A 112110-nucleotide genomic window follows, 5' to 3' on the forward strand; every position below is an offset into this window, starting at 1 on the left:
CGACGAGTCGCCCTTGTGGCACCTGGCGAAGATCGCGCCGACCGTGCGCGAGCAGGAACTGCGCAACTTCCTCGGCAGCTTCAACTTCCCGGGCGATATGGTGACCAGCAAGATCGCGCCTTTCTCGGGCGGCGAAAAGGCGCGCCTGGCCCTGGCCCTGATCGTGTGGCAGCGGCCGAACCTGCTGCTGCTGGACGAACCGACCAACCACCTGGACCTGGAAACGCGCGAGGCGCTCACCATGGCGCTGGCCCAGTTCGAAGGCACCCTGGTGCTGGTCTCGCACGACCGCCACCTGCTGCGCGCCACCACCGACCAGTTCATCATCGTCGCCGACGGCAAGCTGCAGCCTTTCGATGGCGACCTCGACGACTACAAGGAATGGCTGTTCCAGACCAAGCTCGGCAAGGGCACCGACACGCTGCCCGCACCCGCCCCGGCCAGGGATGGCAAGCCCGATGCCCCAGCGGCGGCTGCGGTCGACCGCAAGGAGCAGAAGAAGCTGGAAGCGGAAGCGCGCCAGCGCCTGGCCGCGCTGAGGAAGCCCATCGAGAACCGCGTCAAGCGCCTGGAAGAGCAGATGGCCAAGCTGAACGCGAAGAAGGCCGAGGTCGATGCCCAGCTGCTCGACCCCGCCATCTACGAGGCCGGGAACAAGGAAAAGCTCAAGCTTCTCGTGGCCGACCAGGCATTTGCTTCGCGCGACCTGGAGCAGCTCGAATCCGAATGGCTGGAACTGCAGGAGCAGCTCGAAGGCCTGGCCGCCTGAGGCGGGCCTTGGCGCCCCCCGGCGTCAGGCCACCTGGCGTGGCGCGGCCGGCGCCACCGACATCAGGCGCTCGATGTCGATCAGGACCATGCGGCGCGCGCCGAGCATGCCCAGGCCGATCAGGTAGTCGGCTTCGGGCATCGGCTGCACCTGCTGCGGGCCGAGCCGCACCACGCCCGTCACGCGCTCCACCACCACCCCGACCAGGCCGGCGGCGACCCGCACGATGATCACCTCGGTCTCGGGAGCGGGCAGTGCCGGGCCGGGGGCGAAGGCCGCGCGCAGGTCCACCACCGGCATGATCACGCCGCGCGCATGGGCCACGCCGCCGATCAGCTCGCCGTCGCTGGAAAAACGCTCGAGCATATGGTAGGGCCGTAGCTCCTGCACGGCGGCATAGTCGAGCCCGTAGTCGAGCCCGCCCAGGGTGAAGCCAAGGAATTGCTGGAGTCTTGCGGCGAGGTGGTTCGGCATGGCGCTTCCTTTCATCGGGCCCACCTATGCTACGGGCCATGCCGCTGGGAATTGTTGACTGTAGTCAGTTATTGCATTTGCGTGGGCGCAGCATCGTTCACGTCCGCGCGCAGGGCCAGCTTCAGTGTCCGGTTCTGCAGCAGCCCGTGCACCAGGCCGGCCGCGATCGCCAGCGTGAACAAGGCCGTGGTGGCGATGGCGATCCCGGGCCCGCCCAGCGCCAGTCCGGCGCCGACGCACAAGGGACCGAACAGCAGGATGTCGCCGAGCGAAAACAGGCTGGCCGCCCAGCCGGGCCGCCTGAGCAGGACCTTGCTGGACGCCAGGTCACGGCAACCCAGCACCGAGTTCCAGTCGCCGCGCTTGCCAAAGGCCACCGCGAAGCGGGAACCCGGGCGCGGGATCACACCGCTGTGGAGATTGACGCCGTAGACGGGACGGCCGGCGCAGCGGAAGCTGAAGTCGCCGCGGGCCGGCTGGACGTCGAACACCTCGTCGAATTGCACTTGCTCGATATGCATGGAATTCCTCAACATGACTCGAAGCAAGTGTAGAACGGCTGCGCCAGCCGATGTTCCCAATAAATGGGAACCAGACTTCGGTCCGACCGAAGGATGCGCCAGCTAGACCTGCAGCCGCAGCAGGGCCGCCACCAGCGGTGCATCGTGCGGGCTGGCCAGCAAGCCGGCCAGGGCGACACGCGGGACCAGCGACACCGCCTGGCTCTCCCAGCCCATGTCCGACGGGCAGCCGCCCACGCGCCGCGCCAGGTAGTAGCGCGCGTGGCTGAGGCTGCGGGTACTGTCGGCCAGGAAGCCGGTCAGCACCACCTGCAGGCCGCTCTCCTCCCACGCCTCGCGCAGCGCGGTGGCGCGCAGCGAGACGCCCTGGTCGACCGTGCCTTTCGGGAAGGTAGCGGCATAGCCGCCGTAGGCGTTCGAGGGATGCACCACCCATACCCGCCCGTCCGGCTCGACGATCACGGCGCCGGCCGCCGCGTGCCTGCCCTCGGGCACCGAGAAGCCCGGTTCGGCGAAAGCGGCGCCGCGCGCAGCCAGCGCGCTCCAGCCGGCGCTGTCGGCGGGCGCGGCGCGCCAGGGCGCGAACGGGAGGCCGTTCAGGGCGGGCGGAAGCGCCCCGCCCGGTACCACGGTGGCGAGGCTCCCCGCATCGAGCCAGCTGGCGGGCGCGCTCGGCGCGTGCGGCGCATGCAGGCGCACCGGCTGGCCGCGCTCGTTCTTCTTCGGGTGCACGTTGGTGTCCATGCCGCCATTCTACGGCAGCGCGCCAGCATTGCTTCGCCCCGTCTTCTGTGCCAACATCGCCGAACCTGCTCCCTCGCGCGAACAACAATGAACAAGACGCCTGGCTCCGCTCCCATTACCCTTGCCCTCGACAACGTGCTGCTCGACATGCGCCCGCGCCAGCTCGGCGGCTGGCGCCGGGGCGGCGTGGAATTCCTGTATTTCGGCTTCAAGAACGCGCGCGCCTGCCTGTTCGTGGGCCTGTTCTTCGCCGCCATCATGCTGACCCCGCGCGCCGGCCTGGCCGGTATTCCGCGCTACGACCTGCTGTTGCTGGTGGCGCTGGCGATCCAGCTGTGGATGGTGAGATCCGGCCTGGAGACGGTGGACGAACTGAAGGCGATCTGCCTGTTCCACGCGATCGGCTTCGCGCTCGAGGCCTTCAAGGTGTCCGGCGCGATCCAGTCCTGGGCCTATCCCGACTTCGCGTATACCAAGGTGCTGGACGTGCCGCTGTTCTCCGGCTTCATGTACGCGGCGATCGGCAGCTACATCGTGCAGGCCTGGCGCCTGTTCGACCTGCGCATCCGCCACCATCCGCCGCACTGGATGGCGTGGACGATCGCGATCCTGATCTACCTGAACTTCTTCACCCACCACTATATCGGCGACTACCGCTGGTACCTGGCCGCCTGCGCGCTCGGGCTGTACTCGCGCACCACGGTGGTGTACCGGCCGCTCGACCGCGATCGGCGGATGCCGCTGCTGCTGGCCTTCGTGCTGATCGGCTTCTTCATCTGGCTGGCCGAGAACATCGGCACCTTCTGGGGTGTCTGGCGCTACCCGAACCAGCTCGGGGCCTGGTCGGTGGTCCACGTGAGCAAGTGGAGCTCGTGGTCGCTGCTGGTCATCATGACCTTCACCATCGTGGCCAACCTCAAGCACATCAAGGAAAAGATCCACGTCGCCCGCGCCTAGCCCGGGCCGAAAGGAGAATCGCCATGGGCTCCCCCCTGCCCGCCTGCCGCGCAGCCCTGTTCGGGATGGCCATCCTGGCCGGCGCGCCAGCGAACGCCGGACAGCCGCCGCGAAGCCCGGCCGCCCAGGACGCGCGCGCCACCGTCGCCGCGATGGAGCGCCAGCGCGCCGCGGCCTTCGAGCGGCGCGACATCGCCGTCCTGCGCGGCCTGATGGACCGCCAGTACTATCACGTGGAAAGCCGCGGCCGCGCGCGCAGCAAGACCGAGCTGCTCACCGCGCTCGAGCATGACGGCCTGCGCGTGCGCAACTACGAGATCGAGTCCAGCGAGATCCAGCTGCTCGGCGACGGCGGCACCGCCCTGGTCACCGGCATCTTCCGCACGGTACTGGAAGGACAGCCGCCGAAACCCTTCCGCGCGCGCTTCGCACGCCTGTGGGTGCGCCAGCCGGATGGCTGGAAGAACACCTTCCACCAGGCCACCGAGATCCGCCCGGCGCAGGACAGCTGCGAATGCAACTGACCCGCCGGCGCTGGCTGGCGCGCGTGTTCAGGAGGCGTGCACCACCCCCGTGCTCCAGCTGAAACTGCCGCTAGCGCCGGCGAACAGCAGCTCGGCGCCGCTGGCGTCGCGCAGCCGTGCCTTGATCTCGCGCGGCGCCAGGCTGAAGATGGCGCTGCGCTCGGCCGCCGCGGTATCCGGCTCCACGTTCAGGGCGCGTACCGTGAGCTCGCCTCCGACCTGCACGATGGCGACGCTGACCGCGCCGCTGTGCTCCAGGCGCTGCTGGTCCAGCCGCGCCAGCAGCGCCATGCCGGACCCCTGCTCGGCCTCGATGTCCTTCACTTCCTGGGTCAGCGCGGCCATCTGCTTGAGCGCCGGGGCCACCGAGGCCGCCAGCTTCTGGAAGGCCGGCTGCTGTTCCCGGGTCAGCACCAGCTCGCCCTTGCGCACCCGGGCCGCCAGCCTGACATAGCTGCTCACTTCCTCGCGCGCGGTGAGTTCGGCCATTACCGCGCGACGCTGCGCCGCCAGCCGTCCGAACTCGCCCACGCGCTCGCGGATCATGGCGATCGCCTCGTCGATGCGGCCGCAGTCGGGACGCAGCACGAATACCCGCATCTCGCTGTGCCCGCGCGGCGCGGCGCGTTCGATGGCGATCCGGCGCGCGGCGATGGCGCAGCCCTCGGCCTGGCCGATCTCGACCACGTCGGCCATGATGTCGCAGTTGACCGCTTCCACGATCCTGACGGTGGCGCCGGTGATGGTGCAGTTCTCGGCGCGCTGCAGCTGCACTTCGCCGTTCGCACTCTGGATGGTGGCGGCCGAGGCCACGCCCACCACCCGCACCGGGCCATTGGCATTGCGCGCGCTGCCGCCGACCAGGTTGCGGTTCAGGCACACCACGCCGCCGCGCGAGAGCACGTTGCCGAACACGTCGGCATGCACGGTGATGCTGTCGCCTTCGACGATGCGGTTTTCCTGCACCTCGCCGAATTCCTCGTAGTCGCCTTCCAGCTGCAGGTTGCCGGTGGTACGCGCGCTGACGCCGTCGCGGCTGACGATCTTGTCGCCCACCGACAGGCGGCTGCCTTCCACGTTCAGGAAGCCATCCTGCTGCGCCACCACGAACTCGCCGTCCGGCACCCGCTCCACGGCCGTGCCGGCGCCGCTCCAGTCGGCCAGTTCGAGGTCGGACGGTGGCGGCGGCACCAGCGCGATGCCGGACAGGTCGAAGCCAGGCGCGCCCTGCACCCGCGGCAGCTTCTGCAGCAGGCGCTTGCCGGCCTGGATCTGGGGGAAACGGTTCTGGAAACTCATCAGGTCAAGCTTGCCGTTGGCAAGCTGGCGCGGCGCGTCGCTGCGGTGCAGCTCGGCGGACACCTCGACCACCCGCGCATCCTGGCCGGGCGAAGGCGGCAACCGGCGCGCCACCACGATGCGCCCGAGGCTGCCGTCCGCGATCGCGGCGCGCACCGCAGCGACATCGATGCCGAAGCGGACTCCCTTCATCCACATGTCGGCGATGAACTCGTCGACATCGAGCCGGGCCGGCTGCTCGATGCCCGCGGCATCGGGCAGGAACAGCTGCTCGAAATAGTACTCGGCCTCGCCGTCGGCGATGCGGGCGGCGCGGTACAGCGCGCGCCGCACGGGAGAAAACGGCCGCATCGCGTCCGCCAGGCGCAGCACCGTCTCGCCACGCGCATTGCGCGGCAGCGCCGGACCGTGCCCGTACAAGGCCTTGATCAGGACCGGGTAGTCCAGGCCGGAGAAATACTGGTTCCTGAGGAAGACGCTGTCGACCGCCGCCAGCAGGGTCGGGCCGAGGGCCCCGACATCGCACCAGACGCCGTCGTCATGGCAGGCGATGCAGGCCTCGGGCCCACCGGCCACGGGAGAAGTTGCGGACGCACCCGAACGCGTTGCGGGCGCAGCGGGGGCACTCGATGGAACGGATTCGGACAAGGCTCACTCCCGGCTTGGTCAGTGCGCCCTACGATAGCATGTTGTGCAATATAAATAAACATATTGCAACAAAATCGATGTCAAAAACACACAGGCCGGGCCGGGAGAAAGCGGCGCCAGAAACAGCAACGGCGCCCGCGGGCGCCGTCGTTCGCAAGGTCCGGGCGCGGCTTCAGCGGCGCCGGGCGTTCGGGTACAGGTCCTTGCCCGCTTCGTTGATCTGGCGGCGCAGGTCGCTGCGTTCGTCCGGCGTCATGCGGCCGCGGCGGCCTTCTTCGCGCATGCCCTGCTCGCGCATCGCCTGCTCGCGCATGATCTGTTCACGCATCGCCTGTTCCTGGCGCCGCTCGTCGCGCCGCTCGTCGCGCATCTCGTAGGCGCGCTGGTCGAAGCGCGGGTCCTGCACGCGGCTGTCGTAACGGTCGCGCATCGGCGGCTGGCCGCGGTCCTGGCCGGCGGCCATGGCGCCGGCGGCAGCGCAGGCCATCATGCAGGCCAGCACACCATGGCGCACCAGGCCGGCCAGACGCTGGCCCTTGCCGCATGCGCGGACGGCGCTTCCTGCCTGGTTTTTGATAAACACGTCGTTCATGGTGTTCCTCTTCCGCGATACGATATAAACAGATAAGCTGTGCTCTCTACTTGCAGCCAGTGTAGGTGCATACCGTTCGAGGTGTAAGACCGAATGGGTAAAGTTTGTAACACAATGTAATGGCTGAGCCATATGGACGAGATGTCCAAACGATATGACGTTACCATAGCGACATGCTCCTGACAAATCCGGAATCCATATGAACACGACGAACAACACGGGCAATGCAAGCGGCGCCAGCCCAGGCAGCCAGGGCGGACACTCCGCGCGGATCATGGTGGTGGACGATGACGTGCGCCTGCGCGACCTGCTGCGCCGCTATCTGACCGAACAGGGCTTCCAGGTGGTGACCGCGGAAAGCGCGCCGGCCATGAACAAGCTGTGGCTGCGCGAGCGCTACGACCTGCTGGTACTCGACCTGATGCTGCCGGGCGAGGACGGCCTGTCGATCTGCCGCCGCCTGCGCGGCGCCGGCGACCAGACCCCGATCATCATGCTGACCGCGAAAGGCGAGGACGTCGACCGCATCGTCGGCCTCGAGATGGGCGCCGACGACTACCTGCCGAAACCTTTCAACCCGCGCGAGCTGGTGGCGCGCATCGGCGCCGTCCTGCGCCGCAAGGGTCCGGACGAGATCCCGGGCGCGCCGAGCGAAACCCCGCAGACCTTCGAGTTCGGCGACTTCGTGCTCGACCTGGGCACCCGCACCCTCAAGAAGAACGGCGAGACCGTGCCCCTGACCACCGGCGAATTCTCGGTGCTGAAGGTGTTCGCGCGCCATGCGCGCCAGCCACTGTCGCGCGAGAAGCTGATGGAACTCGCGCGCGGCCGCGAGTACGAGGTGTTCGACCGCTCGCTGGACGTGCAGATCTCGCGCCTGCGCAAGCTGATCGAGCCCGATCCATCAAGCCCGCTGTACATCCAGACCGTGTGGGGCCTGGGCTACGTGTTCATCCCTGAAGGACAGCCGCGCTAGTGTTCGCCCCACTTTCGGCGGCGCGCCGCGCCGCGCGCTTCGCCTGGTACCGCAGCGGCCTGTTCTGGCGCACCTTCCTGCTGATGGCGGCGCTCACCGCGGTCTCGATCGGTTCGTGGATCGGCATGATCAGCGTGTTCCAGCGCGGCCCGCAGGTACAGCAGACCGCCGAGCTGGTGGTGTCGGTGGTGACCCTGACCCGGGCCGCCCTCACCCACTCCGCGCCCGACCTGCGCCGCGAACTGCTGCTGGAACTGGTGTCGAACGAAGGCATCCGCATCCTGACCCTGAACGACGACGACCTGGTCGAGCCGCCGCCGGACAATCCCCTGATGCCCGAGATCGCCGCCAAGGTGCGCGAGCGCCTCGGCCAGCAGACCCGCTTCTCCAGCGGCGTGAACGGCGTGCCCGGCTTCTACATCAGCTTCAACATCGACGAGGACGAATACTGGCTGATGCTGGAACGCGAACGCCTGGCCGGGCTGACGCGCGGACAATGGCTGGGCTGGGCCGCGCTGGTGGGCCTGCTGTCGCTGATCGGCGCGGCCTTCATCTCCTCGCTGGTGAACCGCCCGCTCGCGCGCCTGACGGCAGCGGCGCGCGCCATCGCCAAGGGAGAGCGACCGGCGCCCCTGCCCGAGAAGGGCTCGCAGGAGATCATCGAGGCCAACCGCAGCTTCAACCAGATGGTCGAAGACCTGGCCCAGGTCGAGAAGGACCGCGCCGTGATCCTGGCCGGCATTTCGCACGACCTGCGCACGCCGCTGGCGCGCATGCAGCTCGAAGTCGAGATGGCCAAGCTGCCGCAGGATGCGCGCGAAGGCATGCAGTCGGACATCAACCAGATGGATGCGATCATCGGCCAGTTCCTCGACTACGCCAAGCCGACCGACGCCGCCACCTTCGTCGACGTCAACCTGAGCGAGATGCTGTCGGACGTCGGGCGCGAGGCGGGCCGTATCCGCGACCTGCGCCTGAGCCTCGACCTGATGCCGGGCGTGCACGTGATGGGCAATGCCACTGACCTGCGGCGCGTGGTCAACAACATCATCGAGAACGCCCGCAAGTACGGCAAGACGCCGGGCCAGGACCATACCGAGATCGCGATCGTGTTAAGAGTAAAAGCGACAGGCCACGGACGGCGCGCGGTGATCGAGATCTGCGACCATGGCGTCGGGGTGCCGGAAGACCAGATCAGCCAGCTGCTGAAACCCTTCACGCGCCTGGACAGCGCGCGCGGCCAGGCCAATGGCGCCGGCCTGGGCCTGGCCATCGTGGAGCGGGTGCTGAGCCGCCATCACGCCGAATTCACGGTCGGCAACCGCGAGGGCGGCGGCCTGGTGCTGCAGCTGGCGCTGCCGCTGGCCAACCAGGGCCTGGCGGAGCGCTGGAGCGCGGGACCGAAACCCGTCTAGCGCAGGCTGGCCAGCGCCCCTTCCAGGCGCGGGTAGCGGAACACGAAGCCTTCGCGCTGCAGCCGGCGCGGCGCCACGCGCTGCCCTTCCAGCAGCAGGTCGGCCTGCTCGCCCAGCAGCAGGCGCACCGGCCAGCCCGGGGTCGGCACGATGGCCGGACGGCGCCACAGGCGCGCGGCGCAGCGGCTGAATGCCAGCTGGGTGACGCACTCGGGCGCCGTGACATTCGTTATACCGGCCCGCGGCGGGCCGGACGCTTCGAGCGCCAGCCGCCAGCGGTGCGCCATGGCGCCCACCACATCCTCGACATGGATCCAGGACATCCACTGGCGGCCGCTGCCCAGCCGGCCGCCCAGGCCGAGGCGGATCGGCAGCAGCAGCATGGGCAGCGCGCCGCCCCGTCCGAGCACCAGGCCGAAGCGCATGCACTCCACCCGTACGCCGTGCGCGACGGCGGCGACGGCCGCCTCTTCCCATTCGCGGCACAGGTCCGACATGAACACCGGCTGCGGCGGCGCGGATTCATCGAGTTCGGTCGCGTCGCCGAGCCGCTGCACGCCGTAGTAGCCGATGGCGGATGCGTTCAGCAGCAGGAAAGGCTTGCGCTCGGCGCGTGCCATCCAGTCCACCAGGCGCCGCGTCAGCGCGACCCGGCTGCGGCGCAGCGCGGCCTTGCGCGCCGCGCTCCAGCGCGGCCCGAGGATGCGCGCACCGGCCAGGTTCACCACCACGTCCACCGGGGTCGAGGGCGGCAGTTCGTCGAGCGTGGCGACCCAGCGCACCGCGCCGGCGATGCGCCGCGCCGCCTGCGGGTCGCGGCTCAGGCCGATCACGGCATGGCCGTCGTCCAGCAGGGCGCGTACCAGGTGCCCGCCGACGAAGCCGGTGGCGCCGGTGACCAGCACCGTGCGCTTGCAGGTGTCGAAGGAGATCGGTGCGGCGTTCATGGCTGCTCCTTGGCGGCCGGGCCGAGGAAGCGCGCCAGCTTGCCGCCCATCTTGACCATGCGCTGCACGGTCTGCGGCGGCAGGTGCTGGTAATCCTGGAAGCTGGCGCCGAGCATGTCGAGGAATGCGAGCACGGCCTGCATGCGCGCCAGCGTGGCGGCATCGAGTTCGCCGTCTTCCTCGCCTTCGATCGCGCACTCGCGCAGCACGCTCAGGGTGGGATCGATCTCGCGCCGCTTGCGCTCTTCGAGGATGACGCGGAAGATTTCCCACACGTCCTGCAGCGCCGCGAAATGGTCGCGGCGGTCGCCCAGCACGTGGCTGACGCGCACCAGCTTCCAGCTCTGCAGCTCCTTGAGGCTGGTGCTCACGTTCGAGCGCGCCACGCCCAGGGTCTCCGCGATGTCTTCGGCCGTAAGCGGGCGTCCCGCCAGGTAGAGCAGCGCGTGGATCTGCGCCACCGTGCGGTTGACGCCCCAGCGGGTGCCCATTTCTCCCCAGTGCAGGACGAACTTCTGTGCGGTCGGGCTGAGCGACATGATATTTTTCTTATTTCTGTTAATACTGAAATTAAAGAACAAAATGGCGCATATGGCAAGCAATATCGCAAGCAGTATCGCAAGCAATCTGACAAGGTGGACGCGTGGGCAGGCCGGCACGGGGCGGCAGGACCTTGGCTATACTGGTGGCTTTCGACTTCTGCGAGCCCGACCGACATGCCAGACACCGCCCTCTCCTACCACGACGTCGAACTGGCGGCCGAGCGCCTGGCCGGCGCCGCCCACCGCACGCCGGTGCTGACCTCCAGTACGGCCGATGCGCGCACCGGCGGCACCCTGTTCTTCAAGTGCGAGAATTTCCAGCGCATGGGCGCCTTCAAGTTCCGCGGCGCCTACAACGCGATCGCGAAGTTCGACGCGGCCCAGCGCGCGGCCGGGGTGCTCACCTATTCGTCCGGCAACCACGCCCAGGCGATCGCCCTGTCGGCGCGCCTGGCCGGGATCCACTCGACCATCATCATGCCGCTCGACGCGCCGGCGCTGAAGGTCAAGGCGACCCGGGAATACGGCGGCGAGGTGGTCACCTATGACCGCTACACCGAGGACCGCGAGGAGATCGGGCGCCGCCTGTCGCAGGAACGCGGCATGACCCTGGTGCCGCCCTACGACCATCCGGACGTGATCGCGGGCCAGGGCACGGCGGCCAAGGAACTGTTCGAGGAAACGGGCCCGCTCGACATCCTGCTGGTGTGCCTGGGCGGCGGCGGCCTGCTGGCCGGCTGCGCGCTGGCGGCGCGCGCGCTGTCGCCGCATTGCAAGGTGATCGGGGTCGAGCCGGAGGCCGGCAACGACGGCCAGCAGTCGCTGCGCAAGGGCGAGATCGTGCACATCGCGGTGCCCAGGACCATCGCCGACGGCGCCATGGTGACCCATGTCGGCGCGCACAATTTCGAGGTGATCCGGCGCGCCGTCGACGAGATCGTCACCGTCAGCGACGCGCAGCTGGTGCAGACCATGGCCTACTTTGCCGAACGCATGAAAATGATCGTCGAGCCGACCGGCTGCCTGGCGGCGGCCGCGGCGCTGCACGGCGTGGTCGACGTGAAAGGCAAGCGCGTCGGCATCCTGGTCAGCGGCGGCAACGTCGACCTGGCGCGTTTCGCGGAACTGGTCGCGACGGCATCGGCGTGAACGATTCCTGCTGGAATGGCGAATACCGTTCCAGCGCGCGCACGCGTGTGACAGCGAACAGAAGCGTGTAAGACGGGCGCGGACAATGGAGGCTCAATCCAAGGAGCCGACCATGAAGCGTCATCTGTGCCTCAGCATCCTCGCCGCGGCGCTGGCCGCGTCCGCCGTCCCTCCGGCACTGGCCGGCTCGGAGATCGTCAAGTGCGTGGGCAGCGACGGCCGCATCACCCTCACCGACCAGCCCTGCGCGGGCCGCGCCAGCACCGTGCGCCTGCCCGGCGGCGGCGCCGACGCCCCGTCCGGCCAGGCCCGGCACGATGCCGGCCGCGTGGCGCCCTATCCGCTGGCCGTCGAGCAGGGCGTGCTGCCGCCCCCGCCGCAGCGTAGCGCGGGCTTCGTGCGCACCCGGGGCAAGCCGCTGACGCGCGACATCGCCACCCTGAAGGCCGCGCGCGCCCAGTTCCTGCTGATGGATACCGGCACCCGCCAGACCCTGGCCACCCTCGACTGAAGCGCCGCCCTCAGCCGGGCACCAGGCCCGCGCTGGCCCGGGCATCGAGTTCGCCCAGTAGTTCGAGCAGCTCCGGATCGGTGATGAATTCCGCCGCCGAGCGTGCCGCCAGCAGGCGCTCCGCCGGCTGCGAACGGGCCACCACCCAGCCCTGCACGTAGTCGACCCCGATGCGCGCGAGCGTACGCACCGTGGCCGCGTCTTCCGCCCACTCCGCCACCGTCTTCATGCCCAGGTTGCCGGCCAGGCTGACCATGGCTTCCACGATCGCCACGTTGGCCGGGTGGGCATTGATGTTGACGATGAAGTTGCCGTCGATTTTCAGCACGTCGGCCGGCAATTCCTTCAGGTAGGAGAACGAGGTATAGCCGGCGCCGAAGTCATCCAGCGCCACCTTCACGCCGAAGCTGCGCACCTGGTCGATGAAGCGGCGCGTGTTGTCCAGGTCGTGCAGGGCGACGCTCTCCGTGATCTCCAGGCACAGGCGGCTGGCCACGTGCAGGTACTGGCCCAGCACCGCGAAGGTATCCTGCACGAAGCGCTCGTCGTTGAGCGAGGCGCCCGACAGGTTCATGCACACGAAGCGTGTATTGCCGAGGCGCTCGGCATGCTCGGCGATCCAGGCCAGGGTCGTGTTCAGCACCCAGCGGTCGATCAGGCTAGCGCGCCCGCTCTTCTCGGCCGCGGCGATGACGGCGCCGGCCGGCACCACCCGCCCGTCAGGCTCGCGCAGGCGCAGCAGCACCTCGAAGTTGAGCGTGTCGCGCGGGCTGCGCAACGACATGATCGGCTGCATCTCGAGCAGCAGGCTGTCGGTGGCGCCCGGACCGGACAGGCGTGCCACCATGTCGAGTTCCACCTCGCGCTGGCGGAAGGCTTCGGCGCCGCGCTCGTACACCACCAGGCCTTCGCCGGTGCCCAGCTTGGCCTCGCGGCAGGCGCGGTCGGCGGTCGAGACCGCGTCCTTCATCGGGATGCCCGGCGCCAGCTCGATCAGGCCGACCGATGCGCGCACATGGAAGGCCTTGTCGCCCACCCGGAACGGCGTGCTGCCGAGCCGGTCGACGATGCCGCGGCAGATGATGGTGGCCAGCGCGATCGCCGTATCCGGCATCACGATCACGAATTCGTCGCCGCCCACGCGCCCGACCTGCTGGCCGCCGGCCAGTATCCCCGCCATCCGCTCGCAGACCTGCTTGAGCACCTCGTCGCCGGCCGCGTGGCCGAACAGGTCGTTGATCAGCTTGAAGCGGTCGAGGTCGACGTAGGCCAGCGCCATCGGCTTGCCGGCCGCCAGGGCGGCCGCCGCCTGCGCGTACTCCTGCTCGATGCCGCGCCGGTTGAAGACCTTGGTCAGCGGGTCGTTGTTGGCCATGAACTGCAGCTGCTCGGTGACCTTGTGCTTTTCGGTGGTGTCCTGCAGCACGCCCTCGATGCGCGCGCGGGCCAGGGTGGCGCTGACCTGGAAGCGCTGGCTGCCGTCGCGGCTGCTCAGCTCCATCTCGGCCTCTTCGCGCGCATGCACGCGCTGCTGCAGGGCGGTCCAGCTGCCTTCGCTGAAATACTCGCGCCAGGCGGTACGGCCCGGCACGAAGCGGCCGATGCCGAGCATCTTGCGCAAGGCCGGATTGACGCTCAGGAAATGGCCCGCCATGTCGAGCGTGAACAGGCCGACCGGCATCGCCTGGTAGGCGTGCTCCAGTTCGCGCTGGGCCGCTTCGCGCTGCTCGGTCTCGATCCGCATCTGCTCGGCCACGGCGAGCGCGGCCAGCAGGCTGGACGCGAGCGCCGCGGTCACGCTGTTGATGACGCCCAGCAGTTCGCGCATGCCGAGCGCGGCCGCCGCGACCTCGGCGATGGTGGCCAGGAAGCTCACCGCGAACGAGGCCGCGAACCACGAGGCGACCCGGTTGCGCGACTCGACGATGATCTTGAACAGCCCCACCGTCATCACCGAGAAGCAGCATACCGTGATGCCCCACAGCAGTGGCAGATACATGCCGTAGGGCAGGAACATGGCGGCAGCCAGCATCGGCATGCACAGCCATTGCATGATGCGCATCGGCAGCACATAGCGCAGGGCCGCGATGTTCTGCTTCAGCAGGGCCTGGTACAGGGTCAGGGTCGCGATGCCATACAGGGTGATGGTGACCGAGCGGCTGCGCAGCAGCCAGTCGGAAGGGACGGTCTGGCCCAGCCACTGGATGTCCCAGCCGGCCGAGAGCGCCCCCACGCGCAGGTTCAGGATCAGCCAGCCGGCAAACAGCACGTACAGCGGCTGGCGGTTGATCAGGGCCGTGATCAGGACGAACAGGGCAAGCACCACCATGCCGCCATCGAGCAGGCCGGACTTGCGGTGGTACTGTTCGACCGACAGCGTGTACTGGGCAGCCGGCCATTGCAGCACCGACAGGCGGGCCGGGCCCGCGGAACGGACGCGGCACAGCAGCTCGGCCGGCAGCGGCTGCAGGTCCAGGACGAAGCCGGCTTTCGAGGCGGAGATCACGCCGCTGCCGCTGGCGCGCGTGGCGGCGCCGAGCGGGGCCAGGCTGGCGGCATCCCAGCAGGCCACGTCGAGCGCGTGGCGCGAAGGGAATTCGATCACCTGGCTGCCGCTGCGCGGCATCGGTTCGAAGGCGAACCAGACCGGCGCCTCGGACAGGTGGGTATCGTGGCCGCTCACCAGGCTGCTGGCACGGAGGCGCGCCAGCGCCGCGCCCGGCGCCAGCGCGCCGTCCTCCTGGGACAGCACGTGCATCGACAGCGGCACGTCGCCGCTGCTGCGGTACTGGTCGTGCCAGAACAGCAGGGCAAGCAGGGAGACGAAGCCGATCCCGAGCGGAATCAAGTAGTAGGCGAACAGGTTCAGCACCCACTCGACGACCGCGTGTGCAGCGAGCAGGAGCGAAAAACGACGTTGGGGTGTCGAGTTGGGCATAAACGGGAAGCAAGCGCTCGAAAACCGCAGCCGGATGCCGGCTGCGGTGTCAAAGCGCAAGGATACAGGCTTAGGCAAATACCGTCATGCAATATCTGGCAAACGGCGCGGAGGCGTCGCCGCCTGGCCGCATGGTGCCTGCTTTCCTGCCTGCCTCCTCCGCTCAGGCAGGGCCGTCCATCATGCGCGCCGTGCCGGACACGCGGATCGAGGCACCCGGTTCCGGTCCGATGTCGGCGCGCAGGCGCGAGCGCATGCCCATATCCTCGCCTTGCACCACCTCGATGGCGCCGCCATGCGGCCAGCCAAGGTCGCGCAGGTAGCCGGCCAGGGCCGCCGTACCGGCACCGGTGGCGGGATCTTCCAGCACCCCGCCGGATGCGAAGGGGTTCCGGGTATGGAACAGCTGCGGCGCCTCGGCCCAGGCCAGCACGACCGTCACCAGGCCGTGCTCCTGCATCAGGCGGCGGCCCGCTTCGAGCGCATAGGACATGCGCGCCAGGGCTACGCGGCTGTCCAGGGCCAGCACCAGGTGGTCGGCGCCGGCATGGGCCAGGGCTGGCGGGATGCGCGGGTCGAGCTCGGCGCGGGTATAGCCGAACAGCGCCAGCGCGGCCTCGACCAGCGCCGCGGGCGCCGGCGCGCTCCTGGTCGGCGGCGACTGCAGGCTGGCGGCCACCCGGGCGCCTTCGCTGCGGCCCTCGACCGAGATCGTGGCCGCGTTCAGCTGCAGCGTGTAGCGGCCATCGCCGAAGCGGCGCGCCAGGGCGGCGCCCAGCGCGATCGTCGCGTGGCCGCAGAACGGCACTTCGGATTCGGGCGCGAAGTAGCGCACCCGCCAGGCCTGCGGCGCCTGGCCGGGACCGGCGTCGCTCCCCCCGGGGGCCGAGGGCGCGGCGAAGGCGGTTTCCGAAAAGCCGAGCGCGCGTGCCAGCGCCGCCATCTGCGCTTGCGGCGGCAGCGCCGCGCCGATCCAGACCCCGGCCGGGTTGCCACCCGAATCGCCGTCGGAAAAGGCGGCGATGCGCTCGATATCGTCCAGGCTGGCGGGTGGATGCAAGGCTGGCTGCATGGCGGTCTCGTTTCTGGTCTGGTTCGCGGGACCACCATCATAATCCGGCGCCGCTCCGGCTGCAGGAGCAGCTCCGCGAGCCTCAAGGGCAGCCTTGCTGCGTGGCGGCCCTCATCGCTTTCGGCGGCATGGCCCCGCTTGCCGCCGGGCCCGGGCAGGCGCATCAACTCGCCGGCACTCCCTGAAAAGCGTGACGCGGCACAGGGCGGCGCGAGACGATGAGCGCGGGCGATGTGGCGGCGCGGTTCGACATGACCAGGCCGACCATGTCGCACCATGTTGCGGTGCGCAAGGCGGCCGGCCTGATCACCAGCCGGCGCGAGGGACAGACCATCTGGTATGCGCTCGACACCACGGCGCTCGACGACGTGCCGGCCTGGTCGATGACATGGCGCGCGGCGCCAGCGAAGATAAACGATGAAAAAACGTTGTATCGTGCCCTGCCTGGCGGCCATGCTGCTGAGCTTGGGCATGGTGGCCTGTTCCATGCGGAGCTGCCGGCACCCATCCCGGGTGGCGGCCGGTTCAGTCCTTCAGCACCTGTTCGAGCCTCCGCGCCAGGAACTCCACCAGCGCCGCCACCCGCGGCGCGAGCGATCCCTGCCGATAGAACACCGCCCACACCGGCTGGGTCCAGGGCAGCGTGTCCTGTTCCAGCACCGGCACCAGCCGCCCGGCCGCCACGTCGGCGTGCGTCAGGAAATCCGATAGCGAGGCGATGCCGGCCCCGGCCAGCGCCAGATGGCGCACCGTCTCGCCGCTCGAGGCGCTGATGGCCGGCGCCACCGTCCATCCCTCGCCGTGCGCATGGCGCAGCGGCCAGGTATTGAGCGCGGCCGGCGCCGTGAAGCCGAGCGTGCGATGCGCCGTCAAGGCCTCGGCGCTGGCGGGCGTGCCGTGGCGCTCCAGGTAGGACGGCGCGGCCAGCACCCGCAGGCGCGAGCTGCCCAGGTGGCGCGCGTTCAGGGTCGAATCGGGCAGCGCGCCGATGCGGATCGCCAGGTCGGCCCGTTCCTCGATCAGGTCGACATAGGTCTCGCCGCTGACCAGTTCGAGCTGCACCAGCGGATACGCGTCCAGGAAGGCCGGCAGCAGCGGCGCCAGCAGGTGGTCGAGTGCCGGCGTGGCCGCATTCACCCGTACCAGGCCGGCCGGCTGCGAACGGCGCGCCGCCGCCTCGGCCTCGGTATTGGCCAGCTCGGCCAGCAGGCTGCGCGCCCGGCCCAGCAGCCAGCTGCCTTCCTCGGTCAGCTGCAGGCGCCGCGTCGTGCGGCGCATCAGGCTCATGCCCAGGTGCTCTTCCAGGCGCGAGATCGTGCGCGACACGCCGGAAGGCGTTTGCCCCAGGCGCTCGGCTGCCTTGGAAAACGAGCCCGCATCTATGACCGCGGAGAATGCAATCAAGGCCTCGATATCGATCATTTATGACTCCACGTCAAAAGTGAATTGTAGGGCAAGCCCTGTTTCCGTGCGCGCCGGACGGGCACACTGCGTGGCCTGGATCAAGCACTTCAAAGGAAAAACCATGCCACTCGCCCTCTGGGCGCTCACGCTGAGCGCCTTCGCCATCGGCACGACCGAGTTCGTGATCGTCGGCCTCATTCCCACCATCGCCGCCAGCCTGCACGTGTCGGTGCCGTCCGCCGGCCTCCTGGTGAGCCTGTATGCGCTCGGCGTCGCCGTCGGCGCGCCGGTGCTGACCGCCCTCACCGCCCGCGTGCCGCGCAAGCGACTGCTGCTCGCCCTCATGCTGCTTTTCACCATCGGCAACCTGGTGGCCTGGATGGCGCCCGGCTATGCGGCGCTGATGGCCGCGCGCGTGCTGACCGGCCTCGCGCACGGCGTGTTCTTCGCGATCGGCTCCACCATCGCCACCAGCCTGGTGCCGAAGGAAAAAGCCGCCAGCGCGATCGCGCTGATGTTCACCGGCCTGACCGTGGCCCTGGTCACCGGGGTGCCGCTCGGGACCTTCATCGGCCAGCATTTCGGCTGGCAGGCGACCTTCCTGGCCGTCTCCCTGCTGGGCGTGGTGGCCATGGCGGGCAGCTGGATCCTGGTGCCGGCCGATATCGCCGCCAGCCCTCCGGCGAGCCTCGTGACCCAGCTGGCGGTATTGAAGAAGCCGCGCCTGCTCCTGGTATACGCGATGACCACGCTCGGCTACGGCGGTTCCTTCATCGCCTTCACCTACCTGGCGCCGATCCTGCAGGAGGTCTCGGGTTTTGCCGCGTCCAGCGTGAGCCTGGTGATGCTGGTGTACGGCGTCTCGGTGGCGGCCGGGAACATCTGGGGCGGCCGGCTGGCCGACCGCAAGGGACCGCTGCCGGCCTTGCAGATCGTGTTCGCGCTGCTGGCCCTGGTGCTGCTGGTGCTGGGCTTCGCCGCCCCCAACAAATGGCTGGCATTGGCCACCGTGCTGGCCTGGGGCGCGGTCGCCTTCGGCAACGTGCCGGGCCTGCAGGTGTATGTGGTGCAGCGCGCCGGGCGCGATGCGCCGCAGGCGGTGGATGTGGCATCCAGCCTGAACATCGCCGCCTTCAACGTCGGGATCGCCCTGGGCGCCTGGGGCGGGGGCCTGATCGTCGCGCGGTTCGGACTGCTGGCCACGCCCTTGACCGGCGCCGTGGTCGTCGCCGGCGCCTTCCTGCTCACCACACTGGCGCGCCGGCTCGACAGCCGCGACGGATTGCCGGCCAAGCCTGTCCTGGACAGCGCGGTCGCCATCCACTGATAGTGTTCGCGCGTGCGCGCCATGGAAGTCCCATGGCGCACAGACTATTCATCCAGTTCAGGATAGTGACGGAAGATCCCGTTCTGGTTGTACGGGATGCGCCGCGGCGAGGCCAGGTAGGCCGCGATGTTCGGCCTTGCCGCCACCCGTGCGTGCAGCGCCGCCAGGGCCGGGTACTCGCCTTCGAGGCGCTTCATGGCGTTCGGGAAGGCGTAGCGCAGGCCGTCGACCACCTGGAACAGCGACAGGTCGGCGTAGCTCGGCCTGTCGCCCGCCAGCCAGTCGCGCGGCATGGGATTGGTGAGCAGGCGCGAGAAATAGCCGAAGAATTTGGGCAGGCGCGTCTCGACCAGGTCGGCGGCGCGCCGCTGCGCTTCCGGCTTCTGGTCTTCGTAGTAGAGCGAGGTGGAAATCGGGTGGTGGGTATCGTGGATCTCGGCCACCAGGTCGGCGATGGTCAGCTGCAGCTGGTGCACCCACAGCCGGCCAGGATCGGAGCGCGGCGCCAGGCCATGGCGCTCGCCCAGGTAGAGCAGGATGTTGGCGACCTGCCCGATGGTCGCCTCGCCGGCGCGCAGGAAGGGCGGCGCGAAGGCCGGCTGGCTGCCACTCTCGAGCGCCGCCAGCATGAGCTCCATGCCGCCTTCGCGGCGTGCCACGTCGACGTAGTCGGCCCCCGCTTCCTCCAGCGCCAGCCTCACGAATTCGCCACGGCCCTGGATGCCGGGCCAGTAGAACAGTTCATACGCCATCTCCGCCTCCGCTGTCTTTCGGTGTGCGGCAATTATCGGGGAGGATCCGGAAGCATGGCGCGCCAAACATGGTAACCTTGTCTGCATGCCAGGCGAAAACGACAAGTCGCACGAGCGACGCCACGCCAAGATTGAGAGAGACAACATGAATGCCCTCGCGACCAGCGCTTCCATGCAGCTCCCCGCTTTGCCGCACTCCCCCTCCGTCATGCGCTTTTCCCCCTGCCCGGCAGGCGGCGGCTAGCCGCGCCCTGCCCGCCTTGACGGCGGGCCCCGAAGATAAAGACAGTGGCGCCGAGGCGGCGCCGCACAACTTTACGCCGACTGGGAGCAACGCATGATACTGGCCCACCTGTCCTCCTCCTGGCGCGCACGGCGCCGCCAGCACCCGCCCGCCGCCTGGGTGCTGGGCGTCCTGCGCAGCCTGCGCGTACTGCGCTACTGGCGCGAACACCAGGCCCTGTGCCGCCTCGACCTGGTGCGCCGCCACCTGGCCGGCGCCCCGGGCGCGGACCTGTTCCGCCACCTGAGCCAGCGCAGCTACCTGGCGCGCGGCCTGAGCGTACGCGAGCGCGTACAGAGCGTGCTGGCGCACTACCGCTTCGAGGACGCCCGCTTCGGCGGCGCCTACCACCAGGCCGTGCATGGTGGCAGCGGCCTCACGCTGTGGCGGCACGAAGTGGCGCTGGACCACGGTCACCACGTGTTCAGCCTGCGCCTGCAGGCGCCGCCGCGCGGCCTGGCCGAGGGCGAAGGCGGCCTGGCGATCTCGCTGCTGGCCGACGGCAGGCTGCTGCACCGCCTGTCCTACAGCTGGGTCGATGGCGCGCTGGCCGGCGCCGGCCTGCCCACCGTGCCCTTCATCACGGGCAACGATGGGCGCTGGCACGATGCGGGCGCCGCCTTCGCCGCCTTCGAGCAGGCCTTCCCCAACAATTCGCCCAGCTTCTTCTGCTTCGCTGCCCTGCAGGGCCTGGCTCAGGCGCTGGGCATCGTCCAGGTGGCGGCAATCAAGTGCGCCGAGCGGGTCACCGGCGATGCGCGCGACCCGCAACAGGCCGAAAGCGCCTACGACGGCTTCTGGCGCATCCTGGGCGGGGTCGAGCAGCCAGGCCGCGCTTACCTGATCCACCTGCCCTTCTACCTCAAGCCGCTGGCCGACATGCCGTCCAGGCACCGCAAGCGCGCCGCCCAGCGCCGCGCATGCTGGCGCGCCATCGGCGACGCCGCCCGCGGCACGCTGCTGCGCCACCTGGCGCCGGCCGCGCGCCCGCGCACCGAGGCGCAGGCCGCGCCGGCCACCGCACAGGCCTGAGCGGCGCCTGCCGCGGGTCCCGGCCTTCGGCACCTGCCGCGGGTCCCTGCCGCGGGTCCCTGTTTTCGGCATCGGCCCTTGCCACATTCACCACGCCCGCCCGGGACCGTGGTACACTCGCGCCTCGCTAGGGGTCCTGGCGCGCGCGAACAGCGCGCCGCCGGGTGAGAGATACCCTTCGTACCTGATCTGGATAATGCCAGCGAAGGAAAGCGCAACGCAGTTCCCATCCTTGTTTGCCCTTCCCCCACGTTGGCTCCGGCTTTTTCTATCAAAAGCAGCGCGCCCTGTCCGACGTGGCGCGCGAAAACGAGCAAACCATGACTTTCAAGCTGAAGCAATCCCTCCTCGCCTGCGCCATCGTGCAGGCCTTCTCCAGCGCCGCCTTGGCGCAGCAGTCTGAGCCCGTGGCCTCGGTGGTGGTCACCGGCAGCCGCGGCCCCGGCAGCGAACGCGCCACCATCGGCGGCTTCGGCGACGCCCCGCTGCTCGATACCCCGGCCGCGATCACCGCGATCGACCGCGCCCAGATGCTCGATCTGTCGATCCGCAACGTCACCGACGCGGCGCGCTTCGACGCCTCGGTGGGCGACGCCTACAACGCGGTCGGCTATGCCGAGCAGTTCTCGGTGCGCGGCTTCGCCCTCGACAACGCCAGCAGCTACCGCAAGGACGGCATCGCGATTCCCGCCGACACCCAGATTCCGCTCGAGAACAAGGAGCGCATCGAGGTGCTGCGCGGCCTGGCGGGCCTGCAGGCCGGCGTGGCGGCGCCGGGCGGCATGGTCAACTTCGTCACCAAGCGCCCGACCAGTGCGCCGCTGCGCTCCGCGCTGTTCGAGGTGAGCGAACGCGGCACCGTGCACGGCTCGCTCGACCTGGGCGGACGCTTCACGGACCGCCGCTTCGGCTACCGGATCAATGCCGCCGCCGAAGACCTGAAATCCTACGTGCGCCGCGCCGACGGCGAGCGCCAGTTCGTCTCGGCCGCCTTCGACTGGCAGGTGACGCCGGACGCGCAGCTGGCGCTCGACCTCGACCACCAGCACCGGTCCCAGGTCACGGCGCCGGGCTACCAGCTGCTGCGCAACGAGGTCCTGCCGACCGGCGTGTCGCCGAAGACCCTGCTCAACGACCAGCCCTGGACCAGGCCGGTGGAAACGGACAGCAGCAACCTGGGCCTGCGCCTCGACTACCGTGTGGATGCGGACTGGAACGCGCAGGTCAGCGCCAACAAGCACTGGTTCAAGCGCGACGACTACACCGCCTTCCCCTACGGCTGCAGCTACGAGGGCGACGGCTTCTATCCAGGCTACTGTTCGAACGGCGACTTCGACGTCTACGACTACCAGAGCACGGGCGAGCGCAAGACCCCATGGGGCATGCAGGCCATGCTGCAGGGCCGCTTCGCCACCGGCGCGGTGCGCCACCGGCTGACCGTCGGCGCCGCGCTCTCCGAGCGCCACGACAGCTACGGCGAATATGTCTATGACGGGGTCGGCTACAGCAACATCTGGAATCCGCGCGTGGTGGACCCGGTCGCCCCCGATCGCCGCACCGGCCCGGTGATGGAGCGCCGCACCGACCGCGAGACGGCCCTGTTCGCGCAGGACGTCCTGAGCCTGAACGACGCGCTCACGCTGCACGCCGGCCTGCGCTGGGTGAAGCTCAAGCGCGACGAGCTGGACGACCTGGAACAGGGCTGGGTGCATGCCCAGGACAGCTTCGTGCTGCCGAGCGTGGCGCTGGTCTACAAGCCGGCGCCGTACTTAAGCCTGTATGGTTCGCTGAGCCACGGCCTGCAGCACGGCGGCATCGCCGAGATGGGCACCGAGAACGAAGGCAGCGTACTGCCGCCCGGCCGCGCGAAGCAGGTCGAACTGGGCGCCAAGGGCGTGCTGAACCGCGCGATGACGGTGTCCGCGGCCGTGTTCGACATCCGCCAGGGCCTGGAATATGTCAACGAGGCCAACTACCTGGTGCGCGCCGGCCGCCAGCGCCACCGCGGACTCGAGTTCGCGGCCCAGGGCCGGCTGGACGCCCGCCTGCAATACAGCCTGTCACTGATGGCGCTGCAGGCCAGGCAGACCGGCACCGGCGACGCCAGCGTCGAAGGCAAGCGCGTGACCAACGTGCCGCAGCTGCGTTCCACCGCCTGGGTCGAATACGCAGTGCCGGCCGTGGCAGGGCTGAAGCTGGACGCGACCTGGCAGTACGCGGGCAGCAAGGCCTTCGATCCGGAGAACCGCGCCATCGTCCCGGCCTACCACGTGGCCGCGCTGGGCGGGTCCTATGCCCTGCGCGTCGGGAACGTCGGCGCCGTGCTGCGCGCGCGCGTGGACAACCTGTTCGACAGGTTCTACTGGCGCGACGTGTCCCAGTCGCTGGGCGGCTACCTGCTGCCGGGCGCCCCGCGCACCTTCCGGGTGTCGGCCCAGTTCGACTTCTGAACCGGCTGGCATCGGCATCACGCCGATGCCAGCAGCGCCTGCACCCGCCGCAGGCGCTGTTCCAGGTCCCCTTCCAGCAGCACGTACGCGATCTGCCTGCGCGCGAGCGTCTCGACCAGCATCGCGTGCACCTGCTGGCGCACGGCCTCCGATTCGCGCTGCAGGCCATCGGGCTCCCACGGGCCGTCCGGTGCCGTGACCAGGGTCCAGGCGTAGTCGTGACGGCGGTCCAGCTCGGCCAGCTGCGGATCGACCCGCCCCCAGTACTGGCGGCTGTACAGCGCCGTCATCAGGGGCGTGGTATCGCAGAACAGGAAGCGCCTGGCCTGCGCCGCCGCTTCGTCCTCGCGCGCACGCTGGGCCAGCGCGATCGGATACTGGTCGCGTTCGAAGGGCACGCGCCCGTGGGTATCGACGAACTCGCGCAGGTATTCCGGCACCCACACGGTGCCATAATGCCGCGCCAGCGCCTCGCACAGGGTCGACTTGCCGGACGATTCCGCGCCCAGCACCGCCACCCGCCGTACCGGCCCCTCCACGACCGCTGCGCTCACGCATCCCTCCGCGCGATGTTCGACCAGGCGCGCCAGCCGGTCCAGGCCAGCACCACGAACACGGCGTACAGGATGGCGGTCAGGTAGAGGTCCTTGTACACATACAGGCCGACATAGAGCACGTCCACCACGATCCAGACCAGCCAGTTCTCGACCTTCTTGCGGCCCAGCAGGAGCTGGCCGAGCAGGCTGCCCGCGGTCAGGAAGCCGTCCGCGTGCGGCACGTCGGTATCGGTGAGGTGGTCGAGGAACTGGGACAGCAGCACGAAACCGATCGCCCAGCCGGCGATGGCCCAGCCCCAGCCGCCGCGCTTGCAGCGCGTCACCACCAGCGGCTGCTCGCCGGCGCCGTGCAGCCACTGGTACCAGCCCCACACCGAGGCCGCGATGAACACGAACTGCAGGCCCATGTCGCCATACAGCCTGGCCTCGAAGAACACCCCCGCATAGGTGGCCGAGGAGACGATCGAGAACAGCCAGGCCCAGTGCTTCTGGCGGATGTTGAGCAGCACGGTGGTCGCCGCCAGCAGGAAGGAGACGAGTTCCAGCGGGGTGGTGCTGAAACCGAGGACGGCAAGCGGTTCGTTCATGCGCGGCAGGAAGGGAGGATGTCAGGTCAACAGGCGATTATGGGAGGTGGCGCGCGAATCCGCAAGCTGCGCGGGCATCTCCTCCCGCGGCGCCCCGGCCAGGCCGGGCCAGCAAGCGAAACAGGGCGAGCTGCTGCTCGAACTGCCCGGCAGTTCAGTCCTCATCTATCTATCCGGTTGACTGCGCCATAAAAAACACCGCGCCGGGATCGCTCCCTGGCGCGGTGTCGTCGACGGCGTACCGGATTACTTCTTCGGATACTTGATCGTCATTTCCTTCAGCAGGTTGTCGGCCCCGTCGACTTCCTTCATCAGCCACAGCATGTAACGGATGTCGACGTGGATAGCGCGCGTGATCACCGGGTCGAAATACCAGTCCTTGGTGATCGATTCATAGGTCGAATCGAAGTTCAGGCCCACCAGTTCGCCGCGCTTGTTCATGATGGCCGAACCGGAGTTGCCGCCGGTGGTGTCGGCGCTCGACAGGAAATTGACCGGCACCGTGCCCAGCACCGGGTCCTTGAACACGCCGTAGCGCTTGGCCTTGATCGCTTCCAGCAGCGGGGCCGGAGCGATGAACGGGTCCTTGTTGGTGGCTTTCTCGACGATGCCCTCCACCGTCGTGAACGGGCCCTTCACCAGGCCGTCGCGCGGCGAATACGGCGCCACGGTGCCGAAGGTCACGCGCAGCGTCGAGTTGGCGTCCGGGTAGACCGGCTTGCCCTGCGACTTCTTCCAGGCGATGACGGCCGCCATGTACTGCGGAATCACGCGTTCCAGGTTGCCGTCGATCTCGTTGCGGCGGTTCTCCAGCGCCATGCCGGTCTCGTGCAGGCGCACCGCGAGCTGGATGAACGGGTCGCCGGATTTGCGGAAGGCATCCGGATCCTTGCCGATCCAGGCCAGGCGCCTGGCGGTGTCGGCCAGCTCGGTGGTCCTGTACATGGCGTTGATCGCGGTCGGCGCCGGCAGCAGTGCGTCCAGGCCCTGCGGGTGCAGCCTGGCGTCGATGCGGGCGTAGCGCGCCAGCGCGGCGCCCCAGCGCGCTTCGTCCACCTGCGGCACGAAGGATTGTTCGAGGCGGGTCAGGCGCGCCTTGATGAAGGACAGGTCGCGTTCCTGGTAGCCGGCTTCGCGCTGGGCGTCCGGCTTCTGGCGCTCGAGCGCCAGACGGTACAGCGAACGGGCGCTCTTGAGCAGGTCGCTGTGGGTCGCTTCAAGCCAGGCGCCTTCCTGGCGCGAGGCAGCCATGTCCTGCGCGATCACGCTGTCCAGTTCACCCAGCAGGTTCTTCGAGGCGCTGCCGCCATTCGCCTTGTGCCAGGCGCGGAACCCGGCGTCCTGCACGTCCTTGATGGCGGCGATGTCCTTGCGCGCGAAACCGTCCAGCAGGCCCTGGGTCTTCTTCAGCACGTTGTTCAGGCTCTTGGCCACGCTGGCGTAGCGCACGTCCCAGGCCGGGTTGCCCATGGTGGCGGCCGAGATCACCGACAGGTCGGCGGTGATTGCCGCCACCTTGCCGGGGAAGTCGACGTCGCGCGCGAAGCGGATCTCGCTCGGCAGCTTGTAGCGGCTGGTGCGGCCCGGATAGCCGGCCAGCAGGATCGGATCGCCGTTCTTCAGTCCCTCGGCGGACACCACCAGGAAGTCCTTCGACTTGTACGGCACGTTGTCCGGCGACGGGTCGGCCGGACGGCCGTCCTTGCCGACATACGCGCGCAGGAAGGAATAGTCGCCGGTCTGGCGCGGCCATTCGTAGTTGTCGATGTCGCCGCCGAAGTTGCCGATGCGGTCGGACGGCGCGTACACCAGGCGCACGTCGCGGATCATCAGCTGCTTGATGCGGTAGTACTCGAGGCCGCGGTGGAAGGCCGGCACCGAGCAGCGTGCCGATTTGTCGGTCTCGCACTCGGCCACCAGCGCCTTGATGCGCGACTCCACCAGTTCGTGGCGCTCGCGGCCCGACAGGTTCGGCGCCAGGCCCTTGAGCACGCGGTCGGTGACGTTCTCCACCTTCTCGGTGACGTAGACCAGGGTGTTCGGGCCGCCCGGCAGTTCCTCGGCACGGGTCTTGGCCAGGAAGCCGTTGACGATGTAATTCTTCTCCGGCGTCGAATTGCGCTGGATGGCGCTGTAGGCGCAGTGGTGGTTGGTGACGATCAGGCCATCGGGCGAGACGAAGGAGGCCGAGCAGCCGCCCAGCGACACCATCGCACTCATCGGATGCTTGGTGAGGTCGGCCAGCTTCTCGGCCGGCATGGTGATGCCGATGCGCTTCAGTTCGGATTTGAGTTGCGGCAGCTGGTGCGGCTGCCACTGGCCCTCGTCGGCCATGGCGGCGCCCGCGGCGCCCAGGAGGGCGACGGGCAGTACGATCGATTTGAACAAGGTGAACCCCGGATGAGTAAAAAAGGCAGTCCGGAGTATAGCTTTCTTGTATCTGTGGCGGGTCGTTTTTTGGCGTATTGACGGGCGCGCCGCCACGCCCGCCTCCTCTGGTTGCCGCCCTTATTGCCCCGCGCGCCAGCCACCGCCCAGTGCCTGGATCAGCGCCACCGCCGCCGCCTGGCGGTCGGCCTGCGCCTGTACCAGCGAGCGCCGCGCATTCAGTGCCGTGGCCTGGGCCTGCACCACTTCGGAGTAGCTCACCTGCCCCGCGCGGTAGCGGTTCATGATCTGCTGCTCGACCTTGTCGGCCGCCTCGGAGGCCACCTGGCGCAGCGCCTGCTGCTGTTCCAGCACGCGCACCGCGGTCAACCCGTCCTCGACCTGGCCGAAGGCGTTCAGCACCGTCTGGCGGTAGCGCGCCACCGCGGCCTGGTGGCGCGCCTCGGCACCCGCCACGCTGGCCCGGGTGGCGCCGGCATTGAAGATGGCCTGGGCGGCCGACAGGCCGAAGGACCAGGCCGCGTTCGAGGCCGAGAACAGGTCGCCCACCCGGCTGCCGCCCGTACCCAGCGAGGCCGACAGGCCGATGTTCGGGAAGTAGGCCGAGCGCGCGATGCCGATCTCCGCGTTGGCGGCCGCCACGTCGCGCTCGGCGGCGGCGATGTCGGGACGGCGCTGCAGCAGCAGCGAGGGCACGCCGACCGGCACCGCCGGTACCGAGGCGCGCCAGTCGGGCAGCGCGGCCAGCGCGAACCCGGCAGGCGCCCGTCCTACCAGGATCGCGATCGCATGCTCGAACTGGGCGCGCTGGCGGGCAAGGCCAAGGGCGTCGTTGCGCGCGCTGGCCAGCTGGGTCTGGGCCTGCAGCACGTCGGTGCGGGCGACGATGCCAACATTGAAGCGGTTCTCGGTAATGCGCAGCTCGCGCTCGTAGCCGGCGATGGTGCGCCCCAAGAGCGCGCTCTGGGCATCGAGCGCGCGCAGGGCGAAGTAGTTGGCGGCCAGCTCGCCCTGGGCCGACAGGCGCGCGCTGGCCAGGTCCGCGGCGCTGGCATCAAGGCCCGCCTGGGCGCTGGTGACGCCGGCGCGCAGGCGCCCCCATACGTCGGGTTCCCAGCTGCCGCCCAGGTTCAGGCGGTAGGAGCTATCGGCGCCCTGCCCGCGCACGCCGGAACGGTCGGCGCCCAGGTTCAGGTTCACGCTCGGGAACAGCGCGGCGCGCTGCTGCTGGACCAGGGCCCGCGCCTGAGCATAGTTGGCCACCGCCAGCGCCACGTTCTGGTTCGAGACGTCCACGCTCGCCGCCAACCCGTCCAGCACCGGATCGCCGAACAGCTGCCACCAGGGGCCGCGCTCGAGCGCGTCGGCGGGCGCGGCCGGCACCCAGCCCTCGGCCTCCTTGAAGGCCGCCGGCTCCGGCGTGCCGGGGACCTGGTAGGCGGGGCCGACGGCGCAGCCGGCTGCCAGGCTGGCGGCCAGAGCGAGGATGGTCAGGCGGATGATGGCGTGGATTCGCATGGGTATCATGGCTGTACGGTATTCGGATAGGCGGCATCGCCACCCTCGGCATGGCGGGTCAGTTCGTGCTCGTTGGGCTTTTTTGTGCGCAGCTTGTCGAGCAGGACGTAGACCACCGGCGTGGTGAGCAGGGTCAGGAGCTGGCTGGCGACCAGGCCGCCGATGATGGCGATGCCGAGCGGGCGGCGCAGCTCGGAGCCTTCCCCAAAGCCGATCGCCAGCGGCAGCGCGCCCAGGGCGGCGGCCAGGGTGGTCATCAGGATCGGGCGGAAGCGCAGCAGGCAGGCTTCGCGCACCGCGGCGGTCGCAGACATGCCGCGCGCGCGCTCGGCCTCCAGCGCGAAGTCGATGATCAGGATCGCGTTCTTCTTGACGATGCCGATCAGGAGGAAGACCCCGATCAGGGCGATGATCGAGAACTCCATGTCGAACATCAGCAGCGCCAGCACGGCGCCCACCCCGGCCGAGGGCAGCGTGGACAGCACCGTCACCGGATGCACCAGGCTCTCGTACAGGATGCCGAGCACGATGTAGATGACCACGATGGCGGCCAGGATCAGCATGGGCTGCTCGTCGGACGATTCCTGGGCGGCGCGCGCCGTGCCCTCGAAGCTGCCGCGTACGTTCGACGGCATCGCGATGTCGGCTTCGGCCTGCTTGACGGCGTTCTGGCCGTCTTCCAGGTTGTAGCCGTCGGCCAGGTTGAACGACACCGTGGTCGCCAGCTCGCCGTCCTGGTGGTTGACCGAGGTCGGGGTGGAGCTCTCGGCGAAGCTGGCCAGGGCCATCAGCGGCACCATGGTGGTGGCGCTGGATGACAGGGCCGCACCGCTGGCCGGGTCGCGCGCGGCGGTCAGGTTGGACGAAGCGGACGACGCACCGGATGCGCCGCCGGAAGCCTGTGCCCCTGCAGCGCCGCCGCCACCTCCACGTGCCGGCACATACACGTCGCGCAGGGCTTCCGGCGACTGGGCGTAGCGCTGGGCCACGCCCATGATCACCCGGTACTGGTTCAGCTCATCGTAGATATTGGCCACCTGGCGCTGGCCGAAGTTGTTGTACAGCGCATTGTTGACGTCGCGCGTGCCGACGCCGAGGCGCGCCGCGGTGTCCTTGTCGATGGTGACGAAAGTCTCGACCCCGTTCTCGGCCTGGTCGGTGTCGACGTCGACCAGGGCCGGCTGGCGCTTCATCGACTCGGCCAGGCGCGTGGCCCACTGCTTCAGGTCGGCCGCATTGTCGCTCTTCAGGGTGTACTGGTAGGTCGAATTGCTGGAACGGCCGCCCATGCGCAGGTCCTGCACCGGGTTCAGGAAGATCGACACGCCGGTCACGCGCGCCATCCGGGGGCGCAGGCGCGCGATCACGGCCTGGCCGGTGTCGCCCTTGGCGCGCTCGGCGACCGGCTTGAGGTTGATGAACATGAAGCCGCCGCCGGCGCGCCCGCCGCCGGTAAAGGCGACCACCGTGTCCACCGCCGGGTCGCGCTTGATGATGTTCACCAGCTGGCGCAGCTTGTCCTGCATGGCCTGGAACGAGATGCTCTGGTCGGCGCGGATGCCGCCATTGAGCTGGCCCGTGTCCTGTTGCGGAAAGAAACCCTTGGGCGCGGCGCTGAACAGGTAAACGTTCAGCGCCACCACGAAGCCGAGGATCAGCATCACCAGCAGCTTGCTGGCGAGCGCCCAGTCGAGCGCGTGCTCGTAGCCGCGCAGCACCTTGCCGAAGCCCCGCTCCGACCAGCGCGCGAGCACGCCGGGTTTCTTCTCCTTGTCTTCCTTGCGCAGCAGCCAGGCGCACATCATGGGCGTGGTGGTCAGCGAGATCACCAGCGAGATCATCACCGCCGCCGACAGGGTGACCGCGAACTCGCGGAACAGGCGCCCCACCTGCCCGCCCATGAACAGCAGCGGAATGAACACCGCCACCAGCGACAGCGAGATCGACAGTACCGTGAAGCCGACCTCGCGCGCACCCAGCAGGGCCGCCTTCATGCGGTCCATGCCCGCTTCGATGTGGCGCGCCGTGTTTTCCAGCACCACGATGGCGTCGTCGACCACGAAGCCGGTCGCCACCGTCAGCGCCATCAGCGACAGGTTGTTCAGGCTGAAGCCCAGCAGGTACATGACGCCGAAGGTGCCCAGCAACGACACGATGGTGGCCACCGCCGGGATGATGGTGGCGCGCACGCTGCGCAGGAACACGCTGACCACCAGTACCACCAGCAGGATCGACAGCACCAGGGTGAATTCGATCTCATGCAGCGAGGAGCGGATCGAATTGGTGCGGTCCGAGGCCACCTGCAGGGTGACGTCGCCAGGCAACTGGGCCTGCAGCGTCGGCAGCAGCGCGCGCACGCCGTCCACAGTCTCGATGACGTTGGCGTCCGGCTGGCGCGTCACCAGGACGATGACCGCCGGCTCGCCGTTGAACAGGCCGAGCGTGTTGACGTTCTCGACCCCGTCGATGACCTCGGCCACGTCGCGCAGGCGGATCGCCGCGCCGTCGCGCCAGGCCACGACCAGGTCGCGGTAGTCGGCCGCCAGCGGGCGTCCGCTGTTCGCGGCCCCGGCCGGCTGTGAATAGATCTGGAAGCGGTTGCCCGCGCCTTCGATCGCCCCCTTGGGACGGTTGGCGTTGGTGGACTGGATCGCGGCGCGCACGTCCTCGCTCGACAGGCCGACCTTGTTGAGCGCGTAGGGCAGCAGCTCGACGCGCACCGCCGGCAGCGAGCCGCCGCCGATTTCCACTTCGCCCACGCCTTTCACCTGGGCCAGGCGCTGCTGCACCAGGTTCGACACCGATTCATAGATCTGGCCGGGCGAGCGCGTCCTGGAGGTGAGCGCCAGGATGATCACCGGCGCGTCGGACGGATTGGCCTTGCGGTAGGTCGGGTTGCTGCGCAGGGTGGCCGGCAGGTCGGCGCGCGAGGCATTGATCGCGGCCTGCACTTCGCGCGCGGCCGAGTCGATCTTGCGGTTCAGGTCGAACTGCAGGCTGACCCGGGTCGAGCCGTTGCCGCTGTTCGAGGTCATTTCGTTCACGCCCGCGATCACGCCCAGCCTGCGCTCCAGCGGCGTGGCCACGCTCGATGCCATGGTTTCCGGGCTCGCGCCTGGCAGCGAGGCCGACACCGAGATGGTCGGGTAATCCACCTGCGGCAATGGCGACACCGGCAGCACGAAGAAGGCCGCGATGCCGGCCAGCGCCAGGCCGATCGTCAGCAGGACGGTCGCGATCGGGCGCTCGACGAAGGGGCGCGACAGGTTCATGCGCCGACCCTCTCCGGCTTGTTCGGCGCTTTACCCGTCCGGCGCTGCGCCAGGCGATCAAACGCGAGGTAGATCACCGGCGTGGTAAACAGGGTCAGGAGCTGGCTCACGATCAGGCCGCCGAAGATCGCCAGGCCCAGCGGGCGGCGCAGCTCGGCGCCCTCGCCCGTGCCCAGCATCAGCGGCACGGCGGCGAACAGCGCGGCCAGCGTGGTCATGATGATCGGGCGGAAGCGCAGCAGCGCGGCCTGGCGGATCGCGTCGAGCGGCGACTTGCCTTGGTCGCGCTCGGCCTCGATCGCGAAGTCGATCATCATGATCGCGTTCTTCTTGACGATGCCGATCAGGAGGATGATGCCGATGATGCCGATCACGCCCAGCCCCTGCCCGGTCACCCACAGGGCCAGCAGCGCGCCCACGCCGGCCGAAGGCAGCGTGGACAGGATGGTGAGCGGATGCACATAGCTCTCGTACAGCACGCCCAGCACGATGTAGACGCAGACCACGGCCGCCAGGATCAGCCACAGCTGGTTCGACAGCGAGGCCTGGTAGGCGCCGGAGGCGCCGAGGAAGGTCATGCTTACCGCGTTCGGCATCCTGATCTCTTCGGCGGCTGCGCGGATCGCGTCCACCGCGGTGCCGAGCGAGACGCCCGGTGCGGTGTCGAAGCCGACGGTGGCGGCCGGGTACTGGGCCACGTGGGTGACCTGCAGCGGCGCTTCGGCTTCGCGGATGGTGGCCACCGCGGACAGCGGGGTCGGCTGGCCGGAAGCCGTACGCAACTGTAGCCGGGACAACGCCGCCAGGGACATCGCTTCATCCTGCCGGGCCTCGAGGATCACGCGGTACTGGTTGGTCTCGGTGAAGATGGTCGAGACGATGCGCTGCCCGAAGGCGCTATAGAGGGCGTCGTCGATCGAGGCCGCCGTAATGCCAAGGCGCGAAGCAGTATCGCGGTCGATGTCGATGTAGGCGGCGCTGCCGCGCGCGCCGGCGTCGGTGGTGGCGTTGCGCACCTCCTTCGTGTTCGCCAACCGGGCTACCAGTTTCCTCGCCCATTCGTTCACGGTGGCGCTGTCGGCCCCCTCGATCGACAGGCGGTACTGGGTCGGGCCGCTCTCGGCGTCGATGGTCAGGTCCTGGGTCGGCTGCAGGAACATGCTGACGCCGGCCACGCTGGCCACCCTGCTGCGCAGCCGGTTCATGATCGCTTCCTGGTCGCCGCGCTCATCATCCTTCAGGTTGATCAGCATGGTGCCGTTGTTGAGCATGGTGTTGTTGGCCGCGTCCACGCCCACGTAGGAGCTGAGCGAGGCGACCGCGGGGTCCTTCAGCACTTCGGCGGCGGCCGCCTGCTGCAGCCTGGCCATCTCGGCATACGAGATCGACTGGCGCGCCTGCAGGCGTGCCTGCAACTGGCCGGTGTCCTGGGTCGGGAACAGGCCTTTCGGGATCACCACCCACAGCAGCGCGGTCAGCACCAGGGTCGCCAGCGCCACCAGCAGGGTCAGGCCCTGGCGCGCCAGCACCCAGCCCAGCGCCACGTCGTATTTCCGGATCACGCGCTCGAAGAAGTCCTGGGATGTTCGCGCGAAGCGGCTGGGGCGCTCGTCTTCATGGCGCTTGAGCCAGCGCGCCGACATCATCGGCACCAGGGTCAGCGACACCACCATCGAGATCAGGATGGTCACGGCGAGGGTCACTGCGAATTCGCGGAACAGGCGGCCGACCACGTCGCCCATGAACAGCAGCGGAATCAGGACCGCGATCAGGGACACGGTCAGCGAGATGATGGTGAAACCGATCTGGGTCGCGCCCTTGAGGCTGGCGGCCATCGTCGTTTCGCCTTCCTCGATGTAGCGCGCGATGTTCTCGATCATGACGATGGCGTCGTCCACCACGAAACCGGTGGCGATCGTCAGCGCCATCAGCGACAGGTTGTTCAGGCTGTAGCCCATCAGGTACATGATGCCGAAGGTGCCGACCAGCGAAATCGGCACGGCCAGGCTGGCGATCACGGTGGCGCGCAGGCTGTGCAGGAAGGCGAAGATCACCAGCACCACCAGTACCACGGCCAGCAACAGCTCGATCTGCACGTGCTTGACCGAGGCGCGGATACCGGCGGTGCGGTCGCTCAGCACGTCCATGCGCACCGAGCTAGGTAAGCCGGCCTGCAGCTCCGGCAGGCGCTCCTTGATGCCGTCCACGGTGGCGATCACGTTGGCGCCCGGCTGGCGCTGCACGTTCAGGATGATGGCCGGCTTCATGTTGGCCCAGGCGCCGATGCGCACGTTCTCGGCGCTGTCGACCACGCGCGCCACATCTTTCAAGCGCACCGGGGCGCCATTGCGGTAACTGACGATCAGGTCCTGGTAGTCCTCGACCGCCAGCAGCTGGTCGTTGGCATTGATGGCATAGGAACGTGTCGGGCCGTCGAAATTGCCCTTGGCGCTGTTCGCATTGGCCGCCGTGATGGCGGAGCGCAAGCTGTCCAGGCCCAGGCCATAGGAAGCCAAAGCCTCGGTATCGGCCTGGATCCGCACCGCCGGCCGCTGGCCGCCGGATAGCGTCACCAGCCCCACACCCGAGACCTGGCTGATCTTCAGGGCCAGGCGGGTATTGACCAGGTTCTGGACTTCGGTGAGCGGCAGCGTATCGGAGGTGATGGCCAGGGTCAGCACCGGCGCGTCGGCGGGATTGACCTTGGCATAGACCGGCGGTGCCGGCAGGTCGGTCGGCAGCAGCGAGCCGCCGGCATTGATCGCGGCCTGCACTTCCTGCTCGGCCACGTCAAGGGTCTGGCCCAGGCCGAACTGCAGCGTGATGACCGAGACTCCGGAGGCGCTGGTGGAGCTCATGCGCGTCAGGCCAGACATCTGGCCAAACTGGCGCTCGAGGGGCGCGGTGACGGTGCGCGCCATGACTTCCGGACTGGCGCCCGGGTACAGGGTCTGCACCTGGATGGTCGGGAAGTCCACCTGCGGCAGCGCCGACAGCGGCAGGAAGCGGTAGCCGACCAGACCGGACAGCACGATGGCCAGCATCAGGAGGGCCGTTGCGACCGGGCGCTTGATGAAGGGGGCGGAGGGGCTCATTGGATTCTCGCTCGGGCCGCGTCAGTGCAAGCGTGGCCTGGACGCGTGGGCGGGAGACCCGCCCACCCTACGATTCGGCGATGACCGTAGCGGACAACGCAGGTGAATCATTGCTGCGCTCCCTGGCGTTGACGACGCCCCTCGCCCTGCTGTCCACCTGCGCGCGCACCTTGCGGGCGCTCGCCCGGCAGCGTCACCCTGGCGCCATCGCGCAGGCGGTCCGCACCTTCCGTGATCACCTGCTCGCCCACCTTCAGCCCGGTCTTGATCTGCACCTTGTCCACCGTCGCCTGCCCGCGCGTCACCGCGCGCTGCGACACCGTCTTGTCCTGCGGGTTCAGTACGTACACGAAGTCGCCGTTGGCGCCGTGGCGCAGCGCAGTCACCGGCACCACCACGGCGTCTTCGACCGTGTCCATTTGCAGGCGCAGGTTGACGAACTGGCTGGGGAACAGCTTGTTGTCGGCGTTCGCGAAGCGCGCCTTGGCGCGCACGGTCCCGGTCTGCACGTCGACCTGGTTGTCGAGGGCGATGAAACTGCCGCTGGCCAGGGCCTCGCTGCGGGTACGGTCGAGGGCCGTCGCCGGCAGCTTCGCGCCCTGGGCGATGCGTCCCTGCAGGGCCGGCACCTGGTCCTGGGGCACGGTGAATTCGACGTCGATCGGCGCCAGCTGGGTGATCACCGCCACGCCGTTCGCGTCGCCGGTGTTCACCAGGTTGCCGATGTCGACGGTGCGCAGGCCCACCCGTCCGGAAATGGGCGCCTTGACCTGGGTGTAGCCGACGTTCAGCCGCGCCACGCCCTCGGCCGCGCGGTCGGTCATGACCGTGCCTTCGAGTTGCTTGACCAGGGCCGCCTGGGTATCGACTTCCTGGCGCGCGATCGATTCCTGCTCCAGCAGCGTGCGGTAGCGCGACAGCAGCAGGCGGGCGTTCTCGAGCTGGGCCTCGTCGCGCTGGCGCTGACCACGCGCCTGCAGCAGCGCCATCTCGAACGGACGCGCATCGATCGTGGCCAGCACCTGGCCGGCCTTGACCGCCTGCCCTTCGCTGAACAGGATCTTCTGGACCACGCCCGAGACCTGCGGACGCACGGTGGCCGTGGCGGCCGGCACCACGGTGCCGAGCGCGTCGAGCTGGATCGGGATATCAACCTGTTCGGCGGTGGCAACGCCGACCGTGGTGGCCGGTGCGCCGCGCCCGCCCCGTCCACCGCCGCCTCCGCCGCCTCCGCCGCCACCCGGTCCGCCTCCGGCGCGGGCACCGGGCGCGCCCGGCGGGCCGCCGGCGCCGCCGCCGGCCGGCTGGTGCGTCAGGCGCCAGGCCAGCAGGGCCAGGCCGATCATGGCCAGCACGGCGATGGCGGTACCGAGCAGGCGTTTGCGGCGCGCGGGTGGCGCTGGCGGCGGGCTCGTGAGGGCGGACTTGGGAGGGGCGTTCGGATCCATGCTCTACCTTGTTCTTTTGGCCAGGATGATGTGCAGATAAGTGGCAAAAAGAGTAGCACGGCGGACCCGGCCAATATGTTTCGTAACGTACATTACTGGGCCCATCCTGCAGCATGCTGTTACATGACCGGGTCAGGCCTGGGCCGCGTTTTATCGGCAATCCCCCGCGCGCCAACGCAAAACGGGTACGGAATCGCTTCCGTACCCGTTTTGCCGATGTTGCAAGCAGTTACAAACCTGCTACAAATGCCTCATGGCGTGGCGCACAGGCAGTGGGTCACGGCCGCGAAGGGCTTGCGGCCGTCGGCCACGTCCTTTAGCCAGGCCATGTCCTGCGCCACCTGGGCGACCGGGCCGGCCGGCAGCGCCGCGTCCATCAGGCCCAGCCTGACCTGGATGTTGACGGCCTGGGCGGTCGACGCACCCATCATGTTCAGGAAGCGCTCGAGGCGGCCGACCGGACGCTCGACGTAGGCGACCCGGTAGTCGCCGCCCAGCTTCGCGCGCCTGGCGGCCGAGGCCAGCGCATCGCCGTAGCCGCCGAGGCGGTCGACCAGGCCACGCTCCTTTGCCTGGGCGCCGGTCCAGACCCGGCCCTGCCCGACGGCGTCGATCCTGGCCACCGTGGTCTTGCGCGCCTGCGCGGCCTTGCTGGTGAACTCGCCATACACGTGGTCGATGCTGCTCTGGATCAGGCGCGCGAAGCGCGGGTCGAGTGGGCGCAGCGGGTTATAGGCGTCGGCCAGCCAGGTGGTGGTGACGCCGGCCGTGTGGATGCCCAGCTTGTCGCCGATCTTTTCCGCGGTCGGCAGGATGGTGAACACACCGATCGAACCGGTGATGGTGGCCGGGTCGGCGATGACCTCGTCAGCCGCCATCGAGATCCAGTAGCCGCCCGAAGCCGCCACGCTGCCCATCGACACGACCACCGGCTTGCCGGCGGCGCGCGTCAGCTCCAGTTCGCGGCGGATGAGTTCCGAGCCATAGGCGCTGCCGCCGGGAGAGTCGACCCGCAGCACCACGGCCTTGATCTCGTCGTCCTCGCGTGCCTGGCGGATCAGCTTGGCGGTGGTGACGCCGCCCACCGTGTCCGGACCGCTGCTGCCCTCGGTGATATTGCCGGCCGCGACGATCACGCCGACCGCATCGCCGAACACGCGCGGCTGGTGGCGCTCCAGGTAGTCGTGGAAGCCGATCTGGCGGAAGGACTTGATCCGGTCGTCATAGGCGCCGCGCTTGACCATCAGCGCGCGCAGCTGGTCGATGGTCTTGACGCCATCGACCAGGCGCCCCTGCTGGGCCACGCGCGCGGCGCTGCCGCCCAGGCTCTCCATCTGCAGCGGCAGGGTATCGATCCATTCGGCCAGTTGGCCGGCGCGCAGCTTGCGGTTCTTTTCGACCTGCGCCGTGTAGTCCTGCCACAGGGCGTTGTACAGGTAGCTGTCGGCCTCGGTCGCTGCCTCGGACGGGCCGTTGGCGATATAGGGTTCGGCGAAGCTCTTGTAGGTGCCGACCTTGATCAGGTTGACCGTCACGCCCAGCTTGTCGAGGGCATCGCGGTAGTAGTTGCGGCGCGCGCCGAAACCCTCGATCAGCACCATCCCCATCGGGTGCACATAGACTTCATTGGCATGCGAGGCGAGCAGGTAGCGCTTCTGGTCGTAGCTGCCGCCCCAGGCCACCACCTTCTTGCCGGCCGCCTTGACCCGGTCGATCGCCGCGCCGACTTCGCGCAGCTGGGCCAGGCCGCCGCCGTTGAACTGGTCGAGCAGCAGCACCACGCTGCCGATGCTCTTGTCTTTCGCGGCGGCGTCGAGCACGGTAAGCAGGTCGCGCAGCCGCACGCTGCGCTTGCTGTCGCCGGCCACCGAGTCCAGCAGCGCATCCTCGAAGCTCGACTGGTACTGCTCGACCAGGTCACCCTTCAGGTCCAGCACCAGGGCGGTCCTGGCGCCGATCGGCGTGACGCCGCCCGAACTCATGACCGCCACAACGAAGATCACGAACAGCAGGAACAGCAGGTTCATGAAGGTGCGGCGCGAAACGTCGACCGCGCGCCATAACATGGCGAAGCCGCGCCGCAGCGCGCCCAGGGGTTTGAATGCCATCGGAACTCCGTTGATCAGTAGTGTCAGCGCCTTCCAGGGCGGCTCAGGCCGCGACTGCGGCGCTGCCCGCCTTTTCCTTGTGCGAGATTGCGAACAGGCCGGCATAGACGAGTATGCCATTTACCATGAGCAATTCCAGCCCAAGACGGTAGGAACCGAACAGGTGTTCCTGATTGTACTCAAGGAGTGCGCAAAGAATCGGCGCGCCGATCGTAATGTACGGCACCAGGCGGTCGGTCACGCCGCGGCGGGTCAGCATGCCGAAGGCGAACAGGCCGAGCAGCGGACCATAGGTGTAGGCCGCCAGCTTGAGGATCACCACGATCATGCTCGGGTTGTCGGCCGCCTTGAAGCCCAGCACCATGAACAGGAACAGGCCGGCGAAGCCCAGGTGCACGCGGCGGCGCAGGCGCTCCTTGGCCGCTTCGGTCAGGTCGCTGCGGCGCTTGATGCCCAGCAGGTCGATGCAGGTCGACGAGGTCAGCGCCGTGATCGCGCCGTCGGCGCTGGGGAACAGGGCCGAGATCAGCGCGATCAGGAACACGACCTGCAGCGCCGCCGGCAGGTGACCCATCACCACGGCCGGGAAGATCTTGTCGCCGCTCGCCGTGACGCCCGCGATTGGCGCGTACAGGTACAGCAGGCCGCCCAGGAACAGGAAGGAGAGCAGCACCACGACCAGCACCGCGGTCAGGGTCAGCATGTTCTTCTGCGAATCCTTCAGCGTCTTGACCGAGATCGTCTTCTGCATCATTTCCTGGTCCATGCCGGTCATCGTGATCGTGATCAGGGCACCGGCGATGATCTGCTTGAGCCAGAAATTGGGGCTGTCCGGATCGTGCGTGAAGATCCTGGCCAGGCCTTGCGACTGCATCTGGTTCAGGCTTTCCGGCACCGACATGTTCAGTTCGCCCAGCAGGATCCAGACGCACGCGAACAGGCCGAACAGCATGGCGCTGGTCTGCAGGGTGTCGGTCCAGACGATGGTCTTGACGCCGCCCTTGTAGGTATACAGCAGGATCATGGCCAGCACGACAAGGGTGCTGAGCCAGAACGGGATGCCGAGGCTGTCGAGGATGATCGCCTGCAGGATGTTCACCACCAGGTACAGCCGCGCGGTGGCGCCGAGCAGGCGCGAAATAATGAAGAAGCCCGCCCCGCTCTGGTAGGCGCGCCGGCCGAGGCGCACGTCGAGGTAGTGGTAGATCGAGGTCAGCTGCAGGCGGTAATACAGCGGCAGCAGCACGTAGGCCACGGCGATGTAGCCGATCACGTAGCCGATCACGATCTGGGCATAGCCGAAGCCGTCGGCGCCGACCGCGCCCGGCACGCTCACGAAGGTCACGCCCGACAGGGTGGTGCCGACCATGCCGAAGGCGACCAGCATCCAGTTGCTGCTCTTGTTACCGATGAAGAAGCTGTCGTTGTTGGCGTTGCGGGAGGTGGCCCAGGCCACGCCGAGCAGGAGTGCGAAATAGGCGATGAGGATGGCGAAGAGAAGTGCCGGAGACATGGGATTCCAGTGCGGTTGTCGTTTCGCCCAGCAATATACACCGAAGCCAGGCTAGCGGAAACGCCGCAAACGGCGGGCACGCATAACGCAGGGTGATGGCGCCGGCCTGGCTTAGGCTTCTTCGCCGCGCACCCGCTCGAAGGGGCCGATGCAGGTATTCATGGTCTCGTCCGCGCACATCAGGAACAGCTTGCCCGACGGGTGGAAGCGGATGAAATTGGTGGCCGTGGCGCCGGGCTTCATGACCGCGCCCGCGCAATCCTTCTTGCCATTGTCCTTGACCACGCGGTCTTCCAGCCGGTAGACGCCCTTGGCGCTGGGCCTGGCCGGGATCCGGTACTCGCTTTCCGAGATTTCCTCGGCGCTGGTGACCAGGGTGGTGCCGTCGCCGCGGAAACGGTAGGTTTCGGAACAGCCGAGCTCGGGCAGGTTCAGTTTCCAGATGCCGAGGATGGGGTGGTCGGCCGGCGGCGCGGCCTCTGCGATGTTGAGGGCTGACAGCATCAACATTCCGGCAAGCATACGCATGGCAGCTCCTTCGCACGTCGCGCCAGCCACGGCGGCCGCCACGGCAGGCCCGCGCCTGCGGGCGGTGTCATTATTGCAGCAGCGGCGCGCGCACGTCGCACGCGTCGCCGCCGCAATTGCCTGGCGTATTGCAGGCTTGTCAGCCCTTCGACGGCGCCTTCGGCTTGGCCGGGCGGCGCCCACGTGGCGCCGTGCTGCGGGCTGCCGGCTTGCGGGCCGAGCCCGCAGGCTTCTTGCGCACCACCGTGCCTTCGGCGACGTTGCCATCGACATCGTTGCTGGTGTCGTCGTCGTAGTCATCGTCGGCATCGCTGCCGGTCGGTACAGGCGCACGGACTTCCGGCTCGGCTGGCGCCGGCTCGACCGGCGTTGCCACGCTCTCCGCGACTGCAGCGCTGTCCGCGGCCGCGGCCTTCCTTGCCGCCGGCTTGCGCGGCGCGCGGCGGCGCTCCTTGGCGGGCGGCGCGACGTCAGCCACACCGTCTGCCGCCACGCCGTCCGCCGGCGCGTCGTCGGCTTGTGGCGCCGCCTCTTCGGCCAGCGGTGCCGCGGGCGCAAGCACTTCAATGTCGGCTGTGCCGGCTGCTTCCGTCTCCAGCGCCGTCGGCGTCACCTCGCCGCGGTAGCTGCTCTTGTTGCGGCCGCCACGACCGCGGCGGCGCGTGTCCGGCTTGTCTTCGGCCGGGACGGCGAGGTCCGCATCAAGCGTGGCCGGCGCGGAATCGGCCGCGTCAAGCGTCGTATCCATGCTCACCTCGGGAGGCGCGTCGAACGACGATGTCACTGCCGCCTCGCCGCGTCCGGCGCCCTTGTTGCGCCCGCCACGGCCGCGGCGGCGCGGCTCCGGCCGCGCTTCCATCGCCGCGCTGTCGTCCGCGCCCTCCTCGTCCTCGGCGGCGCTGGCTTGCGGCACCACCACCAGCTCGGGCGCCGGCATGGCGAGCGATGCGCCGGCGCTGCGGTACACATAGGTGCCGGATTTTTCGTCACGGCCGAAATCGAACAGGCCGCGCGCCTGGGCTTCTTCGAGCAGGTTGCCGAAGGTGCGGAAGCCGTAGAAGGTCTCGGAGAAGTCCGGACGGCGGCGCTTCAGCGTGTCCTTCAGCAGCGACGCCCAGATCTTGCCGGTGTCGCCGCGCTCGGACACCAGTGCATCGAAGGTCTCGACCACCATCTCGAGCGCCTGCGCCTTGCGCGCTTCGAGTTCTTCCTTGCGCTTGTCGTCGCTCGGGCGGCGCGCTTGCGGCTGGCCGCGGCGGGCATCGAGTTCTTCCTTGCGCTTGGCGGCGGCGCGGTTCTTCTCGCGCACCAGGTCGTCGTAGAAGATGAATTCGTCGCAGTTCGCCACCAGCAGGTCGGAGGTGGACTGCTTGACGCCCACGCCGATCACGCGCTTGGCGTTCTCGCGCAGTTTCGATACCAGCGGCGAGAAGTCCGAATCGCCCGAGATGATGACGAAGGTGTCGACGTGCGACTTGGTGTAGCACAGGTCGAGCGCGTCCACCACCAGGCGGATGTCGGCCGAGTTCTTGCCGGACTGGCGCACGTGCGGGATTTCGATCAGTTCGAAGTTCGCCTCATGCATCGGTGCCTTGAAGCCCTTGTAGCGGTCCCAGTCGCAATAGGCTTTCTTGACCACGATGCTGCCCTTGAGCAGCAGGCGCTCCAGCACCGGCTTGATGTCGAATTTCTCGTAGTTGGCGTCGCGCACGCCCAGCGCGACGTTTTCGAAGTCGCAGAACACCGCCATGCTGATGTTGTCGGAGGAAGCCATGATTGATTGCTTTCAGATAATGATGGGACAGACTGAGCGCGATTATACGCAACCCGCCACGTGCTGGCGCCATGTGCCGCGCGGGTCGGACCGCCGCAAGGCGGAATCCCCGGCGACGCCTGTGGCCGTGACCGCTACGGCCAGGACAACGACCGCGCCAGGTACTGGCGGCCCGCTCCGGATCAGAGGCGCGCCAGCGTGGCGTCGTCAGGCCTGCCGCCGAAGTAGCGGTCGATACATTGCTGGAACACGGCGTCGCCTGGGGTCACTGCGGCGAACAGGGTCATCGACGAATGGAACTTGCGTTCGTCCGGATCGCCGAAAATCCGCAGCGCGCTAACGCCTTGCTGCCTGGCCACGATGTCAGCGCACGCGCGCAGGCGCTTGCCCAGTACCGGATGGGCGAGATAGGCAGCGGCCTCCTCCGCCGAGCCGATCGCGTAGCGGCGCGCCATGTCGCTGCGGCCCAGCCCCGCGATCTGCGGGAACACGAACCACATCCAGTGCGTGCGCTTGCGGCCGGCCCGCAGCTCCTCCAGCACCGCGGCAAAGATAGGTTCCTGGGCCCGCACGAAGCGCTCCAGGTCGAATTGGTCGTCCATGCTTGCGTCCTCCCCTGGCGCCATGCTACAAGGTTTGCGCTGCTGACAGAACAGGCGCAAGCCATGCGCCCGCAACGATGAACACCGACCACCTGCCCCTGCTGCTCGAACGCGAGATGCCCTTCGGTAAATACCAGGGCCGCAAGATCGCGGACCTGCCCGGCCACTACCTCGGCTGGTTCGCGCGCGAAGGCTTCCCGCGCGGCGAGCTGGGCCAGCTGCTGGCCCTGATGTACGAGCTCGACCACAATGACCTGCGCGCCCTGCTGGACCCCTTGCGCCCATCCTGCCAGTCCCGCCCCTTGCCTGGCCGCTAGTGCGGCCGCACCACAATGGTGCTGTGCAAGATAGCTTCTTGTATATTTTTGTATGTATATGGAACTATCATGGCAAACCACCAATACCTGCCGGGATGCCATGTCGATGATCGTTTTTCGCGCGAACCTTTCCCTGGGCTTGCTGGCGCTGTGCCTCGCCTGCCCTCCCGTCCTGGCCCAGCCGGCCGCCCCGCCGGCAGCCGCTGCACCGTCAGCTGCGCAGGGCGCCGCCACGGTGACCACCAGCGACGGCGTGGCCCTGGCCTATACGGTGGCCGGCCAGGGCATCCCCTGCCTGTTCGTCCACGGCGGCCCCGGCTCGGGCAGCGAAGTGGTGCAGCGGCTGGCGGGCGATGTGCTGGAGAAGCGCTTCCGCATGGTCTACCTCGACCAGCGCGGCAGCGGCCGTTCGGCCAGCGATCCGCGCAAGGATTATTCGCTCGAACGCGTGGTACAGGACATGGAGGAACTGCGCGCCAGCCTGAAGATCGACAAATGGGTACTGATGCCACATTCCTTTGGCGGCATCATCGCGACCGCCTACGCGCGCAGGCATCCCGACCGGGTGACGGGCATGGTGCTCATGAACAGCATCCTGCACCTGCCGGCCTCGATGGAAAGCACGGTCGCGCACGGCCATGCCCTGCTGCCGGCCGATGCGCGCCCGCCGCTGGATCCGGCGGCGCCGCTGCCGCAGCGCTTCGGCATGGTGATGGGCCTGCTGGGCCAGGCCAGGCTGACGGGCCGGCTGATGTATGCGGACCCGGCCACCGAGTCCCGCGTCGGCGCCGCCATGCGGGGCCTGGCGGCCAACCGCGACTTCGCCTCCACCCTGTTCGCCAGCGGCGCCATTGCCGGCTACGCGCACGACATGGCGCCCGCCACGGCCGGCCTGGCGATGCCGGTGCTGGTCATCAGCGGCAAGGAAGACCATGTGAGCGGCGCCGAGCACTACCGCAGTTTCCGCTTCCCGCGCCAGCAGGTGGTGCTGGTGCCGGGCCGGCATTTCTCGATGATCGAGCAGCCGGCCGAGGTCGGCCAGGCGCTGGACGGCTTTGCCGCCTCGCTGCGCGCGCTCGCGCCGTGACAATCCGTGACGCTTGCGCGCCGCGCTTGCTGTAGCGTATGCGGCAAGGAGGAGACACATGAACGCATCGATGCGCGCCGCGCCTGGCTACGGCACCCTGGCTGCCCTGCTCACCTTGTTCACCCTGCCCTGCGCCGGCGCGGCGGCCCAGGAAGACCCGGCCTCGGCGGCGTCGAAAGCGCGCTACGCGGCCGCCTGCACCTACCTCGAGGGCGAAATGGCACGCCTGGATGCCATGGTGGCCCGGTCCATGCCCGCGGACCGGCTGCTCAGGCGCGATCCCGCCAGCGGCGCCCGCCTCTACCGGCGCCAGGCAAAGGATGCCCGCATCGACTACCTGGTGCTGGCGGACGGCAAGCGCATCGTCAGCCAGGCCGAGCTGGGCCCGCAGCACCTGGGCCTGTCCCTGACGGCGCCGGCGCTGCAGCGCAAGCTTGGGCTGGACCACCCCTTGCCACCGACATTCCAGACCGGCTGCGACGGCTGGGACATGCAGGCCAGGACCAGGGGCACCCAATTGCTCGGCATGACGATCTCGGTCCATCTCGACTGAAGGGTTCGCGGGCCATTCACGTTGTAGCAATCAGGAAATTGCAATACTATCCAGAACCGCGTGGCCACCTGCCGGCTATCCGTTTCCATCGTAAGGACCTGATTGCATGAAGATGTCTCCCCTGCCCCTCCTGCTGGCCGCCTGCTTCGCCTCGGCCGCTTCCGTGCCCGCGCATGCGGCCAAGCCCGCCGCCGCCAGCGCCGCGGCCGGTGCCCAGCTGAAAGTGGACTACCAGAAGTTCACGCTGCCCAACGGGCTGGACGTGATCTTCCACATCGACCGTTCCGACCCGGTGGTTGCCGTCAACCTTACCGCGCACGTGGGCTCGGCGCGCGAGAAGGCCGGACGCACGGGCTTTGCCCACCTGTTCGAACACCTGCTGTTCCTGGAATCGGAAAACCTGGGCAAGGGCGGCCTCGACAAGATGACCGCCCGCATCGGCGGCTCCGGCGCCAACGGCTCGACCTCGACGGACCGTACCAACTACCTGCAGACCGTGCCCAAGGACGCGCTGGAGAAGATGATCTGGGCCGAGGCGGACAAGCTGGGCTGGTTCATCAATACCGTCACCGACGCCGTCCTGGCCAAGGAAAAGCAGGTCGTCAAGAACGAGAAGCGCCAGGGCGTGGACAATGCGCCCTACGGCCACACCCGCTACGTGATCAACAAGGCGCTGTACCCGCTCGACCACCCGTATAACTGGCAGGTGATCGGCTCGCTGGAAGACCTGCAGAACGCGACCCTGGACGACGTCAAGGAATTCTTCCGCCTGTGGTACGTGCCGAACAACGTGACCCTGGTGCTGGCCGGCGACTTCGACCCGGTCCAGGCCCGCAAATGGGTCGAAAAGTATTTCTCCGAAATCAAGCGCGGCGCGCCGGTCGCGCCGATCGCCAAGCGGGCCGGCGTGGTCAAGGAAACCGTGAAGCTGGCCCACGAGGACAACTTCGCCAAGCTGCCCGAGCTGACCATGGCCTGGCCGACGGTGGAAGACCTGCATCCCGATTCGTACGCGCTCGAGGTGCTGGCCGAATACCTGTCGCAGACCAAGCGCGCGCCGTTCTACAAGGTGGTGGTGGAAGACAGCAAGCTGGCGCCGGGCGTCCAGATCGGCAACCAGACTGGCGAGATCGCCGGGCAGTTCATGCTGCGCGTGCGCGCCTTCGAGAACAAGCCGCTCGACGAGGTCATGGGCGCGGTCGGCAAGGCCTTCGCCAAATTCGAGGACGAAGGCATCTCCGAGCGCGACCTGAACCGCATCAAGGCCGGCCTCGAGACCCGCTTCTACGCCTCGGTGTCGAGCGTACTGGGCAAGTCGGCCCTGCTGGCCGAGTACAACTACCTGACCGGCAATCCGGGCTATGTCGCCGACGGCATCCGGAAAACGCTGGCGGTGACGCCGGCCGACGTGCGCCGCGTGTACGACACCTACATCAAGGGCAAGCCCTACGTCGCCACCAGCTTCGTCCCGAAAGGCAGGCTGGCGCTGGCCCTCTCCGGCTCGGCCAAGGCCGACGTGGTCGAGGAAAAGGTGGTGCAGGGTGCGGAAGCGGCGGTGGATCCGAGCGCCAACGCCAGCTATGCGAAGACCCCGTCCAGCTTCGACCGCAGCACGGAACCCGGGTATGGCGAGACGCCGGCGGTGAAGGTGCCGCAGGTGTGGGATACCAGGCTGGCCAATGGCATGCGCGTGCTCGGCATCGAGAACCGCGAAGTGCCGCTGGTGCAGTTCGACATCGCGATCGACGGCGGCCTGCTGCTCGACCAGCCGGACAAGGTGGGCGTGGCCAACCTGATGGCGCGCATGCTGACCCAGGGCACCGCCAGGCGCACCCCGCAGGAACTGGAAGAAGCGATCCAGCAGCTCGGCGCCAGCATCAACGTGTCCGCGCGCGCCGAGGATGTGCGCGTCAGCGTGACCACGCTGGCCCGCAACTTCCAGCCGACCCTGGACCTGGTGCAGGAAATCCTGCTCCAGCCGCGCTGGGACGAGAAGGAATTCGCCCTCGTCAAGCAAAGCGTGCTGAGCCAGATTCGCCAGCAGGACGCGGAACCGAATGCGATCGCCAGCCGCAGCTTCGCCAGGCTGGTGTATGGCAAGGACGATCCCCGTTCGCGCAACATCCTGGGCACGGCCGAGAGCGTGAACGCGATCACCATCGCCGACCTGCAGCGCTACTACGCGGCGAACCTGTCGCCATCGGTGGCGCGCATGCACGTGGTGGGCGCGTTGCCGAAGGCTGCCGTCACCCGTTCGCTGGCCGGACTCGGCCGCGCATGGAAGGCGCATCCGGTCAAGCTGCCGGCCGCCACCGCCGCGCCGGCCCCGGCGCCGGCCAAGGTGTATTTCGTCGACGTGCCGGACGCGAAGCAATCGGTGCTGCAGGTTGGCTACCGGGCGCTGGCCGCCACCGACGCGGACTACTATCCGGCCACGGTGGCCAACTACATTCTGGGCGGCGGCGGCTTCGCCTCGCGCCTGACCCAGCAACTGCGCGAGGGCAAGGGCTACACCTATGGCATCAACTCGGGCTTCTCGGGCAGCAATAGCGCCGGTCCCTTCCTCATCGCCAGCGGCGTGCGCAGCAATGTCACGCTCGAGTCGGCCCAGCTGGTCAAGCAGATCCTGCGGGACTACCCGGCCACCTACTCTGCGGCCGACCTGGAGACGACCAAGAACTTCCTGGTCAAGAGCAATGCGCGCGCCTTCGAGACGGCCGGCGCCAAGCTGGGCATGCTCGACAACATCAGCAAGTACGGCTGGCGCCCCGACTACGTCAAGGAGCGCGAGGCGGTGGTCGGGTCGATGACGCTACCGCGGGTCCAGGCCCTGTCGCGGCAGTACCTGGATCCGTCGAAGATGGTGTGGCTGGTGGTGGGCGACGCCAGGACCCAGCTGCCGCGCCTGAAGGAACTGGGCTTCGACGAGCCGGTCGTGATCCCGCGCTGAGTTCCCGGCGCCGGGCCGCTCCCCGCACGGGGGGAGCGGTTTTCCGGTAAACTGCACGGTTACTGCAACACGCTTCGACACGAGAACACCATGCCTGCCACCGCCCCTTCCGATACCGCCGCCGCCAGCGCCAACGACCAGCAGCTCGAGTACGTCACCTCGTGCGCCCTGCCGACGCCCTGGGCGCAGTTCACGCTGCACGCCTTCACCGAACACGGCACTGGCAAGGAGCACCTGGCGATGGTGCTGGGCGAGGTTGGCGACGGCGCGCCGGTGCTGGCGCGCGTACATTCCGAATGCCTGACCGGCGACGTGCTGTTCTCGCAGCGCTGCGACTGCGGCGCCCAGCTCGAGGGCGCCCTGCGCCGCATCGCCGAGGAAGGCCGCGGCATCCTGCTCTACCTGCGCCAGGAAGGACGCGGCATCGGCCTGGTCAACAAGATCCGCGCCTACCGCCTGCAGGAAGCGGGCGCCGACACGGTCGAGGCCAACCTGCAGCTGGGCTTCCATGCCGACGCCCGCAACTACGAACTGTGCAAGCCGATGCTGGAACAGTTCGGCGTGCGCTCGCTGCGCCTGATGACCAACAACCCGCGCAAGATCGACGCCATGACCCGGCTCGGCATCGCGGTGGCCGAGCGCGTGCCGCTGCTGGTCAACCGCAACGCCTACAACAACAGCTACCTGAACACCAAGCAGGCCAAGCTCGGCCACATGATGACGCCGCCCGCCGCCGTGCCGGCCGACCAGGCGCCGGCGCCTGCCGCCACGCCCGATGTGATCTGATCGCGCCGGCAGTCAGTCGTGCATTTGCCCTGGAACAGATTCTCCTGAGGCTAACGCGCGCACAGCCCCCGCGTCCAATGGCAAGATAGCGTTTCGTCCTGCCATGATGGGAATGCATGAAACGACTCCTCGCCGCCCTCCTGCTGTCCAGCCTTGCCGCCAGCGCCGGCACGGCGCCGCCCGCGGACCGGACGGCCCAGGCCAGCAGGACCGGCGCAGTCTCCAACCCGGCAACCGCCGCCAGCCCGGCGCCACCGCCTCACCTGTCGCCGGAAGCGCCCCCCGGCGCCAGCCCGACGGCCCCGGCCCCGGGAGAGGCCGATACCCAGGATGCCCTGCCTCCGCCCTCCTCGGCCGCGCAGGACCTGTACGCCTCGGCGCGCGGCGACCTGCTGCAGATCCGCATGCTGCTCAAGAACGGCCGCACCCAGTCGACGGTTGGTTCCGGCTTCCTGGTCGGTACCGGCAAGCTAGTGGTCACCAACTACCACGTGGTCTCGCAGATGGCGCTCGACCCGGACGTCTACACCGCCGAATACGTGGACACCGACGGCAACAGCGGCCCGGTCGAGCTGATGGCGGTGGACGTGCTGCACGACCTGGCCGTGGTGCGCGTCAACCGCGAGGGCAGCGGCTTCTTCAAGGTGCCCGAACACCCGGTACGCCTGACCCAGGGCCAGCGCCTGTACTCGCTCGGCAATCCGCTCGACCTTGGCTTCGCGATCTCCGAGGGCGCCTATAACGGCGTGGTCACGCGCAGCTTCTACGACCAGTTGATGTTCGGCGGACCGATCAATTCCGGCATGAGCGGCGGTCCCAGCGTCACCGGCAACGGTACGGTGGCCGGGGTCAACGTCTCCAAGCGGCGCGATGGCGAATCGGTCAGCTTCCTGGTGCCGGTGAAGTATGTGCAGGAACTGCTGCGCAAAGTGGAGGCCCAGCCGGCCCCGCCGAAGGACTTCAATCCCCTGATCGCGGCCCAGCTGCTGGAGCACCAGCGCGCCATGGTCGACCGCCTGCTCGAAGAGCCGCTGGCGATCAAGAGCATGGGCCCCTACCTGGTGCCGGTGCGCGAGTCGGGCCAGTTGCGCTGCTGGGGGCGCTCCAATGTGAAGGCCCAGACCGCCTACACCCTCGATGCGATGAGCTGCGCGATGGAATCGGCGATCTACGTCTCCTCTTCGCAGCAGACCGGGCATGTGGCCATGACCCACCAGTATATTCGCTCCGACAACCTGGCTCCGCTGCCCTTCGCGGCCCTGGCCAGCCAGATGTTTCGCACCGATAAGCTGGGCAGCGCCTGGGACCGGCGCCTGACCAGACCGGTATGCAGCGAGCGCTTCGTGCACACGCGCACCCTGCCGCTGCGCGCGGTGACCTGCGTGCGCGCCTACCGCAAGTTCGAGGGCTTGTACAACTTCACGCTGCTCACCGCCAGTACGAATGCCGCCGAATCGAGCCTGCAAAGCCGCCTGGATGTGTCCGGTGTCTCCTACGAGAACGGCATGCGCATCACGCGCGCCTTCCTGGGCTCCTTCGGGCGCAGCGTGCGGCGCGCGCCCGCGCCGGGGAACAAGCCATGAAGGGCCCCTGGACCGTCGAGATCCTGGCGCGCAACGGCGAAGTGCTGCATCGGCACCGGGCGCACAGCCTGCCGATCCGCGTCGGCCGCGCCTATGACAACGACTTCATCCTGGACGACGAATACGCGGCGGCCCATCATGCCGTGATCGAGGCGGGCCCCGACGGCGCACTGCTGATGCGCGACCTCGGCACGCGCAATGGCCTGAACCAGGGCCGCAAGCGGGTGCAGCAGATCGAGCTCGGCGGCGACACCGTGGTACGCATGGGGCATACCTCGCTGCGCGTGCGGCCGGCCGACTTCCCGGTACCGGCCGAGCTGCGCGACCGCACCATGCACGGCTGGGAGGGCCTGTTGCCTGGCCTGGTGGGCGTGCTGCTGGCGGGCCTGGTGGCCTTGCTGCTGACCTGGCTGTTCGACGCCCAGCCTTTCGAACTGCTGAACTACGTGCTGGCCCCGGCGGCCGGTATCGGCGCGGCCCTGCTGTGGAGCAGCCTGTGGGCCTTCATGAACCGCCTGTTCGGGCGCTATACGCGCCTGGGCCGGCATCTGTTCATCTTCGGCTGCGGGATGTCGGTCCTGGTGGGCTTCCGCTTGCTGGCGGCCGTCGCCGCCTATGCCTATTCGCTCGAATGGCTGACGCGCTACGGCTCGCACGTGGCGGTGGCGACGATCGCCGGCATCATCTACTTCCACCTGGCGACCATCAAGCCTTCCTTGCGGCGGCGCCTGCGCGCGGCCTGCGCCGCGGTCGCCGTGCTGGCATCGAGCCTGGTGCTGATCGTGAACCAGCAGCGCCAGGGCTTCGTCGCGGACGAACTGTACATGGCGGTGCTGCTGCCGCCCGAGCTGCGCGCCAGTCCGGATGCGACCGTGGCGGAATACATGGCGGAGGTCGCGGCGATGCGCGCCGAGCTGGAGGCGGAACGCGCCAGGCAGCCCGACTGAGCCCCCCCCTGTTGCTTCGGTGTCGGCGCCGCCTGCCAGTCACGCAGCGCCTGGCAGGCGCAAGGCGCCATCTGCTGCTGCGTCAGTGTTTCCCGACCACCGCAGGCAACTCGGCGCCGCAATCCCTGCAGAATCGCGCACGGCCTTCGTGGCCGCCGCTGCCGCAGGCGGTGCAGTTGCGCGGCAGGCGCGCCGGTCCATGGCGGCGGTCGCTACGGCGCGCCGTCATCTCGGCGGTGACGATACCCGTCGGCACCGCCAGGATGCCCCAGCCGAGCAGCATCATGAACGAGGCGATACCCTTGCCGAGCGTGGTCTGCGGCGTGATGTCGCCATAGCCGACCGTGGTCATGGTCACCACCGCCCAGTACATGGCGGTCGGGATGCTGGTGAAGCCGTGGGCCGGCCCTTCGACCACGTACATCACGGTGCCGAGGATCAGCACCGCCATCAGCACCACCGAGAGGAACACCATGATCTTGCGGCGGCTGGCGGCCAGGGCCTCGCCCAGGCGCGTGTATTCCTCGATGTAGAGGGTCAGCTTGAAGATGCGAAACACACGCAGCAGGCGCAGGATCCGGATGTCGAGCAGGGCTTCGCTGCCCGGCACCAGCAGCGACACATAGGTGGGCAGCACCGACAGCAGATCGACGATGCCGAAGAAACTGGTGGCGTAGCGCAGCGGCTGGCGCACGCACACGAGGCGCGCCAGGTATTCCGCCGTGAACAGCAGCGTGAAGCCCCATTCCAGTACGTGCATCAGGTCGGCGTGCCGGGCGCGGACCATCGGTACGCTGTCGAGCACCACGACCAGGATGCTGAGCAGGATGGCCCCGACCAGCGCGATGTCGAAGCGGCGTCCGGCCGGCGAATCGCTGAGGAAGATCAGGTCGTACAAGGCACCGCGCCAGCCGTCCGGGCGGCCGTAGCGGGCCGCGGGTCGGGCGGCGCCGGGGATCTTGTCTGCGGTGCGCGCCTTCATGGGGAATAAGGCGGTCCCTTGAGCTCGACGGTATTGCGTTCGGGGTCGAGCAGGTAGATCGAGGGGCCCTCGCCTTCTGCGCCGTAGCGCGATGCGAGCGGTCCTGCGGCCACGCCATGCGCCTCCAGGTGGCGCCGGATCGCGGCTTCGTCGAAGGGCTCGATGCGCAGGCACAGGTGGTCGAGGTTGCGGCCGCCCGCGCCAGGCGCGGCGCCGCCTTCGCGCCCCAGCTTGCCGTCGACCGGCACCAGGTCGATCAGGGAATGCCCGGCGCGCAACTGAACCAGGCCCAGTTCGTCGAGGCGGCGCTCGACCGGGCAGCCGAGCACCTCGCCGTAGAAGGCGATCATGGCCCCGAGGTCGTCGACGCGCAGCACGATGTGGTCGAGCCCGCGCACTGCGATCGGATGCTCACCTGGCATGGCGCTCTACCCAGCCGGCGAAGGTGTCGATGAAGGTCTGGAAGAAGGCGCGGCTGGCGTCGTCGACCAGGCGCTCTCCCTCGTACTTGCCGGCCACCATGCCGACATAGGCTTCGGGCGCCGGCATGCAGGGCATGTCGAGGAAAGGCAGCATCTGGCGCAGGTGGTGGTTGGCGCCGAAGCCGCCCAGCGCGCCGGGCGAGACGCTGACGATGGCGCAGGGCTTGCCGGCAAGGGCCGCCTTGCCGTAGGGGCGCGAGCCGACGTCGATGGCGTTCTTCAGGGCGCCCGGCACCGAGCGGTTGTATTCCGGCGTGCAGAACAGGATGCCGTCGGCCTGCCTGATACGTTCGCGGAAAGCGGTGAAGGCAGCGGGCGGGTGATCGGTTTCGTCGTCCTGGTTGTACAGCGGCAGGTCGCGGATCTCGACGATCTCCATGTTCAGGCTGGCCGGGGCCAGTTCCATCATCGACTGCGCCACCTTGCGGGTAAACGAGTCCTTGCGCAGGCTGCCGACGATGACGGCGATATTCCTGGTGGTCATGGTGCTCCTTTCGGTTCGGTCTTAAAACCAGATGGTAACCATTTTCATAAACTTGCGCTGCCGGGCCGGGCCGCTGCTAGATGCGCAAGCGCCGGCGCTCTTCCAGGAAACGCTTGAGCTGGCCCGGCTTCACCACCACTACCGGATCGCCGTGCCAGACATACAGGAAAGGCTCGCCGCCCTGGCGGTCGGTCAGCTTGGCCGACACCAGGAAGCGCGTGCCAGGCGGGTAGCGCTCGGGGTCGACGAGCGCGCGCGAACACTGCACCCGCAGCGCGGGCGCGTAGGCCTGCCCCGGGACCGGGCGGATGCGCAGCTGCCCGCTGCGCGGATCGTGGAAGGATTCGACTGCGACCTCGCGGTAGGTCCAGGCTTCGCGCGCCATCGGATCAGCCTTTCGCCAGCGCCGCCACGCGCTCCGGCTTCGCCTCGCGGATCGGCAGGTTGATCAACGCTGCCGCCAGGGCCAGCAGGATGTCGGCGTACCACATCCAGGTATAGTCGCCGAAGCGCACGAAGGACAGGCCGCCCAGCCAGGCGCCGAAGAAGCCGCCGATCTGGTGCGACAGCAGGGTCAGGCCGAACAGGGTGGCGAGGTAGCGCATGCCGAACAGCTTGCCCACCAGCCCGGCGGTGGGCGGCACGGTTGCCAGCCAGGTGAAACCGAGGGCGCCCGCGAACAGGTAGAAGGTGAAGGCGGTCTTGGGGGCCAGCAGGTACAGCACGATCAGCACGGCGCGGCTGGCATAGATGACTGCCAGCAGCGACTTCATGCGGTAGCGGCTGGCGAGCGCGCCTGCCGCCAGGCTGCCGGCAATGTTGAACAGACCGATCAGGGCCAGGGCGGTGGCCGACACGCCGGCCGGCAGGCCGCACAGGGCCACCTCCTGCGGCAGGTGGGTGACCAGGAAGGCGATATGAAAGCCGCAGGTGAAGAAGCCCAGGTGCAGGCACAGGTAGCTGCGGTCGCGCAGGGCCTGGCGCAGCTGTTCGGTGAGCGTGATGGCGGGCGGCGCCGGCGCGGCCGGTGCGGCAGGCTGGGACGGTCCCGTGGCGGCTGCGGACGCCGCCTGCTTGCCACGCATGCCCAGCGCGAGCGGAATGGTGAGCAGCGTGGTAGCCGCCATCGCCAGCATCGCCGCCACCCAGCCTGCGCTGGCGATGATCGCCCCCATCAGCGGCGCGAACACGAACTGGCCGAAGGAACCGCCGGCATTGATGAAGCCGGAGGCGAAGGCGCGCCGCTCGGGCGGCAGTCGCTGCGCGGTGGCGCCGATCAGGATCGAGAAGCTGCCGGCACCGGCCCCGGCCGCGGACAGGATGCCCATGGTCAGCAGCAGGCCCCATTCGGCATCGACGAAAGGCGTGGCCGCGGTGCCGGCGGCGAGCAGGATGCCGCCGACGACGATCACGCGGGCCGCGCCGACCTTGTCGGCGATGGCGCCGAACACCGGCTGCGAGGCGCCCCACACCAGCTGGGCGAGCGCCATCGCGAAGCTGATGCTGGCCACGCCCAGGCCGGTCGCGGTATTGATCGGCGACAGGAACAGGCCCGTGGTCAGGCGTGCTCCCATCGTGATCATCAGGATCGCACTGGCGGCCAGGATCAGCATCCAGGCCGCGCGCGGCGTCATCGCTCCCTGCGCAGGCATGCGGGGCGCTCCTTCAGCAGGCGCGCGGCGGCCGCCGACCGCACATCATTGCGCCGCGCGCACCAGCAGCGCCACCGCCTCGGCCGCCATGCCCTCCTCGCGCCCGAGGAAGCCGAGCTTCTCGTTGGTCTTGGCCTTGATGTTGACCTGCTGCGGGGATACGCCCAGGTCTTCGGCGATACGCGACACCATTTGCGGGATGTGCGGCGCCATCTTCGGCTGCTGGGCGATGATGGTGGCGTCGATGTTGCCGATCGTGTAGCCGGTGGCCACCACGCGGTGCGCCACTTCGCGCAGCAGGGTACGCGAATCGGCGCCGGCGAACATCGGGTCGGTGTCCGGGAAGTGCTTGCCGATGTCGCCCAGCGCGGCCGCGCCCAGCAGCGCGTCAATGATGGCGTGCAGCAGCACGTCGGCGTCCGAATGGCCAAGCAGGCCGAGGCGGTGCGGAATGGTCACGCCGCCGACGATGAGCTTGCGCCCCTCGACCAGCGCGTGGCAGTCGTAGCCGGTTCCGATGCGAAACGGCGGTGTGGGATGGAAGGATGCTTGGGTCATGGTAGTTCAGTTCAGGTCAGTTCGGTTCGTTGTTCGTTTCTTGACGAAAGGCGGCCAGGTACATCTCGGCGATCCGGATGTCGGCCGGCAGCGTGACTTTCAGGTTGCGCGGATGCCCTTCCACCAACCTGGGAGCCAGTCCCAGCGCTTCAACCGCGCTGGCGTCGTCGGTGACGGCGGCCGGGTCGGTGGCGGCATCGAGCGCGCGGCACAGCAAGCTATAGCGGAACATCTGCGGCGTCTGCGCCAGCCACAGATTTTCGCGCGGCACGGTCGCCAGCGCACCCGGCGTGCCGCGCTTGACGGTGTCGACCACTGGCAGGGCCAGCAGGCCGCCGGCCGGATGCTCACCCGTTTCGACGATCAGGCGCCCGATCAGTTCCGCATCGAGTCCGGGACGGGCCGCGTCGTGCACCAGGATCCAGTCCTCCCCGTCCACGCTGCCCTGCAGCGCGCGCAGCCCGTTGCGGATCGATTCCATCCGGGTCGCGCCGCCGCAGCGCAATACCGTCACCCTTTCGGCCGGCGCGACCGCATCGATCAACGGGTCGTCGGCGCTCACCACCACGTAGGTGTGGGCGATCAGGGGACTGGCGCGGAAGGCGTCGAGCGCATGGCGCAGCATGGGTTTGCCGGCCACGGGCAGGTATTGCTTGGGGCTGGACGCGCCCATGCGCGCGCCGACGCCGGCGGCGGGAATCAGGGCATAGTAGGAAGGTGAAGCCGGGCTCATCGCTGTGTCATTCTCTCTTACTTGTGTTGTCGTACCGGTCGAAGCAGCGACTGTACCTCAGCTCCGCAAACCTTGCCGAGCCGGGCATATTCCTGGGGCGAGTCGATGGCCGCCTGCAGCGTTTCCACCTTCGCCATCTCGCTCTTGATGTAGGGCATCCAGCCGCGATCGACTTCGCGCTGCAGCAGCCCCTGCGCCTGGCCGATGCGCGCATACAGCGGCTTGCCCTCGAAGCGCCGCGCGAGCGCCAGGCGCACCCGCGCCTCGGCCCTGGGCAGGTAGTCGAGGTAGGTTTCCAGGTGGCGCCGTTCATGCGCCAGCACTTCCTCGTAGGCGCAGGAGCCGGGCCGCAACTCGCGGCCGACGTAGACCACGATCGGCGGATAGCTCAGCCTCACCTGGATATGGGGCGCGATGCACTCGTAGCCGCTGGCCGGATCGCTCAGCAGGCGTCCGCCGACCTGGATGCTGACGCGCGACTCGGTACGGGTCAGGCCCAGCACGAACTGGCCGGGACGCGCCCTGCCCTTCATCGCGGTCAGGGTCCGGAAGCTCAGGCTGTTGTCGATGCGGTAGCCGTCCTGGGCGGTACTCAGCACCGACAGCGTGTCGCCGATGCTGTCTTCGCAGCGTGCCTGGAACGGCGTGCGCGCGGCGGTGGCGGCAGCGGCGCTGGCGGCCGGAAGCGCCCAACAGCACAGCAGCAGCGCCAGCAGCCGCTTCATGGCTCAGGCGGGAAGCCAGGCGCCGGACAGGATCTTCTCTAGCCAGAAGGCGCCGATGATGGTCTTGACGTCGGTGATCTCGCCGCGCTTGACCATGTCGAGCAGCTCGGGCAGCGTGACGCTGAACAGTTCCAGGAACTCGCCCTGGTCGAGCTTTTGCGGACCAGGCTGCAGGTCTTCCGCCACGAACAGCTCGAGGTGCTCGTCGGAGTAGGCGATCGCGTTGTGGATGGTGCAGACGAAGCGCCACTTGCCGGCGGTATAGCCGGTCTCTTCTTCGAGCTCGCGCCGGGCGCAGGCCAGGTGGTCCTCGCCCGGGTCGATCTTCCCGGCCGGGAATTCGATGAAGACCTGGGCGTTCGGATAGCGGAACTGGCGTTCCAGCAGGATGCGGCCGTCGGGCAGCAGCGGCAGGATCACCACGGCGCCGGGGTGGCGGAAGTATTCCCGGTAGGAAGTGGAACCGTCGGGCAGGCAAACCTTGTCGCGCTCGACCTTGAGGAAGGAGCCGTCGTAGACGACGCTGCCTTCGATGCGGGTTTCTTTCAGTTCAAGCGTCATGCAGGCTCCGTTTCATGCGAGGTCGTCGACCTTCCTTGGACGCGTGGGCGGCTCAGCCGCCCACCCTAGGGGCGGCGCTTGCGCAGGTAGCGCAGGACGAAACCGGGGAAGGCCAGCACCAGGAACAGGCAGCCGGTGATCGCATAGAACTCCCAGCTCTGCACGAACACGCCACCGATGCCCGATTCCAGCAGGCGCGCCACGAAGCCGACGACGAAGTATAAGACAATTAATTCGAGCAGGCGCAGCGCGAGCGGCTTGGTGCGTGCGGAGGAAGCGCCGTCAGCGGCGGCCTTCGGCTTCAGGGGAATGAAGCCGAATACGCGCTCGGTGAGGAAAGGCAGATTGGCGGCCGCGATCGAGATCGCGACCACCAGCCAGACAGCGAGGGAGGAATCCACGCTGCCCGTTACTTGGCGAGGGTCGCCTGCATGGCGCTGTAGCACACGGCAAGCAGCCAGCCCGGCACGATGCCCAGCAGGATCACGGCCAGGCCGTTGAGCGACATCACCACGCGCATGTCGCCCGGCGCGTGGATGGCGGCGGTATCCACCGCGTCGTCGAACCAGATGGTCTTGACGATGCGCAGGTAGTAATACGCGCCCACCAGCGAGAACATCACGGCCACGACGGCCAGCCACACCATGCCCGCATTCGCGACGGCCTGCAGCACGGCCCACTTGGCCATGAAGCCCACCATCGGCGGCACGCCGGCCAGCGAGAACATCAGGATGGTCATGACGATCGCGAACCAGGGCGAACGCTTGCCCAGGCCCTTGAAGTCCGCGATGTTCTCGGCTTCGTGGCCGGCGCGCGCCAGCATCATGATCAGGCCGAAGCTGCCGACCGTGGTCAGCACGTAGGTGATCATGTAGTACACGGCGGCGCTGTACGAGGCGGCGGCGTCCGAGCTGTCGCCATCCACCACGCCGGTCAGCATGGCGAGCAGCACGAAGCCCATCTGCGCGATGGTCGAGTAGGCCAGCATGCGCTTGATGTTGGTCTGCGCGATCGCGGTCAGGTTGCCCACGGCCAGCGACAGCACGGCCAGCACCATCAGCATCTGCTGCCAGTCGAAGGCCATGCTCGGGAGCGCCTCGACCAGGATGCGGATCGTCATGGCCAGGGTCGCCAGTTTCGGTGCGCCGCCCAGCAGCAGGGTCACGGTGGTCGGTGCGCCCTGGTAGACGTCCGGCACCCACATATGGAACGGGACGGCGCCCAGCTTGAACGCCAGGCCGGCCACGATGAACACCAGGCCGAACACCAGGATGGTCGAGTTGGTGCCTTCGGCCGCGCTGACCTGGCCGATGGTGGTGATGTCGAGCGAACCGGTGGCGCCGTACACCATCGAGATACCGTACAGCAGGAAGCCCGAGGCCAGTGCGCCGAGGATGAAGTACTTCATCGCCGCTTCGGTCGAGACCGCGTGGTCGCGGCGCATCGCCACCAGCGCGTAGAGCGACAGCGACATCAGTTCCAGACCCAGGTAGAGCGACAGCATGCTGTTACCCGAGATCATGATCATCTGGCCCAGCATCGAGAACAGGGCAAGCACGTAGAACTCGCCGCCCAGGTTACCCGACATCATGGCGCGCTCGCCCGCGTACTGGCGCGAATACACCAGGGTCATGGCGGTGGCCAGGTAGGTGAACAGCTTGAGCAGGTTGGCCAGCGGATCGGACACGTACATGCCGTTGAAGGTGTACACGGTCGCGCCGGTATTCATGTCGGCGAACGAGAACACGGCGCAGCCGCCGATGGCCAGCAGGCTCAGCGCGTACGTCAGGGTGCGCTTGCCCTCCTTCAGGAACATGTCGATCAGCAGGATCGCGGAAGCCGCGATCAGCAGGAAGATTTCGGCATAGACCGGCGCCAGATTGGTGTCGGTCGCCGCTAACAATGTGGAGTTCATTTCGTTCATGGCAGTTTATTGAGGCAGTTTGCCGGCAGCGACATGTTGCAGGAGGTCGGTGACCGACACCTGCAGCGTTTCAGCGATCGGCGCCGGGTACAGGCCCATCCACAGGGTGGCGATGGCCAGCACGCCCAGGATGGCGAACTCGCGGCCGTTCAGGTCGGTCAGTTCGGCGACGTGCTTGTTGCCGACCGGGCCGAACACGACGCGCTTGACCATCCACAGCGAGTAGGCGGCGCCCAGGATCAGGGCGGTGCCCGCCAGCAGGCCGGTCCAGAAGTTGAACTCGACGGCGCCCAGGATCACCATGAATTCGCCGATGAAGCCCGAGGTGGCCGGCAGGCCGGCATTGGCCATCGAGAACAGCACGGCAAAGGCGGCGAACTTCGGCATGGTGTTGACCACGCCGCCGTAGTCGGCGATTTCACGCGAATGCACGCGGTCGTACAGCACGCCGATGCACAGGAACATCGCGCCCGACACGAAGCCGTGCGAGATCGACTGCATCAGGCCGCCCTGCACGCCCAGGTCGTTGAACATGAAGAAGCCCAAGGTCACGAAGCCCATGTGCGCGATCGACGAGTAGGCGACCAGTTTCTTCATGTCCTTCTGGACCAGGGCCACCAGGCCGATGTAGATCACGGCGACCAGCGACAGCACGATGACGCCCGGGGCCAGGTACTGCGAGGCGTCCGGGGTGATCGGCAGCGAAAAACGCAGGAAGCCGTAGGCGCCCAGTTTCAGCATGATCGCGGCCAGCACCACGGAACCGCCGGTCGGCGCTTCCACGTGGGCGTCCGGCAGCCAGGTGTGCACCGGCCACATCGGCACCTTCACGGCGAAGGCCATGAAGAAGGCGATGAAGATCAGGATCTGCTCGTTCATCGTGAGCGGCAGCTTGTGCCATTCCAGGATGTCGAAGGAACCGGAGGCGTTGTACAGGTAGACGATCGCGACCAGGGTCAGCAGCGAGCCGAAGAACGTGTACAGGAAGAACTTGAATGCCGCGTACACACGATTCGGGCCGCCGAACACGCCGATGATGATGTACATCGGGATCAGGGTGGCTTCGAAGAAGAAGTAGAACAGCAGGCCGTCCAGCGAGGCGAACACGCCGATCATCAGGCCCGACAGGATCAGGAAGGAACCCATGTACTGGCCGACGCGCTCGTCGATCACCTGCCACGCCGCCAGCACCACGATGATGGTGATGAAGGCGGTCAGCGGCACGAACCACAGGGACAGGCCGTCCACGCCCAGCTTGTAGAACACGTTGAAGCGGTCGATCCAGGCGGCCGCTTCGTAGAACTGCATGCCGTGGGCGGCGCTGTCGAAGTTCATGATCAGCGGCAGCGTCGGCAGGAAGCTGACGACCGCGCCGCTGAGTGCCAGCATGCGGGTCAGGCCCTTGTTGCCTTCACGGCCGACGGCCAGCACGACCAGGCCGAAGACGATCGGGAGCCAGATCGCCAGGCTCAGGTAAGGTGGAAATGTAGAAATTGACTGCATCATTTTTCGCTTTTCTTAGCTTTGCCTGTGATTAACCGCGCCAGAACGGGAAGAAATACATCAGCGATGCCAGTACGCCGACAATCATCAGGAAGGCGTAGTGGTAGATGTAACCGGTCTGGAGGTGGCGCACGACGGTCGAGAACCAGCCGACCAGCCTGGCCGAACCGTTGACCAGCAGGCCGTCGATCAGGCCGCGGTCGCCCACCTTCCACAGGCCGCCACCGATGGCGCGCGCGCCGCCGGCAAAGACTGCCTGGTTGAACTTGTCCATGTAGTACTTGTTGTCCAGCAGGGTGTGCAGGAAGGTGAACTTGGCATAGAACCAGGCCGGGACGCGTGGGTTGACCATGTAGCAGTAGTAGGCGGCCACCACGCCGGCCAGCGCCAGCCAGAACGGTGCGGTCTGCAGGCCGTGGATCGCCATCGCCATCGGGCCGTGGAACATCTCGTTCAGCTCGGCCATGGCCGGGTGGCTCGGGTTGACGGTGATGACGCCCTTGAAGAAGTCGCCATGCAGCATCGGGCCGATGGCCAGGTAGCCGATGATGACCGACGGGATCGCCAGCAGGACCAGCGGCAGGGTCACGACCCATGGCGACTCGTGCGGCTTGTCGCCCGGCTGCAGTCCGTGGTGGTGATGGTCGTCGTGCGCGTCGTGCGCGTCCTCTTCATTGTGCGCATCCGAATCGTGGCCGTGGCTGTGCGGCTGCGGCTTGTTCCAGCGCGATTCGCCATGGAACACCAGGAAGTACATGCGGAACGAGTAGAAGGCGGTCACGAACACGCCGGCCAGCACGGCGAAGTTGGCGAAGCCGGCGCCCGGCAGGTTCGATGCGTGGACCGCTTCGATGATCGAGTCCTTCGAGTAGAAGCCCGAGAACAACGGGGTACCGATCAGGGCCAGCGAGCCCAGCAGCGAGGTGATCCAGGTGATCGGCATGTACTTGCGCAGGCCGCCCATGTTGCGCATGTCCTGGTCGTGGTGCATGCCGATGATGACCGAACCGGCGCCAAGGAACAGCAGCGCCTTGAAGAAGGCGTGGGTCATCAGGTGGAACACGGCCACCGAGTAGGCCGACACGCCCAGCGCGACGGTCATGTAGCCCAGCTGCGAAAGCGTGGAATAAGCAACGACGCGCTTGATGTCGTTCTGAATGATGCCCAGGAAGCCCATGAACAGCGCGGTGATCGAGCCGATCACGATGATGAAGCTCAGCGCGCCGTCCGACAGTTCGAACAGCGGCGACATGCGCGACACCATGAAGATGCCGGCGGTAACCATGGTTGCCGCGTGGATCAGTGCCGAGATCGGGGTCGGGCCTTCCATCGAGTCCGGCAGCCAGACGTGCAGCGGGAACTGCGCGGATTTACCCATCGCGCCGATGAACAGGCAGATACAGGCGGCGGTCAGCAGCGGCCAGCCGATGCCCGGCACGGTCATCTGCGACAGCGCGTCCGCCTTGGCGAACACCTCGGTGTACTGCATCGAGCCGGAAGCGGCCAGCAGCAGGCCGATGCCGAGGATGAAGCCGAAGTCGCCGACGCGGTTGACCAGGAAGGCCTTCATGTTGGCGAAGATCGCGGTCGGGCGGGTGTACCAGAAGCCGATCAGGAGGTACGAGACCAGGCCCACCGCTTCCCAGCCGAAGAACAGCTGCAGGAAGTTGTTGGACATGACCAGCATCAGCATCGAGAACGTGAACAGCGAGATGTACGAGAAGAAGCGGTTGTAGCCTTCGTCCTCGGCCATGTAGCCGATCGTGTAGATGTGGACCATCAGCGAGACCGACGTGACCACGCACATCATCATCGCCGACAGGGTGTCGATCTGGAAGCCGACGGCCAGCTTCAGGTCGCCGACCATCATCCAGGTATAGATGTCTTCGTTGAAGACCGGTGCGCCATCCAGCACCGCCATCAGGGTCTGGACCGAGATGATCAGCGCGACCAGCACGCCGAGGATGGTCGCGGTGTGCGAGACCTTGCGGCCGACGACATTACCAAAGAACTTGGTGCCCAGCAGGCCGGCGATCGCCGAGCCTGCGAGCGGCGCCAGCGGCACCGCCAGTAACATTGAGGAAGAGAGTTGCCCCGCCATGTTGAACCTTAATCGTTATTGTTTATCTAGCCGAGACCGGATCAACCCTTGAGGGTGTCGAGGTCTTCCACATTGATCGTGTCCAGGTTACGGAACAGGACCACCAGGATCGCCAGGCCGATTGCCGATTCGGCAGCCGCGACGGTCAGGATGAAGAACACGAAGATCTGCCCCGCCGCGTCGCCCAGGTAGTGGGAAAACGCGATGAAGTTCAGGTTCACCGCCAGCAGCATCAGTTCGATGGCCATCAGCAGGATGATGATGTTCTTCCGGTTCATGAAGATACCGATCACCGAGATCGCGAACAGGATCGCGCCCAGGATCAGGTAGTGTGCGAGCGACAAAGTCATGGTGCCTCCTTCGGTACTGCAGCGGCGGCGGCTGCTGCTTTTTCAGCATTGGCTGCATCGATCGCGCGCTGGTTGACCGCATCCATCTTGACGATGCGCAGGCGGTCGTTACGCTTGACGCGGACGGCGAGGCCCGGGTCGATTGCTTTGGTGTCCTTGCGCTTGCGCAGGGTCAGGGCGACTGCGGCAATGATCGCCACCAGCAGGATCACGGCCGCGATCTCGAAGCCGTAGATGTACTTGGTATAGATCAGCAGGCCCAGCTCCTTGGTGCCGCCGATGTTCAGCGCGGCGGCCTCGGCCGACAGGGCGGTCTGCTTGTAGGCGCGGTACAGGACGGCGGCCATTTCCAGCACGATCACGGCGCCGATGCTCGACGCCACCGGCAGGTAGCCCCAGAAGCCTTCGCGCATCTTGTCGATGTTGATGTCGAGCATCATCACGACGAAGAGGAACAGCACCATCACGGCACCGACGTAGACCAGCACCAGCACGATGGCGAGGAACTCGGCCTTCAGCAGCAGCCAGATGCCGGCCGCGTTGAAGAAGGCCAGCACCAGGAACAGCGCGGCGTGGACCGGGTTCTTGGTGGTGATGACGCGCAGGCTGGCCAGCACCATGATGGCCGCGAACACGTAGAACAACACAGAGGTGAATGAGAATTCCATGACTTTTAAGCCTTCTTATTAGCGGGCCATTAGCGATAGCGCGCGTCCGCCTCGCGGGCGGCGGCGATGTCGGCTTCGTAGCGGTCGCCCACGGCGAGCAGCATCTCTTTGGTGTAGTAGAGGTCGCCGCGTTTCTCGCCGTGGTATTCCAGCACGTGGGTTTCGACGATCGAGTCGACCGGGCAGGACTCTTCGCAGAAGCCGCAGAAGATGCACTTGGTCAGGTCGATGTCGTAGCGCGTGGTGCGGCGGGTGCCGTCCTCGCGCTGCGCCGACTCGATCGTGATCGCCATGGCCGGGCAGACCGCCTCGCACAGCTTGCAGGCGATGCAGCGCTCTTCCCCGTTGGGGTAGCGACGCAGGGCGTGCAGGCCGCGGAAGCGGTTCGACATCGGCGTCTTCTCTTCCGGGTACTGGACCGTGATCTTGCGCGACAGCGCATACTTGCCGGTCAGGGCCAGGCCCTTGAAGAGTTCGGACAGCATCAGGCTGCCGACGATTTCTTTAATCCGATTCATTTTCGTTTGATTCCTTACTTCACAGGCAGCCAGATGTTCCACGGCGAGTGCATCCAGATGGCGACTACGACCAGCCAGATCAGGGTCAGCGGGATGAACACTTTCCAGCCGAGGCGCATGATCTGGTCATAGCGGTAGCGCGGGAAGGTGCCGCGGACCCAGATCATCAGCGAGACCATGATGAACATCTTCAGGAACAGCCAGAAGAAGCCAACGACGGGGCCGAGGTCCAGGAAGCCGAACGGTGCCGACCAGCCGCCCAGGAACAGGATCGATGCCAGGGTGGCGATCAGGATCATGTTGGCGTATTCGGCCAGCATGAACATCGCATACGACATGCCCGAGTATTCGACCATGTGGCCGGCAACGATCTCGGATTCGCCTTCCACCACGTCGAACGGGTGGCGGTTGCATTCGGCCAGGCCGGAGACGAAATAGATCACGAACAGCGGCAGCAGCGGCAGCCAGTTCCACGACAGGAAGTTCAGGCCCATGTCGGCGAAGGTGCCCATTTGCTGGCTGATCACGATGTCGGTCATGTTCAGGCTGCCGGTCACCATCAGCACCACCACCAGCACGAAGCCGATCGGGATTTCATACGAAATCATCTGGGCCGAAGCGCGCATCGCGCCCATGAACGAGTACTTCGAGTTCGACGCCCAGCCGGCGATGATGATGCCGTAGACTTCCATCGAGGTAATCGCCATCAGGAACAGCAGGCCGGCGTTGACATTGGCCAGCGCGGCCTGCGGGCCGAACGGGACCACCGCCCAGGCCGCCAGGGCCGGCATGATGGTCATAATCGGGCCGATCACGAACAGGCTGCGGTTGGCCTTGGCCGGGATGACGATTTCCTTGAGCAGCAGCTTGACCGCATCGGCGATCGGCTGCAGCAGGCCGCCAGGACCCACGCGGTTCGGACCGACGCGGATCTGGATCCAGCCGATCAGCTTGCGCTCCCACAGGGTCAGGTAGGCGACCAGGCCCATCAGCGGCAGCAGGACCACCACGATCTTCAGCAGGTTCCAGACCAGCGGCCAGGCCTGGCCGAGCATGTCGGCCCCGCCGGCGTTCAGCGTATCGATAAAACCGGGCGTTGCCATTATTTGCCGCCTCCTACCTGTGCAACTGCTTTTTCAACATTGATCGGACCGAACATCGCACCCAGCGTCGCGACAGCCGGATGGCCGGCGGCCACGCGTACGGCGTTCGACGGCAGCCCGGCGTCCACGGTGGCAACCAGGACGGCGCTGCCGCTGCCCTGCGCCACGCGCACGGTGTCGCCGGAGCGCACGCCGATCTGCTCGGCCACGGCCTTCGACAGGGTCACCAGCGGCGCATTCGCGTCGGCGGTGCGCTGCAGCGGTTCCGAACGGCGCGCCAGGGCGTCGGTGAAGTAGATCGGCACGTCGGCGACGCGCTCGAGCTGGCCGGCCGGGGCGTAGCTGCCCGCGCTCGGCGCCAGCTTCGCCACATTGTTCAGCTTGGCGGACAGGTCGGTGACGCCCTTGCCGATCGCTTCATCGCGGATCGATTCCGAAGTCTCGTAGTCGAAGCCCTGCAGGCCCAGCAGGTTGCCGAGCACGCGCAGCACTTTCCAGGCCGGACGGGTCTCGCCCAGCGGCTTGACGGTGCCGTTGAAGCTCTGGGCACGGCCTTCGCAGTTCACGAAGGTGCCGGCGGTCTCGGTAAACGGCGAGACCGGCAGCAGCACGTCGGCGAAGTCCATGCCGTGCCTGAAGGCCGACATGGCGACAACCATGTCGGCGCCATCCAGCGCGGCCCTGGCCTGCTGCGGATTGCCTGCGTCCAGTTCCGGTTCCGCGTGCAGCAGCACGTAGGCTTTCTTCGGCGATGCGAACACCGGTTCAGTCTCGCCCGCGCCCTTGCCGGTGGCGCCGACGAGGTAGCCGCCGACGGTGTTGGCGGCGTCGACCAGGTAGCCGAAGGAGCAGCCGGTCTGCTCGGCGATCCATTGCGCGGCAGCGTGCAGCTTCGAGGCTTGCGGGTGGTACATCGCGCCATTGCCCAGCAGGACTGCGCCCGGCAAGGAGTTGCCCTGGGTATCGACGCCGACCAGGGTCGCGGCGATGGCCTTGCCACCTTCGCTCGGTTCGACGTTGCCGAAGCCGGCCGGTGCGGCGATGTCCTTGGCCAGGGCCACGGCAACCACGACTTCCGACAGCGCGGCCAGCCAGTCGCTTGGGGCGGCGACCAGCTTGTTCGCCACCGGCATCAGGAGCTCGTCGTCGCTCGCGCCCAGCAGCGACAGCTTGGCGCCGCCCTTGGTAGCGGTGCGCAGGCGGGTCGCGACCAGCGGGTGGTCCTTGCGCAGGTTGGAGCCGATGACGAAGGCGCGCTTCAGCTGCGAGAAGTGCGCGATCGGCATGCCCAGCCACGGGGTGACCTGGCCGCTAAGGGCGAAGTCGGTCTGGCGCAGGCGGAACTCGATGTTGCTGGATCCGAGGCCGCGGGTGAGCTTGTTCAGCAGGTAGAGTTCTTCCAGCGTCGAGTGCGGGGTCGCGACGGCGGCGATGCTGTCGGCGCCGTGCTCGTGGCGGATGTTACGCAGGCCGTGGGCCACGTATTCCAGCGCGGTCTGCCAGTCGGTGTCGATCCACTTGCCGTCCTGCTTGATCATCGGGCCGGTCAGGCGGTCGGCATTGTCCAGGGCTTCGTACGAGAAGCGGTCCTTGTCCGACAGCCAGCATTCGTTGATGGCTTCGTTCTCCAGCGGCAGCACGCGCATGACCTTGCCGCCCTTGACCTGGACGATCAGGTTCGAGCCGAGCGAGTCGTGCGGCGCGATCGACTTGCGGCGCTGCAGTTCCCACGGGCGTGCCGAATAGCGGAACGGCTTGGACGTCAAGGCGCCGACCGGGCACAGGTCGATCATATTGCCCGATACTTCCGAGTCCACCGTCTTGCCCACGAAGGTGGTGATTTCCGAATGCTCGCCGCGGCCGACCATGCCGAATTCCATCACGCCGGCCACTTCCTGGCCGAAACGCACGCAACGGGTGCACTGGATGCAGCGCGACATCTCTTCCATCGAGATCAGGGGGCCGGCCTCTTTCGGGGCCACCACGCGCTTTTCTTCGTCGTAGCGCGAGTTGCTCTTGCCGTAGCCGACGGCCAGGTCCTGCAGCTGGCATTCGCCGCCCTGGTCGCAGATCGGGCAATCCAGCGGGTGGTTGATGAGCAGGAACTCCATCACCGACTTCTGTGCCTGCACGGCCTTGTCGCTGTGGGTGCGCACGATCATGCCCGGCGACACCGGGGTCGCGCAGGCCGGCAGCGGCTTGGGTGCCTTTTCGACTTCGACCAGGCACATGCGGCAGTTCGCTGCGATCGACAGTTTCTTGTGATAGCAGAAGTGCGGGATGTAGGTCCCGAGTTTGTTTGCGGCGTCCATCACCATGGAACCTGGTGCGACTTCGACTTTTTTGCCGTCTAATTCAATTTCAACCATTTGATCGTTACCTGACCTGGTTTAAAGGTATGCGGGCACGAGGCAGTGCTTGTGCTCGATGTGATATTCGAATTCCTCGCGGAAGTTCTTGATCATCGCTTCCACCGGCATCGCGGCGGCGTCGCCCAGCGCGCAGATGGTGCGGCCCTTGATGTTGCCGGCGATGTTGTTCAGCAGGTCCATGTCTTCCGGACGGCCCTTGCCGTGCTCGATGCGGTGGACCATGCGGTACATCCAGCCGGTGCCTTCGCGGCACGGGGTGCACTGGCCGCAGGATTCTTCGTAGTAGAAGTACGAGAGGCGCAGCAGCGACTTGACCATGCAGCGGGTCTCGTCCATGACGATCACGGCGCCCGAACCCAGCATCGAGCCGGCCTTGGCGATCGAATCGTAGTCGAGGTCGGTATCCATCATGACCTCGCCGCGGATCACCGGCGCCGACGAACCGCCCGGGATGACGGCCTTGATCTTCTTGCCGCCGCGCATGCCACCGGCCAACTCCATCAGCTTGGCGAACGGGGTGCCCAGCGGGACTTCGTAGTTGCCCGGACGCTCGACGTCGCCCGAGATCGAGAAGATCTTGGTACCGCCGTTGTTCGGCTTGCCGAGCGCCATGTAGTTTTCCGGGCCCATGTTCAGCAGGAATGGAACCGCAGCAAAAGTCTCGGTGTTGTTGATCGTGGTCGGCTTGCCGTACAGGCCGAACGAGGCCGGGAACGGCGGCTTGAAGCGCGGCTGGCCCTTCTTGCCCTCCAGCGACTCGAGCAGCGCGGTTTCTTCGCCGCAGATGTAGGCGCCGTAGCCGTGGTGGGCATGCAGCTGGAACGAGAAGTTCGAGCCCATGATGTTATCGCCCAGGAAGCCGGCGGCGCGCGCCTCTTCCAGCGCTTCCTCGAAGCGCAGGTATTCCTGGAAGATCTCGCCGTGGATGTAGTTGTAGCCCACGGTGATGCCCATCGCGTAGGCGCCGATGGCCATGCCTTCGATCAGCGCGTGCGGGTTGTAGCGAATGATGTCGCGGTCCTTGAAGGTACCCGGCTCGCCTTCGTCGGTATTGCAGACGAGGTATTTCTGGCCCGGGAACTGGCGCGGCATGAAGCTCCACTTCAGGCCGGTCGGGAAACCGGCGCCGCCGCGGCCACGCAGGCCCGAGGCCTTCAGGTCGGCAATGACCTGCTCCTGGGTGACGCCGCCTTCGAGGATGCGGCGCAGCGCCGAATAGCCGCCGCGCTTGACGTAGTCTTCCAGGTGCCAGTTCTCGCCGTTCAGATCCTTCAGGATCAGCGGATTGATGTGACGATCGTGCAGGCTGGTCATTTGTTCTGTTCCTTCAGTTCCGCGATCAGGGCGTCGATCTTCTCGTCGCTCATGAACGAGCACATGCGGTGGTTATTCACCAGCATCACCGGTGCGTCGCCACAGGCGCCCATGCACTCGCCTTCCATCAGCGTGAACTGGCCGTCGGCGGTGGTCTCGCGGTAGTCGATGCCGAGCGCGTCCTTGATGCGCTGGCCGGCGCGCTCGCCGCCCGACAGGGCGCAAGGCAGGTTGGTGCAGACCGTGATCTTGGCCTTGCCCACCGGCTTCAGGTTGTACATGTTGTAGAAGGTCGCGACTTCCTGCACAGCGATGGCCGGCATGCCGATGTAGTCGGCGATCTCCTGCATGGTTTCCGGCGACAGCCAGCCCAGTTCGACCTGGGCGTGGGCCAGCGAAGCCATCACGGCGGACTGGCGTTGATCGGCTGGGTACTTGGCCAGCTCGCGATCGATCTTTTTATAGCAATCCTGCGATAACATTTTGGTTGTCCTTCTTACCTATCGATACTGCCGAACACGATGTCCTGGGTGCCGATGATGGCCACTGCGTCGGCAATCATGTGGCCGCGCGACATTTCGTCGAGGCTCTGCAGGTGGACGTAGTCCGGGGTGCGGATCTTCAGGCGGTAGGGCTTGTTGGCGCCGTCCGACACGATGTAGATGCCGAACTCGCCCTTCGGGTGCTCGACCGCCGCATAAGCCTCGCCTTCAGGCACGTGGAAGCCTTCGGTGAACAGCTTGAAGTGGTGGATCAGCGATTCCATGTTGGACTTCATGTCCATGCGGTTCGGCGGCACGATCTTGTGGTTGTCGATCATGACCGGACCCGCGTTCACGCGCAGCCAGGCGATGCACTGCTTGATGATGCGGTTCGACTGGCGCATTTCTTCGATACGCACCAGATAGCGGTCATAGGAGTCGCCGTTGGTGCCGACCGGGATATCGAACTCGACCTTGTCATAGGCCGCGTAGGGCTGCATCTTGCGCAGGTCCCATTCCACGCCCGAGCCGCGCAGCATGGCGCCGGTGAAGCCCATCGCTTTCGCGTCTTCCGGCGAGACCACGCCGATGCCGACGGTACGCTGCTTCCAGATACGGTTGTCGGTCAGCAGGGTTTCGTATTCGTCCACGTAGCCATCGAAACGTTTCGTGAACGCGTCCAGGAAATCCAGCACCGAGCCCTGGCGGTCGCGGTTCAGCTCGTCGATCGCCTTCTTCGAGCGGATCGGCGATTCCTTGTGCTGCGGCATGCGGTCCGGCAGGTCGCGGTACACGCCGCCCGGGCGGTAGTAGGCCGCGTGCATGCGCGCGCCCGACACGGCTTCGTACACGTCGAACAGGTCTTCGCGGTCACGGAAGGCGTACAGGAATGGGCCCATGGCGCCGATGTCGAGCGCGTGCGCGCCCAGCCACATCAGGTGGTTCAGGATACGGGTGATCTCGTCGAACATCGTGCGGATGTACTGCGCGCGGATCGGCGCTTCGACGCCGAGCAGCTTCTCGATCGCCAGCACGTAGCCGTGCTCGTTGCACATCATCGACACGTAGTCGAGGCGGTCCATGTACGGGACCGACTGCAGGTAGGTGCGGGTCTCGGCCAGCTTCTCGGTGCCGCGGTGCAGCAGGCCGATGTGCGGGTCGGCGCGCTGGATCACTTCGCCGTCCAGCTCCAGCACGAGGCGCAGCACGCCGTGCGCTGCCGGGTGCTGCGGACCAAAGTTCAGGGTGTAATTCTTAAGCTCAGCCATTATTTCGATGTCCCGTAGGTTTCTTCACGGATCACGCGCGGGATGTTCTCGCGCGGCTCGATCGTTACCGGTTGGTAGATCACGCGCTTCTGTTCAGGGTCGTAGCGCATCTCGACATAGCCCGTGATCGGGAAGTCCTTGCGGAACGGGTGGCCGATGAAGCCGTAGTCGGTCAGGATGCGGCGCAGGTCGCCATGGCCGTCGAACAGGATGCCGAACAGGTCGAAGGCTTCGCGCTCGAACCAGTTGGCGGCGCGCCAGATCGGCGTGATCGACTCGACCATCGGCATGTCGTCATCAAGGCAGAAGGTGCGCACACGCACGCGCCAGTTGTGCTTGAGCGAGAGCAGGTGCACGACCACCGCGAAGCGCGGGCCGTCCCAGGTGCCTTCGCCGTACTGGGAATAGTCGACGCCGCACAGGTCGATCATTTCTTCGAAGGCGAGCGCCGGGTCGTCGCGCAGGGCCTGCATCGTCCTGATATAGTCGGCGGCCTTGACCACCACGGTCAGTTCGCCCAGCGCCGAGGTGATCGCGGCGCCCTCGCCCAGTGCGTGTTGAAGGGCGAGTTGGAGGGTTTCGAGTTTCGTCGTCATGGTGTTTCGCCGTTCTTAGCGCGCGATGGTATTGGTGCGCTTGATCTTGTTCTGCAGCTGCATGATGCCGTACAGCAGGGCTTCCGCAGTCGGCGGGCAGCCCGGCACGTAGACGTCGACCGGCACGATGCGGTCGCAGCCGCGCACCACCGAGTACGAATAGTGGTAGTAGCCGCCACCGTTGGCGCAGGACCCCATCGAGATCACCCAGCGCGGTTCGGCCATCTGGTCGTACACCTTGCGCAGGGCGGGAGCCATCTTGTTGCACAGCGTGCCGGCGACGATCATCACGTCGGACTGGCGCGGCGACGGGCGGAACACAATGCCAAAACGGTCGAGATCGTAGCGGGCGGCGCCCACATGCATCATCTCGACCGCGCAGCAGGCCAGGCCAAACGTCATCGGGAACATCGATCCCGTGCGCGCCCAGTTGATCAGCTTATCGGCTGTGGTGGTAATGAAACCTTCGTTTAATACGCCTTCAATTGCCATGGCTTATTCCCAATCAAGGGCACCTTTCTTCCAGATGTACCAGAAGCCCACGACGAATTCGGCGATGAACACCATCATCGTGATGAAACCGGTCCAGCCCAGTTCGCGCATCGAGACGCCCCATGGGAAGAAGAATGCCGTTTCCAGATCAAACAAAATAAACAGGATCGCCACCAGGTAGTAGCGAACGTCGAACTTCATGCGCGCGTCTTCGAAGGCCTCAAAGCCGCATTCATAGGGGGACAGCTTGGCTGCGTCGGGACGGTGCGGGCCGAGCACGCGGCCGAGCACCTGGGGAGCGACACCGACGCCGATGCCAACCAGGATAAAGAGAAGGACGGGGAGATAATTTTCGAGGTTCACGATGAAGCCTGTATTGAACGATCGGTTAATGAAACACTGCTGGGATGCAGCGCCGACCCATCCGCCCCTGGCTGAGGACCTTCCACCAGGACCAGTTGGATCGTAAAAAAGCCAGCTCAGGCAGGAGAGCGAATGCTCAGTGCGCCCTTGCTGGCTTCTTTGTATCTTGGTGCCGACGGCGAGACTCGAACTCGCACAGCTTGCGCCACTACCCCCTCAAGATAGCGTGTCTACCAATTTCACCACGTCGGCTGGAGACCAGTATTTTAACCTGCTTTAGCGATACTTTTCAATGCACAAATTGCGCTATCACAAGGAAATTACGCATTTGCTCATCTTTTCATTGAAGCGTGCCAAACTTTATAGCAGGGCTGGCAGCAATGAGCGGATTCGGTCCGCCCTTGCGGGCGTTCTTGCATCGTCTGGCATCTGGCGCCACAGGCGGCGCGCCCGGTAGCGAGCCGCATTCTACTCCGAATCGGCAACGGGCGCGCGCCCGCCCCGCCTTACTTCGCCGGCGCGGCAGGCGCGGCAGGTGCCGGCGCTGCGGGCACCGCCGGTGCCGGCGCGGCCGCGGTCGACGGCGCCGGATTCGACACGCCCGGGGTTTGCGGGATGTCGTTGACCGGGACGGCCGGTGCGTTGGCCGCACCGGCGTTCGGGCCCGCGCCCGGCACGTCGCTCGGGATACCCGTAGCCGGCGCCGACGAGGACGGCACCGTGACGCGCTCCATCACGCCGCCATCGACGCTGGCAGGGGCACGGCTGTTGCCGGCCCAGGCCAGGGCCAGGGTCGAGGCGAAGAACACGGCGGCGGCGACGGCGGTCGACTTCGACAGGAAGTTCGACGAGCCCGAGGCGCCGAACAGGCTGCCCGAGGCACCGGAGCCGAAGGCCGCACCCATGTCGGCGCCCTTGCCGTGCTGGACCAGCACCAGGCCGATGATGGCCAGGGCCGAAATAACCTGCACGACAATAATCAGATTGAACACGGTGTTCATTGCAATTCCATTTCCAAGTTAACGACGATTGATACAGCGACGATTGATACTGCGACGATTGAATACTGCTGTGTTTGTTGAATTATGCGGCGTGGACGATACCGAGGAAATCCGCCGCCTTCAGGGCCGCGCCGCCGATCAGGCCGCCATCGATATCGGGCTGGGCCATCAGGTCCGCCGCATTATCCGGCTTCATGCTGCCGCCGTACAGCAGCAGCGTGGTCTCCGCGGCCGCGGCGTTGCAGGCGCGCAGCTTCTGGCGCAGGGCGGCGTGCACTTCCTGGGCCATGGCCGGGGTGGCGGTCCTGCCGGTACCGATCGCCCATACCGGCTCGTAGGCCAGCACGATCTTGCCGACGGCCTCGGCCCCGACCGCTTCCAGCACGGCGTCGAGCTGGGCGCCGACCACGGCCATGGTCTGGCCGGCTTCGCGCTGCTCCAGGGTTTCACCGACGCACACGATCGGGGTCAGGCCGGCCTCCAGCGCCGCCTTTGCCTTCTTGGCCACCAGCGCATCGCTCTCGCCATGGTAGGCGCGGCGTTCGGAGTGGCCGACGATCACGTAGCGGGAACCGAAATCCTGCAGCATCGACATGCACACCTCGCCGGTATAGGCGCCGACCGGATGGCAGGACACGTCCTGCGCGCCCCAGGCGATGGGCGAACCCTGCAGCAGTGCTTCGCACTGGAACAGATAGGGCGCGGGCACGCATACCGCCACCGCCGCCCTGGGCTGGCCCAGTCCTTCCAGGATACCGTTCAGCAGCGTGGCATTGGCCGCGCGGCTGCCGTTCATCTTCCAGTTACCTACGACGAGTTTGGAGCGCATACGAGTCCACAATGAAATAACCCGCTATTCTAGCGGTCGAATATGTGGCGGTCAAACAATGGCTGAGCATCTGCCGGGCCGCCACTTCCCTTTTTGATTCAATCCCTTAGCGCACTTCCAGCACGATCTTGCCGACGTGCGTGCTGGACTCCATCAGCGCATGCGCCGCGGCCGCCTCGGCCAGCGGGAAGCTGCTGTGGATGACCGGCTTGAGCCTGCCTTCGGCAAACAGCGGCCACACCCGCTCGCGCAGGCTGCGCGCGATCGCGGCCTTGAAGGCGACCGGGCGCGGGCGCAGGGTCGAGCCGCTGATGGAGAGGCGCCGGCGCAGCACCTGGCCCAGGTCGATTTCGGCCTTCGCGCCGCCCAGCAGCGCGATCAGGGCGATGCGGCCGTCGTCGGCCAGGCAGTCGATCTCGCGCGGAATGTAGTCGCCGGCCACCATGTCGAGGATGACGTTCACGCCCTTCCCGCCCGTCAGCTCCTTGACCACCTGGACAAAGTCCTCGCTACGGTAGTTGATGCCGCGCTCGGCGCCCAGCGCTTCGCAGGCGCGGCATTTGTCATCGGTGCCGGCGGTGGCGAACACGCGGTGGCCAAGGGCCGCGGCGAGCTGGATCGCGGTCACGCCGATGCCGGAGCTGCCACCCTGCACCAGCAGCGATTCACCCGGCGCCAGTTGCGCCCGGTCGAACACATTTGACCAAACGGTAAAAAATGTCTCCGGCAGCGACGCGGCTTCCAGCGCACTCAGGCCGGGCGGAACCGGCAGGCATTGCTCGGCGGGCGCCGTGCAGTATTCGGCATAGCCGCCGCCCTGCACCAGGGCGCAGACCAGTTCACCTTTCCCCAGGCCAGCCGCCGCATGGTCGCCGCCGACGATCTCGCCGGCCACTTCCAGGCCCGGCAGGTCGGAGGCGCCGGGCGGCACCGGGTACTTGCCGAGGCGCTGCAGCACGTCCGGACGGTTGATGCCGGCCGCGTGGACCTTGATCAAGACTTCCCCCGCCTTCGGCACCGGCATCGGCCGCTCGCACAGCTGCAGGACTTCCGGCTTGCCGGGCTGGGTGATTTCGATGGCGCGCATGGCGACTCCTGCCTTACAAAAACCGCAATTGTAAGGGAGTGCGCGCAAAGCTGCCCGCGCGCGCTCACCCGTGCCGCGGCTGACCTGACAAGGATGGTGTTTCCCATGGCGGCGGCGCCAGCATCGGCCCGCCGCCGTTGAACCAGTGGCGGCGTCCCGCCAGCGTGACGAGCGCGATGTCGACGAAAACGCTGCCCTGCGGATTCCGCGACGACGCATAAAAGCGTGCGCCCACCGTGGCGGAGCGCAATTCGCTCATCCATGCGCCGAGCAATGCACGCAGCTGGCCGGCATACGTGCGCGCGACCGCATCCACGGCCGGGGTGGATGGCTCGCCCCGGCCGGCCAGCAGGTCGAGTACGAGCCCGCCGTCGCCCGTGGCCTGCTCGCGCAGGATCTCGAGCGGCAGGCGACCATCTTCGTCCCGGTCGCGCCCAAGGACGGCCTGGAACAGCCGGTAGGCCGCTTCGCGCATCGCCATCTGGCCTCGGAATTCGTGCGACAGGTGCGCGGCGCAATGGGCCGATGTTTCATACGACACGGTCTTGCCATCGTGGGTGGCGAGGGTGATGCGGCATGCGAACAGGTCGCCGAAGCTGTCGTCGCCCGGCTGCCGCGCGGACGGCAGCCCGAACTCGAGCGCGATGGTGGCGTCCGCCAGCACCTCGGGAGGGAAACCGTGACGGGCAAGCGCGCTGCGCAGGTAGGCGGCGAAGGTACGCGCCACGGACGACGCTTCCGGCAGTGCTGGCGTGGAGCGCCCCTGCAGGAGGTCGAGCCCGACACGATTGCCCGCGGCCTGCGCTTCCGTGTACAGCACGCCCGGCGCCCACAGGCGTTCCAGGTTGTTGTTACGGCTGATGAACTTGCCCAGCAGCCCGGCTGCGATATGGCGCAGCCTGCCCTTTCCAATGACCATGCGCGTTATCCGTCAAGTCCCGCCCCGCCGATCCACCGATTCACCGATCCACCGATGATTGTCCGTGCCCATGCACGGCGCCTCCTAGGCCGCCGCGAACGCCTGGAACAGCGGCGTGCGTCCCTCGTCCACCGCCTGCAGGGCTTGTCGCGCCATCGCGTACGCCCCCTCGTAGGACTTGGCGGCGGCGATGAAGCGGCCGTTGTGGCAGAACTTCGCGTCCGGCACCCCGGTCACCGCCGCCAGGTCGGCGTCGCGCAGGCCGGCCCAGCTCTCGGGCAGGTCGGCGCGCGCATCGAAGCTGTCGACCGTGGCCGGCACCGTATGCAGCATGTAGCGGTCTTCCGACAGGCTGTGGCTGAGCACGAAGAGCACCTTCGGCATCTCCTTGCGCACCACCGAACTCCAGGGCAGCGCCGCGTTCTTCAGGAACAGCAGGCGGCCGTTCTCGAGGGTCTCGGCCTGGCGCACCTGGGCCAGGGCCAGGATCGCGCCGACCCGGTACTTGACCGAGTTGACGATCACCTCGGTGAGGAAGTCCATCGCCTTGCGGAACTGGGCCAGGCGATAGGCGTCGGCCGCTTCGCCATAGCCCAGGCGCTGCTCGTCCAGCCAGTTCGGGTTGAAGCCCGATACCACCGCCGACATGCCATAGCCGCCCGGCGCATTGCGCGCGGCGCCGACGTCGGACAGGTCGAGGTATTGCACGATGTCGGCGTCGATCGCATACGCCATCTGCTGGGCCGTGTCGTCTTCCAGCCGGTGGCCGGTGTGGGCGGCCGCGAGCTGGGCGACGCAGCGCGCGCCATATTCGCGCCAGACCAGGCCGGCGCTGGCATAGGGCACGCCGCTGGCGCGCGCGCCATCGAAACCCTTCTGGTGGTGGTCAAAGCGGCCGCCGGCCGGATCCCAGATGCCGCCGACGTCGACCGCGAAGTCGGCCGCCTCGATGCGCGCCGGTTCGCGCGTGCGCACGATCTCGGCGTCGGGGAAAAGAATGTGCAGGACGGCCACCGCCCACGCGTCGTCCGCATGAAACTTGCCGTTGTGGGTCACGATGACCATGCTTGCTCCAGATGCCGTGTTCAAGGAGCGCATCATACCCCGTCCGGCGCCAGCCGTTGCGGGTGGCTGTACAGGATGTGGCGCCCGTCGCGCACGAAGCCGGCCAGGGTCAGCCCGCTGTCCTGCGCCAGCTGCACCGCCAGCGCGGTGGGCGCCGAGATCGCGGCCAGCAGCGGCATGCGGGCGCGCGCCGCCTTCTGCACCATCTCGTAGCTGGCGCGGCTGGTCACCACGGCGAGGCCGGCGCCGGGGTCGAACCCGCCCCGCGCCAGGGCGCCCACCAGCTTGTCGAGCGCATTGTGGCGGCCGACGTCCTCGCGCACGCACAGCAGCGCGCCGTCGCGGTCGGCCCAGCCGGCCGCATGCACGGCGCCGGTCGCGTGGTGCAGGTCCTGGCGCGCGGCCATCGCCGCCATCGCGCGATGCAAGGCGTCGGGCGCGATCGATGCGGCCCGCGCCGCCAGCACGGGCGGCGCATCCAGTTCCTCGCCAAAGCGCGCCAGGCTTTCCACGCCACACAGGCCGCAGCCGGTGCGGCCGGTGCGGGCGCGGCGCGTTTCCTTCAGGCGCATCATGGCGCCGGAAGCGATCCGCAGCTCGACCACGATGCCACGCGCCTCTTCCCCGACCTCGATGTCGTAAATCGCGCGCAGGTCGGGCACGATGCCTTCGGAGAGCGAGAAGCCGACCGCGAAGTCTTCCAGGTCTTGGGGCGAGGCCAGCATTACCGCGTGGCTGATGCCGCCGTAGACCAGGGCCACCGGCACCTCGTCCGCCACCAGCTCGGTACCGCCCTCGATGCGGCCCGCGCGCCAGCGCGCGGCCGGCAGGCGGCAGGCGCCTGGCGGCGCAAAGCCGCCCTCGGCCGCGTTCAAGTCGGCCTCCCGCGTTCCAGCACGACATCGATCGCCTTGGCCGCCGGCACCTTGCTTTCCTTCGCGTGGTGCCACAGCGGGATCAGGGGATTGAGTTCGGGGAAGTAGCCGGCGATGCAGCCTTCCGGCACCTCGTAGGGCACCACCGCCAGGCCGTCCACGCGGCGCGCGACCCCGTCGTCGGCGGCGCAGCGCAGCGCCACCAGTTCGCCCTGGGCCAGGCCGTACTTCGCCATGTCGGCGCGCGCCATGAAGATCACCATGCGGCTGCCGTACACGCCGCGGAAGCGGTCGTCGTGGCTATAGATCGTGGTGTTGAACTGGCCGTCGCTGCGCACCGTGAACAGGCGCAGCGTGGTGGCGCCGCCCTCCCCTCCCACCGCGGCTGGTGCCAGTTCTTCCGGCACCGTGAACGCGGCCTTGCCGCTGTCGGTATGCCAGATCCGGTTGGCGGCGGCCAGTGGCTTGCGAAAGCCGCCGGGGGTCCACATGCGCGCATTGAAGTCGTGGAAGATCTCGGGATAGGTCGCGGCGATGGCGTCGCGGATGCTGGCGTAGTCGTCCACCCAGCGATCCCAGTCCACGCGCGGATTCGGCGCCAGGGTCGCCTTGGCGATCCCCGCCACGATCGCCGCTTCCGAGCGCAGGGTCGGCGCCACGGGTTCGGCCATGCCGCGCGAGCCGTGCATGCAGGCGGTGGAATCCTCGATGGTCACGTCCTGCGCTCCGCTGCGCTGGCGGTCGATCTCGATCCGCCCCAGGCAGGGCAGGATGTAGGACGCCTTGCCGTGCACCACGTGGTTGCGATTGAGCTTGGTGGAGACCTGCACCGTCAGCGGCAGCGCGCGCCAGGCCGCTTCCATCAGGGCCCGCTCGGGCACGGCGCGCACGAAGTTGCCGCCCAGGCCGATGAAGGCCTGCACGCGGCGCGCCAGGATGCCCTCGCAGGCCTCGACCGTGTCCATGCCCTTGTCGCGCGGCGGCTCGAAACCATACTGCTCCTTCAGCTTGTCGAGCGGGGCCAGCTCCGGCTTCTCGGTGATCCCGACCGTGCGCTGGCCCTGCACGTTGGAATGGCCGCGCACCGGACACACGCCGGCGCCCGGCTTGCCGATGTTCCCGCGCAGGAGCAGCAGGTTGACCACCATCGCCACGTTCTGCACCCCATTGCGGTGCTGGGTCAGGCCCATGCCATATATCCCCATCACGGCCGCCGAGCGGCAATACACGGCCGCCGCATCCTCGAGCGCGGCGCGGCGCAGGCCCGACTCGCGTTCGATGTCTTCCCAGGAGCAGGCGCGCACGGCGGCCTCGAAGTCGGCCAGGCCCTGCGTATGCTCGTGCAGGAAGGCGGTGTCCAGCACGCGCTGTTCGCCGGCGGCGCGCGCTTCGTCGTCGCGCGCGAAGATGGCCTTGCACAGGCCCATGATGGCGGCGGTGTCGCCGCCGGGCTTGACCTGGTGGTACTGGGTGCTGATCGGCGTTTCCGCGCCGCTGAGCATCTCGCCGGGCGACTGTGGATTGGTGAAGCTGACCAGGCCGCGCTCGCGCAAGGGATTGAAGGTGATCACCGGCACCCCACGCTGGCGCGCTTCCTGCAGCTGGTGCAGCATGCGCGGGCTGTTGACGCCCACGTTCTGGCCAAAGAAGAAGATGCAGTCGGTATGCGCGAAGTCGTCCAGGGTCACGGTGCCGACCGGCACCCCGATGGTCTTTTGCAGCCCGACCGAGGTACTCTCGTGGCACATGTTCGAACTGTCGGGCAGGTTGTTGTTGCCGTACATGCGCGCCAGCAGGCCATACAGGTAGGAAGTCTCGAGCGAGGCCCGGCCGGAGCTGTAGAACACCACCTGTTTCGGATCGAAGCCGCGCAGCGCGGCGCCGATCTCGGCGAAGGCGGCGTCCCAGTCGATCGGACGGTAGCGGTCGCTGGCCGGATCGTAGCGCAGCGGGACGGTGAGGCGCCCCTGGTCTTCGAGCCGATGGTCGTCCCAGCCGGCCAGCTCGGCGACGGTGTGGCGCTCGAAGAAATCGGCGCCGATCGCCTTACTGGTCGTTTCCCAGGCGGTGGCCTTGGCCCCGCTCTCGCAAAACTCGAAGGGATGGGGATTGGCCGGCTTGGCCCAGGCGCAGCTGACGCACATGAAACCGTCCGGCTTGTTCTGGTGCAGCAGCAGGCGGCTGTCCTTCAGCGGCACCCGCTGCTGCAGCAGGATGGTGCCGACCTCCTGCACCGATCCCCAGCCGCCGGCGGGCATGGTCGGTCGTTCGATGCGGAGCTTGCGTGAATCCTGGCTCATGGCGCTTCCTCCCGTGTGAAGGAGTCACGCTAAGCCGGTTTCGCCGCGCGCACGGTGCGCGACCGAACAATAGTAGAAAAAGTCCGGGACAAGCGGGAGACAGGCCGGCGACAGGCGGCCGCGCGCCTTCTGCGGCTCAGGAACTGTTGCCGGTGCGCGAGCTGGTCGGCAGCGGACGGCCCGGCTTCCACAGCCGCGACAGCGACTGCGCCTCCTCGATCTGTTCCTGGGTCATCTGGCGCGAGATGGCGGCGCGCTGCTCGACCGCGTTGTGGTTGCCGCCGGCCGCGGCCAGGTTCCACAGCATGTAGGCCAGCACCATGTCCTGCGGCATCCCGGCCTGGTGGTAGCGGTACATCAGCCCGAGCGCATGCTGGGCCTCGGCATGGCCCTGCTCGGCCGCCTTGCGGAACCAGGTGACCGCATGGCGCTGGTCCTGCGGCACCGCATTGCCCGTGTAATACATGGCGCCGACCACGTACTGGGCGTCGGCCTTGCCCTGCCGGGCCGCCTTGTGGTGCCAGGAAAAGGCCTGCCTGTAGTCGCGCGCCACGCCGCGTCCCATGTAATACATCAGGCCAAGCAAATGCTGGGCATCCGCATGGCCGGCCTTGGCGAGCGGGACGATCTCTTTCAGTGCCACCGCGTAGTTGCGCGCGTTGTAAGCGCTGGCGCCTTCCGCGAAGCCCGCCTGCGCCCCCGCCTGCAGGCCGAGCGCGAGTGCGATCGCTACGAATAGTTTTTTCATGTCTCGTTCATGGAATCAGGATCTCTGCGTACCCTTGGTCCTTGTGATGGGCCTGCTCTGTTCTTGTATGTTCTTGTTCTGCTGCCTTATTTCCAGCTTACCTTGCCCAGGCCATCGACGCTCACCTTGCGGTTCTGCGGCTTGCCATGCACCGTCACCGAGCCAAGGCCCGACAGGGTCAGGTTGGCGCTGTCCCTGGCGGTGACGGTGGCGTTGCCCAGGCCCGACAGTTCGAGGACCACGCTCTCGGCCGAGAACTGCCGGGCATCCAGTCCGCCCAGTCCGCCCAGCTGCGCCTTCAGCCGGCGGCTGCGGCCCGAAAGGCTCACGTAGCCCGCCCCGCTCAGGTTCAGCTCCACGCTGTCGCTGTCGATGCCATGGACTTTCATGCTGCCGACGCCACCCAGCCTGGCGCTCAGCGTCCTGTAATTACATGATACATTCATCGAGCCGGCGCCATCGAGGTTGAGCTCGAGTTCGTCGCCGGAAAAGCCACTGACGACGGTGCCGCCCACGCTCTCGGAGCTGACTTCGCGCAGGTTGGGCAGGGTCAATTCGGCGTGCAAGCCCATGCTGCGTCCGAGGTTGATGCTCGCGCCCCGGGTCTCTGTACCGATATTGAGCGTGTCGCCACTCTGCAGGGTGGTGGTCTTGGCGAGCAGGCGCGGGTCGCCGGTCAGGACCAGCAGCGGGGTATTACCCTGGCGGATCTTGAGGTCCACCATGCCGTCCAGCTTGACGCGTACCACGCGCGCGTCCACCGGACGCGTCTCGGTCGCCATCTCGGGCGCCGCCCTGGCCATCCCCATGCAGGTGATGAGCGCGGCGCACAGTGCCACGCACGCCAGGCCGAACTTGGAAAGCTGTTTCATCGAATTCTCCGAATACATGTTCTTGATTATGTGTTGCTGCCCAGCAAGGGCTGGAATTAGCATGTTGCAACTATATCGCCTCGTTCACCTTCTGCCCATGGATCTGCGACGAACTGCGCAAAACGCCATCCAGAGCGGCCTATGGGTGGATGGCCGTGAACGCGCCGCAGACGCGGATTTTTCGCAACAAAAAAATTACTTATTGGCATGTCATTGCGCCAACTTGCGTTAAGATGCAGCGCAGGCGGCGCTTGCCGTCGGTACGAGCAATCCAACAACGCATCATTCCGAGTTTATTTTCGAGGTCAACCCATGCGCATGCGCCAATTACCTGTATTGCTGGCCGGGCTCACGTTCTCGCTGTCGGCATTCGCCGCCACCGCGGACCAGTGGACCCTGCCGGTCGCTGTCAAGAAGCTCGACAATGGCCTGACGGTCATCGTCACCGAAGACCACAGCTCGCCAACCGTGGGCGTCTCGGTGGTCTACAAGGTGGGCATGCGCCTGGAGCCGAAGAACCGCACCGGCTTCGCCCACCTGTTCGAACACCTGATGTTCCAGGGCACGCCAAATGCCAAGAAAGGCGTGTTCGACACCACCATCACCGGCGGCGGCGGCCGCAACAATGGCTCGACCCGCGCCGACTTCACCAACTACATCGAGACCGCGCCGGCATCGGCGCTGGAGCCGATCCTGTGGCTGGAAGCGGACCGCATGAAGACCCTCGATTTCAATCCGGCCACGCTGAAGAACCAGCAGGACGTGGTGAAGGAAGAGATCCGCGTAAACGTGAAGAACCAGCCTTACGGCGGCTTCATGTGGATCGACATCGGCCAGCACGCCTTCCAGAAATGGGAGAACAACCATGACGGCTACGGCAGCTTCGAGGACCTGGAGAACGCCAGCCTGGAAGACGTGCGCGCCTTCCACCGCGACTACTATGGCCCGAACAATGCCGTGATCGCGATCGCCGGCGACATCACGCCAAGCCAGGGCTTCGCGCTGGCCGAGAAATACTTCGGCAAGATCCCGGCCCGTCCGACCCCGAAGCCGACCGACTTCAGCGAAGGCCTGAACACCCAGGAGAAGCGCCTGGTGCAGAGCGACGCCCTGGCCCAGGTGCCGGCCATCGCCGCGGCCTGGAAGATGCCGCCGCGCGGCCACAAGGACCAGGCGGCCATGGCCGTGCTGGGCGAACTGCTGGCCGGCGGCGACGCGTCGCTGTTCTACCAGGGCCTGGTGAAGGGCCGCGAGATCGCGCTCAACGTCGATTCGCTGTTCGGCCTGACCGGTCCGTTCGAATACGACGGCCCGACCCTCTTGACCGTGTTCGCCCTGTACAAGCCGAACAGCAGCGCGGACGCGGTGCTCAAGGCCATGGACGAGGAAATCGCCAAGGTCGCCCAGAACGGCGTCGACGCCGCCACCCTCAAGCGCATCAAGACGCGCATGCTGGCCAACTGGAACAACCAGCTGGAGAGCTTCATCAACCGCGCCGACATGATGGCCAAGATGCAGGTGATGTGGGGCGATGCCAACGTGGTCAACAAGATCCCGGGCTGGGTCGAGGCCGTGACCTCGGAAGACATCCAGCGCGCGGTGCGCACCTACCTGGTGCAGACCAACCGTACCGTCATTGACCGCAAGCCGGCCGCGATGCTCGCTGCGCCTGCGAACGCCACCCCGACCGCGCCTGCCGGCGCGGCCAAATAATAGGAGCGCATCGATGAAAAAACTGATGCTCGCAATCGCCGTCTCGCTCGCCTTCGCGCCGGCGGCCTTCGCCGCGCCCGCCGCGGACAACCTGCCGATGCCGGCCTACGGCAAGGACAAGCCGATCCCGGTGCCGAAGATCACCAAGAAGACCCTGGCCAACGGGCTGACCGTCTGGATCGTGCCGCGCCAGGGCCTGCCGCGCGTGGACTACGTGCTGGCGGTGCGCGGCGCCGGCTATGCGGCCGATGCGCCGGCCACCCCGGCCTTCGCCAGCATGCTGGCCAGCCTGCTCAACGAAGGCACCGCCAAGCGCGACTCGCGCGCGATCGCCGAAGCGGCCCAGGGCATGGGCGGCTCGGTCGGCGCCAGCGCCAGCTCGGACGGCATCGTGGTGTCGGGCAATGCGCTGGTGTCGCAGGCCGCCCCGATGATGGGACTGCTGGCCGAAGTGGCGCGCGCGCCGAGCTTCCCGGACAAGGAAGTGGCGCTGGCCAAGGCCAACGCGCTGCAGTCGCTGCGCGTGTCCGAGACCCAGCCGGCCTTCCGCGCCGAGCGCGCGATCAGCAAGGCGATCTACGGCGACCATCCGTATGGCCGCACCACCCCGACGGTGGAAGCGATCAATGCCGTGACCCAGGACATGCTGCGCGCCGAGCACGCCAGGCGCATCCGCCCGGACCGCGCGCTGCTGGTGGTCACCGGTCCGCTCAAGGAAGCCGAAGCCCTGAAACTGGCCGAGGGCGCCTTCGGCGACTGGAAGGCGAACGGTCCGGCCCTGCCGGACACCGCCGCCGCGCCAGCCAGCGCCAAGCCCGCGCGCATCCTGCTGAACCGTGACAAGAGCGTGCAGTCGGCAGTGCGCCTGGGCAGCCCGGGCATCGCCGCCAGCGCCCAGGACCAGATCCCGCTGCGCCTGGCCAGCACCATCCTCGGCGGCGGCTTCTCGAGCCGCGTGAACATCAAGCTGCGCGAGGAAAAGGGCTATACCTACGGCGCTTCGGCCGGCGCGCGCATGAACCGCGCGGGCGGCGCCATCGTCGGCGGCGCCGACGTGCGCAACGAAGTGACCGGTGCCGCGCTGAACGAGTTCTTCTCCGAGTACAAGCGGATCGGCGCCGAGCCGGTATCGGCCAAGGAAATGGAGATGAACAAGCGCTACGTGGCGGGCGGCTACATGATCAGCAACCAGCTGCAGCGTTCGGTCGCCGCGACCCTGGCGCAGAACTGGCTGGTCGGCCTGCCGGCCGAGTTCCTGGGCGAATACGTGCCGCGCATCCAGAAGGTCACGCCGCAGCAGGTGCAGGCGGTAGCGAAGAAATACTTCGCGCCGGAGAACCAGTCGATCGTGGTGGTGGGCGATCCGAAGGCGGTGGGCGAGCAGCTCAAGGCCTTCGGCGAGTTCACGGTCACCGACAAGTGATCCGCTGTCCTGCCTGACCTGGGAAGCCCCGCGCACGCGGGGCTTTTTTCTTCCTTAATCCGAGGCCAGCTTCATCATCACCAGCCCGCATACGATCAGCACCGCGGCCGCCACGCGCATGGTGTTGAGCTGCTCGCCCAGTACCGCGATACCGACCACGAAGGCGCCGACGGCGCCGATGCCGGTCCAGATCGTATAGGCAGTGCCAAGGGGAATACTGCGCATCGCGGCGGCCAGCAGGACGAAGCTGGCGAACATGCCGGCCAGGGTGACAAGGGAGGGCCCCAGGCGGCTGAAGCCATCGGACTGCTTCATGGCGTAGGCCCAGACCACTTCGAGAATTCCCGCTACCAGCAACATCAACCAGGCCATGTCGGCTCTCCTTTCGAAAAGCCGGGCCGTCCCGGTCATTGTTCCCACGGCGGGGGAGGACGTTCCTCCTGAAGGCGATATTCTACCCTGGCCTGGCCAGCCGCACGGGCTGCACTGCCGTGGTTCGACCGCGTGGGCGGTCGTTCAGTCTCCCGCCACCTTCATCAGCAGCAGCCCGGCCACGATCAGCACCGCCGCCAGCACGCGCAGGGCGTTTGCCTGCTCCCCCAGCAGCACGACTCCCGCCACGAAGGCGCCCACGGTGCCGATGCCGGTCCAGATCGTATACGCGGTGCCGAGCGGGATGCTGCGCATGGCGGCCGAAAGCAGCAGGAAGCTGGCGATCATGCCTGCCAGCGTGATCACGCTGGGCCATAGCCTGGTGAAGCCATGCGACTGCTTCATGGCCACCGCCCACAATACTTCGAACAGTCCTGCAACGACCAACATGATCCAAGCCATACCGACTCTCCTTGCGAAACCGGGACGGCCCGGATGTTGTTTCCCACGATGGCGGAGCTTGCTCCTCCAGACGGCAGTATACCTGGCCCTAGCCTTTCAGCGCGCGTTCCAGGTCGGGCAATTCGGCCGGCTTGACCAGGTGGGCGTCGAAGCCCGCTTCCATCGCGCGCCTGCGGTCTTCCGGCGAGCCGTAGCCGGTATGGGCCACCAGCCGGATGTGCGCCAGCGCCGGGTTGCTCTTGATGCGGCGCGCTACCTGGTAACCGTCCACGCCGGGCAGGCCGATGTCGAGCACGATCACCTGCGGCCGGTGGCGCAGTGCCAGCTCCTCGATCTGGCTGGCATCCGAGGTGGTGCTGGTGACATAGCCCATCTCGGCCAGCAGGAAGCCCATCATCTCCATCGCATCGACGTTGTCGTCCACCAGCAGCACGCGCAGGCCGCTGCCGCCCGCATCGGCCTGCGCGGCCTGTTCCTGGCCCGCGGCCGGCGCGCTCGCGCGCAGCAGCGGCAGCTCGACCGTGAAGGTGCTGCCCAGGCCAATGCCGGGGCTGGCGGCCGCCAGGCGTCCGCCGTGCAGCTCGATCAGGTGCGAGACCAGCGACAGGCCGATGCCCAGCCCTTCCGGCGCGCGGTCCGGCGGCACGTCGACCTGGGCGAACATGGTGAAGATGCGCGCCAGGTTGTCGTCGGCGATGCCAATGCCGTTGTCGCGCACGGCGATCTGCACCCGCTGCTCGGGCGCCAGGCTGACCGCCACCTCGATCCGCCCGCCCTGGGGCGTGAACTTGGCCGCGTTGTGCAGCAGGTTGCCGACCGACTGCGCCAGGCGCACCGGATCGCCCATCACCCACACCTGCTGCGCCGGCAGGCGCACATCCAGATGGTGGCCGCGGATGGCGATCAGGGGAGCGGCGGTCTCGATCGCCTGCTGGATCACGGCGCCCAGGTCGACCTCCTCGGTGCGCAGCACGATCTTGCCTTCCGAGATGCGGGCCACGTCGAGCAAGTCGTCCACCAGGTGGGCCAAGTGGTCGACCTGGCGCATGATGACTTCGCGCGCGCGCGCCTGGTGCTCGGCGGCGCTGCCGCCATCGGCGCCCGCCCCCAGCAGCGCGGCCGCATTGCGGATCGGGCTGAGCGGGTTGCGCAGCTCGTGCGCCAGCGTGGCCAGGAACTGGTTCTTGTTGCGGTCGGCCGCGCGCAGCAGGGCTTCCATCTCCTTGCGCGCCGTGATGTCGCTGGTGACGCGCGCCACCCGGTACACTTCGCCGCGCGCGTCGCGCACCGCGAACAGGCGGTCGCGCACCCAGCGCGTGCGCCCGTCCGGGCCGAACACGCGGAACTCGTCGTCGTAATGCGGCACCTGCGCCAGGTCGCGCCAGCGCTGCGCCAGGCGCTCGCGGTCGTCCGGATGGACCGCGTCCAGCCAGGCCGCGGGCCGCTCGCGCAGCGGTTCCAGGCTGCTGCCCCAGATATCGCCATAGGCGGGGCTGACGTACACCAGGCTGGCGTCCGGCACCGCGAACATCCAGAACACGTCGTCGATGTTGTCGGTGATCTGGCGGAAGCGCTCCTCGCTGTCGCGCAGCTCGACCTGGGTCTGGTGCATGCGCAGCAGCGCGTTCACGTTGGCGATCAGCTCGTCGGCCTCGATTGGCGCCGCCAGGTAGTTGTCGGCGCCGCCTTCCAGGCCGCGGATCTTGTCGGCGCGGCCGGTCAGCGCGGCCGAGGTCTGCAGCACCAGTACCATGCTGCTGTCCGGATTGGCCTTGATGCGGCGGCAGACTTCGATGCCGTTGATGTCGGGCAGCTTCACGTCCAGCAGCACCAGCGCCGGATTCAGGCGCTTGACCATTTCCAGCGCGTCGGTGCCGTTGGCCGCCTCGATCACTTCGAAGCCGGCGGCCTGCAGGATGCGGCTCTTGGCGTAGCGTGCGCCGTCGTTGTCGTCAACGTTGAGGATCAGGGTCGAATTGGCTTTCATGAATCGGTTCCGTCTTGACTAGGCTGCGTTGCCTGGTCCGGCATGCGCCGCGGCAGGATCAGCGTGAAGGTCGAGCCCTGCCCTTCGGTACTGGCAACCTCCACGCGCCCATGCAGCAGATCGGCCAGCTTGCGGCACAGCGGCAGGCCCAGGCCGGTGCCCTTGCTGCGCCGCTGGAGCGGGTGCTCGATCTGGCTGAATTCCTCGAAGATCAGTTGCAGGTTGTCGGGACTGATGCCGATCCCGGTGTCGGCCACCGCGAACGCGATGGTGTCGGCGGCGGCATCGTAGCTGGCCGAGACGCGCACCGCACCCCGTTCGGTGAATTTGAGCGCGTTGGAGATGAAGTTGCGCAGGATCTGGGAGATCTTGCCTTCGTCGGATTCGAAGGGGTCCAGCATGTCCGAGGGTTCGAAGACCAGCTCCACGCGGCCATCGTCGACCAGCGGGCGCATCATGCCCTTGAGCGCGCGGAACAGGTTCTCGACCACGATGGGCGCCAGCTGCACCTCGATCTTGCCGGCCTCGATCTTGGCCAGGTCGAGCAGGTCGTTGACCAGCTCGGACAGGTCACTGGCGGCCGTGGCGATGAATTCCACCTGCCGCTCCTGCTCCGGCGTCAGGTCGCCGTCCATGCGGTCCAGCAGCAGCTGGGACAGGGCGCGGATCGAAGACAAGGGGGTGCGCAGCTCGTGACTGGTATTCGACAGGAAACGCGACTTCATCTCGTCGGCGCGGCGCAGGCGCTCGGCCTTGTCCTCGATCTCGGCGTACAGGGCGACGATGCCGCGGTTGGTGTCTTCCAGCTCGCGCGTGAGCGAGAGCAGGTCTTCCTGGCGCTCGCGCAGCTCGGCCAGCGTGGCCAGCAGCTCGCGGTTCTGCTGCTCCAGCTCCTGCAGCGTGTTCGAGACCGGGCTGCCAGCCAGGCGCGCGCTGATCTCGGCCAGGCGTGCGCTGTCGACCATGGCCTGGGGCGGCAGCGCCTTGCGCATCGTGACCGCGGTAACCACGCCCTGCTCCGGCTCGACGTCGCAGGAATCCATCAGGCGGTGCGCGCTGATCAGGGCCAGCTGCGGCAGCGCGCGGCTGATGCCTTCGTCGGGCCCGGGCGGCGCCGACAGCAGGCGCTCGCCGGTGCCCGGGTTGATCGTCACTTCCAGATGCTGGCGCCCGAGCTTGCGGCCCAGCAGGAAGGAAGCGCGCCCGCCCGAGCCCTGGTGGCAGGCCGCGCGCGCGATCTCGGACACCGCGGTGGCCACGCGCACCTGGTCCTGCTGCGAAAAGCCGAGCAGCTGCGACACCTGGCGCGCGCGCTGGCGCACCACCACCACGTCCTGGTCGCTGTCCAGGGCCACGCTGAGAATGCGGTGCAGGCTCATCGCGGGCACCCGTGCCGGCGCACCACCAGCACCATGGCGTCGTCGCGGCGGCGGATGAAGTCACGCATCAGGATCGCCGCCACCAGCATCGGGCTGCGTCCGGCCAGGCCCGGATACCGGTCCAGGTCCCACTGGGTCTGGATGCCGTCCGAATGCATGATGCACAGCGCGCCCGGCGCGAAGGGCAGCGCGAATTCCTGCACCTTGCGCACGTTGTGGCCGACGATGCCGTTGTGCGAGACCAGGGCGCGGCGGCCGCCGTCGATGACGCAGCCGCCGATGTTGCCGACGCCAGCGAAACGCAGCTCGCCGGCCTCGTAGTCGATGCGGGCGGTGCCGAGCGCGGCGCCGCGCGTGGGACGCAGGGCGTCATGGGCGGCGTGCATCAGTGCGCCGGCCCCGGCGTCCTTGCTCGCCGCCAGCGCGTGCACCGCGGCGGCAGCGGCGCGCGCCGCTTCCGGTCCGTGGCCGAGGCCATCGGCCGCCAGCAGGGTCGCGCCGCGGCTGTCGCAGCGCACCGCCCAGCCGTCGCCGCATTCTTCCTCGCCCGCCATCGGCATCCACAGCGCGCCGACCTCGACCCCGCAGGGCTCGGGTGGCGGCAACGCGCGCCACAGGCGCATGAAGAATGCGGTTCCCTTGCCCGGCTCGGTGTGGACATCGAATTCATCGGCCAGCCGGCGCAGCGCGCCGAGGCCGGTGCCGGCGGTGCCGGCGGTGGACACGCCGTCGACCAGGCAGGACGCCAGGTCGGCAATGCCGGGTCCCTTGTCGACCGCGAGCACGTCCACGCCCACGCCGGCGCCCGACTGGGCCGGCCCGACGTGGATTTCGCCTTCTCCTGCATGCTTGAGGATGTTGGTGGCGGCCTCGGTGATGATCAGCGCCAGCTGGCCGGCGCGGGTCTCGTTGAAGCCGAGCGTGTCGGCCAGCCGCTGGCCGGCACGCCGCACCGCCGCCACGTCGCTCGCATGGGTCACTGCGAACACCTGCTGTGCATTGAGCGAACTGATCAGCGCTTCCATTTCACCACCAGCACGGCCGTGCCCTCTCCCGGACGGCTGTCGATCTCGAACTCGTCGGCCAGGCGCTTGGAGCCGCCCAGGCCAAGGCCAAGGCCGCCGCCGGTGGTGTAGCCGTCGCGCAGTGCGGTCTCGATGTCGGGGATGCCTGGTCCGCCATCGATGAACAGCAGGCCGATGCCCTGGCGGAAGCCATCCGACAGGCTGTCCAGGTGGACTTCGCCGCCGCCGCCGTACTTGATCGTATTACGTCCCAGCTCGCTCGCGGCGGTGACCAGCTTGGTCTGGTCGACCAGCGATAGGGCAATCGCCACTGCCCGCTCGCGCACCTGCTTGCGCAGGCCTACAACGTCCTCGTCCGACTGCAGGCGCAGGGTGGCGCGTGCAACGCGGTGCTGGCGGTGGCGGTCCAGCAGCACGGTCTCGAACAGGACTGCGTCGGTTTGCGCGCCGTTCATTATCGATAGCTCTTTCCGAGCAGGGCCATGCCTTTTTCGACATTCAGGGCCGTCTTGACGCCGTGCAGGGTCAGGCCCAGCTCGACCAGGGTGATCGCCACCGCCGGCTGCATGCCGACGACGACCGTCCTGGCATCGAGCACGCGCGCCATGGCGGCGGTATTGCTGATCATGCGGCCGATGAAGGAATCGACCAGGTCGAGCGCGGAGATGTCGATCAGGACGCCCTTGGCGCCATCGCTCACGATGCGTTCGGTCAGGTCATCCTGCAGCTGCATGGCAAGGCGGTCGTGCATGTCGACCTGGATCGTCACGAGCAGCAGGTCGCCCATGCGCAGGATAGGGATGCGTTCCATGTCTGTTTCGCTTATGCCTTGGCGACGACGGAAGTGCCGGTGCGCTCGAGCGCGACCAGGAAGGCGTCGGCCAGGGTGGCCTTGGTGATCACGTCTTCCAGGTTCACGCCCAGGTGCACGATGGTCTGCGCGATCTGCGGACGGATGCCCGAGATGATGCAGTCGGCGCCCATCAGGCGCGCGGCGGCGATGGTCTTCATGAGGTGTTGCGCCACCAGGGTGTCGACGGTGGGCACGCCGGTGATGTCGATGATGGCGATGACCGCGCCGGTATCGACGATCTTCTGCAGGATGTTTTCCATCACCACCTGGGTGCGGGCCGAATCCAGGGTGCCGATCAGCGGCAGCGCCAGGATGCCGTTCCACAGCTTGACGACCGGCGTCGACAGCTCGAGCAGCTCCTGCTGCTGGCGCACGATGATCTGGTCCTTGGTCTTCTGGAACACTTCGATGGTGTACAGGCCGAGCTTGTCGAGCAGCGTGCTGATCGTCCACGAGCTGACGGCGACCGCTTCGGCGTCGCTGCCGAAGCCCTGGCGCAGCGCCGTGAACAGCGGCTGCTTCAGCGAAAACACGAAGGTGGCGGTCTCGCTCGGGGTCGAGCCCGACCTGGCGCGGCTCGAGGAGATCTCGGCCAGCAGGTCACGCACCTCGTCCCACGAGCGATGGTCGATGTTGCCCAGTTCGCCGCCGCGGGTGGCGCTGGCAAAGGCCGACAGGAACTGCTGGCAATGGCTGCGCAACTGCTCTTTCGAGCTGGAAGTTCCGCGCACGATCAGCGCTTCCAGCTGCGCGATCCATTCCGCGCCGATGTCGGCCTGGTGTTCCTGGATGAGCTGGCTGATGAGGGCGGCGTAATCCTTCGTGGTCATCTGTTCGATTCCTAGATTGGATGGTTAAATGGAGTGGGCGCTACGCGGAACACGAGCGTGCGATCCCATCCTTAAAGTAAATGATCAACTATAACACTTCTTGCATTATGGTCACGACACACGCGTGTCGCGTGCGGGGCGTGGACGACAAAAAAATCGCCGGCGGGAAGCGCCGGCGCAGACAGGCAAACGGCGCTTTCCTGCGCCACAGCTGGTGGCAGTTTGCAGGACCGGCGCCCTGGCTGAAAGGCCGCAGCAGGACGTCGGAGGGCATCATGCGGCCGTACCACGCAGTCGGCACTCGCCCAGCGCTCACGGTTGAAGTCGCAGGAGCACCGGCCGAAGAACAGGGTGACGGAGGTGTTGCCGCCGCGGGCTTGCAGGCAAGCGACAGGCAAATCAGCCAATCAGGGAGATCGGGGAGATCGGGGAGAACATGTTCTCCCCAGAGAAAATCGAGGCATTACCCTACGATTCTTGGAATATGCTGATAGCTTTTCTTGTCGTGTCTCACACTACGTAGTTGCCGCCTTCGGCAAGCGATGGCAGGTCTTACGGCATTGATCACGGCAATGGAGGCACAAGTTCGATCTCATTGATGTTCCCGGTGTGCTTGTCGGTGAGGAAAACCAGCATGCGTTCTTTTCCGTATCGGCTCTCGACCGTCGCCGGCCCGATGTAGTAAGCAAGGTTTTCGTCGTAGTCGTAGTAACCGGTGGGCTCGCCCAGTAGCTTCCTCACGTGGCCAGTGGTCAAGCGGGCTGCCGGATATTGGGCGAAGAACGAACCCAACATTTGCGCCCGTTCGACGGCGTTGGCCGTTGCCCACGTTTCAGGCGTGAACGCACGGTTTCCCATAGAACGAACCTGGTCTTCTATCCGCGTCTGCATGCAGCTGGAGGCCAGGAGAAGCACGAACAGGGAGCTGAGAAGATGCCGCATGGTCCTATTTCACCATGAACTTCAGTTGCCCCGACTGCAGGGCCGCCATGCAACGCATACTCATCGCACCGTTTGCTCCCTTGGAGCGACCGATATTCAGTCCCACGCGATTATTATGGAGATCCATTTCTTGTTCGCCTAGAGGATTGGTTGGAAATGCCTCGTGCGCCGTCGTGAACCTGAAGGCATCCTGAAACCCCAGCTCACGCGCTAGAAGTGCCGACCAGAAGCAATGACGAAAAGCATCGGACTTGTCATTGTGGCCATTGCGACCAAAACGACGCTTTGTCTCTTCATACGCGGCATCGCGCGTCTCTTGAATGGTGAACGCATGATGGGGCTTGCTGCGCAGGTAAGCTTGCTCTTGCGGAGTGAGTCGTTCCCATTGTTTGTACAACGCCTGTGCCATGACCTCTCCTGATTGGTCGGGACCTGGGCGTTTGCGAGTTTCGAGCTCGCCGCACCCAACTTGATCATCATGGCGCTGCGTGGCTTTTTTGCCTTAGTACCAGCTCAATGCAGGCCGAGGCGCGAGGGAACGCGCAACAAGGTTTCACGACGCCCAACGAAAAAACCGCCAGGCTCACGCACTGGCGGTTTCTATGTGGAGCGGCGAACCGCTCAGACTAGACGCAAATTACTGCGCCGCGCCTTCCACCGGATCGGCAGCCTTCATCGACAGCTTCAGGCGGCCGCGCTCGTCGGTCTCCAGCACCTTCACGCGCACCTGCTGGCCTTCCTTCAGGTAGTCGGCGACCGCGTTGACGCGTTCGTTGGCGATCTGCGAGATGTGCAGCAGGCCGTCCTTGCCCGGCATGACCTGCACGATCGCGCCGAAGTCCAGCAGCTTGAGCACGGTGCCGTCGTAGGTCTTGCCCACTTCGACCGAGGCGGTCAGCTCTTCGATGCGGCGCTTGGCTTCCTGGCCGGCGGCGGCATCGACCGACGCGATGGTCACGACGCCTTCGTCGGTGATGTCGATCTGGGTGCCGGTTTCCTCGGTCAGCGCGCGGATGACGGCGCCGCCCTTGCCGATCACGTCACGGATCTTTTCCGGGTTGATGCGGATGGTGATCAGGCGCGGTGCGAAGTCCGACAGCTCGGTCTTCACGCTCGGCACGGCCTTCTGCATCTCGCCCAGGATGTGCTGGCGCGCTTCCTTGGCCTGCGCCAGCGCCACCTGCATGATTTCCTTGGTGATGCCCTGGATCTTGATGTCCATCTGCAGCGCGGTGATGCCGGCCGGGGTACCGGCGACCTTGAAGTCCATGTCGCCCAGGTGGTCTTCGTCACCCAGGATGTCGGTCAGGACCGCGAACTTGCCGCCTTCCTTGATCAGGCCCATGGCGATGCCGGCGACGTGCGCCTTCATCGGCACGCCGGCGTCCATCAGTGCCAGGCAGCCGCCGCAGACGGAAGCCATCGACGAGGAGCCGTTCGACTCGGTGATTTCCGAGACCAGGCGCACCGAGTAGCTGAATTCGTCCGCCGACGGCAGCGCGGCGACCAGCGCGCGCTTGGCCAGGCGGCCGTGGCCGACTTCGCGGCGCTTCGGGGTGCCCACGCGGCCGGTTTCGCCGGTGGCGAACGGAGGCATGTTGTAGTGCATCATGAAGTCGTCGGTGTACTCGCCCATCAGCGCGTCGATCTTCTGGCTGTCGCGCGCGGTGCCGAGGGTGGCGACCACAAGTGCCTGGGTTTCACCGCGGGTGAACAGGGCCGAGCCGTGGGTACGCGGCAGCACGCTGGTGCGGATCGCGATCGGACGCACGGTGCGGGTGTCGCGGCCGTCGATGCGCGGCTCGCCGTCCAGGATCTGGGTACGCACGACCTTGGCTTCCATGTCGAACAGGATGTTGCCGACTTCGGCGCTATCCGCGTCGACGCCTTGCGCCGCCAGGGCGGCCATGACTTCACCCGAGATCGACTTCAGCTTCTGCTGGCGGGCCGATTTCTCGCGGGTCTGGTAGGCGTCGCGCACGGCGGCGCCCGCCAGTTCGTTCACCTTGGCGATCAGTTCTTCGTTCTTCGGTGCCGGGCTCCATTCGACTTCCGGCTTGCCGCCTTCGGCCACCAGGTCGTGGATGGCGTCGATCACGGCCTTCATCTGCTCGTGGCCGAACACGACCGCGCCGAGCATGACTTCTTCCGACAGCTGCTGGGCTTCCGATTCCACCATCAGCACGGCGTGCTCGGTACCGGCCACGACCAGGTCCATCTGCGAGGTCTTCAGCTCGGTGGTGGTCGGGTTCAGGATGTACTGGCCGTTCGCGTAGCCGACGCGCGCCGCGCCGATCGGGCCGTTGAACGGGATGCCGGCGATGCACAGCGCAGCCGAGGCGCCGATCATGGCCGGGATGTCCGGGTCGATTTCAGGGTTGACCGACAGGACGTGGATGATGACCTGGACTTCGTTCAGGTAGCCTTCCGGGAACAGCGGGCGGATCGGACGGTCGATCAGGCGCGAGGTCAGGGTTTCCTTTTCCGAAGGACGGCCTTCGCGCTTGAAGAAGCCGCCCGGGATCTTGCCGGCTGCGTAGGTTTTCTCCATGTAGTCGACGGTCAGCGGGAAGAAGTCCTGGCCCGGCTTGGCGTCCTTCTTGGCGACCACGGTGGCCAGGATGACGGTGTCTTCGACCGACACGACGACGGCGCCGCTTGCCTGGCGCGCGATTTCACCCGTCTCCAGGGTGACCGTGTGTTGACCGTACTGGAAGGTTTTCGAAACTTTATTAAACATGGGTATTCCCTTTCTATTTGCCGACAGATTTTCAGGAGCTGTCGTTCACCTCACCACGGGCGGTTTTTTAGGCCACCATTTACTCAACAACAAGCTACAACAGAAACAAAAAATGCCCGCGACAGGTATCTGGCGCAGGCATTTCGTGACTAAATCGTCTCGACCAAGGATTACTTACGCAGGCCGAGCTTGGCGATCAGGTCGCGGTAGCGGTTGGCGTCCTTGCTCTTCAGGTAAGCCAGCAGGCTCTTGCGGCGGTTGACCATCATGATCAGGCCACGACGCGAGTGGTGATCCTTCTGGTGTGCCTTGAAGTGGCCGTTCAGTTCGTTGATGCGTGCGGTCAGCAGTGCGACCTGGACTTCCGGCGAACCGGTATCGTTCTGGCCACGTGCGTTGTCCGCGATGATCGCGGCTTTGTTGATGTTTTCTACGGTCATGATGTTACCTTTCACATGCGGTGCATGAGTCGAAACCCAGCGCACCGTGATTGTCAAATTGCTTCTTTCTCGCCTGCCCAAAACGGACAGACCCGCCAGTATAGGGGAAAACCGGATGCGCGGCCACCCTTTGCAGCGCCCAAATGGAGGATGATGGCGGTTTGCGGCGTCTGGAGGGCTGAATGATGAACAAATTGATCAGTTTTACAACAGTCGCGGCGCTCGCCTTGCTCGGCGGCTGCGCCGGCCTGCTGCGCCAGGCACCGAGCATCGGTGATTCGGCCGAGGTGGTGCAGCAGAAGATGGGCCCACCGACCGCCATCTATGGCGCCGGCAACGAGCGCCTGTTCGAATATGCGACCGGGCCGATGGGCCAGTACACCTGGATGGCGCGCATCGCACCGGACGGGCGCCTGGCCTCCTACGAACAGGTGTTGACCGGGGAGAAATTTGCCACGATCAAGGTGGATGCGGCCACCAAGGAAGACGTCCTGCGCACCATCGGCAGGCCGGCGGAAACCTCCTTCGTCGCCATGCGCGACTGGGAGGTCTGGTCCTACCGCTACAAGGAGGCCGGCGTCTGGAACTCGCTGATGCACGTGCACTTCGACCGCCAGGGCGTGGTGCGGCAGATGCTGAACGGGCCGGACCCGCTGTACGAGCCGAAGGACAAGATGGGATGGTGAGGCGCCGCGGCGCGGACCGCCTCCCCTGCCACCGCCGCCAGGCTAGCGGCGCAGGCGCTCGTCCGGTTCGTCGTCGTCGCGCGGAATGATGCTCACCGGCTTGCCCTTGGCGGCGCGCCAGGCGAACACCGCATAGCCGGACAGGCCATAGATCACGAAGATCGGCCACAGCACCTTGGGCGGGTCGATCGCCAGCAAGGCCAGGGCCAGGGCGATCAGGAACACCACGATGAAGGGCACCGACTTGCGGAAATTGACGTCCTTGAAGCTGTAGAAGGGCACGTTCGACACCATGGTCAGGCCGGCGAACACGGCGATGGCCCAGCTTACCCAGTCCACCTGACGCGAGCTGACGTTGATGTCGGGGTCGGTCATCATCATGATGAAGCCCACCACCAGCGCCGCCGCGGCCGGGCTCGGCAAGCCCTGGAAGAAGCGCTTGTCGACCACCTCGATGTTGGTATTGAAGCGGGCCAGGCGCAGCGCGGCGCCGGCGCAGTAGATGAAGGCGGCGATCCAGCCCAGCTTGCCCAGGCCGCGCAGCGACCATTCATAGATCACCAGGGCTGGTGCGGCACCGAAGGACACCATGTCGGACAGCGAATCGTACTGGGCGCCGAACTCCGACTGGGTATTGGTCAGGCGCGCGATGCGGCCGTCGAGCCCGTCGAGGATCATGGCGATGAACACCGCCCAGCAGGCATGCTCGAAGCGCTGGTTCATCGCCATGACGATCGCGTAGAAGCCGCAGAACAGCGCGCCGGTGGTGAAGGCGTTCGGCAGCAGGTAGATGCCGCGGCCGCGCTCGCCCTGGATACGGTCCGCCCGGCGTCCGAAACGCTTTTTCAGGCGAGAAAATCTTGGCGGCTTGGGCGCGGCGCCCGGTGGCCTGCGTCGTGGAAAGGTCGGCATAAGGGTCCGTGGTCATGAATGCTGTTCCCGGCATTATAGAGGCGCGGACCCTTGTTAGCGAATAGCTATTGCTATTTGAATCGCAACTTGCCCACCAGACGCATTTGCAGCGTGGTCTCGCCCGGCTCGAAGCTCGGTTCCGGCATCGCGTCGGCCCCTTCCCGCTTGGCGCTCATGCGCATCATCGTCGGTTCCGCCGCCGGCCTGGCCTCGCCCGCGTAATTGCCCGAGCCTTCGAAGTCGACTGTTTCCAGCACGGCATCCTGCAGCGAACGGCCCATCGCGCCGGCGATCGATGCCATGCGTTCGTTCAGGTTGCGGTAGGTGGCGGCGATGCGCTGGTCGTCGAGGCGCTTTTCCAGGGCCGGACTCAGGTCGAAGCTGACGCCGTTGATCTGCAGGACCTTCTGCGCGGCGGCGGCCGTTTTCGGCAGCTCGGCCAGGCTGGTGGTCTTTACTTCCAGGTACTGCCCGACGCGCCAGGACACCGGCACCGGCGGCGTCGGGGTGCGCGTGGCCGGCTGCGGCATCGGCGGCACGTCGGCGTAGACCGGGTAGGTATAGTAGCCCATGGTCTTGAGCTCGGCCTTCGGATCGGCACGCCGCACCAGTTCAGTACCCTCCTTCATCTTGCGGTTCACGCGCGCCGCGGCGGCGTTCTTGTCCTTGTCGTGCTCTTCGACGGCGAACGTCAGCGTGGCCCGGTCGTTGGCATGCTTGACTTCGCCGAAGGCAGGGACCACGACCAGGGTGCCGGCGGTGGACGGGGCGGTCTGGGCCTGGGCGCCGGCGTGGAACGCCAGGACCAGGGCGGCGGCGACGAGCGATCGGGAAAGCTTCATTTCTTATTCTCCAGTAACGAGTAAACAGGCGGATGGTGGCCTTACTTATACGATACTGGCTTCACGCGCGCTTTCGTGAATTTGTAATGGACAGTTGCAACTGTCTTGAATTGTAGGGTGGACGGCAGAGCCGCCCACCCTACGACACCGCGGCAGCCTAGTTCTTCGACTGATCGACCAGCTTGTTTTTCGCGATCCACGGCATCATCGCGCGCAGCTTGGCGCCAACCTCCTCGATCTGGTGCTCGCTCGTCAATCGGCGGCGCGAGATCAGGGTCGGGGCGCCGGCCTTGTTCTCGAGGATGAAGCTCTTCGCGTACTCGCCGGTCTGGATGTCCTTCAAGCACTGCTTCATCGCCTCTTTCGTTGCCGAGGTGACGACCTTCGGGCCGGTGACGTACTCGCCGTATTCGGCGTTGTTCGAGATCGAGTAGTTCATGTTGGCGATGCCGCCCTCGTAGATCAGGTCGACGATCAGCTTCAGTTCGTGCAGGCACTCGAAGTAGGCCATCTCCGGCGCGTAGCCCGCCTCCACCAGGGTCTCGAAGCCGGCCTTGATCAGCTCGACGGTACCGCCGCACAGCACGGCCTGCTCGCCGAACAGGTCGGTTTCGGTCTCTTCGCGGAAGTTGGTCTCGATGATGCCGGCGCGGCCGCCGCCGTTGGCCATGGCGTAGGACAGCGCGATGTCGCGCGCCGCGCCCGACTTGTCCTGGTAGACCGCGACCAGGTGCGGCACGCCGCCGCCCTGGCGGTAGGTGCCGCGCACGGTGTGGCCCGGGGCCTTCGGCGCGATCATGATCACGTCGAGGTCGGCGCGCGGCACCACCTGGCCATAGTGCACGTTGAACCCGTGGGCGAAGGCCAGCACGGCGCCCTGCCTGGCGTTCGGCTCGACGTTGCTCTTGTAGACCTCGGCGATGCTCTCGTCCGGCAGCAGGATCATGATGACGTCGGCGCTCTTCACTGCTTCGTCGACCTCGGCGACCTTCAGGCCGGCCGCTTCGACCTTGTTCCAGGACGCGCCGCCGCGGCGCAGGCCGACGGTGACGTTCACGCCGGATTCGCTGAGGTTCTGGGCGTGCGCGTGGCCCTGCGAGCCGTAGCCGATGATGGCGACGTTCTTGCCTTTGATGAGGGAGAGGTCGCAGTCTTTGTCGTAGAACACTTTCATGGTCATTCCTTAGATAGTTATTTAAATGTGTGTGTATGTTTGCGTCGCTTGGACGCGTGGGCGGGGGACCGCCCACCCTACGAGTCAGACTTTGAGGATGCGTTCGCCGCGGCCAATGCCGGAGCCGCCGGTGCGGACCGTTTCCAGGATCGAGGCGCGGTCGATGGCGTCGATGAAGGCGTCGAGCTTGCTCTTGGCGCCGGTCAGCTCGATCGTGTAGGTCTTCTCGGTCACGTCGATGATGCGGCCGCGGAAGATGTCGGCGGTGCGCTTCATCTCTTCGCGCTCCTTGCCGACCGCGCGCACTTTAATCAACATCAGCTCGCGCTCGATGTGCTGGCCTTCGGTGAGGTCGACCACCTTCACCACCTCGATCAGGCGATTCAGGTGCTTGGTGATCTGCTCGATGATGTCGTCCGAGCCGCTGGTGACGATGGTCATGCGCGACAGGGTCGCGTCTTCGGTCGGCGCCACGGTCAGGGTTTCGATGTTGTAGCCGCGTGCCGAAAACAGCCCGACCACGCGCGACAGCGCGCCGGCTTCGTTCTCGAGGAGGACGGAAATGATGTGTCGCATTACAGGTCCTCCGAGCCGAGCAGCATTTCGTTCAGGCCCTTGCCGGCCTTGACCATCGGCCACACGTTCTCGCTCTGGTCGGTGATGAAATTCATGAACACGAGGCGGTCCTTCATGGCAAAGGCCTCAACCAGCGAGCCTTCGACATCGCCCGGCCTCTCGATGCGCATGCCGACGTGGCCATAGGCCTCGGCCAGCTTTTCGAAGTCCGGCAGCGAGTCCATATACGACTCGGAATAGCGCGAACCGTAGTCGATCTGCTGCCACTGCCTGACCATGCCGAGGAAGCGGTTGTTCAGCAGGATGATCTTCGGCGTCAGGTGGTATTGCTTGCAGGTGGCGAGTTCCTGGATGCACATCTGGATCGAGCCTTCGCCGGTGACGCAGGCCACGGTCGCATCCGGGTTCGCCATCTGCACGCCCATCGCGTACGGCAGGCCGACGCCCATGGTGCCCAGGCCGCCCGAGTTGATCCAGCGGCGCGGCTTGTCGAAACCGTAGTATTGCGCGGCCCACATCTGGTGCTGGCCGACGTCCGAGGTGATGAAGGCGTCGCCGTTCGTTACCCTGTGCAGCTGCTCGATGACCGACTGCGGCTTGATCAGTTCGTTTGACGGGGCATAGGCCAGGCATTCCTTGCCGCGCCATTCGGCGATCTGCTTCCACCAGGCCTGCAGCGCATGGGTGTTCGGATTGCCCTGGCTGGCGTCGAGCTGGGACAGCAGCTCGACCAGCACGTCCTTGACGTTGCCGACGATGGGGATGTCGACCTTCACTCGCTTCGAGATCGACGAGGGGTCGATATCGATATGGATGATCTTGCGCGGGTTGCTGGCGAAGTGCTTGGGGTTGCCGATCACGCGGTCGTCGAAACGGGCGCCGATGGCGATCAGGACGTCGCAATGCTGCATCGCCATGTTCGCCTCGTAGGTGCCGTGCATGCCCGGCATGCCCACGAAGTGCGGGCTGGAGGAGCGCGAGGCGCCCAGGCCCATCAGGGTGTTGGTGACCGGGAAGCCGGTCTTCTCGACCAGGCGGTTCAGTTCATCCGAGGCATTTGCCAGGATCACCCCGCCGCCCGCGTAGATCATCGGCCGCTCGGCCCCTTGCAGCAGTTGCACGGCCTTGCGGATCTGGCCGGCATGGCCCTTGTCCACCGGCCGGTACGAGCGCATCTCGATCTCGCGTGGATACGCGTAGGCGCACTTGTGCATGCTGATGTCCTTCGGGATATCGACCAGCACCGGGCCGGGACGGCCGGTACGGGCGATATAGAAGGCTTTCTTGATGGTCGATGCCAGTTCGCGCACATCCTTGACCAGGAAGTTGTGCTTGACCACCGGACGGGTGATGCCGACGGTATCGCATTCCTGGAAGGCATCCTGGCCGATCGCATGGCTCGGCACCTGGCCGGTGATGACCACCATCGGGATCGAATCCATGTAGGCCGTGGACAGGCCGGTGACGGCATTGGTGACGCCCGGACCGGAGGTCACGAGGGCGACGCCGACGGTGTTGGAGCTGCGCGAATAGGCGTCTGCGGCGTGCACCGCGGCCTGTTCGTGGCGGACCAGGACGTGCTGGAACTTGTCCTGCTTGAAGATGGCGTCGTAGATGTAGAGGACTGCCCCGCCGGGATAACCGAAGACGTGCTTGACGCCCTCTTCCGCGAGACAACGCACCACGATTTCAGCGCCGGTGATGGGCGCTGACGACCCGGAGGCCGATGTTTCGTTACTCATGTTCATTCCTTTCAAGACCCAATGGGAGTTTGATCGGATGCCCGTTCCTAACGAAATGCGAAGTGCGCGACGACCCTCAATGCTTCCCTTCTCTCTGCGTGCACGCGGGTGGTTCAGGACACCAATGGGGTCCTTACGCACGGGCGCTGGGCGCAACTCGTTCGGCTTGAGTGTCTGTAGCGTTTATACGCATCTCTCGCGCTTGTGGCGCGGGTCGGAGCAAACTGCCTACAAATGAAAGCGCGTCAATCCGGAGATGGCTTGTGGGCCTTCACCAGGTGACCGGAGAGCTTCGGGGGTGCAAAGCGTCAGAACACATTACTGCGTTGCACCATTCTGGTCAAGGCATCACGCGGATTATTTTTGTGCGCCAGAATGGTGCACCAGACCGCTGCGCGCCTGCTGCGCCGCGGTCCGGGCCGGCTACGCTGGAAGCTGCGGCCGGAAGGCCACTGCGCGAATTGGATGCACGGGCGATGGTTTTTTGCTAGGATTCGTGGGTTTTCCTTACGGCATTCGTAATACGCCCCTTCCCGCACGCATGGCCACAGACAAAGAACTCAGCGACTTCCTCGAGAATGTCGAACGGCGTGCGTTCAAGCAGGCGGTATACGCGGTGCGCAAGGACGAGTCGGCACTGGACATCGTGCAGGATGCGATGATCAAGCTGGCCGAGAAATATGGCGACAAGCCGGCGGCCGAGCTGCCGATGCTGTTCCAGCGCATCCTGCAGACGACCATCCTCGATTACTTCCGCCGCGAAAAGGTCCGCAATACCTGGATCAGCCTGTTCTCGGGCTTCAGCCGGCCGGACGGGGAGGATGAGGAGTTTGATATACTTTCTTCCTATGAAGCCGAGCAAGGCACGGCCGCCGCGGAATCCACCGCCGACCAGTTTGAGCGCGCACAAACTTTACGCCTCATCGAACAGGAAGTAGAAAAACTCCCCACGCGTCAACGGGAAGCTTTCCTCATGCGTTACTGGCAGGACATGGACGTGGCCGAAACGGCCGAAGCGATGGGTTGTTCCGAGGGAAGCGTCAAGACGCACTGCTCCCGCGCTACCCACGCCCTCGCCGAGGCGCTCAAGGCCAAGGGAATCAAGCTATGAACACCGATGACATCAACCTGGCGTACAAGCTGCGCCACGCCCTGAACGAGAACCTCGACGCGCTGCCGGCCTCCACGACCGAGCGGCTGGCCGCCGCGCGTGCGCTGGCCTTGTCGCGCAAGAAGCCCGATGCGTCCCGTGCCAGCCGGCCGCTGTTCGGCCTGCCGGCCTTCGCCGCCTCCCTGTTCAGCGGCCCCGGACTGGCGCGCCTGGCGGTGGCGGCGCCGATGCTGGCCCTGGTCATCGGCATGGGCGGCGTGTACCAGTACGAACAGCAGCAGCGGCTGGCCGCCATGGCCGAGCTCGACGCCGCCGTGCTGGCCGACGAACTGCCGCTGACCGCGTACCTCGACCATGGCTTCAATGCCTACGTGGAGTCGCGCCAGCGCCAGCAATGACGAACAGCGCGCCGAAGCCCCGCCTCGCCGTCGTGCTCACCGCGGCCGCGGTCCTGGTCGCCGGAGTGGTGACCTGGGCGCTGTACAACCGCTCCGCGTCGACCGTCCCGGCGCCTGGCGCCGGCGCGCCTCTGGCCACCGTGGCCGGCGCCAAGCCACCCGCCAAGACGCTTGACCGCCCGCTCTGGCGCGAACTGACGCGCGCCCAGCAGGCGGCACTGAAGCCCCTGCAGCCCGAATGGGACAGCCTGGAAGGCATGCGCAAGCGCCGCTGGCTCGAGATGTCGCAGCGCTTCGCCTCGATGACCCCGGCCGAACAGGCGCGCGTGCACGAGCGCATGCGCCAATGGATGCGCCTGACGCCTGCCCAGCGCGAGCTGGCGCGCGAGAACTACAGCAAGACCCGCAAGCTGGCCCCGGGCGAGAAGGCCGCGAGCTGGGAAAGCTACAAGCAACTGTCCGAAGAAGAAAGGCAGCGCCTGGCCCGTTCGGGCGGCAGCCGTCCGCAGGGCGCGCCGGCGATGCCGCACACGCCGATGATCGCCGCGCCGGTCAGCTGCCCGCCGGGCGCGATGCGGCGCGGCACCGCCTGCATCGTGCCGCCGGCCGGCGTGCCGGCCACCGCTTCCGGCCCGGCGCCGGCCGCCGCCCCGGCCGCGCCCGGCGCCGTGCCACAGGCGCCGGCTGCCGCCCCCGCGCCTGCCCCCGCGCCGGCATCGGTGGCATCGCCCGCACCGGCTTCCCCTTCACCCGCTGCCCAGTCCGCACCGAATGCAAGCAACGCGCTCAATGTCCCCGTCTAAGCCGGTCCCGGTCGCCACTCCCAGTATCCTGCGCCGCGTCACGGCCATGCTGTACGAAGCGCTGCTCCTGTTCGCGGTCGAGATGCTGGCGATCGCGGCCTACATGCTGGTGACCCTGAACAGCCAGCATCCGCTGGCCAGGGAAGGCATGAAGCTGTGGCTGCTGCTGGTGACGGCCGCCTACTTCATGTGGTGCTGGATCGACAGCGGCCACACGCTCGCCATGAAGACCTGGCGCATCAAGGTGGTCAAGCTGGGCTGCCACAAGCTGCCGCTGCGGACCGCCGCGGCGCGCTTCCTGCTGGCCTGGGGCTGGTTCGCGCCGGCGCTGGCCGTGTGCTGGGCCTTTGGCCTGCACGACAAGGCGCAGGTCGGCATCGCGCTGGCGCTCGGCGTGGCGGCCTGGGCGCTGACGGCGCTGTTCGACAAGGACCGCCAGTTCCTGCACGACCGCCTGGCCGGCACCCGCCTGATCGCCTTGCCGAAGGCGCCGCGCAAGGCCGCGCGCCAGGGCCAGCCCGGCTGAGCAGCGCTTTCCGCGCGGCATTCGAACGCGCCCCATCCGCAAGGCACGGAATAATCGCAGGCTTCCACTGAACCTTGAAGAAGGGTAAGCCATGAAGCTTTCGGACATGCGCGTCGTCATCATGGGCGCCTCGAGCGGCATCGGGGCGGCTACTGCCATTGCCTTTGCGCGCGAGGGCGCCCGGCTGGTGCTGGGTGCGCGCGGCAAGGAGGGACTGGACGACATCGTGCGGCGCTGCCGCGAAGCCGGCGGCAGCGCCGAGGCCGTGGTGGTGGACGCGGTCGATGCCGCCGCGGTGCAAGCGTTCGCGCGCCAGGCGCGCGCCACCCTGGGCCGGATCGACCTGTGGTTCAGCAACGTGGGCGCGGGCGTGGTCGGCAAGTTCGCCGACGTGCCCATCGACGACCACCGCCGCGTGATCGAGACCAACCTGCTCTCCCACATGAACGATGCCCATGCGGTGCTTCCAATCTTCCTCGAGCAGGACCACGGCATCTGGGTCAACATGATCTCGGCCGGCGGCTTCGTCGCCTCGCCCTACGCGGCGGCCTATTCGGCCAGCAAGTACGGTCTGCGCGGCTTCAGCGAAGCCCTGCGCGCGGAACTGGGCAAGCGCCCGCATATCCACGTCTGCGACGTCTACCCGACCTTCGTGGACACGCCGGGTTTCGCCCACGGCGCCAACTACACGGGTGCGAAGATGTCGTATCCGCCGGGAGCGCTCAGGCCCGAGACGGTGGCGGACGCCGTGCTCGCGCTGGCGCGCCATCCAAGGCCGACCACCGCGGTCGGGGCCCCGGCCACCCTGTTCAGGCTGAGCAATTTCATCGCGCCGAACCTGATCGCATCGGGCATGAACCTGTATCTTGACCGGTGGGCCCGGAAGGCCGAGCGCGTGCCGCAGACGCGCGGGGCGCTGTATGCGCCGCCGTCGGCGCCGAGCGGCATCCACAGCGGGCAGCGGCGCGACCCGCCGCCGCCAAACGGGGCACTGGTACTGGCGATTGGCGCCCTGGCGGTGGGCGCCGCCGTCGGGCTACGGCTGCTGGGGCGGCGCGCCGGCTAGAAGCGTTCGTAGTCGAGCAGGTAGCGCCACTGGCCCGGCTGCAGGCCCGCCATCGGCAGGCGTCCGATACGGATGCGCCGCAGGTCGACGATCTCCAGGCCGACTTCGCGGCACATGTGGTCGATCAGCCCCGATTTGACGCCCTTGAGGGCGAAACGCAGGCGGTGCTCGTTCTGCCAGCTGACCTTCATCGGCGCGATCGGCTTGCCGTTGAAGTGCAGGCCATGGTTCAGCAGCGCCAGGCCGCCGTCCCGGATCGCGCCGCTGACGTCGACGATGAATTCCTGTTCCACCCGCTCGCCCTCTTCCACCAGCTTGCGCGCGACACGGAAATCCTGGGTATACACCACCAGTCCGCTGGCATCGGTTTCGAGCGGGCTGGTCAGGGTCAGCTTGTGCAGGTGGCGCTGCAGGAAGCGCGGCTGGCCGTGGCCCTGCGCCAGCGTTTCCTGCGCCAGGCAGGCCAGCGCGGGTTCGCCGCGGGCGCCGACGCCGGAGTTCATGCCGGCCGGCTTGTGCAGCAGGATGGTGACGGGTGGCGCTTCCTCGGCCGAGGCGCCCGGAAGCACGCGCACGTCCTGTGCCGGCAGGACGCGGCTGGCCGGGTCTTCCACCACGGCGCCGTCGACGCTAATGCCGCCGTTGGCGATGTAGCGCTCGGCCTCGGCGCGCGAGCAGCCCAGCTGGGCCGCGACGCGCTTGGCCAGGCGGATGGCCTCGGCCGTCATTGTTCCCGCCATTGCGCGAAGAAGTCCGTGAACACGTCGACGGTGCGCGCCACGTCGGCGGCGCTCACGTCCAGGTGGGTCACCAGGCGCATGCGCGGACCGACCGTCGCGCGGATGCGGGCAGCGGCCAGCGCCTCGCGCAGCGGCGCGCAGGCGGCGGCCGGGATGTCGAGCCAGAAGATGTTGGTCTGCGGCGTGCCGACCTTGAGCGCCGCGATCTGCGCGAGGCCTCGGGCCAGCGCGGCAGCGTTGTCATGGTCCTCGGCCAGGCGCTCGACGTTGTGCTCGAGCGCATACTGCGCCGCTGCCGCCAGTACGCCGGCCTGGCGCATGCCGCCGCCCAGCATCTTGCGCCAGCGCTTGCCCTGCTCGATGAAAGCCCTGGGGCCGAGCAGTACCGACCCGACCGGCGCGCCCAGGCCCTTCGACAGGCAGACCGAGACCGTGTCGAAGCCCTGTACCGCCGCGCGCAGGCTGATGCCGTTCCTGACGGCCGCGTTGGCGATGCGGGCGCCGTCCAGGTGGGTGGCCAGGCCGCGGCTGTGCGCCAGGCTTGTCGCCGCCTTGACGTAGTCCTGCGGCAGCACGCGCCCGCCGATGGTGTTTTCCAGCGCCAGCAGGCGGGTGCGCGCGAAGTGCATGTCGTCGGGCTTGATATAGGCCTCGATATCGGCCAGGGCGATCGAGCCGTCCGCCTGGTTGGCGATCGGCTGGGGCTGGATCGAACCGAGCACCGCCGCGCCGCCGCCTTCGTACTTGTAGGTGTGCGCCTCCTGGCCGACCAGGTACTCGTCGCCACGCGCGCAATGCGTCATCAGGGCGATCAGGTTGGTCTGGGTGCCGGAGGGCGCGAACAGGCCGGCCTCGAAGCCGAACAGCTCGGCCGCATACTCCTGCAGGCGGTTGACCGAGGGGTCGTCGGCGTACACGTCGTCGCCGACGCTTGCCGCGGCCATGGCGGCGCGCATCGCCTCGGACGGCTGGGTCACGGTATCGCTGCGCAGGTCGATCCACTCTTGATTCGTGTCGCTCATCTCGTTTTCGGTCCGCTAGGTTCGCTTGGTTTGCTTGGTTTGCTTAGTTTGCTTCGACAGGGGTGTAGAAGCGCTGCTTCATCTCGTCCAGGCCCAGTTCGGCCATCACTTCCCGCAGTCGCTCGGCCGGGCGGCGGCGCGGCAGGTCTTTGTACGTCGCGACGATCAGTTCGTTCTTCATCGAGTGCTCCCACCCCACCAGTTCGGTGACCGTGACCTGGTAGCCGTGCGCCTCCAGCTGCAGGCAGCGCAGCACGTTGGTGATCTGGCTGCCGAACTCGCGGGTGTGGATCGGGTGGCGCCAGATCTCGGTCAGGGCGCTGCGGCCCAGGTCCTTGCCCTTGTTCTTGCGCAGCACGCTCGCCACCTCGGCCTGGCAACAGGGCACCAGCACCATGTGCCTCGCGCCTTTCTTGAGCGCGAAGTCGATCGCGTCATCAGTGGCGGTGTTGCAGGCATGCAGCGCGGTGACGATGTCGATGGTCTCCGGCAGCCGGGTCGAGGTGGTCGATTCGGCCACCGACAGCGGCAGGAAGGACATGCCGCCGAAGCCCAGGCGCGCGGCCAGTTCGGTCGACTTGCGCACCAGCTCTTCGCGGGTTTCAATGCCATAGATGTGGGAACCGTCCTCGCGGCCCTTGAAGAACAGGTCGTACAGGATGAAACCGAGGTAGGACTTGCCGGCGCCGTGGTCGACCAGGGACACGCCCCCCTTGTTTTCCAGCACGTTGTTCAACAGCGGCTCGATGAAGTTGTACAGGTGGTAGACCTGCTTCAGCTTGCGCCGGCTGTCCTGGTTCAGCTTGCCGTCCCGGGTAAGGATGTGCAGTTCCTTCAGCAGCGCGATCGACTGGCCGGGACGGACTTCCGGCGGCAGTTCGGGCGCCGCGGTCGGCTTGGGGGTGTGCTTAGCTTGCTTCATCGATCCATGCTGCCTGAATGGCTTCCAGTACACGTTCGCCGCCGCGGTGGCGGTCGTCGTCGAAGCCGTCGAGGGCGACGACCCAGTTGTGGAGGTCGACGAAGCGCACGGTGGCGGGGTCGACGTCCGGATAGCGCTCGTACAGGGCCTCGGCGATCGCCGAGACATCGGTCCACTTCATGGCGGCCCTCCCGTTCAGTGGTTCTTCTCTGCTGCGTGGTTGATGGTGTACTTCGGGATCTCGACCACCAGGTCCTCGTCGGCGACGATCGCCTGGCACGACAGGCGCGAGTTCGGCTCCAGGCCCCAGGCCTTGTCGAGCATGTCTTCTTCCTTTTCTTCCTGCTCGTTCAGCGAGTCGAAGCCTTCGCGCACGATCACGTGGCAGGTGGTGCAGGCGCAGACGCGGTCGCAGGCATGCTCGATCTCGATGTCGTTCTCGAGCAGGACGTCGCAGATCGACTTGCCGGCGGGGGATTCCAGCACGGCGCCGTCGGGGCAGAAGACGGGATGGGGGAGGATGACGATTTGTGGCACTTGATTACCTCGTTGTTTGTTTTCGTGGCGTGGCGGCTTTGCCGCCCGCGCGCCCGGCGATCGGTCGCGTCGCCGCGATGCATGCCCGATTTGAACGCGTGGGCGGCAAAGCCGCCCACCCTACGTATAGATGATGCTTAGACCTCGTCCAGCGACTTGCCTGCCAGGACCTTGCGCACGCTCTTGTCCATCCGGCGCGCCGCGAATTCCTCGGTGCCCCTGGCCAGCGCCTGCACCGCCGCGTGCAGCCCGTCCTGGCGCTGTCCGGCTTCGAGCGAGGCGTCGTTGGAACGGTGGATCGCATCGCGCACGCCATGCACCAGCTTCGCCACCTCGTCCTGCTCGGCCGCGTCCAGCAGGTCCACATCCGCATCCAGCGCGGACTGCGTGGCCAGCAGGATGCGCTCGGCCTCGACCTGTTCCTCGCGCAGCGCGCGCATCTGCATGTCGCCCTGGGCCGAGGTATAGGAATCCTGCAGCATGCGCGCCACTTCGTCGTCGCCCAGGCCATAGGATGGCTTGACGGTGATCGACGCTTCGACGCCGGAACGGGTCTCGCGCGCCGACACCGACAGCAGGCCATCGGCATCGACCTGGTAGGTGACGCGGATGCGCGCGGCACCGGCCGCCATGGGCGGAATGCCGCGCAGTTCGAAGCGCGCCAGCGAGCGGCAGTCGGACACCAGTTCGCGCTCGCCCTGTACCACGTGCACCGCGAGCGCGGTCTGGCCATCCTTGAACGTGGTGAACTCCTGGGCCCTGGCGCAAGGAATGGTCGAGTTGCGCGGAATGATCTTTTCGACCAGGCCGCCCATGGTCTCGATGCCGAGCGACAGCGGTGTCACGTCCAGCAGCAGCCAGTCGTCGCCCTCGGCGCGGTTGCCGGCCAGCAGGTTGGCCTGGACGGCGGCGCCCAGCGCCACCACCTTGTCCGGATCGATGTTCGCATGCGGGATGGTGTGGAAGAAGTCGCCCACCGCGCGCCGCACGTGCGGCATGCGGGTGGCGCCGCCCACCATCACGACGCCGTCGACATCCTCGACCGCCACGTTGGCATCGCGCATCGCCTTGCGGATCGCGTTCATGGTCTTGCCGACCAGGTGCCTGGTGATCTCGGCGAAGGTCTGGGCGCTGACGGTGACCTGCACGATCTCGCCCGACTTCAGGATCGCCTCGACCGTCGTTTCTTCGTTGGTGGACAGCAGTTCCTTGGCCTGGCGCGCCTTGACCATCAGGGTGGCGGTGTCCTGGTCGGACAGCGGGGCCAGCTTGGCCTGCTCGACGATCCAGCAGAACAGGCGGTGGTCGAAGTCGTCGCCGCCCAGGGCCGAGTCGCCGCCGGTGGACAGCACCTCGAACACGCCCTTCGAGAGCTTCAGGATCGAGATGTCGAAGGTGCCGCCGCCGAGGTCGTACACGGCATACACGCCTTCCCTGCCCTGGTCGAGGCCATAGGCGATGGCGGCGGCGGTCGGCTCGGACAGCAGGCGCAGCACGTTCAGGCCGGCCAGCTGGGCCGCATCCTTGGTGGCCTGGCGCTGGGCGTCATCGAAGTAGGCCGGCACGGTGATCACGGCGCCGACCAGCTCGTCGCCGAGCGAATCCTCGGCGCGCTGGCGCAGCGTGGCCAGGATCTGGGCCGAGGTCTCGACCGGGCTTTTCACGCCGGCCACGGTGTTGATCTGGACCATGCCGGGGCCATCGACGAAGTCGTAGGGCAGGTTCTCGGCATGCGCGATATCGGCCAACGCCCGGCCCATGAAGCGCTTGACCGAGACGATGGTGTTCTTCGGATCGGTGGTCTGGCAGGCTTGCGCCTTGTAGCCGATATTGGCGTGGCCATTCGGAAGGTAGCGCACGACCGATGGCAGCAGCGGGCGGCCGTCCTCGTCGCTCAGCACTTCCGGGCTGCCGCTGCGGACGGTGGCAACCAGCGAGTTGGTGGTGCCGAGGTCGATGCCGACCGCCAGGCGGTGCTGGTGCGGGGCGGTGGACATGCCGGGTTCGGCGATTTGGAGTAATGCCATGGTCGTGTTACCTGTATTCTTGTTTATGCAATGACGTATCGTCATTGTAGGGTGGGCGGGTTCTCCGCCCACGCGGTCAACCAGCACGAGCGTCGCCGCAATGCATGCCAAGTTTGAACGCGTGGGCGGGAGACCCGCCCACCCTACTTATGCGTCCAATGCTTCGAACGCGTACTGTACCTCTTCCCCGAGCTTGTCGAGGAACATCATGGCGCGCACGGTCTGCGCGGCGCCATGATAGTCGCCCGCATCGAGCTGCGCGCCGACCTGCTCCAGCATCTCCTTGCGCTCGCGGCGCAGCTGCGCGTCGAGCGCATCGAGCGCGCCGGCATCCTTCGCGGCGCGTGCGTCTTCGAGTGCCTCGCGCCATTCCATCTGCTGCATCAGGAAGCTGGCCGGCATCGCCGTGTTGGACTCGGTCTGCAAGTCGACACCGTTGATCTCGCAGAGGTACTGCGCGCGCTTCTGCGGAGTGCGCAGGGTCGCATAGGCCTCGTTGGCGCGCGTCGCCCACTGCATCGCGACGCGCTTCTCGGCGTCGGTGGCGTTCACGAAGCGGTCCGGGTGCACCCGGCCCTGGACTTCGCGGTAGGCCGCGTCCAGCGCCGCGCCATCGACGGTGAAGCTGGCGGGCAACTGGAACAGCTCGAAGTGGTTCTGCTTCATCGTGGCGTCAGATGCGGAAGCTTTCGCCGCAGCCGCAGTTGTCCTTGACGTTCGGGTTGTTGAAGCGGAAGCCTTCGTTCAGGCCTTCGCGCGCGAAATCCAGTTCGGTGCCGTCGATGTAGGGCAGGCTTTTCGGGTCGACGAAGACCTTCACGCCATGCGATTCGAAGACATTGTCGTCCGGGGTCGCATCGTCGACGTACTCAAGCTTGTAGGCCAGGCCGGAGCAGCCGGTGGTGCGCACACCGAAGCGCAAGCCGATGCCCTTGCCCCGACGCTCGAGGTAGCGGTTGACGTGCTTCGCGGCTTTTTCAGTCAGGGTGATTGC

The 112110-nt window shown here is 67.1% G+C and carries 106 protein-coding genes, 1 tRNA gene and 1 riboswitch (2 of these 108 only partly in view); of the genes, 25 read left to right on the forward strand and 82 right to left on the reverse strand.

Annotation, left to right across the window (positions count from 1 at the left end):
• A protein-coding gene (locus LCI23_RS00265; protein ID WP_224942296.1) for an ATP-binding cassette domain-containing protein crosses the window boundary here: on the forward strand, positions 1–769 show its 3' end. 1211 nt of this gene lie to the left of the window's left edge; only the last 769 of its 1980 coding nucleotides appear in the window; its start codon lies off the left edge, out of view; its stop codon occupies positions 767–769.
• Positions 770–793: 24 nt separating this feature from the next.
• On the opposite strand, the gene LCI23_RS00270 is transcribed toward LCI23_RS00265, so the two are convergent.
• From LCI23_RS00270 to LCI23_RS00280, 3 genes are all read right to left on the reverse strand, one after another.
• On the reverse strand, positions 794–1243 hold the full coding sequence (locus LCI23_RS00270; protein WP_224942299.1) for a chemotaxis protein CheW: 450 nt from the start codon (positions 1241–1243) through the stop codon (positions 794–796).
• Between the two features lie 68 nt (positions 1244–1311).
• Entirely contained in the window at positions 1312–1764 is a 453-nt protein-coding gene (locus LCI23_RS00275) for a hypothetical protein (RefSeq protein WP_224942308.1), read from the reverse strand.
• 102 nt (positions 1765–1866) lie between these two features.
• Positions 1867–2508 carry an NUDIX hydrolase gene (locus LCI23_RS00280; protein ID WP_224942310.1) on the reverse strand — a complete coding sequence of 214 codons (642 nt, stop codon included), beginning with the start codon at positions 2506–2508 and terminating at the stop codon, positions 1867–1869.
• Positions 2509–2655: 147 nt separating this feature from the next.
• On the opposite strand from LCI23_RS00280, the gene LCI23_RS00285 reads away from it, so the two are divergent.
• Positions 2656–3465 carry a DUF817 domain-containing protein gene (locus LCI23_RS00285; protein WP_224942996.1) on the forward strand — a complete coding sequence of 270 codons (810 nt, stop codon included), beginning with the start codon at positions 2656–2658 and terminating at the stop codon, positions 3463–3465.
• A 23-nt stretch (positions 3466–3488) separates the two neighbouring features.
• Positions 3489–3989 carry a nuclear transport factor 2 family protein gene (locus LCI23_RS00290; protein ID WP_224942312.1) on the forward strand — a complete coding sequence of 167 codons (501 nt, stop codon included), beginning with the start codon at positions 3489–3491 and terminating at the stop codon, positions 3987–3989.
• Positions 3990–4016: 27 nt separating this feature from the next.
• Here the strand turns inward: LCI23_RS00290 and LCI23_RS00295 are convergent, their stop codons facing one another.
• Both LCI23_RS00295 and LCI23_RS00300 read right to left on the reverse strand, forming a co-directional pair.
• Positions 4017–5864 carry a flagellar assembly protein A gene (locus LCI23_RS00295; protein WP_224942314.1) on the reverse strand — a complete coding sequence of 616 codons (1848 nt, stop codon included), beginning with the start codon at positions 5862–5864 and terminating at the stop codon, positions 4017–4019.
• Positions 5865–6108: 244 nt separating this feature from the next.
• A complete protein-coding gene (locus LCI23_RS00300) occupies positions 6109–6528 on the reverse strand; it encodes a hypothetical protein (protein ID WP_224942316.1) in 420 nt (139 codons plus the stop codon).
• 274 nt (positions 6529–6802) lie between these two features.
• Here LCI23_RS00300 and ompR point away from each other — a divergent pair, with 274 nt between their 5' ends.
• Positions 6803–7504: a two-component system response regulator OmpR gene (ompR, locus tag LCI23_RS00305; RefSeq protein ID WP_051306146.1), complete on the forward strand. Its 702-nt coding sequence runs from the start codon at positions 6803–6805 to the stop codon at positions 7502–7504.
• A complete protein-coding gene (locus tag LCI23_RS00310) occupies positions 7504–8919 on the forward strand; it encodes a sensor histidine kinase (RefSeq protein WP_224942318.1) in 1416 nt (471 codons plus the stop codon). The genes ompR and LCI23_RS00310 overlap by 1 nt, the downstream gene beginning before the upstream one ends.
• Here the strand turns inward: LCI23_RS00310 and LCI23_RS00315 are convergent.
• Together LCI23_RS00315 and LCI23_RS00320 are read right to left on the reverse strand one after the other, a co-directional pair.
• Positions 8916–9866: a TIGR01777 family oxidoreductase gene (locus LCI23_RS00315; protein ID WP_224942321.1), complete on the reverse strand. Its 951-nt coding sequence runs from the start codon at positions 9864–9866 to the stop codon at positions 8916–8918. The two genes, LCI23_RS00310 and LCI23_RS00315, sit on opposite strands and share 4 nt — an antisense overlap.
• Entirely contained in the window at positions 9863–10405 is a 543-nt protein-coding gene (locus LCI23_RS00320; RefSeq protein ID WP_224942323.1) for a GbsR/MarR family transcriptional regulator, read from the reverse strand. Before LCI23_RS00320 ends, LCI23_RS00315 begins: the two co-directional genes overlap by 4 nt.
• Before the next feature lie 177 nt (positions 10406–10582).
• Here LCI23_RS00320 and LCI23_RS00325 point away from each other — a divergent pair, with 177 nt between their 5' ends.
• Positions 10583–11557: a threo-3-hydroxy-L-aspartate ammonia-lyase gene (locus tag LCI23_RS00325; protein WP_224942325.1), complete on the forward strand. Its 975-nt coding sequence runs from the start codon at positions 10583–10585 to the stop codon at positions 11555–11557.
• A gap of 112 nt (positions 11558–11669) precedes the next feature.
• The gene (locus LCI23_RS00330) at positions 11670–12068 is read left to right on the forward strand and encodes a DUF4124 domain-containing protein (protein ID WP_224942327.1); all 399 of its coding nucleotides are present in this window, start codon (positions 11670–11672) and stop codon (positions 12066–12068) included.
• A 10-nt stretch (positions 12069–12078) separates the two neighbouring features.
• On the opposite strand, the gene LCI23_RS00335 is transcribed toward LCI23_RS00330, so the two are convergent.
• The 3 genes from LCI23_RS00335 to LCI23_RS00350 form a co-directional block, all read right to left on the reverse strand.
• On the reverse strand, positions 12079–15006 hold the full coding sequence (locus LCI23_RS00335) for an EAL domain-containing protein (RefSeq protein ID WP_224942329.1): 2928 nt from the start codon (positions 15004–15006) through the stop codon (positions 12079–12081).
• A gap of 163 nt (positions 15007–15169) precedes the next feature.
• Positions 15170–16078, reverse strand: coding sequence for a PhzF family phenazine biosynthesis protein (locus LCI23_RS00340; protein WP_224942331.1), 909 nt, complete (start codon positions 16076–16078; stop codon positions 15170–15172).
• Between the two features lie 525 nt (positions 16079–16603).
• Entirely contained in the window at positions 16604–17500 is an 897-nt protein-coding gene (locus tag LCI23_RS00350) for a LysR family transcriptional regulator (protein ID WP_224942333.1), read from the reverse strand.
• Positions 17501–17603: 103 nt separating this feature from the next.
• Here LCI23_RS00350 and LCI23_RS00355 point away from each other — a divergent pair, with 103 nt between their 5' ends.
• Positions 17604–18809, forward strand: coding sequence for an MFS transporter (locus tag LCI23_RS00355; RefSeq protein WP_224942335.1), 1206 nt, complete (start codon positions 17604–17606; stop codon positions 18807–18809).
• A 44-nt stretch (positions 18810–18853) separates the two neighbouring features.
• On the opposite strand, the gene LCI23_RS00360 is transcribed toward LCI23_RS00355, so the two are convergent.
• Positions 18854–19561, reverse strand: a complete 708-nt coding sequence (locus tag LCI23_RS00360; protein ID WP_224942337.1) for a glutathione S-transferase — start codon at positions 19559–19561, stop codon at positions 18854–18856.
• 337 nt (positions 19562–19898) lie between these two features.
• On the opposite strand from LCI23_RS00360, the gene LCI23_RS00370 reads away from it, so the two are divergent.
• Both LCI23_RS00370 and LCI23_RS00375 read left to right on the forward strand, forming a co-directional pair.
• A complete protein-coding gene (locus tag LCI23_RS00370) occupies positions 19899–20876 on the forward strand; it encodes a DUF535 family protein (RefSeq protein ID WP_268824688.1) in 978 nt (325 codons plus the stop codon).
• A 119-nt stretch (positions 20877–20995) separates the two neighbouring features.
• Positions 20996–21104: riboswitch (TPP riboswitch) on the forward strand.
• A gap of 92 nt (positions 21105–21196) precedes the next feature.
• A complete protein-coding gene (locus LCI23_RS00375) occupies positions 21197–23326 on the forward strand; it encodes a TonB-dependent siderophore receptor (protein ID WP_224942339.1) in 2130 nt (709 codons plus the stop codon).
• A 17-nt stretch (positions 23327–23343) separates the two neighbouring features.
• Here LCI23_RS00375 and LCI23_RS00380 read toward each other — a convergent pair whose 3' ends face one another.
• The 12 genes from LCI23_RS00380 to LCI23_RS00435 form a co-directional block, all read right to left on the reverse strand.
• Positions 23344–23880: an ATP-binding protein gene (locus LCI23_RS00380; RefSeq protein WP_224942341.1), complete on the reverse strand. Its 537-nt coding sequence runs from the start codon at positions 23878–23880 to the stop codon at positions 23344–23346.
• The gene (gene pnuC, locus LCI23_RS00385; protein ID WP_224942343.1) at positions 23877–24470 is read right to left on the reverse strand and encodes a nicotinamide riboside transporter PnuC; all 594 of its coding nucleotides are present in this window, start codon (positions 24468–24470) and stop codon (positions 23877–23879) included. Before pnuC ends, LCI23_RS00380 begins: the two co-directional genes overlap by 4 nt.
• Positions 24471–24716: 246 nt before the next feature.
• Positions 24717–26858, reverse strand: coding sequence for a S46 family peptidase (locus tag LCI23_RS00390; RefSeq protein ID WP_374041128.1), 2142 nt, complete (start codon positions 26856–26858; stop codon positions 24717–24719).
• 120 nt (positions 26859–26978) lie between these two features.
• Entirely contained in the window at positions 26979–28376 is a 1398-nt protein-coding gene (locus LCI23_RS00395; protein ID WP_224942345.1) for an efflux transporter outer membrane subunit, read from the reverse strand.
• A 5-nt stretch (positions 28377–28381) separates the two neighbouring features.
• Positions 28382–31648 (reverse strand): efflux RND transporter permease subunit, encoded by a 3267-nt coding sequence (locus tag LCI23_RS00400; protein ID WP_224942347.1) that lies wholly within the window; start codon positions 31646–31648, stop codon positions 28382–28384.
• Positions 31645–34743, reverse strand: a complete 3099-nt coding sequence (locus LCI23_RS00405; RefSeq protein ID WP_224942349.1) for an efflux RND transporter permease subunit — start codon at positions 34741–34743, stop codon at positions 31645–31647. The genes LCI23_RS00400 and LCI23_RS00405 overlap by 4 nt, the downstream gene beginning before the upstream one ends.
• Before the next feature lie 107 nt (positions 34744–34850).
• Positions 34851–36191 (reverse strand): efflux RND transporter periplasmic adaptor subunit, encoded by a 1341-nt coding sequence (locus LCI23_RS00410; RefSeq protein ID WP_224942351.1) that lies wholly within the window; start codon positions 36189–36191, stop codon positions 34851–34853.
• A gap of 251 nt (positions 36192–36442) precedes the next feature.
• Positions 36443–38299, reverse strand: a complete 1857-nt coding sequence (gene sppA, locus LCI23_RS00415; protein ID WP_224942360.1) for a signal peptide peptidase SppA — start codon at positions 38297–38299, stop codon at positions 36443–36445.
• 43 nt (positions 38300–38342) lie between these two features.
• A complete protein-coding gene (locus tag LCI23_RS00420) occupies positions 38343–39812 on the reverse strand; it encodes a sodium:solute symporter (RefSeq protein WP_224942362.1) in 1470 nt (489 codons plus the stop codon).
• Positions 39813–39923: 111 nt separating this feature from the next.
• A complete protein-coding gene (locus LCI23_RS00425; RefSeq protein WP_224942364.1) occupies positions 39924–40316 on the reverse strand; it encodes a hypothetical protein in 393 nt (130 codons plus the stop codon).
• Between the two features lie 163 nt (positions 40317–40479).
• Complete coding sequence (locus LCI23_RS00430) at positions 40480–42114, reverse strand: NYN domain-containing protein (protein ID WP_224942366.1); 1635 nt, start codon at positions 42112–42114, stop codon at positions 40480–40482.
• A gap of 182 nt (positions 42115–42296) precedes the next feature.
• A complete protein-coding gene (locus LCI23_RS00435) occupies positions 42297–42716 on the reverse strand; it encodes a DUF1810 domain-containing protein (RefSeq protein ID WP_224942368.1) in 420 nt (139 codons plus the stop codon).
• Positions 42717–42793: 77 nt separating this feature from the next.
• Between LCI23_RS00435 and LCI23_RS00440 the strand changes: the two genes are divergently transcribed.
• The 7 genes from LCI23_RS00440 (at position 42794) to LCI23_RS00470 (ending at position 50939) form a co-directional block, all read left to right on the forward strand.
• Positions 42794–43033, forward strand: coding sequence for a DUF3820 family protein (locus LCI23_RS00440; RefSeq protein WP_224942370.1), 240 nt, complete (start codon positions 42794–42796; stop codon positions 43031–43033).
• Positions 43034–43133: 100 nt separating this feature from the next.
• Positions 43134–44120, forward strand: coding sequence for an alpha/beta fold hydrolase (locus LCI23_RS00445; RefSeq protein ID WP_224942372.1), 987 nt, complete (start codon positions 43134–43136; stop codon positions 44118–44120).
• 58 nt (positions 44121–44178) lie between these two features.
• Complete coding sequence (locus LCI23_RS00450) at positions 44179–44673, forward strand: hypothetical protein (RefSeq protein ID WP_224942374.1); 495 nt, start codon at positions 44179–44181, stop codon at positions 44671–44673.
• Positions 44674–44779: 106 nt separating this feature from the next.
• Positions 44780–47623: a pitrilysin family protein gene (locus tag LCI23_RS00455; protein WP_224942376.1), complete on the forward strand. Its 2844-nt coding sequence runs from the start codon at positions 44780–44782 to the stop codon at positions 47621–47623.
• Between the two features lie 90 nt (positions 47624–47713).
• Positions 47714–48409 carry a GTP cyclohydrolase II gene (gene ribA, locus LCI23_RS00460; RefSeq protein WP_224942379.1) on the forward strand — a complete coding sequence of 232 codons (696 nt, stop codon included), beginning with the start codon at positions 47714–47716 and terminating at the stop codon, positions 48407–48409.
• Positions 48410–48525: 116 nt separating this feature from the next.
• Positions 48526–49992: a serine protease gene (locus tag LCI23_RS00465; protein ID WP_224942380.1), complete on the forward strand. Its 1467-nt coding sequence runs from the start codon at positions 48526–48528 to the stop codon at positions 49990–49992.
• A complete protein-coding gene (locus tag LCI23_RS00470) occupies positions 49989–50939 on the forward strand; it encodes an FHA domain-containing protein (RefSeq protein WP_224942382.1) in 951 nt (316 codons plus the stop codon). Before LCI23_RS00465 ends, LCI23_RS00470 begins: the two co-directional genes overlap by 4 nt.
• Positions 50940–51021: 82 nt before the next feature.
• On the opposite strand, the gene LCI23_RS00475 is transcribed toward LCI23_RS00470, so the two are convergent.
• From LCI23_RS00475 to LCI23_RS00640, 34 genes are all read right to left on the reverse strand, one after another.
• Positions 51022–51921 carry an ion transporter gene (locus LCI23_RS00475; RefSeq protein ID WP_224942384.1) on the reverse strand — a complete coding sequence of 300 codons (900 nt, stop codon included), beginning with the start codon at positions 51919–51921 and terminating at the stop codon, positions 51022–51024.
• A complete protein-coding gene (locus tag LCI23_RS00480; protein WP_224942394.1) occupies positions 51918–52343 on the reverse strand; it encodes a VOC family protein in 426 nt (141 codons plus the stop codon). Before LCI23_RS00480 ends, LCI23_RS00475 begins: the two co-directional genes overlap by 4 nt.
• Positions 52333–52887 (reverse strand): NADPH-dependent FMN reductase, encoded by a 555-nt coding sequence (locus LCI23_RS00485; RefSeq protein WP_224942396.1) that lies wholly within the window; start codon positions 52885–52887, stop codon positions 52333–52335. Before LCI23_RS00485 ends, LCI23_RS00480 begins: the two co-directional genes overlap by 11 nt.
• 76 nt (positions 52888–52963) lie before the next feature.
• The gene (locus tag LCI23_RS00490; protein WP_224942398.1) at positions 52964–53272 is read right to left on the reverse strand and encodes a hypothetical protein; all 309 of its coding nucleotides are present in this window, start codon (positions 53270–53272) and stop codon (positions 52964–52966) included.
• A gap of 4 nt (positions 53273–53276) precedes the next feature.
• Positions 53277–54539 carry an MFS transporter gene (locus LCI23_RS00495; RefSeq protein ID WP_224942400.1) on the reverse strand — a complete coding sequence of 421 codons (1263 nt, stop codon included), beginning with the start codon at positions 54537–54539 and terminating at the stop codon, positions 53277–53279.
• 45 nt (positions 54540–54584) lie between these two features.
• Complete coding sequence (gene ispF, locus LCI23_RS00500; protein WP_224942411.1) at positions 54585–55097, reverse strand: 2-C-methyl-D-erythritol 2,4-cyclodiphosphate synthase; 513 nt, start codon at positions 55095–55097, stop codon at positions 54585–54587.
• 16 nt (positions 55098–55113) lie between these two features.
• Entirely contained in the window at positions 55114–55830 is a 717-nt protein-coding gene (gene ispD, locus LCI23_RS00505) for a 2-C-methyl-D-erythritol 4-phosphate cytidylyltransferase (RefSeq protein ID WP_224942413.1), read from the reverse strand.
• A gap of 17 nt (positions 55831–55847) precedes the next feature.
• Positions 55848–56555 (reverse strand): hypothetical protein, encoded by a 708-nt coding sequence (locus LCI23_RS00510; protein WP_224942415.1) that lies wholly within the window; start codon positions 56553–56555, stop codon positions 55848–55850.
• Between the two features lie 3 nt (positions 56556–56558).
• Positions 56559–57116 (reverse strand): NUDIX domain-containing protein, encoded by a 558-nt coding sequence (locus LCI23_RS00515; protein ID WP_224942417.1) that lies wholly within the window; start codon positions 57114–57116, stop codon positions 56559–56561.
• 65 nt (positions 57117–57181) lie between these two features.
• A complete protein-coding gene (locus LCI23_RS00520; RefSeq protein ID WP_224942419.1) occupies positions 57182–57517 on the reverse strand; it encodes a DUF2818 family protein in 336 nt (111 codons plus the stop codon).
• A gap of 8 nt (positions 57518–57525) precedes the next feature.
• A complete protein-coding gene (nuoN, locus tag LCI23_RS00525; protein ID WP_224942421.1) occupies positions 57526–59040 on the reverse strand; it encodes an NADH-quinone oxidoreductase subunit NuoN in 1515 nt (504 codons plus the stop codon).
• Positions 59041–59046: 6 nt separating this feature from the next.
• A complete protein-coding gene (locus tag LCI23_RS00530; RefSeq protein ID WP_224942423.1) occupies positions 59047–60546 on the reverse strand; it encodes an NADH-quinone oxidoreductase subunit M in 1500 nt (499 codons plus the stop codon).
• Between the two features lie 28 nt (positions 60547–60574).
• Positions 60575–62644, reverse strand: a complete 2070-nt coding sequence (gene nuoL / locus LCI23_RS00535) for an NADH-quinone oxidoreductase subunit L (protein ID WP_224942425.1) — start codon at positions 62642–62644, stop codon at positions 60575–60577.
• A 41-nt stretch (positions 62645–62685) separates the two neighbouring features.
• A complete protein-coding gene (gene nuoK / locus LCI23_RS00540) occupies positions 62686–62994 on the reverse strand; it encodes an NADH-quinone oxidoreductase subunit NuoK (protein ID WP_224942427.1) in 309 nt (102 codons plus the stop codon).
• Positions 62991–63662 carry an NADH-quinone oxidoreductase subunit J gene (locus tag LCI23_RS00545; RefSeq protein WP_224942429.1) on the reverse strand — a complete coding sequence of 224 codons (672 nt, stop codon included), beginning with the start codon at positions 63660–63662 and terminating at the stop codon, positions 62991–62993. Before LCI23_RS00545 ends, nuoK begins: the two co-directional genes overlap by 4 nt.
• A 29-nt stretch (positions 63663–63691) precedes the next feature.
• Positions 63692–64180 (reverse strand): NADH-quinone oxidoreductase subunit NuoI, encoded by a 489-nt coding sequence (nuoI, locus tag LCI23_RS00550; RefSeq protein ID WP_224942432.1) that lies wholly within the window; start codon positions 64178–64180, stop codon positions 63692–63694.
• Between the two features lie 14 nt (positions 64181–64194).
• Positions 64195–65283: an NADH-quinone oxidoreductase subunit NuoH gene (gene nuoH / locus LCI23_RS00555; RefSeq protein ID WP_224942440.1), complete on the reverse strand. Its 1089-nt coding sequence runs from the start codon at positions 65281–65283 to the stop codon at positions 64195–64197.
• Positions 65283–67652: an NADH-quinone oxidoreductase subunit NuoG gene (nuoG, locus tag LCI23_RS00560; RefSeq protein WP_224942442.1), complete on the reverse strand. Its 2370-nt coding sequence runs from the start codon at positions 67650–67652 to the stop codon at positions 65283–65285. The genes nuoH and nuoG overlap by 1 nt, the downstream gene beginning before the upstream one ends.
• Before the next feature lie 21 nt (positions 67653–67673).
• Positions 67674–68969, reverse strand: coding sequence for an NADH-quinone oxidoreductase subunit NuoF (gene nuoF, locus LCI23_RS00565; protein ID WP_224942444.1), 1296 nt, complete (start codon positions 68967–68969; stop codon positions 67674–67676).
• Complete coding sequence (gene nuoE, locus LCI23_RS00570; protein ID WP_224942450.1) at positions 68966–69451, reverse strand: NADH-quinone oxidoreductase subunit NuoE; 486 nt, start codon at positions 69449–69451, stop codon at positions 68966–68968. Before nuoE ends, nuoF begins: the two co-directional genes overlap by 4 nt.
• Before the next feature lie 14 nt (positions 69452–69465).
• The gene (locus tag LCI23_RS00575) at positions 69466–70719 is read right to left on the reverse strand and encodes an NADH-quinone oxidoreductase subunit D (RefSeq protein ID WP_224942452.1); all 1254 of its coding nucleotides are present in this window, start codon (positions 70717–70719) and stop codon (positions 69466–69468) included.
• The gene (locus LCI23_RS00580; protein ID WP_224942454.1) at positions 70719–71315 is read right to left on the reverse strand and encodes an NADH-quinone oxidoreductase subunit C; all 597 of its coding nucleotides are present in this window, start codon (positions 71313–71315) and stop codon (positions 70719–70721) included. The genes LCI23_RS00575 and LCI23_RS00580 overlap by 1 nt, the downstream gene beginning before the upstream one ends.
• 15 nt (positions 71316–71330) lie before the next feature.
• Entirely contained in the window at positions 71331–71807 is a 477-nt protein-coding gene (locus tag LCI23_RS00585; protein ID WP_020654624.1) for an NADH-quinone oxidoreductase subunit B family protein, read from the reverse strand.
• A 3-nt stretch (positions 71808–71810) separates the two neighbouring features.
• Entirely contained in the window at positions 71811–72170 is a 360-nt protein-coding gene (locus tag LCI23_RS00590; protein WP_224942456.1) for an NADH-quinone oxidoreductase subunit A, read from the reverse strand.
• Between the two features lie 167 nt (positions 72171–72337).
• Positions 72338–72422, reverse strand: a tRNA-Leu gene (locus LCI23_RS00595).
• A 254-nt stretch (positions 72423–72676) separates the two neighbouring features.
• Positions 72677–73171, reverse strand: coding sequence for a preprotein translocase subunit SecG (gene secG, locus LCI23_RS00600; RefSeq protein WP_224942458.1), 495 nt, complete (start codon positions 73169–73171; stop codon positions 72677–72679).
• Positions 73172–73253: 82 nt separating this feature from the next.
• Complete coding sequence (tpiA, locus tag LCI23_RS00605) at positions 73254–74000, reverse strand: triose-phosphate isomerase (RefSeq protein WP_224942460.1); 747 nt, start codon at positions 73998–74000, stop codon at positions 73254–73256.
• Between the two features lie 106 nt (positions 74001–74106).
• Positions 74107–75087 (reverse strand): NAD(P)H-quinone oxidoreductase, encoded by a 981-nt coding sequence (locus tag LCI23_RS00610; RefSeq protein ID WP_224942462.1) that lies wholly within the window; start codon positions 75085–75087, stop codon positions 74107–74109.
• Between the two features lie 64 nt (positions 75088–75151).
• A complete protein-coding gene (locus tag LCI23_RS00615; RefSeq protein ID WP_224942464.1) occupies positions 75152–76006 on the reverse strand; it encodes a hypothetical protein in 855 nt (284 codons plus the stop codon).
• Between the two features lie 84 nt (positions 76007–76090).
• Entirely contained in the window at positions 76091–77071 is a 981-nt protein-coding gene (locus LCI23_RS00620) for an MYG1 family protein (protein WP_224942466.1), read from the reverse strand.
• Between the two features lie 32 nt (positions 77072–77103).
• The gene (gene fdhD / locus LCI23_RS00625; RefSeq protein ID WP_224942467.1) at positions 77104–77946 is read right to left on the reverse strand and encodes a formate dehydrogenase accessory sulfurtransferase FdhD; all 843 of its coding nucleotides are present in this window, start codon (positions 77944–77946) and stop codon (positions 77104–77106) included.
• A complete protein-coding gene (locus LCI23_RS00630; protein ID WP_224942469.1) occupies positions 77943–80246 on the reverse strand; it encodes an FdhF/YdeP family oxidoreductase in 2304 nt (767 codons plus the stop codon). Before LCI23_RS00630 ends, fdhD begins: the two co-directional genes overlap by 4 nt.
• 136 nt (positions 80247–80382) lie before the next feature.
• Positions 80383–80994 carry a tetratricopeptide repeat protein gene (locus tag LCI23_RS00635; protein WP_224942471.1) on the reverse strand — a complete coding sequence of 204 codons (612 nt, stop codon included), beginning with the start codon at positions 80992–80994 and terminating at the stop codon, positions 80383–80385.
• 86 nt (positions 80995–81080) lie between these two features.
• On the reverse strand, positions 81081–81866 hold the full coding sequence (locus LCI23_RS00640; protein ID WP_224942473.1) for a GIN domain-containing protein: 786 nt from the start codon (positions 81864–81866) through the stop codon (positions 81081–81083).
• A 318-nt stretch (positions 81867–82184) separates the two neighbouring features.
• On the opposite strand from LCI23_RS00640, the gene LCI23_RS00645 reads away from it, so the two are divergent.
• Positions 82185–83579 carry a pitrilysin family protein gene (locus LCI23_RS00645; protein WP_224942475.1) on the forward strand — a complete coding sequence of 465 codons (1395 nt, stop codon included), beginning with the start codon at positions 82185–82187 and terminating at the stop codon, positions 83577–83579.
• 13 nt (positions 83580–83592) lie between these two features.
• Complete coding sequence (locus LCI23_RS00650) at positions 83593–85002, forward strand: pitrilysin family protein (protein ID WP_224942477.1); 1410 nt, start codon at positions 83593–83595, stop codon at positions 85000–85002.
• Between the two features lie 54 nt (positions 85003–85056).
• Here the strand turns inward: LCI23_RS00650 and LCI23_RS00655 are convergent, their stop codons facing one another.
• From LCI23_RS00655 to rpsO, 12 genes are all read right to left on the reverse strand, one after another.
• Positions 85057–85374, reverse strand: a complete 318-nt coding sequence (locus tag LCI23_RS00655; RefSeq protein ID WP_224942479.1) for a multidrug efflux SMR transporter — start codon at positions 85372–85374, stop codon at positions 85057–85059.
• A gap of 144 nt (positions 85375–85518) precedes the next feature.
• Entirely contained in the window at positions 85519–85836 is a 318-nt protein-coding gene (sugE, locus tag LCI23_RS00660) for a quaternary ammonium compound efflux SMR transporter SugE (RefSeq protein ID WP_224942487.1), read from the reverse strand.
• Between the two features lie 88 nt (positions 85837–85924).
• A complete protein-coding gene (locus LCI23_RS00665; RefSeq protein WP_224942489.1) occupies positions 85925–87823 on the reverse strand; it encodes a response regulator in 1899 nt (632 codons plus the stop codon).
• Positions 87820–89202 carry a sensor histidine kinase gene (locus LCI23_RS00670; RefSeq protein WP_224942491.1) on the reverse strand — a complete coding sequence of 461 codons (1383 nt, stop codon included), beginning with the start codon at positions 89200–89202 and terminating at the stop codon, positions 87820–87822. The genes LCI23_RS00665 and LCI23_RS00670 overlap by 4 nt, the downstream gene beginning before the upstream one ends.
• Complete coding sequence (locus LCI23_RS00675) at positions 89199–90227, reverse strand: ATP-binding SpoIIE family protein phosphatase (protein ID WP_224942493.1); 1029 nt, start codon at positions 90225–90227, stop codon at positions 89199–89201. Before LCI23_RS00675 ends, LCI23_RS00670 begins: the two co-directional genes overlap by 4 nt.
• Positions 90215–90682 (reverse strand): anti-sigma regulatory factor, encoded by a 468-nt coding sequence (locus tag LCI23_RS00680; RefSeq protein ID WP_224942495.1) that lies wholly within the window; start codon positions 90680–90682, stop codon positions 90215–90217. Before LCI23_RS00680 ends, LCI23_RS00675 begins: the two co-directional genes overlap by 13 nt.
• Positions 90682–91038 (reverse strand): STAS domain-containing protein, encoded by a 357-nt coding sequence (locus tag LCI23_RS00685; protein WP_005666383.1) that lies wholly within the window; start codon positions 91036–91038, stop codon positions 90682–90684. The genes LCI23_RS00680 and LCI23_RS00685 overlap by 1 nt, the downstream gene beginning before the upstream one ends.
• A gap of 11 nt (positions 91039–91049) precedes the next feature.
• A complete protein-coding gene (locus tag LCI23_RS00690) occupies positions 91050–91910 on the reverse strand; it encodes an STAS domain-containing protein (RefSeq protein WP_224942497.1) in 861 nt (286 codons plus the stop codon).
• A gap of 564 nt (positions 91911–92474) precedes the next feature.
• Entirely contained in the window at positions 92475–92852 is a 378-nt protein-coding gene (locus LCI23_RS00695) for a hypothetical protein (RefSeq protein WP_224942499.1), read from the reverse strand.
• A 4-nt stretch (positions 92853–92856) separates the two neighbouring features.
• Positions 92857–93261: a hypothetical protein gene (locus LCI23_RS00700; RefSeq protein ID WP_224942501.1), complete on the reverse strand. Its 405-nt coding sequence runs from the start codon at positions 93259–93261 to the stop codon at positions 92857–92859.
• 228 nt (positions 93262–93489) lie between these two features.
• Positions 93490–95592: a polyribonucleotide nucleotidyltransferase gene (pnp, locus tag LCI23_RS00705; RefSeq protein ID WP_224942503.1), complete on the reverse strand. Its 2103-nt coding sequence runs from the start codon at positions 95590–95592 to the stop codon at positions 93490–93492.
• A gap of 170 nt (positions 95593–95762) precedes the next feature.
• On the reverse strand, positions 95763–96032 hold the full coding sequence (rpsO, locus tag LCI23_RS00710; RefSeq protein ID WP_224942505.1) for a 30S ribosomal protein S15: 270 nt from the start codon (positions 96030–96032) through the stop codon (positions 95763–95765).
• A 182-nt stretch (positions 96033–96214) separates the two neighbouring features.
• Here rpsO and bamE point away from each other — a divergent pair, with 182 nt between their 5' ends.
• The gene (bamE, locus tag LCI23_RS00715) at positions 96215–96718 is read left to right on the forward strand and encodes an outer membrane protein assembly factor BamE (RefSeq protein ID WP_307727688.1); all 504 of its coding nucleotides are present in this window, start codon (positions 96215–96217) and stop codon (positions 96716–96718) included.
• A gap of 42 nt (positions 96719–96760) precedes the next feature.
• Here the strand turns inward: bamE and pssA are convergent, their stop codons facing one another.
• The 5 genes from pssA to LCI23_RS00740 all read right to left on the reverse strand — a co-directional run bounded on the left by pssA (position 96761) and on the right by LCI23_RS00740 (position 101964).
• A complete protein-coding gene (gene pssA / locus LCI23_RS00720) occupies positions 96761–97630 on the reverse strand; it encodes a CDP-diacylglycerol--serine O-phosphatidyltransferase (protein WP_224942507.1) in 870 nt (289 codons plus the stop codon).
• A gap of 71 nt (positions 97631–97701) precedes the next feature.
• On the reverse strand, positions 97702–98472 hold the full coding sequence (locus tag LCI23_RS00725; protein WP_224942509.1) for an SIMPL domain-containing protein: 771 nt from the start codon (positions 98470–98472) through the stop codon (positions 97702–97704).
• Positions 98473–98629: 157 nt separating this feature from the next.
• On the reverse strand, positions 98630–99646 hold the full coding sequence (ilvC, locus tag LCI23_RS00730) for a ketol-acid reductoisomerase (protein WP_224942511.1): 1017 nt from the start codon (positions 99644–99646) through the stop codon (positions 98630–98632).
• 84 nt (positions 99647–99730) lie between these two features.
• Positions 99731–100222: an acetolactate synthase small subunit gene (ilvN, locus tag LCI23_RS00735; protein WP_027867685.1), complete on the reverse strand. Its 492-nt coding sequence runs from the start codon at positions 100220–100222 to the stop codon at positions 99731–99733.
• Positions 100222–101964: an acetolactate synthase 3 catalytic subunit gene (locus LCI23_RS00740; RefSeq protein ID WP_224942512.1), complete on the reverse strand. Its 1743-nt coding sequence runs from the start codon at positions 101962–101964 to the stop codon at positions 100222–100224. The genes ilvN and LCI23_RS00740 overlap by 1 nt, the downstream gene beginning before the upstream one ends.
• Positions 101965–102505: 541 nt before the next feature.
• Here LCI23_RS00740 and LCI23_RS00745 point away from each other — a divergent pair.
• The 5 genes from LCI23_RS00745 (at position 102506) to LCI23_RS00765 (ending at position 105868) form a co-directional block, all read left to right on the forward strand.
• The gene (locus tag LCI23_RS00745) at positions 102506–103075 is read left to right on the forward strand and encodes an RNA polymerase sigma factor (protein WP_224943009.1); all 570 of its coding nucleotides are present in this window, start codon (positions 102506–102508) and stop codon (positions 103073–103075) included.
• On the forward strand, positions 103072–103473 hold the full coding sequence (locus LCI23_RS00750; protein WP_224942514.1) for a DUF3619 family protein: 402 nt from the start codon (positions 103072–103074) through the stop codon (positions 103471–103473). The genes LCI23_RS00745 and LCI23_RS00750 overlap by 4 nt, the downstream gene beginning before the upstream one ends.
• Positions 103470–104276, forward strand: a complete 807-nt coding sequence (locus LCI23_RS00755) for a DUF3106 domain-containing protein (protein ID WP_224942516.1) — start codon at positions 103470–103472, stop codon at positions 104274–104276. The genes LCI23_RS00750 and LCI23_RS00755 overlap by 4 nt, the downstream gene beginning before the upstream one ends.
• Positions 104263–104802, forward strand: coding sequence for an RDD family protein (locus LCI23_RS00760; RefSeq protein ID WP_224942518.1), 540 nt, complete (start codon positions 104263–104265; stop codon positions 104800–104802). Before LCI23_RS00755 ends, LCI23_RS00760 begins: the two co-directional genes overlap by 14 nt.
• Positions 104803–104893: 91 nt before the next feature.
• Positions 104894–105868, forward strand: a complete 975-nt coding sequence (locus LCI23_RS00765; protein WP_224942520.1) for an SDR family oxidoreductase — start codon at positions 104894–104896, stop codon at positions 105866–105868.
• Here LCI23_RS00765 and LCI23_RS00770 read toward each other — a convergent pair.
• From LCI23_RS00770 to iscA, 8 genes are all read right to left on the reverse strand, one after another.
• On the reverse strand, positions 105865–106596 hold the full coding sequence (locus LCI23_RS00770) for an RNA pseudouridine synthase (protein ID WP_224942522.1): 732 nt from the start codon (positions 106594–106596) through the stop codon (positions 105865–105867). The genes LCI23_RS00765 and LCI23_RS00770 overlap by 4 nt on opposite strands.
• Entirely contained in the window at positions 106593–107630 is a 1038-nt protein-coding gene (gene ltaE / locus LCI23_RS00775; RefSeq protein WP_224942524.1) for a low-specificity L-threonine aldolase, read from the reverse strand. Before ltaE ends, LCI23_RS00770 begins: the two co-directional genes overlap by 4 nt.
• Positions 107631–107673: 43 nt before the next feature.
• A complete protein-coding gene (locus tag LCI23_RS00780; RefSeq protein WP_224942526.1) occupies positions 107674–108552 on the reverse strand; it encodes an SAM-dependent methyltransferase in 879 nt (292 codons plus the stop codon).
• Complete coding sequence (gene iscX / locus LCI23_RS00785) at positions 108539–108733, reverse strand: Fe-S cluster assembly protein IscX (RefSeq protein WP_224942534.1); 195 nt, start codon at positions 108731–108733, stop codon at positions 108539–108541. Before iscX ends, LCI23_RS00780 begins: the two co-directional genes overlap by 14 nt.
• A 14-nt stretch (positions 108734–108747) precedes the next feature.
• Positions 108748–109089 carry an ISC system 2Fe-2S type ferredoxin gene (gene fdx, locus LCI23_RS00790; protein ID WP_036249155.1) on the reverse strand — a complete coding sequence of 114 codons (342 nt, stop codon included), beginning with the start codon at positions 109087–109089 and terminating at the stop codon, positions 108748–108750.
• A 137-nt stretch (positions 109090–109226) separates the two neighbouring features.
• A complete protein-coding gene (gene hscA, locus LCI23_RS00795) occupies positions 109227–111116 on the reverse strand; it encodes a Fe-S protein assembly chaperone HscA (protein WP_224942536.1) in 1890 nt (629 codons plus the stop codon).
• A gap of 147 nt (positions 111117–111263) precedes the next feature.
• Positions 111264–111782 (reverse strand): Fe-S protein assembly co-chaperone HscB, encoded by a 519-nt coding sequence (gene hscB, locus LCI23_RS00800; protein ID WP_224942538.1) that lies wholly within the window; start codon positions 111780–111782, stop codon positions 111264–111266.
• Between the two features lie 7 nt (positions 111783–111789).
• Positions 111790–112110: the 3' portion of an iron-sulfur cluster assembly protein IscA gene (gene iscA / locus LCI23_RS00805; protein ID WP_027867668.1), read on the reverse strand. It continues 3 nt past the right edge of the window; the window shows 321 of its 324 coding nt (coding positions 4–324); the start codon falls outside the window, past its right edge — the gene reads right to left on this strand; it ends in the stop codon at positions 111790–111792.

The sequence above is a fragment of the Massilia sp. MS-15 genome, assembly GCF_020176695.1.
Classification (GTDB): Bacteria; Pseudomonadota; Gammaproteobacteria; order Burkholderiales; family Burkholderiaceae_D; genus Telluria; species Telluria hydrophila.

Excerpts from the sequence above, each read along its gene's own strand:
- ispD (WP_224942413.1), bottom strand. The coding sequence starts at position 55,830 with ATGAGCCCGGCTTCACCTTCCTACTATGCCCTGATTCCCGCCGCCGGC.
- ompR (WP_051306146.1), top strand. The coding sequence starts at position 6,803 with ATGGTGGTGGACGATGACGTGCGCCTGCGCGACCTGCTGCGCCGCTAT.
- LCI23_RS00420 (WP_224942362.1), bottom strand. The coding sequence starts at position 39,812 with ATGTCTCCGGCACTTCTCTTCGCCATCCTCATCGCCTATTTCGCACTC.
- LCI23_RS00580 (WP_224942454.1), bottom strand. The coding sequence starts at position 71,315 with ATGACGACGAAACTCGAAACCCTCCAACTCGCCCTTCAACACGCACTG.
- LCI23_RS00685 (WP_005666383.1), bottom strand. The coding sequence starts at position 91,038 with ATGGAACGCATCCCTATCCTGCGCATGGGCGACCTGCTGCTCGTGACG.
- LCI23_RS00315 (WP_224942321.1), bottom strand. The coding sequence starts at position 9,866 with ATGAACGCCGCACCGATCTCCTTCGACACCTGCAAGCGCACGGTGCTG.
- LCI23_RS00700 (WP_224942501.1), bottom strand. The coding sequence starts at position 93,261 with ATGGCACAGGCGTTGTACAAACAATGGGAACGACTCACTCCGCAAGAG.
- nuoE (WP_224942450.1), bottom strand. The coding sequence starts at position 69,451 with ATGTTATCGCAGGATTGCTATAAAAAGATCGATCGCGAGCTGGCCAAG.
- nuoG (WP_224942442.1), bottom strand. The coding sequence starts at position 67,652 with ATGGTTGAAATTGAATTAGACGGCAAAAAAGTCGAAGTCGCACCAGGT.
- LCI23_RS00270 (WP_224942299.1), bottom strand. The coding sequence starts at position 1,243 with ATGCCGAACCACCTCGCCGCAAGACTCCAGCAATTCCTTGGCTTCACC.
- LCI23_RS00695 (WP_224942499.1), bottom strand. The coding sequence starts at position 92,852 with ATGCGGCATCTTCTCAGCTCCCTGTTCGTGCTTCTCCTGGCCTCCAGC.
- nuoI (WP_224942432.1), bottom strand. The coding sequence starts at position 64,180 with ATGAATCGGATTAAAGAAATCGTCGGCAGCCTGATGCTGTCCGAACTC.
- LCI23_RS00760 (WP_224942518.1), top strand. The coding sequence starts at position 104,263 with ATGTCCCCGTCTAAGCCGGTCCCGGTCGCCACTCCCAGTATCCTGCGC.
- pnuC (WP_224942343.1), bottom strand. The coding sequence starts at position 24,470 with ATGAACGAACCGCTTGCCGTCCTCGGTTTCAGCACCACCCCGCTGGAA.
- LCI23_RS00300 (WP_224942316.1), bottom strand. The coding sequence starts at position 6,528 with ATGAACGACGTGTTTATCAAAAACCAGGCAGGAAGCGCCGTCCGCGCA.
- LCI23_RS00545 (WP_224942429.1), bottom strand. The coding sequence starts at position 63,662 with ATGGAATTCTCATTCACCTCTGTGTTGTTCTACGTGTTCGCGGCCATC.
- LCI23_RS00750 (WP_224942514.1), top strand. The coding sequence starts at position 103,072 with ATGAACACCGATGACATCAACCTGGCGTACAAGCTGCGCCACGCCCTG.
- LCI23_RS00575 (WP_224942452.1), bottom strand. The coding sequence starts at position 70,719 with ATGGCTGAGCTTAAGAATTACACCCTGAACTTTGGTCCGCAGCACCCG.
- LCI23_RS00630 (WP_224942469.1), bottom strand. The coding sequence starts at position 80,246 with ATGAGCCAGGATTCACGCAAGCTCCGCATCGAACGACCGACCATGCCC.
- ribA (WP_224942379.1), top strand. The coding sequence starts at position 47,714 with ATGCCTGCCACCGCCCCTTCCGATACCGCCGCCGCCAGCGCCAACGAC.
- LCI23_RS00615 (WP_224942464.1), bottom strand. The coding sequence starts at position 76,006 with ATGGTCATTGGAAAGGGCAGGCTGCGCCATATCGCAGCCGGGCTGCTG.
- sugE (WP_224942487.1), bottom strand. The coding sequence starts at position 85,836 with ATGGCTTGGATCATGTTGGTCGTTGCAGGACTGTTCGAAGTATTGTGG.
- rpsO (WP_224942505.1), bottom strand. The coding sequence starts at position 96,032 with ATGACCGTAGAAAACATCAACAAAGCCGCGATCATCGCGGACAACGCA.
- LCI23_RS00370 (WP_268824688.1), top strand. The coding sequence starts at position 19,899 with ATGATACTGGCCCACCTGTCCTCCTCCTGGCGCGCACGGCGCCGCCAG.
- LCI23_RS00645 (WP_224942475.1), top strand. The coding sequence starts at position 82,185 with ATGCGCCAATTACCTGTATTGCTGGCCGGGCTCACGTTCTCGCTGTCG.
- ilvC (WP_224942511.1), bottom strand. The coding sequence starts at position 99,646 with ATGAAAGTGTTCTACGACAAAGACTGCGACCTCTCCCTCATCAAAGGC.
- LCI23_RS00690 (WP_224942497.1), bottom strand. The coding sequence starts at position 91,910 with ATGACCACGAAGGATTACGCCGCCCTCATCAGCCAGCTCATCCAGGAA.
- LCI23_RS00650 (WP_224942477.1), top strand. The coding sequence starts at position 83,593 with ATGAAAAAACTGATGCTCGCAATCGCCGTCTCGCTCGCCTTCGCGCCG.
- LCI23_RS00360 (WP_224942337.1), bottom strand. The coding sequence starts at position 19,561 with ATGGCGTATGAACTGTTCTACTGGCCCGGCATCCAGGGCCGTGGCGAA.
- sppA (WP_224942360.1), bottom strand. The coding sequence starts at position 38,299 with ATGGCATTCAAACCCCTGGGCGCGCTGCGGCGCGGCTTCGCCATGTTA.
- LCI23_RS00680 (WP_224942495.1), bottom strand. The coding sequence starts at position 90,682 with ATGAACGGCGCGCAAACCGACGCAGTCCTGTTCGAGACCGTGCTGCTG.
- LCI23_RS00470 (WP_224942382.1), top strand. The coding sequence starts at position 49,989 with ATGAAGGGCCCCTGGACCGTCGAGATCCTGGCGCGCAACGGCGAAGTG.
- LCI23_RS00455 (WP_224942376.1), top strand. The coding sequence starts at position 44,780 with ATGAAGATGTCTCCCCTGCCCCTCCTGCTGGCCGCCTGCTTCGCCTCG.
- LCI23_RS00325 (WP_224942325.1), top strand. The coding sequence starts at position 10,583 with ATGCCAGACACCGCCCTCTCCTACCACGACGTCGAACTGGCGGCCGAG.
- LCI23_RS00515 (WP_224942417.1), bottom strand. The coding sequence starts at position 57,116 with ATGACGCTTGAACTGAAAGAAACCCGCATCGAAGGCAGCGTCGTCTAC.
- pnp (WP_224942503.1), bottom strand. The coding sequence starts at position 95,592 with ATGTTTAATAAAGTTTCGAAAACCTTCCAGTACGGTCAACACACGGTC.
- LCI23_RS00635 (WP_224942471.1), bottom strand. The coding sequence starts at position 80,994 with ATGAAAAAACTATTCGTAGCGATCGCACTCGCGCTCGGCCTGCAGGCG.
- LCI23_RS00410 (WP_224942351.1), bottom strand. The coding sequence starts at position 36,191 with ATGGATCCGAACGCCCCTCCCAAGTCCGCCCTCACGAGCCCGCCGCCA.
- LCI23_RS00480 (WP_224942394.1), bottom strand. The coding sequence starts at position 52,343 with ATGCCAGGTGAGCATCCGATCGCAGTGCGCGGGCTCGACCACATCGTG.
- LCI23_RS00435 (WP_224942368.1), bottom strand. The coding sequence starts at position 42,716 with ATGGACGACCAATTCGACCTGGAGCGCTTCGTGCGGGCCCAGGAACCT.
- LCI23_RS00340 (WP_224942331.1), bottom strand. The coding sequence starts at position 16,078 with ATGCAGCCAGCCTTGCATCCACCCGCCAGCCTGGACGATATCGAGCGC.
- LCI23_RS00490 (WP_224942398.1), bottom strand. The coding sequence starts at position 53,272 with ATGGCGCGCGAAGCCTGGACCTACCGCGAGGTCGCAGTCGAATCCTTC.
- nuoL (WP_224942425.1), bottom strand. The coding sequence starts at position 62,644 with ATGGCGGGGCAACTCTCTTCCTCAATGTTACTGGCGGTGCCGCTGGCG.
- LCI23_RS00290 (WP_224942312.1), top strand. The coding sequence starts at position 3,489 with ATGGGCTCCCCCCTGCCCGCCTGCCGCGCAGCCCTGTTCGGGATGGCC.
- LCI23_RS00485 (WP_224942396.1), bottom strand. The coding sequence starts at position 52,887 with ATGACCACCAGGAATATCGCCGTCATCGTCGGCAGCCTGCGCAAGGAC.
- hscA (WP_224942536.1), bottom strand. The coding sequence starts at position 111,116 with ATGGCATTACTCCAAATCGCCGAACCCGGCATGTCCACCGCCCCGCAC.
- LCI23_RS00405 (WP_224942349.1), bottom strand. The coding sequence starts at position 34,743 with ATGAGCCCCTCCGCCCCCTTCATCAAGCGCCCGGTCGCAACGGCCCTC.
- secG (WP_224942458.1), bottom strand. The coding sequence starts at position 73,171 with ATGAACACCGTGTTCAATCTGATTATTGTCGTGCAGGTTATTTCGGCC.
- LCI23_RS00335 (WP_224942329.1), bottom strand. The coding sequence starts at position 15,006 with ATGCCCAACTCGACACCCCAACGTCGTTTTTCGCTCCTGCTCGCTGCA.
- hscB (WP_224942538.1), bottom strand. The coding sequence starts at position 111,782 with ATGAAGCAGAACCACTTCGAGCTGTTCCAGTTGCCCGCCAGCTTCACC.
- LCI23_RS00675 (WP_224942493.1), bottom strand. The coding sequence starts at position 90,227 with ATGGAAGCGCTGATCAGTTCGCTCAATGCACAGCAGGTGTTCGCAGTG.
- LCI23_RS00640 (WP_224942473.1), bottom strand. The coding sequence starts at position 81,866 with ATGAAACAGCTTTCCAAGTTCGGCCTGGCGTGCGTGGCACTGTGCGCC.
- LCI23_RS00530 (WP_224942423.1), bottom strand. The coding sequence starts at position 60,546 with ATGATGCAGTCAATTTCTACATTTCCACCTTACCTGAGCCTGGCGATC.
- LCI23_RS00665 (WP_224942489.1), bottom strand. The coding sequence starts at position 87,823 with ATGAAAGCCAATTCGACCCTGATCCTCAACGTTGACGACAACGACGGC.
- bamE (WP_307727688.1), top strand. The coding sequence starts at position 96,215 with ATGATGAACAAATTGATCAGTTTTACAACAGTCGCGGCGCTCGCCTTG.
- LCI23_RS00745 (WP_224943009.1), top strand. The coding sequence starts at position 102,506 with ATGGCCACAGACAAAGAACTCAGCGACTTCCTCGAGAATGTCGAACGG.
- LCI23_RS00765 (WP_224942520.1), top strand. The coding sequence starts at position 104,894 with ATGAAGCTTTCGGACATGCGCGTCGTCATCATGGGCGCCTCGAGCGGC.
- nuoH (WP_224942440.1), bottom strand. The coding sequence starts at position 65,283 with ATGGCAACGCCCGGTTTTATCGATACGCTGAACGCCGGCGGGGCCGAC.
- iscX (WP_224942534.1), bottom strand. The coding sequence starts at position 108,733 with ATGAAGTGGACCGATGTCTCGGCGATCGCCGAGGCCCTGTACGAGCGC.
- LCI23_RS00770 (WP_224942522.1), bottom strand. The coding sequence starts at position 106,596 with ATGACGGCCGAGGCCATCCGCCTGGCCAAGCGCGTCGCGGCCCAGCTG.
- LCI23_RS00440 (WP_224942370.1), top strand. The coding sequence starts at position 42,794 with ATGAACACCGACCACCTGCCCCTGCTGCTCGAACGCGAGATGCCCTTC.
- pssA (WP_224942507.1), bottom strand. The coding sequence starts at position 97,630 with ATGCCGACCTTTCCACGACGCAGGCCACCGGGCGCCGCGCCCAAGCCG.
- LCI23_RS00495 (WP_224942400.1), bottom strand. The coding sequence starts at position 54,539 with ATGCCTGCGCAGGGAGCGATGACGCCGCGCGCGGCCTGGATGCTGATC.
- LCI23_RS00475 (WP_224942384.1), bottom strand. The coding sequence starts at position 51,921 with ATGAAGGCGCGCACCGCAGACAAGATCCCCGGCGCCGCCCGACCCGCG.
- LCI23_RS00350 (WP_224942333.1), bottom strand. The coding sequence starts at position 17,500 with ATGATCGATATCGAGGCCTTGATTGCATTCTCCGCGGTCATAGATGCG.
- LCI23_RS00670 (WP_224942491.1), bottom strand. The coding sequence starts at position 89,202 with ATGAGCCTGCACCGCATTCTCAGCGTGGCCCTGGACAGCGACCAGGAC.
- LCI23_RS00780 (WP_224942526.1), bottom strand. The coding sequence starts at position 108,552 with ATGAAGCAAGCTAAGCACACCCCCAAGCCGACCGCGGCGCCCGAACTG.
- LCI23_RS00655 (WP_224942479.1), bottom strand. The coding sequence starts at position 85,374 with ATGGCCTGGTTGATGTTGCTGGTAGCGGGAATTCTCGAAGTGGTCTGG.
- ilvN (WP_027867685.1), bottom strand. The coding sequence starts at position 100,222 with ATGCGACACATCATTTCCGTCCTCCTCGAGAACGAAGCCGGCGCGCTG.
- tpiA (WP_224942460.1), bottom strand. The coding sequence starts at position 74,000 with ATGCGCTCCAAACTCGTCGTAGGTAACTGGAAGATGAACGGCAGCCGC.
- LCI23_RS00430 (WP_224942366.1), bottom strand. The coding sequence starts at position 42,114 with ATGGCTTCCTCCGACAACATCAGCATGGCGGTGTTCTGCGACTTCGAA.
- LCI23_RS00400 (WP_224942347.1), bottom strand. The coding sequence starts at position 31,648 with ATGAACCTGTCGCGCCCCTTCGTCGAGCGCCCGATCGCGACCGTCCTG.
- LCI23_RS00425 (WP_224942364.1), bottom strand. The coding sequence starts at position 40,316 with ATGCTGTCAGCCCTCAACATCGCAGAGGCCGCGCCGCCGGCCGACCAC.
- LCI23_RS00755 (WP_224942516.1), top strand. The coding sequence starts at position 103,470 with ATGACGAACAGCGCGCCGAAGCCCCGCCTCGCCGTCGTGCTCACCGCG.
- LCI23_RS00445 (WP_224942372.1), top strand. The coding sequence starts at position 43,134 with ATGTCGATGATCGTTTTTCGCGCGAACCTTTCCCTGGGCTTGCTGGCG.
- ltaE (WP_224942524.1), bottom strand. The coding sequence starts at position 107,630 with ATGAGCGACACGAATCAAGAGTGGATCGACCTGCGCAGCGATACCGTG.
- LCI23_RS00320 (WP_224942323.1), bottom strand. The coding sequence starts at position 10,405 with ATGTCGCTCAGCCCGACCGCACAGAAGTTCGTCCTGCACTGGGGAGAA.
- LCI23_RS00275 (WP_224942308.1), bottom strand. The coding sequence starts at position 1,764 with ATGCATATCGAGCAAGTGCAATTCGACGAGGTGTTCGACGTCCAGCCG.
- LCI23_RS00585 (WP_020654624.1), bottom strand. The coding sequence starts at position 71,807 with ATGGCAATTGAAGGCGTATTAAACGAAGGTTTCATTACCACCACAGCC.
- LCI23_RS00725 (WP_224942509.1), bottom strand. The coding sequence starts at position 98,472 with ATGAAGCTTTCCCGATCGCTCGTCGCCGCCGCCCTGGTCCTGGCGTTC.
- LCI23_RS00465 (WP_224942380.1), top strand. The coding sequence starts at position 48,526 with ATGAAACGACTCCTCGCCGCCCTCCTGCTGTCCAGCCTTGCCGCCAGC.
- LCI23_RS00450 (WP_224942374.1), top strand. The coding sequence starts at position 44,179 with ATGAACGCATCGATGCGCGCCGCGCCTGGCTACGGCACCCTGGCTGCC.
- nuoK (WP_224942427.1), bottom strand. The coding sequence starts at position 62,994 with ATGACTTTGTCGCTCGCACACTACCTGATCCTGGGCGCGATCCTGTTC.
- LCI23_RS00395 (WP_224942345.1), bottom strand. The coding sequence starts at position 28,376 with ATGCGAATCCACGCCATCATCCGCCTGACCATCCTCGCTCTGGCCGCC.
- LCI23_RS00375 (WP_224942339.1), top strand. The coding sequence starts at position 21,197 with ATGACTTTCAAGCTGAAGCAATCCCTCCTCGCCTGCGCCATCGTGCAG.
- LCI23_RS00330 (WP_224942327.1), top strand. The coding sequence starts at position 11,670 with ATGAAGCGTCATCTGTGCCTCAGCATCCTCGCCGCGGCGCTGGCCGCG.
- LCI23_RS00280 (WP_224942310.1), bottom strand. The coding sequence starts at position 2,508 with ATGGACACCAACGTGCACCCGAAGAAGAACGAGCGCGGCCAGCCGGTG.
- LCI23_RS00740 (WP_224942512.1), bottom strand. The coding sequence starts at position 101,964 with ATGAGTAACGAAACATCGGCCTCCGGGTCGTCAGCGCCCATCACCGGC.
- ispF (WP_224942411.1), bottom strand. The coding sequence starts at position 55,097 with ATGACCCAAGCATCCTTCCATCCCACACCGCCGTTTCGCATCGGAACC.
- LCI23_RS00610 (WP_224942462.1), bottom strand. The coding sequence starts at position 75,087 with ATGCGCGCCATCGAAATCACCCAGCCCGGCAAGCCGGAAGTCCTGCAG.
- LCI23_RS00620 (WP_224942466.1), bottom strand. The coding sequence starts at position 77,071 with ATGGTCATCGTGACCCACAACGGCAAGTTTCATGCGGACGACGCGTGG.
- nuoN (WP_224942421.1), bottom strand. The coding sequence starts at position 59,040 with ATGAACGAAATGAACTCCACATTGTTAGCGGCGACCGACACCAATCTG.
- LCI23_RS00285 (WP_224942996.1), top strand. The coding sequence starts at position 2,656 with ATGCGCCCGCGCCAGCTCGGCGGCTGGCGCCGGGGCGGCGTGGAATTC.
- nuoF (WP_224942444.1), bottom strand. The coding sequence starts at position 68,969 with ATGACCAGCCTGCACGATCGTCACATCAATCCGCTGATCCTGAAGGAT.
- LCI23_RS00355 (WP_224942335.1), top strand. The coding sequence starts at position 17,604 with ATGCCACTCGCCCTCTGGGCGCTCACGCTGAGCGCCTTCGCCATCGGC.
- LCI23_RS00510 (WP_224942415.1), bottom strand. The coding sequence starts at position 56,555 with ATGAAGCGGCTGCTGGCGCTGCTGCTGTGCTGTTGGGCGCTTCCGGCC.